Source organism: Porticoccus sp. GXU_MW_L64, assembly GCF_052983295.1.
In genome coordinates, this window is record NZ_JBRKJK010000007.1 from 1 (window position 1) to 115,100 (window position 115,100).

Annotated in this window: 107 protein-coding genes and 2 pseudogenes (1 of these 109 running past the window's edge); 47 read left to right on the forward strand and 62 right to left on the reverse strand. The window is 54.8% G+C overall.

Going from position 1 to position 115,100, the window contains the following annotated elements:
* The coding region (locus tag ACVBEJ_RS06575) for a hypothetical protein (protein WP_447128819.1) at positions 1-304 on the forward strand (304 nt) is incomplete at its 5' end.
* 64 nt (positions 305-368) lie between these two features.
* Here the strand turns inward: ACVBEJ_RS06575 and ACVBEJ_RS06580 are convergent.
* The 11 genes from ACVBEJ_RS06580 to def all read right to left on the reverse strand — a co-directional run bounded on the left by ACVBEJ_RS06580 (position 369) and on the right by def (position 9,666).
* On the reverse strand, positions 369-701 hold the full coding sequence (locus ACVBEJ_RS06580) for a ribonuclease E inhibitor RraB (protein ID WP_447128820.1): 333 nt from the start codon (positions 699-701) through the stop codon (positions 369-371).
* 93 nt (positions 702-794) lie between these two features.
* Entirely contained in the window at positions 795-1,121 is a 327-nt protein-coding gene (locus ACVBEJ_RS06585) for a hypothetical protein (protein WP_447128821.1), read from the reverse strand.
* A 139-nt stretch (positions 1,122-1,260) separates the two neighbouring features.
* Complete coding sequence (locus tag ACVBEJ_RS06590; RefSeq protein WP_447128822.1) at positions 1,261-1,470, reverse strand: hypothetical protein; 210 nt, start codon at positions 1,468-1,470, stop codon at positions 1,261-1,263.
* 110 nt (positions 1,471-1,580) lie between these two features.
* Positions 1,581-1,880 carry a hypothetical protein gene (locus ACVBEJ_RS06595; protein ID WP_447128823.1) on the reverse strand — a complete coding sequence of 100 codons (300 nt, stop codon included), beginning with the start codon at positions 1,878-1,880 and terminating at the stop codon, positions 1,581-1,583.
* 319 nt (positions 1,881-2,199) lie between these two features.
* The gene (locus tag ACVBEJ_RS06600) at positions 2,200-3,138 is read right to left on the reverse strand and encodes a D-2-hydroxyacid dehydrogenase (RefSeq protein ID WP_447128824.1); all 939 of its coding nucleotides are present in this window, start codon (positions 3,136-3,138) and stop codon (positions 2,200-2,202) included.
* Positions 3,139-3,143: 5 nt separating this feature from the next.
* Entirely contained in the window at positions 3,144-3,617 is a 474-nt protein-coding gene (locus tag ACVBEJ_RS06605; protein WP_447128825.1) for a nuclear transport factor 2 family protein, read from the reverse strand.
* 205 nt (positions 3,618-3,822) lie between these two features.
* Positions 3,823-5,271 carry a TrkH family potassium uptake protein gene (locus ACVBEJ_RS06610; RefSeq protein WP_447128826.1) on the reverse strand — a complete coding sequence of 483 codons (1,449 nt, stop codon included), beginning with the start codon at positions 5,269-5,271 and terminating at the stop codon, positions 3,823-3,825.
* A gap of 204 nt (positions 5,272-5,475) precedes the next feature.
* The gene (gene trkA / locus ACVBEJ_RS06615) at positions 5,476-6,870 is read right to left on the reverse strand and encodes a Trk system potassium transporter TrkA (protein WP_447128827.1); all 1,395 of its coding nucleotides are present in this window, start codon (positions 6,868-6,870) and stop codon (positions 5,476-5,478) included.
* 23 nt (positions 6,871-6,893) lie between these two features.
* Positions 6,894-8,201: a 16S rRNA (cytosine(967)-C(5))-methyltransferase RsmB gene (gene rsmB, locus ACVBEJ_RS06620; protein ID WP_447129033.1), complete on the reverse strand. Its 1,308-nt coding sequence runs from the start codon at positions 8,199-8,201 to the stop codon at positions 6,894-6,896.
* Positions 8,198-9,163: a methionyl-tRNA formyltransferase gene (fmt, locus tag ACVBEJ_RS06625; RefSeq protein ID WP_447128828.1), complete on the reverse strand. Its 966-nt coding sequence runs from the start codon at positions 9,161-9,163 to the stop codon at positions 8,198-8,200. The genes rsmB and fmt overlap by 4 nt, the downstream gene beginning before the upstream one ends.
* Complete coding sequence (gene def / locus ACVBEJ_RS06630; RefSeq protein ID WP_447128829.1) at positions 9,160-9,666, reverse strand: peptide deformylase; 507 nt, start codon at positions 9,664-9,666, stop codon at positions 9,160-9,162. Before def ends, fmt begins: the two co-directional genes overlap by 4 nt.
* Before the next feature lie 132 nt (positions 9,667-9,798).
* On the opposite strand from def, the gene ACVBEJ_RS06635 reads away from it, so the two are divergent.
* The 5 genes from ACVBEJ_RS06635 (at position 9,799) to hemF (ending at position 14,314) form a co-directional block, all read left to right on the forward strand.
* Positions 9,799-10,815, forward strand: a complete 1,017-nt coding sequence (locus ACVBEJ_RS06635) for a LysM peptidoglycan-binding domain-containing protein (protein ID WP_447128830.1) — start codon at positions 9,799-9,801, stop codon at positions 10,813-10,815.
* A 153-nt stretch (positions 10,816-10,968) separates the two neighbouring features.
* On the forward strand, positions 10,969-12,066 hold the full coding sequence (gene dprA, locus ACVBEJ_RS06640) for a DNA-processing protein DprA (RefSeq protein ID WP_447128831.1): 1,098 nt from the start codon (positions 10,969-10,971) through the stop codon (positions 12,064-12,066).
* A gap of 153 nt (positions 12,067-12,219) precedes the next feature.
* Positions 12,220-12,726, forward strand: a complete 507-nt coding sequence (gene purE / locus ACVBEJ_RS06645) for a 5-(carboxyamino)imidazole ribonucleotide mutase (RefSeq protein WP_447128832.1) — start codon at positions 12,220-12,222, stop codon at positions 12,724-12,726.
* Between the two features lie 7 nt (positions 12,727-12,733).
* Complete coding sequence (locus ACVBEJ_RS06650; RefSeq protein WP_447128833.1) at positions 12,734-13,285, forward strand: L-threonylcarbamoyladenylate synthase; 552 nt, start codon at positions 12,734-12,736, stop codon at positions 13,283-13,285.
* Positions 13,286-13,405: 120 nt separating this feature from the next.
* A complete protein-coding gene (gene hemF / locus ACVBEJ_RS06655; RefSeq protein WP_447128834.1) occupies positions 13,406-14,314 on the forward strand; it encodes an oxygen-dependent coproporphyrinogen oxidase in 909 nt (302 codons plus the stop codon).
* 128 nt (positions 14,315-14,442) lie between these two features.
* Here hemF and ACVBEJ_RS06660 read toward each other — a convergent pair whose 3' ends face one another.
* Entirely contained in the window at positions 14,443-17,541 is a 3,099-nt protein-coding gene (locus ACVBEJ_RS06660) for an efflux RND transporter permease subunit (RefSeq protein WP_447128835.1), read from the reverse strand.
* Positions 17,538-18,743, reverse strand: a complete 1,206-nt coding sequence (locus ACVBEJ_RS06665; protein WP_447128836.1) for an efflux RND transporter periplasmic adaptor subunit — start codon at positions 18,741-18,743, stop codon at positions 17,538-17,540. Before ACVBEJ_RS06665 ends, ACVBEJ_RS06660 begins: the two co-directional genes overlap by 4 nt.
* A 340-nt stretch (positions 18,744-19,083) precedes the next feature.
* Here ACVBEJ_RS06665 and ACVBEJ_RS06670 point away from each other — a divergent pair, with 340 nt between their 5' ends.
* From ACVBEJ_RS06670 to ACVBEJ_RS06680, 3 genes are all read left to right on the forward strand, one after another.
* Positions 19,084-19,605, forward strand: a complete 522-nt coding sequence (locus ACVBEJ_RS06670) for a phosphatase PAP2 family protein (protein WP_447128837.1) — start codon at positions 19,084-19,086, stop codon at positions 19,603-19,605.
* A gap of 31 nt (positions 19,606-19,636) precedes the next feature.
* Entirely contained in the window at positions 19,637-20,725 is a 1,089-nt protein-coding gene (locus ACVBEJ_RS06675; RefSeq protein WP_447128838.1) for an MJ1255/VC2487 family glycosyltransferase, read from the forward strand.
* A gap of 82 nt (positions 20,726-20,807) precedes the next feature.
* Positions 20,808-21,635 carry a UDP-2,3-diacylglucosamine diphosphatase gene (locus tag ACVBEJ_RS06680; protein WP_447128839.1) on the forward strand — a complete coding sequence of 276 codons (828 nt, stop codon included), beginning with the start codon at positions 20,808-20,810 and terminating at the stop codon, positions 21,633-21,635.
* A 52-nt stretch (positions 21,636-21,687) separates the two neighbouring features.
* On the opposite strand, the gene ACVBEJ_RS06685 is transcribed toward ACVBEJ_RS06680, so the two are convergent.
* A complete protein-coding gene (locus ACVBEJ_RS06685; protein ID WP_447128840.1) occupies positions 21,688-23,049 on the reverse strand; it encodes a UDP-glucose dehydrogenase family protein in 1,362 nt (453 codons plus the stop codon).
* A 179-nt stretch (positions 23,050-23,228) separates the two neighbouring features.
* On the reverse strand, positions 23,229-23,798 hold the full coding sequence (locus ACVBEJ_RS06690) for a DJ-1 family glyoxalase III (RefSeq protein WP_447128841.1): 570 nt from the start codon (positions 23,796-23,798) through the stop codon (positions 23,229-23,231).
* Positions 23,799-23,929: 131 nt separating this feature from the next.
* On the opposite strand from ACVBEJ_RS06690, the gene ACVBEJ_RS06695 reads away from it, so the two are divergent.
* The 4 genes from ACVBEJ_RS06695 (at position 23,930) to rsd (ending at position 26,978) form a co-directional block, all read left to right on the forward strand.
* Positions 23,930-24,208, forward strand: coding sequence for a hypothetical protein (locus tag ACVBEJ_RS06695; protein WP_447128842.1), 279 nt, complete (start codon positions 23,930-23,932; stop codon positions 24,206-24,208).
* A gap of 16 nt (positions 24,209-24,224) precedes the next feature.
* On the forward strand, positions 24,225-25,823 hold the full coding sequence (gshA, locus tag ACVBEJ_RS06700; protein ID WP_447128843.1) for a glutamate--cysteine ligase: 1,599 nt from the start codon (positions 24,225-24,227) through the stop codon (positions 25,821-25,823).
* 136 nt (positions 25,824-25,959) lie between these two features.
* The gene (locus ACVBEJ_RS06705) at positions 25,960-26,481 is read left to right on the forward strand and encodes a disulfide bond formation protein B (RefSeq protein ID WP_447128844.1); all 522 of its coding nucleotides are present in this window, start codon (positions 25,960-25,962) and stop codon (positions 26,479-26,481) included.
* 26 nt (positions 26,482-26,507) lie between these two features.
* Complete coding sequence (rsd, locus tag ACVBEJ_RS06710) at positions 26,508-26,978, forward strand: sigma D regulator (protein WP_447128845.1); 471 nt, start codon at positions 26,508-26,510, stop codon at positions 26,976-26,978.
* Between the two features lie 81 nt (positions 26,979-27,059).
* Here rsd and ACVBEJ_RS06715 read toward each other — a convergent pair whose 3' ends face one another.
* The 10 genes from ACVBEJ_RS06715 to ftsY all read right to left on the reverse strand — a co-directional run bounded on the left by ACVBEJ_RS06715 (position 27,060) and on the right by ftsY (position 34,908).
* Positions 27,060-27,776 (reverse strand): FKBP-type peptidyl-prolyl cis-trans isomerase, encoded by a 717-nt coding sequence (locus ACVBEJ_RS06715; RefSeq protein WP_447128846.1) that lies wholly within the window; start codon positions 27,774-27,776, stop codon positions 27,060-27,062.
* Positions 27,777-27,783: 7 nt separating this feature from the next.
* On the reverse strand, positions 27,784-28,560 hold the full coding sequence (locus ACVBEJ_RS06720; protein ID WP_447128847.1) for an FKBP-type peptidyl-prolyl cis-trans isomerase: 777 nt from the start codon (positions 28,558-28,560) through the stop codon (positions 27,784-27,786).
* A 67-nt stretch (positions 28,561-28,627) separates the two neighbouring features.
* Positions 28,628-29,098, reverse strand: coding sequence for a TIGR02444 family protein (locus ACVBEJ_RS06725; RefSeq protein WP_447128848.1), 471 nt, complete (start codon positions 29,096-29,098; stop codon positions 28,628-28,630).
* Complete coding sequence (gene trmB, locus ACVBEJ_RS06730; protein WP_447129034.1) at positions 29,091-29,777, reverse strand: tRNA (guanosine(46)-N7)-methyltransferase TrmB; 687 nt, start codon at positions 29,775-29,777, stop codon at positions 29,091-29,093. The genes ACVBEJ_RS06725 and trmB overlap by 8 nt, the downstream gene beginning before the upstream one ends.
* Before the next feature lie 68 nt (positions 29,778-29,845).
* Complete coding sequence (locus ACVBEJ_RS06735) at positions 29,846-30,223, reverse strand: DUF423 domain-containing protein (RefSeq protein WP_447128849.1); 378 nt, start codon at positions 30,221-30,223, stop codon at positions 29,846-29,848.
* 67 nt (positions 30,224-30,290) lie between these two features.
* On the reverse strand, positions 30,291-31,157 hold the full coding sequence (gene rpoH / locus ACVBEJ_RS06740; protein ID WP_447128850.1) for an RNA polymerase sigma factor RpoH: 867 nt from the start codon (positions 31,155-31,157) through the stop codon (positions 30,291-30,293).
* 636 nt (positions 31,158-31,793) lie between these two features.
* Positions 31,794-32,018, reverse strand: a complete 225-nt coding sequence (locus ACVBEJ_RS06745; RefSeq protein WP_447128851.1) for a hypothetical protein — start codon at positions 32,016-32,018, stop codon at positions 31,794-31,796.
* Positions 32,019-32,110: 92 nt separating this feature from the next.
* Positions 32,111-33,100 (reverse strand): permease-like cell division protein FtsX, encoded by a 990-nt coding sequence (gene ftsX / locus ACVBEJ_RS06750; protein WP_447128852.1) that lies wholly within the window; start codon positions 33,098-33,100, stop codon positions 32,111-32,113.
* A complete protein-coding gene (ftsE, locus tag ACVBEJ_RS06755) occupies positions 33,090-33,788 on the reverse strand; it encodes a cell division ATP-binding protein FtsE (RefSeq protein WP_447128853.1) in 699 nt (232 codons plus the stop codon). The genes ftsX and ftsE overlap by 11 nt, the downstream gene beginning before the upstream one ends.
* 28 nt (positions 33,789-33,816) lie before the next feature.
* Positions 33,817-34,908 (reverse strand): signal recognition particle-docking protein FtsY, encoded by a 1,092-nt coding sequence (gene ftsY / locus ACVBEJ_RS06760; RefSeq protein WP_447128854.1) that lies wholly within the window; start codon positions 34,906-34,908, stop codon positions 33,817-33,819.
* A 68-nt stretch (positions 34,909-34,976) separates the two neighbouring features.
* Between ftsY and rsmD the strand changes: the two genes are divergently transcribed.
* The 3 genes from rsmD to ppnN all read left to right on the forward strand — a co-directional run bounded on the left by rsmD (position 34,977) and on the right by ppnN (position 37,636).
* Positions 34,977-35,567 carry a 16S rRNA (guanine(966)-N(2))-methyltransferase RsmD gene (gene rsmD / locus ACVBEJ_RS06765; RefSeq protein WP_447128855.1) on the forward strand — a complete coding sequence of 197 codons (591 nt, stop codon included), beginning with the start codon at positions 34,977-34,979 and terminating at the stop codon, positions 35,565-35,567.
* 138 nt (positions 35,568-35,705) lie between these two features.
* Entirely contained in the window at positions 35,706-36,188 is a 483-nt protein-coding gene (coaD, locus tag ACVBEJ_RS06770; RefSeq protein ID WP_447128856.1) for a pantetheine-phosphate adenylyltransferase, read from the forward strand.
* 68 nt (positions 36,189-36,256) lie between these two features.
* Positions 36,257-37,636 (forward strand): nucleotide 5'-monophosphate nucleosidase PpnN, encoded by a 1,380-nt coding sequence (gene ppnN / locus ACVBEJ_RS06775; protein ID WP_447128857.1) that lies wholly within the window; start codon positions 36,257-36,259, stop codon positions 37,634-37,636.
* Positions 37,637-37,641: 5 nt separating this feature from the next.
* Here the strand turns inward: ppnN and ACVBEJ_RS06780 are convergent, their stop codons facing one another.
* The 6 genes from ACVBEJ_RS06780 to ACVBEJ_RS06805 all read right to left on the reverse strand — a co-directional run bounded on the left by ACVBEJ_RS06780 (position 37,642) and on the right by ACVBEJ_RS06805 (position 45,944).
* A complete protein-coding gene (locus tag ACVBEJ_RS06780; protein WP_447128858.1) occupies positions 37,642-38,592 on the reverse strand; it encodes an alpha/beta hydrolase in 951 nt (316 codons plus the stop codon).
* 107 nt (positions 38,593-38,699) lie between these two features.
* Entirely contained in the window at positions 38,700-39,764 is a 1,065-nt protein-coding gene (gene fba, locus ACVBEJ_RS06785; RefSeq protein ID WP_447128859.1) for a class II fructose-bisphosphate aldolase, read from the reverse strand.
* 85 nt (positions 39,765-39,849) lie between these two features.
* Positions 39,850-41,013 (reverse strand): phosphoglycerate kinase, encoded by a 1,164-nt coding sequence (locus ACVBEJ_RS06790; RefSeq protein WP_447128860.1) that lies wholly within the window; start codon positions 41,011-41,013, stop codon positions 39,850-39,852.
* 99 nt (positions 41,014-41,112) lie between these two features.
* Positions 41,113-42,123, reverse strand: coding sequence for a type I glyceraldehyde-3-phosphate dehydrogenase (gap, locus tag ACVBEJ_RS06795; RefSeq protein ID WP_447128861.1), 1,011 nt, complete (start codon positions 42,121-42,123; stop codon positions 41,113-41,115).
* 128 nt (positions 42,124-42,251) lie between these two features.
* Complete coding sequence (gene tkt / locus ACVBEJ_RS06800; RefSeq protein WP_447128862.1) at positions 42,252-44,246, reverse strand: transketolase; 1,995 nt, start codon at positions 44,244-44,246, stop codon at positions 42,252-42,254.
* Positions 44,247-44,876: 630 nt separating this feature from the next.
* Positions 44,877-45,944 (reverse strand): Fic family protein, encoded by a 1,068-nt coding sequence (locus ACVBEJ_RS06805; RefSeq protein WP_447128863.1) that lies wholly within the window; start codon positions 45,942-45,944, stop codon positions 44,877-44,879.
* 171 nt (positions 45,945-46,115) lie between these two features.
* Here ACVBEJ_RS06805 and ACVBEJ_RS06810 point away from each other — a divergent pair, with 171 nt between their 5' ends.
* The 7 genes from ACVBEJ_RS06810 (at position 46,116) to ACVBEJ_RS06840 (ending at position 53,016) form a co-directional block, all read left to right on the forward strand.
* On the forward strand, positions 46,116-47,096 hold the full coding sequence (locus ACVBEJ_RS06810) for a metalloregulator ArsR/SmtB family transcription factor (RefSeq protein WP_447128864.1): 981 nt from the start codon (positions 46,116-46,118) through the stop codon (positions 47,094-47,096).
* A gap of 165 nt (positions 47,097-47,261) precedes the next feature.
* Positions 47,262-48,419, forward strand: coding sequence for a methionine adenosyltransferase (gene metK, locus ACVBEJ_RS06815; protein ID WP_447128865.1), 1,158 nt, complete (start codon positions 47,262-47,264; stop codon positions 48,417-48,419).
* 62 nt (positions 48,420-48,481) lie between these two features.
* Positions 48,482-48,901, forward strand: a complete 420-nt coding sequence (locus tag ACVBEJ_RS06820) for a four helix bundle protein (RefSeq protein ID WP_447128866.1) — start codon at positions 48,482-48,484, stop codon at positions 48,899-48,901.
* Entirely contained in the window at positions 48,894-50,249 is a 1,356-nt protein-coding gene (ahcY, locus tag ACVBEJ_RS06825; protein WP_447128867.1) for an adenosylhomocysteinase, read from the forward strand. The genes ACVBEJ_RS06820 and ahcY overlap by 8 nt, the downstream gene beginning before the upstream one ends.
* A 216-nt stretch (positions 50,250-50,465) precedes the next feature.
* Complete coding sequence (gene metF, locus ACVBEJ_RS06830) at positions 50,466-51,314, forward strand: methylenetetrahydrofolate reductase [NAD(P)H] (RefSeq protein ID WP_447128868.1); 849 nt, start codon at positions 50,466-50,468, stop codon at positions 51,312-51,314.
* A gap of 307 nt (positions 51,315-51,621) precedes the next feature.
* Positions 51,622-52,215 (forward strand): carboxymuconolactone decarboxylase family protein, encoded by a 594-nt coding sequence (locus ACVBEJ_RS06835; protein ID WP_447128869.1) that lies wholly within the window; start codon positions 51,622-51,624, stop codon positions 52,213-52,215.
* Between the two features lie 72 nt (positions 52,216-52,287).
* Entirely contained in the window at positions 52,288-53,016 is a 729-nt protein-coding gene (locus tag ACVBEJ_RS06840) for a 16S rRNA (uracil(1498)-N(3))-methyltransferase (protein WP_447128870.1), read from the forward strand.
* Between the two features lie 171 nt (positions 53,017-53,187).
* Here the strand turns inward: ACVBEJ_RS06840 and ACVBEJ_RS06845 are convergent, their stop codons facing one another.
* The 8 genes from ACVBEJ_RS06845 to ACVBEJ_RS06880 all read right to left on the reverse strand — a co-directional run bounded on the left by ACVBEJ_RS06845 (position 53,188) and on the right by ACVBEJ_RS06880 (position 64,884).
* The gene (locus ACVBEJ_RS06845; protein ID WP_447128871.1) at positions 53,188-54,336 is read right to left on the reverse strand and encodes a TlpA family protein disulfide reductase; all 1,149 of its coding nucleotides are present in this window, start codon (positions 54,334-54,336) and stop codon (positions 53,188-53,190) included.
* 73 nt (positions 54,337-54,409) lie between these two features.
* The gene (locus ACVBEJ_RS06850) at positions 54,410-57,490 is read right to left on the reverse strand and encodes a TonB-dependent receptor domain-containing protein (protein WP_447128872.1); all 3,081 of its coding nucleotides are present in this window, start codon (positions 57,488-57,490) and stop codon (positions 54,410-54,412) included.
* A gap of 56 nt (positions 57,491-57,546) precedes the next feature.
* Entirely contained in the window at positions 57,547-58,578 is a 1,032-nt protein-coding gene (locus tag ACVBEJ_RS06855) for a FecR family protein (protein WP_447128873.1), read from the reverse strand.
* Positions 58,571-59,158: an RNA polymerase sigma factor gene (locus ACVBEJ_RS06860; RefSeq protein WP_447128874.1), complete on the reverse strand. Its 588-nt coding sequence runs from the start codon at positions 59,156-59,158 to the stop codon at positions 58,571-58,573. The genes ACVBEJ_RS06855 and ACVBEJ_RS06860 overlap by 8 nt, the downstream gene beginning before the upstream one ends.
* A 449-nt stretch (positions 59,159-59,607) precedes the next feature.
* Complete coding sequence (locus ACVBEJ_RS06865) at positions 59,608-60,792, reverse strand: hypothetical protein (protein ID WP_447128875.1); 1,185 nt, start codon at positions 60,790-60,792, stop codon at positions 59,608-59,610.
* 129 nt (positions 60,793-60,921) lie between these two features.
* Entirely contained in the window at positions 60,922-61,719 is a 798-nt protein-coding gene (locus ACVBEJ_RS06870) for an outer membrane lipoprotein-sorting protein (RefSeq protein WP_447128876.1), read from the reverse strand.
* Between the two features lie 103 nt (positions 61,720-61,822).
* Positions 61,823-64,156 carry an efflux RND transporter permease subunit gene (locus ACVBEJ_RS06875; RefSeq protein ID WP_447128877.1) on the reverse strand — a complete coding sequence of 778 codons (2,334 nt, stop codon included), beginning with the start codon at positions 64,154-64,156 and terminating at the stop codon, positions 61,823-61,825.
* Between the two features lie 146 nt (positions 64,157-64,302).
* Positions 64,303-64,884 carry a TetR/AcrR family transcriptional regulator gene (locus tag ACVBEJ_RS06880; RefSeq protein WP_447128878.1) on the reverse strand — a complete coding sequence of 194 codons (582 nt, stop codon included), beginning with the start codon at positions 64,882-64,884 and terminating at the stop codon, positions 64,303-64,305.
* A gap of 104 nt (positions 64,885-64,988) precedes the next feature.
* Between ACVBEJ_RS06880 and ACVBEJ_RS06885 the strand changes: the two genes are divergently transcribed.
* Positions 64,989-65,825: a creatininase family protein gene (locus tag ACVBEJ_RS06885; protein WP_447128879.1), complete on the forward strand. Its 837-nt coding sequence runs from the start codon at positions 64,989-64,991 to the stop codon at positions 65,823-65,825.
* A gap of 184 nt (positions 65,826-66,009) precedes the next feature.
* On the opposite strand, the gene ACVBEJ_RS06890 is transcribed toward ACVBEJ_RS06885, so the two are convergent.
* Positions 66,010-66,807 (reverse strand): glucosaminidase domain-containing protein, encoded by a 798-nt coding sequence (locus tag ACVBEJ_RS06890; protein WP_447128880.1) that lies wholly within the window; start codon positions 66,805-66,807, stop codon positions 66,010-66,012.
* A 116-nt stretch (positions 66,808-66,923) separates the two neighbouring features.
* Here ACVBEJ_RS06890 and aroE point away from each other — a divergent pair, with 116 nt between their 5' ends.
* Positions 66,924-67,742 (forward strand): shikimate dehydrogenase, encoded by an 819-nt coding sequence (gene aroE / locus ACVBEJ_RS06895; protein ID WP_447128881.1) that lies wholly within the window; start codon positions 66,924-66,926, stop codon positions 67,740-67,742.
* On the opposite strand, the gene ACVBEJ_RS06900 is transcribed toward aroE, so the two are convergent.
* The gene (locus ACVBEJ_RS06900) at positions 67,720-67,971 is read right to left on the reverse strand and encodes a YheV family putative zinc ribbon protein (RefSeq protein ID WP_447128882.1); all 252 of its coding nucleotides are present in this window, start codon (positions 67,969-67,971) and stop codon (positions 67,720-67,722) included. The two genes, aroE and ACVBEJ_RS06900, sit on opposite strands and share 23 nt — an antisense overlap.
* Positions 67,972-68,219: 248 nt before the next feature.
* On the opposite strand from ACVBEJ_RS06900, the gene ACVBEJ_RS06905 reads away from it, so the two are divergent.
* Positions 68,220-70,892 (forward strand): TonB-dependent receptor, encoded by a 2,673-nt coding sequence (locus ACVBEJ_RS06905; protein ID WP_447128883.1) that lies wholly within the window; start codon positions 68,220-68,222, stop codon positions 70,890-70,892.
* Positions 70,893-71,112: 220 nt separating this feature from the next.
* Positions 71,113-72,510 (forward strand): Gfo/Idh/MocA family protein, encoded by a 1,398-nt coding sequence (locus tag ACVBEJ_RS06910; protein WP_447128884.1) that lies wholly within the window; start codon positions 71,113-71,115, stop codon positions 72,508-72,510.
* A 345-nt stretch (positions 72,511-72,855) separates the two neighbouring features.
* Here ACVBEJ_RS06910 and ACVBEJ_RS06915 read toward each other — a convergent pair whose 3' ends face one another.
* Positions 72,856-75,774 (reverse strand): TonB-dependent receptor, encoded by a 2,919-nt coding sequence (locus ACVBEJ_RS06915; protein WP_447128885.1) that lies wholly within the window; start codon positions 75,772-75,774, stop codon positions 72,856-72,858.
* A 192-nt stretch (positions 75,775-75,966) separates the two neighbouring features.
* Here ACVBEJ_RS06915 and ACVBEJ_RS06920 point away from each other — a divergent pair, with 192 nt between their 5' ends.
* From ACVBEJ_RS06920 to ACVBEJ_RS06930, 3 genes and pseudogenes are all read left to right on the forward strand, one after another.
* Positions 75,967-76,512 carry an RNA polymerase sigma factor gene (locus ACVBEJ_RS06920; RefSeq protein ID WP_447128886.1) on the forward strand — a complete coding sequence of 182 codons (546 nt, stop codon included), beginning with the start codon at positions 75,967-75,969 and terminating at the stop codon, positions 76,510-76,512.
* Positions 76,513-76,522: 10 nt separating this feature from the next.
* A pseudogene (locus ACVBEJ_RS06925) lies at positions 76,523-76,675 on the forward strand (FecR/PupR family sigma factor regulator); the annotation flags it as partial.
* Positions 76,676-76,693: 18 nt separating this feature from the next.
* A complete protein-coding gene (locus ACVBEJ_RS06930) occupies positions 76,694-77,563 on the forward strand; it encodes a FecR family protein (RefSeq protein WP_447129035.1) in 870 nt (289 codons plus the stop codon).
* A gap of 493 nt (positions 77,564-78,056) precedes the next feature.
* Here the strand turns inward: ACVBEJ_RS06930 and ACVBEJ_RS06935 are convergent, their stop codons facing one another.
* The 3 genes from ACVBEJ_RS06935 to ACVBEJ_RS06945 are packed head-to-tail and all read right to left on the reverse strand — an operon-like array spanning position 78,057 to position 82,770.
* Positions 78,057-79,544 carry a CRTAC1 family protein gene (locus ACVBEJ_RS06935; RefSeq protein ID WP_447128887.1) on the reverse strand — a complete coding sequence of 496 codons (1,488 nt, stop codon included), beginning with the start codon at positions 79,542-79,544 and terminating at the stop codon, positions 78,057-78,059.
* Positions 79,545-81,311 (reverse strand): gamma-glutamyltransferase, encoded by a 1,767-nt coding sequence (ggt, locus tag ACVBEJ_RS06940; protein WP_447128888.1) that lies wholly within the window; start codon positions 81,309-81,311, stop codon positions 79,545-79,547.
* A gap of 28 nt (positions 81,312-81,339) precedes the next feature.
* Positions 81,340-82,770, reverse strand: coding sequence for an SLC13 family permease (locus ACVBEJ_RS06945; protein ID WP_447128889.1), 1,431 nt, complete (start codon positions 82,768-82,770; stop codon positions 81,340-81,342).
* A 131-nt stretch (positions 82,771-82,901) separates the two neighbouring features.
* Here ACVBEJ_RS06945 and ACVBEJ_RS06950 point away from each other — a divergent pair, with 131 nt between their 5' ends.
* From ACVBEJ_RS06950 to ACVBEJ_RS06960, 3 genes are all read left to right on the forward strand, one after another.
* Positions 82,902-83,435: a gamma carbonic anhydrase family protein gene (locus ACVBEJ_RS06950; protein ID WP_447128890.1), complete on the forward strand. Its 534-nt coding sequence runs from the start codon at positions 82,902-82,904 to the stop codon at positions 83,433-83,435.
* A gap of 180 nt (positions 83,436-83,615) precedes the next feature.
* Positions 83,616-83,843, forward strand: a complete 228-nt coding sequence (locus ACVBEJ_RS06955) for a hypothetical protein (RefSeq protein ID WP_447128891.1) — start codon at positions 83,616-83,618, stop codon at positions 83,841-83,843.
* Between the two features lie 17 nt (positions 83,844-83,860).
* Positions 83,861-84,439, forward strand: coding sequence for a YceI family protein (locus tag ACVBEJ_RS06960; RefSeq protein ID WP_447128892.1), 579 nt, complete (start codon positions 83,861-83,863; stop codon positions 84,437-84,439).
* A gap of 127 nt (positions 84,440-84,566) precedes the next feature.
* Here the strand turns inward: ACVBEJ_RS06960 and ACVBEJ_RS06965 are convergent, their stop codons facing one another.
* Both ACVBEJ_RS06965 and ACVBEJ_RS06970 read right to left on the reverse strand, forming a co-directional pair.
* Positions 84,567-85,211 (reverse strand): hypothetical protein, encoded by a 645-nt coding sequence (locus ACVBEJ_RS06965; RefSeq protein WP_447128893.1) that lies wholly within the window; start codon positions 85,209-85,211, stop codon positions 84,567-84,569.
* Positions 85,212-85,508: 297 nt separating this feature from the next.
* Entirely contained in the window at positions 85,509-86,828 is a 1,320-nt protein-coding gene (locus ACVBEJ_RS06970) for an MATE family efflux transporter (protein ID WP_447128894.1), read from the reverse strand.
* A gap of 471 nt (positions 86,829-87,299) precedes the next feature.
* Here ACVBEJ_RS06970 and coxB point away from each other — a divergent pair, with 471 nt between their 5' ends.
* Genes coxB through ACVBEJ_RS06990 form a run of 4 tightly spaced genes read left to right on the forward strand, consistent with a single transcriptional unit; the run spans position 87,300 to position 91,570 of the window.
* Entirely contained in the window at positions 87,300-88,451 is a 1,152-nt protein-coding gene (gene coxB / locus ACVBEJ_RS06975) for a cytochrome c oxidase subunit II (RefSeq protein WP_447128895.1), read from the forward strand.
* Between the two features lie 11 nt (positions 88,452-88,462).
* Positions 88,463-90,019 carry a cytochrome c oxidase subunit I gene (ctaD, locus tag ACVBEJ_RS06980; RefSeq protein ID WP_447128896.1) on the forward strand — a complete coding sequence of 519 codons (1,557 nt, stop codon included), beginning with the start codon at positions 88,463-88,465 and terminating at the stop codon, positions 90,017-90,019.
* Positions 90,020-90,025: 6 nt separating this feature from the next.
* Entirely contained in the window at positions 90,026-90,625 is a 600-nt protein-coding gene (locus tag ACVBEJ_RS06985; RefSeq protein WP_447128897.1) for a cytochrome c oxidase assembly protein, read from the forward strand.
* Positions 90,626-90,649: 24 nt separating this feature from the next.
* Positions 90,650-91,570, forward strand: coding sequence for a cytochrome c oxidase subunit 3 (locus tag ACVBEJ_RS06990; protein ID WP_447128898.1), 921 nt, complete (start codon positions 90,650-90,652; stop codon positions 91,568-91,570).
* A 116-nt stretch (positions 91,571-91,686) separates the two neighbouring features.
* Here ACVBEJ_RS06990 and ACVBEJ_RS06995 read toward each other — a convergent pair whose 3' ends face one another.
* Complete coding sequence (locus ACVBEJ_RS06995; protein ID WP_447128899.1) at positions 91,687-91,905, reverse strand: DUF2909 domain-containing protein; 219 nt, start codon at positions 91,903-91,905, stop codon at positions 91,687-91,689.
* A 147-nt stretch (positions 91,906-92,052) separates the two neighbouring features.
* On the opposite strand from ACVBEJ_RS06995, the gene ACVBEJ_RS07000 reads away from it, so the two are divergent.
* From ACVBEJ_RS07000 to ACVBEJ_RS07020, 5 genes are read left to right on the forward strand one after another with little or no spacing between them, the layout of a single operon-like run.
* The gene (locus tag ACVBEJ_RS07000) at positions 92,053-92,823 is read left to right on the forward strand and encodes an SURF1 family protein (RefSeq protein WP_447128900.1); all 771 of its coding nucleotides are present in this window, start codon (positions 92,053-92,055) and stop codon (positions 92,821-92,823) included.
* Positions 92,816-93,421 (forward strand): hypothetical protein, encoded by a 606-nt coding sequence (locus ACVBEJ_RS07005; RefSeq protein ID WP_447128901.1) that lies wholly within the window; start codon positions 92,816-92,818, stop codon positions 93,419-93,421. Before ACVBEJ_RS07000 ends, ACVBEJ_RS07005 begins: the two co-directional genes overlap by 8 nt.
* Positions 93,418-94,428 (forward strand): COX15/CtaA family protein, encoded by a 1,011-nt coding sequence (locus tag ACVBEJ_RS07010; RefSeq protein ID WP_447128902.1) that lies wholly within the window; start codon positions 93,418-93,420, stop codon positions 94,426-94,428. Before ACVBEJ_RS07005 ends, ACVBEJ_RS07010 begins: the two co-directional genes overlap by 4 nt.
* The gene (cyoE, locus tag ACVBEJ_RS07015) at positions 94,421-95,335 is read left to right on the forward strand and encodes a heme o synthase (RefSeq protein ID WP_447128903.1); all 915 of its coding nucleotides are present in this window, start codon (positions 94,421-94,423) and stop codon (positions 95,333-95,335) included. The genes ACVBEJ_RS07010 and cyoE overlap by 8 nt, the downstream gene beginning before the upstream one ends.
* Before the next feature lie 10 nt (positions 95,336-95,345).
* Entirely contained in the window at positions 95,346-96,026 is a 681-nt protein-coding gene (locus tag ACVBEJ_RS07020) for an SCO family protein (RefSeq protein WP_447128904.1), read from the forward strand.
* Between the two features lie 134 nt (positions 96,027-96,160).
* On the opposite strand, the gene ACVBEJ_RS07025 is transcribed toward ACVBEJ_RS07020, so the two are convergent.
* The 4 genes from ACVBEJ_RS07025 to ACVBEJ_RS07040 all read right to left on the reverse strand — a co-directional run bounded on the left by ACVBEJ_RS07025 (position 96,161) and on the right by ACVBEJ_RS07040 (position 98,986).
* Positions 96,161-96,817 (reverse strand): LuxR C-terminal-related transcriptional regulator, encoded by a 657-nt coding sequence (locus ACVBEJ_RS07025; protein ID WP_447128905.1) that lies wholly within the window; start codon positions 96,815-96,817, stop codon positions 96,161-96,163.
* Positions 96,818-96,967: 150 nt separating this feature from the next.
* A complete protein-coding gene (gene znuB, locus ACVBEJ_RS07030; protein ID WP_447128906.1) occupies positions 96,968-97,756 on the reverse strand; it encodes a zinc ABC transporter permease subunit ZnuB in 789 nt (262 codons plus the stop codon).
* Entirely contained in the window at positions 97,749-98,516 is a 768-nt protein-coding gene (gene znuC, locus ACVBEJ_RS07035; protein ID WP_447128907.1) for a zinc ABC transporter ATP-binding protein ZnuC, read from the reverse strand. The genes znuB and znuC overlap by 8 nt, the downstream gene beginning before the upstream one ends.
* The gene (locus tag ACVBEJ_RS07040) at positions 98,507-98,986 is read right to left on the reverse strand and encodes a Fur family transcriptional regulator (RefSeq protein WP_447128908.1); all 480 of its coding nucleotides are present in this window, start codon (positions 98,984-98,986) and stop codon (positions 98,507-98,509) included. The genes znuC and ACVBEJ_RS07040 overlap by 10 nt, the downstream gene beginning before the upstream one ends.
* A gap of 125 nt (positions 98,987-99,111) precedes the next feature.
* Between ACVBEJ_RS07040 and ACVBEJ_RS07045 the strand changes: the two genes are divergently transcribed.
* The 3 genes from ACVBEJ_RS07045 (at position 99,112) to ACVBEJ_RS07055 (ending at position 101,497) form a co-directional block, all read left to right on the forward strand.
* Positions 99,112-99,999, forward strand: coding sequence for a metal ABC transporter solute-binding protein, Zn/Mn family (locus ACVBEJ_RS07045; RefSeq protein ID WP_447128909.1), 888 nt, complete (start codon positions 99,112-99,114; stop codon positions 99,997-99,999).
* A gap of 323 nt (positions 100,000-100,322) precedes the next feature.
* Positions 100,323-100,643, forward strand: a complete 321-nt coding sequence (locus ACVBEJ_RS07050) for a hypothetical protein (protein ID WP_447128910.1) — start codon at positions 100,323-100,325, stop codon at positions 100,641-100,643.
* A gap of 500 nt (positions 100,644-101,143) precedes the next feature.
* Positions 101,144-101,497: a hypothetical protein gene (locus ACVBEJ_RS07055; protein WP_447128911.1), complete on the forward strand. Its 354-nt coding sequence runs from the start codon at positions 101,144-101,146 to the stop codon at positions 101,495-101,497.
* Between the two features lie 99 nt (positions 101,498-101,596).
* Here ACVBEJ_RS07055 and ACVBEJ_RS07060 read toward each other — a convergent pair whose 3' ends face one another.
* From ACVBEJ_RS07060 to ACVBEJ_RS07080, 5 genes and pseudogenes are all read right to left on the reverse strand, one after another.
* Positions 101,597-102,442, reverse strand: a complete 846-nt coding sequence (locus tag ACVBEJ_RS07060; RefSeq protein WP_447128912.1) for an REP-associated tyrosine transposase — start codon at positions 102,440-102,442, stop codon at positions 101,597-101,599.
* Positions 102,443-102,665: 223 nt separating this feature from the next.
* Positions 102,666-103,124 carry a hypothetical protein gene (locus tag ACVBEJ_RS07065; RefSeq protein ID WP_447128913.1) on the reverse strand — a complete coding sequence of 153 codons (459 nt, stop codon included), beginning with the start codon at positions 103,122-103,124 and terminating at the stop codon, positions 102,666-102,668.
* A 1-nt stretch (position 103,125) separates the two neighbouring features.
* Positions 103,126-103,683 (reverse strand): hypothetical protein, encoded by a 558-nt coding sequence (locus tag ACVBEJ_RS07070; protein ID WP_447128914.1) that lies wholly within the window; start codon positions 103,681-103,683, stop codon positions 103,126-103,128.
* A gap of 129 nt (positions 103,684-103,812) precedes the next feature.
* Positions 103,813-104,070: a hypothetical protein gene (locus ACVBEJ_RS07075; protein WP_447128915.1), complete on the reverse strand. Its 258-nt coding sequence runs from the start codon at positions 104,068-104,070 to the stop codon at positions 103,813-103,815.
* A gap of 67 nt (positions 104,071-104,137) precedes the next feature.
* A pseudogene (locus ACVBEJ_RS07080) lies at positions 104,138-104,533 on the reverse strand (IS21 family transposase); the annotation flags it as partial.
* A gap of 296 nt (positions 104,534-104,829) precedes the next feature.
* On the opposite strand from ACVBEJ_RS07080, the gene polA reads away from it, so the two are divergent.
* On the forward strand, positions 104,830-107,562 hold the full coding sequence (gene polA / locus ACVBEJ_RS07085) for a DNA polymerase I (RefSeq protein WP_447128916.1): 2,733 nt from the start codon (positions 104,830-104,832) through the stop codon (positions 107,560-107,562).
* Positions 107,563-108,001: 439 nt separating this feature from the next.
* Here the strand turns inward: polA and ACVBEJ_RS07090 are convergent, their stop codons facing one another.
* Positions 108,002-109,123 carry a GGDEF domain-containing protein gene (locus ACVBEJ_RS07090; protein ID WP_447128917.1) on the reverse strand — a complete coding sequence of 374 codons (1,122 nt, stop codon included), beginning with the start codon at positions 109,121-109,123 and terminating at the stop codon, positions 108,002-108,004.
* Between the two features lie 199 nt (positions 109,124-109,322).
* Here ACVBEJ_RS07090 and ACVBEJ_RS07095 point away from each other — a divergent pair, with 199 nt between their 5' ends.
* Entirely contained in the window at positions 109,323-110,642 is a 1,320-nt protein-coding gene (locus ACVBEJ_RS07095) for a serine hydrolase domain-containing protein (protein WP_447128918.1), read from the forward strand.
* Between the two features lie 167 nt (positions 110,643-110,809).
* On the opposite strand, the gene glmS is transcribed toward ACVBEJ_RS07095, so the two are convergent.
* From glmS to atpD, 4 genes are all read right to left on the reverse strand, one after another.
* Positions 110,810-112,639, reverse strand: coding sequence for a glutamine--fructose-6-phosphate transaminase (isomerizing) (glmS, locus tag ACVBEJ_RS07100; protein WP_447128919.1), 1,830 nt, complete (start codon positions 112,637-112,639; stop codon positions 110,810-110,812).
* Between the two features lie 111 nt (positions 112,640-112,750).
* Positions 112,751-114,106: a bifunctional UDP-N-acetylglucosamine diphosphorylase/glucosamine-1-phosphate N-acetyltransferase GlmU gene (gene glmU, locus ACVBEJ_RS07105; protein ID WP_447128920.1), complete on the reverse strand. Its 1,356-nt coding sequence runs from the start codon at positions 114,104-114,106 to the stop codon at positions 112,751-112,753.
* 89 nt (positions 114,107-114,195) lie between these two features.
* On the reverse strand, positions 114,196-114,621 hold the full coding sequence (locus tag ACVBEJ_RS07110) for a F0F1 ATP synthase subunit epsilon (RefSeq protein WP_447128921.1): 426 nt from the start codon (positions 114,619-114,621) through the stop codon (positions 114,196-114,198).
* 24 nt (positions 114,622-114,645) lie between these two features.
* Positions 114,646-115,100, reverse strand: partial view of a F0F1 ATP synthase subunit beta gene (gene atpD / locus ACVBEJ_RS07115; RefSeq protein WP_447128922.1) — the 3' portion only. 922 nt of this gene lie beyond the right edge of the window; only the last 455 of its 1,377 coding nucleotides appear in the window; its start codon lies off the right edge, out of view — the gene reads right to left on this strand; its stop codon occupies positions 114,646-114,648.

Genomic DNA, 115,100 nt, shown 5'->3' on the forward strand with positions numbered 1-115,100 from the left:
CCATTCCCCCAATGGCCAAAACACCGCGACCGGCCTTCCTGTGCCCCAATTGCCAACAGCCCATGGCGGTTGTGGGATTCCGTCCGAAACGACGAACGGGATAGGCGGTACGAAAAAAATAAACTCACCGAATCCGGAGGGCACTGGCTTTTATGACAACAACCTGAGTATCCGGCGTTGTGACGTTGCTGTCGCAACAAAGGGAACACTCATCCGCAAAAAAGGCGCTCGTTTTAAAAGCGCCTGTCACGATGATATCCAGAGTATTTATTTGCTATATAAAGAACCGACTTGGGCGCCCTGAACCGGGCTTGTTCAACAACAGGATAAGTCGCGGCAAGCGCTACTTATCCTTATTCGTTATGAATTTAGCCATTTAAGACACCCCAACCGTCCAAATAGCCTGTTACTTTTGCGGTACGCTCAGCGAGCGTTTTCTCGAAAGCAACTATGTTTTCGTAAGTGACCATCATGATAGGTACTAGCTCAAGCTCCATGCCGCCTTTCTCACTTGGCCTAGTTTCTATATTTTTGAACTGCTGGCCACCCTTCCAATCTGCTACATACTGCCTTGCAACGAGATCAGCTTCCTTTTCAGTGGCATAGATTGCATAGAAATCTACAGGATGTTCAGTAGAGAAATCGAAATTGTCTTCTTCTAATCTTCTGAAGACATCGCCATTCACATCATCTGGGTACATTCTGCTCTCTCGAACCTCAGGAATTCATAACGCCTTGCCCACAGGCCGACCGAAAGGGAGGTCCAGCCCGAAGGGCGATTGTGCGGCAACTTGTTAAATGCCATAGACCGGATCACCTAGTTGCCATGTTTGCTGTTTAATTAAATCAATGTTGCCACTGGCTAATAAAGACCAAAGCTCAATTACCTTTTGTTCTGGAACGCCTTCCATATACCAAGACTCGTCTAATTCAGAGAAATTATTTTCCCAAACTAGAGTGCCATTTGCATATGCGCTTAAACACCATTCAGATTCGTGAGTAAGGGCGACATAAGATTCTGCATCTTCGATACCTTCTAATTCTGAATATAGCGTAGGAAGTTTTTCGAGAGGATAAGCTTCCTCGTTATTTCCCTCTATATGTATGACCATGTAAGCCATAGATTTTCCTTTGCATTTAACGCCGCAAACAGCGGGGAGGCGCACGCAGTGCGGCGATCCGCTGCTTTGCCTGGTTATGCATTTTATCTTTAAAGGCGTAAGTTACGCCGATAGCATTAGGACTGCCCAATACTTTGTGCTAGTTATCAAGATGCTTTACTAATGATGAAGGTAACATTGGTGCAATAAACACACCTAAACCACCGCCTATGAGCATCCCTACCAACATTGCCGGCACGACATTTCCAGTTATTGAGCCAATAACGATTCCAGCTGCTACTCCTGCGGCGAGGCCATAGCAACCTATTAAAGTTCTATTCTTTTCAGATGCTTGACTCTCAGTACTCATGTTTCTTTCCTTAGTTAAGGCTTAATATGCATAACGCCCGTATTTGGGGCGGACTGAGCAACGCGAAGGCCGTCCCAGCCCCGAAGGGGCGAACAACATACGCTTGTTAACTAGCCGGACCATCCGGCGAAGTACCCATAAATAGATAACAACGAAATAAACAGACCAACAGCAGCGCCTCCCCGTCTAGATGGGACATTGAGCTCGCCTGCCGACACGCTTAAACCAGCAGCAATAACCATTTCAGACTTTGCAAAGTATTGAATGATTATATGAACACCCCACAAAAATATTGCAATGAATACCAATGGAATATGGCCACTTACATTAAAATCCAGCAGCCTTTCCGATAGATACCAGACTAAAGAAAAGACAAAAGCAATGAACACTATTTTTTCAGCTAACTTCATACTTTGAATCTGTGAGGCTAGTTAACAGCTTATTATGAAGCCATGGCTTCTTTTTCCGGCTTCGTTTATTTTGACAACTCCGGTTCTTTTTAACACCATTTCTCCAGATTTTTCAACCACTTAATCACAAATATGACCATTCTTGCATTTTGGGTTCAAGCCGTGGCTTCTTTTGTCCTTGGCTTTGTTTTTCGGTGCAGCGCCACAATAGAAATCATTTAACCCAATAGTTTCAGATGGTTACCAAAAAGCCAAAACCCACACTACCGACAAAAGAAGCCATGGGTTACTTTTTCCTGATGGATGTAATTTTTTTCGCTCAATACTGCCGATCAAAATCCACCACGTAGTGCAATGATTCACCTGCCTGAAAGCGTCGATAGTTGTCACAAAACAATTCGACAATATCTTCGGCAAACGTGACGGCTGCGTTGTGGGGTGTGATAAAAACGTTGTCCAATTCCCACAGTGGGCTTTGCCGGGACAACGGCTCCGACTGAAAAACATCCAAAACAACGCCGCGAATAGCGTTGGCTTGCAGGGCTGCTATTAACGCCTGTTCGTCCACTGTTGCGCCCCTGCCTGCATTAATCAACACACCTTTGGGGCCCAGAGCGTCAAGAACATTGCGGCCAATAATACCCCGGGTTGCTGATGTGTTGGGCAATACCGTTACCAGGTAGTCTACTTGTTGCGCCAGCTCTGTAATTTCTGCCGGTTTGTAAACATTTTCTACAACAGCCACGGGTTTTGCTGAACGACTCAACCCCAGCACACTCATGCCAAAATGGGCCGCAGTTTTGGCAATCGCCCGCCCGATAGAGCCCAGCCCGCAAATGCCAATGGTCAACGAATCAAGGCGGCGGTAGGGAATGGGTTTCCAGTGTTTTTTGATTTGGTTTTCGCGGGCGACAAACAGGTTGCGTTCAAGAGCCAAAATATACCCAAAAACATATTCGCTCATTGACTGACCAAACATGTCTTTTACGCCGGTCAGTGTGTAATCAGTTCGAATGTCGGAATCACAAAACAGCTCGACGCCCGCAAATGACGATTGCACCCATTGCAGGTTGGCCGCTTTATCAAGAAGAGGGGCCACCAAAGCCGGAACGCCAAGAATAATATTGGCATTATGGATAAACCCTTGCGCCTGTTCGCTGTTTTCAGCGATGGATATTTCAAGATCAGGCAAAGATTTACTGCGCAAATGGGTTGCGTATGCCTCAGCATCATTGGACACAATCAGCAGGTTGTACATGCGCCTTACAAACCCAGATCACTGAGCCCCGGATGGTCATTCGGGCGCCGTCCCTGGGGCCAATAAAATTTTCGGTCGCCTTCATCAATGGGCAAATCGTTAATGCTGGCGTAGCGTTTTGCCATTAAACCGTTTTCGTCGAACTCCCAATTTTCATTGCCATAGGAACGATACCAGTTGCCATCGCCGTCGTGCCATTCGTAGGCAAAACGCACGGCGATACGATTACCTGAAAAAGCCCAAAGTTCTTTAATCAGGCGATATTCCCGTTCTTTGGCCCATTTGCGTTTGAGAAATTCAATAATCTGTTCGCGCCCCTGGGGGAATTCGGCGCGGTTGCGCCACTGGCTATCCGCGGTGTAGGCCAGTGACACTTTTTCAGGGTCGCGGTTGTTCCAGCCATCTTCGGCCATGCGCACTTTTTGTGTGGCGGTTTCGCGAGTAAAGGGTGGCAGTGGCGGGCGAGGTTGATCGGTCATGGTTAACTCTCTCTTGATAATAGGCTTTCGGCTGGAGGAATTGGTGAAAGTTCCTCGGGGCATAAGCCGGGTACTTGCTGCTGTGACCGCGGCCAGCATGGACGGGTTCACGGCGTGTCACAGCAGCAAGACCCGGCTTACGCCTGGCAAAAATCGAAGCCACTGGATCGCCGCATCCCTTCGGGACTCGCGATGACAAAACCGATTACTTCCGCCAGAACGTCGGCAAACACATCACAATCAGGGTAAAGATCTCCAGCCGCCCCAGCAGCATGCCTCCGCACAGTACCCATTTGGCAAAGGGGTTGATGTTACCGTAGTGCACCGCTACATCCCCCAATCCCGGGCCCAGGTTATTGAGGCAGGCAGCGGTGGCGGACCAGGCGGTGACAAATTCCAGGCCGGAGGCCAACAGCAACAACACCATCAGGTAATACACCGCCAGGTAAGCCCCAAAAAAACCCCAGATGGCATCGGCAATACGGTCGGAAATGGCCCGGTTGCGGATTTTGATGGGCAGCACCGCGTTGGGGTGCACCAAGCGATACAGTTCGCGCATGCCCTGTTTGGCGAGTATCAACATGCGGCCAATTTTCAGGCCGCCACCGGTGGAGCCGGCGCAGGCACCGAAGAACGACAGGAAGATGAGAAAAAACGGCAGAAAGGTGGGCCAGGCAGCGAAGTTGTCGGTGGCAAAACCGGTGGTGGTCATTACCGATACCAGCTCAAAAATGCCTTTGCGCAAACTGGTTTCGGCATCGTAGGTGCCGGTGAAGTACAGGTAACTGCAGGTAATCAGAATGCCCGCGGCCATGATCTTGAAGTACATTTTGGCTTCCGGGTCGCGCCCGTAGTGGGCCAGGCTGCGGCGGTACAAGGCATGGAAGTGAAGGCCAAAATTGAGCCCTGACACCGCCATAAAAAACACGCAAATGGTCTCTACGGCGATGCTATCGAAGTAATCGATACTGGCATCGTGGGTGGAAAAACCACCGATTGCCACGGTGGAAAAGCTGTGGCAGATGGCGTCGAACAGGCTCATACCCGCCCACCAATAGGCTCCGGCACAGGCCACCGTCAAAATCACGTAAATAATAAACAGCGCCTTGGCGGTTTGGGTAATGCGCGGTGTCAGCTTGCTGTCTTTTACCGGCCCCGGCGTTTCCGCCCGGTACAGCTGCATACCCCCCACCCCCAGCATGGGCAGAATGGCCACAGCAATCACAACGATACCGATGCCCCCCAACCACTGTAACTGCTGGCGGTAATAGAGTACCGACCGGGGCAAATCATCGAGCCCGGTCATAACCGTGGCGCCGGTGGTGGTGAGCCCGGACATGGATTCAAACACCGCGTCGGTAAAGCTCAGGTGGGGGTCAGTGCCCAGCATCAATGGCAGGGAACCGGCAAACCCCAGCACAATCCAGAACAGCACCGTAATCATAAAGCCATCGCGAATGCGCAGGTCTTGCTTGCTGCCGTGAAATGGCAGCCACACCACCAGACCCACCGCCAGGGTAATCACAAAGGCGCCGACAAAGGTAAACAGCGTGTCCTCGCCGTAATACAGCGCCACCCCAACAGAGGGCAGTTGGGCAACGCTGAACAGCATTAGCAGCAGGCCGAGGATGCGGGCGATAACGTTGAAGTGCATTAAAAACCCCGGTCGCACGTCGCACGTTGCACGTCGCACGCTAAAAGCGGCAGTGTCTGCAAGTGCGCAAAATCACGATAGCTTTTGAGTAAGCCGACCCATAGTGGGCGGTCAATCAGGTGGCAGCAACCAAGCGTGCGACGTCTGACGTGCGACGTGCGACCCCTAACCAAGTGCGATGAACTTCGAATCACCCTCATCCCCTTAAAAGAAGGTAAAACCAACCTGAAACAACTTCTCAATATCTTTGGTGCGGCGCTTGTCCACCATAAATACGATTACATGGTCGTCGTTTTCGATCACCACATCGTGGTGGCCCATAATCACTTTGGGGCCGCGTTTGCCTTCGCGCACAATGGCGCCGATGGTGGCACCGGATGGCAGGTTAATTTCTTCAATGGTGCGCCCCACCACTTTGGAGCTGCGCTTGTCGCCGTGGGCGATAATCTCGATGGCTTCGGCGGCGCCGCGGCGAAGTGAGTGCACACGTACGGTATCGCCTTTGCGCACGTAGGTGAGCAGGCTGGAGGTGGTGATCTGCTGGGGCGAGATGGCAATATCCACGGTGCCCCCCTGCACCAGATCCGCATAGGCGGGGGTGTTGATCAGGGTCATCACCTTTTTGGCGCCGAGGCGCTTGGCCAGCATTGAGGCCATGATATTGGCGGCGTCGTTGTTGGTCAGGGCCAGGAATACATCGGTGGAATCGATGCCCTCTTCCAGCATCAATTCCTGATCGGCGGCCTGGCCGTTGAGCACTACCGCGTGGTCCAGCGCTTCTGACAGATAGCGACAACGCTCCTCGAACATTTCAATGATCTTGACGTTGAAGTGCTTTTCCAATGCCTGCGCCAAACGCAGGCCGATATTGCCACCACCGGCAATCATCAGGCGCTTGTAGGGGCGTTCCAGTTTGCGCAATTCGCTCATGACTTTGCGAATGTTGTTTTTGGTGGCGATAAAAAACACCTCATCGCCATCTTCAATCACCGTATCGCCTTCCGGCATGATGGGGCGATCTTTGCGGAAGATGGCCGCTACCCGGCAGTCCACATTGGGCATGTGTTCGCGCAGGGCTTTCAGTTCCTGGCCCACCAGAGGCCCGCCCTGATAGGCGCGTACTGCCACCAGTTGCACCAGGCCATCGGCGAAATCCAGCACCTGCAATGCTCCGGGTTGTTCGATCAGGCGCTGAATATGGTCGGTGACCAATTGCTCTGGAGTAATCACCACATCCACCGGCATATGGGCCTTGCTGAACAGGTCCTTGGCAATGCCGGGCATGGTGTAGCCGGGGGCGCGGATACGGGCAATGCGGGTGGGGGTGTGGAACAGGGTATGACCGATCTGACAGGCCACCATATTGACCTCGTCGATGGAGGTCACCGCCACCAGCAGGTCTGCGTCTTCAATGCCCGCCTGCTTGAGCACCGAAGGGGTGGAGCCGTGGCCATGAACGGTGCCGATATCCAGGCGGTCGCGCAGCTCGTTAAGGCGCGCGATATCGGTGTCGATCAGGGTAACGTCGTTATCTTCACGAGCGAGGTTTTCAGCCAGTGTGCCACCCACTTGGCCAGCACCGAGAATGATGATTTTCATATTGTTTTTATGTGTTTATCTTCTCAATCAGTGGTAGGGCGTTTCTGTAAAAGAGCATAGTAGAAGCCATCGTGCCCTTGGGGTTGGGGAAACAATTGGCGACCGATGGTGGTGGTGTGCCCCCAATCGGTATTTAGCGGCAGCGCTTGCGCTCCGGGCAGCACCTGCAACGCTTGCTCCACCAACGCCGTGTTTTCCTGCGGCAGCACCGAACAGGTGGCATACAGCAGTTTTCCGCCCGGTGCCAGCAGTGGCCACAACGCTTCCAGCAGCTGTAATTGCAACGCCGCCAGCTTAGCAATATCTGCCCGGCGGCGCAGTACTTTGATGTCTGGGTGGCGGCGTATCACGCCGGTGGCGGAGCAGGGGGCATCCAGCAGAATGCGATCAAACGGTTGGCCATCCCACCACCGGTCGGTAGCGCTGGCATCTGCCGCTATCAACTGGGCATTCAATCTCAGGCGGTTGAGGTTTTGCTGCACCCGCGCCAGGCGTTGCTCGTCAATATCCAGCGCCACCACATCCAGGCTGGGCTCCAGTTCCAGCAAGTGACAGGTCTTGCCCCCCGGGGCACAACAGGCATCCAAAACCCGCTGTTTGGGTTGCACATCCAGCAATTGAGCCGCCAGTTGCGCCGCTTCGTCCTGCACGCTCAAGCCGCCTTCGGCAAAGTGTGGCAAATCAGCCACATCTGTGGGTTGATGCAAAACAAGCGCATCGGCAGATAGTGCAGACATTTGGCAGCCAAAACCTGATTTTTCGAGGATTTTGGCGTAATTATCCCGGGAATATTGTTGCCGGTTTACTCTCAAGGTCATGGGCGGGCGCTGATTATTGCCGGCCATAATGACATCACTGTGGCCGGGCCAGGCAGAATCCAGGGCATCCACAAGCCACCGGGGATGCGCACTTTGAAACTGGCGACTTTGTGACAGTTCTTCGCAGATAGCGCCTTTTTCACGATCAAATCGCCGCAATACGCCATTAATCAGCCCTTTGGCCCAGTTTTTCCTCAATCCCACCGCCGCCTGCACCGACTCGCCGATGGCGGCGTGGGCTGGTATGCGGGTTTCCATTAACTGATAAAGGGCGCAGGCCAGCAGTGCTTGCAGGTCGCTGTCTTTGGTTTTGAAGGGTTTGGCCAGCAGTTTTTCCAGTATCAGCGCCAGCCGCGGGTAGTAGCGCAAGGTGCCAAAACACAGCTCTTGCAGCAGGGCGCGATCGCGAGGTTTGACCTTACTTTGGTGCTCCGGCAACACAGTGGCCAGAGAGCCCTGTTCACGCAGGGTGACGGCAATGGTCTTGGCGGCGGCTACGCGAACGTCCATCAGCAAAAACTGCTGCCAACGGCAAATAAATCACTGTTGCCACGCAGCACATCGGCGGCCGGCAGACGCTTTTTACCCGGCAGTTGCAGTTCCGTAAGGCGCAGGCAGCCATCCCCGCAAGCCACCAGAATGCCGTACTCGTCGGCGCTGACAATTTCTCCCGGTTGGCTGTGTGCCGCTTTGATACCGGTGGCCTTTGCCTGCCAGATTCGCACCCGCTGGCCACCAATGTCCGCGCAGGCAACTGGGAATGGATTGAAGGCACGCACCCGGCGGTGGATTTGATCAGCACTTTGCTGCCAATCCAACAGCGCTTCCTGTTTACTGAGCTTGTGGGCGTAATTGGCCAGGGCATCGTTCTGGGGCACGGGCTGTGCTTTACCGGCAGCAATGTCTGCCAGCGCCTGCAACAGCGCCGGGCCACCGATGTGCAGCAGCTTGTCGTGCAAGCTGGCAGCGGTGTCGCCATTGTCGATGGGCAGCCTGACGGTAACCAGCATATCGCCGGTATCCAACCCTGCGGCCATCTGCATAATGGTGATGCCGGTTTCTGCATCACCCGCTTCAATGGCGCGCTGGATGGGCGCCGCACCGCGCCAACGCGGTAGTAGCGAAGCATGAACATTAATGCAGCCAAAGCGGGGAGTATCCAGCACCGCCTGTGGCAGCAATAGCCCGTAAGCCACTACCACCATAATGTCTGCATCCAGGGCTGCCAGCTGTTGCTGATCTTCAGGGCTTTTCAGGTTTTGCGGTTGATAAACCGGCAGGCTGTGTTCCAGAGCCAACGCCTTTACCGGGCTGGCGGCCAGCTGCTTGCCCCTGCCTTTTGGACGATCTGGCTGGGTGTAAACGGCAACCACCTGGTGAGTGCCGTCATCGAGCAATGCCTGCAAGTGGTGAGCGGCAAAATCCGGGGTGCCCGCGAACACAATGCGCAGGGGGCAATTGATAGAGTCAGTCATTTATTCTGGCGCTGCAGCTTTTCCAGTTTGGCGCGAATGCGCTGGCGTTTGAGTGGCGACAGATAATCCACAAACAATTTGCCGTCCAGGTGATCCAGTTCGTGCTGAACACACACTGCCAACAAACCGTCCGGTTCCAGTTCATAGGGGTTGCCGTCCCGGTCCAGAGCTTTTACGCGGATATTCTCTGGCCGCTGCACGGTTTCGTAAAAGCCCGGCACCGACAGGCAGCCTTCGTCGTAGTCGCGGGTATCGCCGTCCAGCACCTCCACTTCCGGGTTGATAAACACCAGTGGCTGATCGCGCTCCTCTGACAAATCCATCACCACCACCCGCTCGTGCACATTTACCTGGGTGGCCGCCAGGCCTATGCCATTGGCGTCGTACATGGTGTCGAACATATCATCCACCAGCTGACGGATGCGGTCGTCTACGGCGACCACTGGTCGCGCCTTGGTGCGCAGGCGGGTGTCTGGGAATTCCAGGATGTCTAAAATGGCCATAGGTGGTTTGTGATCTGTTTCTAGCAATGGGGGCTGATTGGCTGCTACCATTGAGGTGATGGAATTGAGAACTGCGATTCCACAAGACTCATAAATTAAGACCAATAAGTATACACCAGAGGATGGGTCGCAATGAAAAAAGCAATACTGGGCTGCCTGCTTGGGGTAATCGCCCTGGCGGTAACCGCCAATTCTGACAATTTTAACGATGTGCCTGATCGCTACACTGTACAGCGGGGCGACACCCTGTGGGATATTTCAGATCACTTTCTGAAAACCCCCTGGCTGTGGCCGGAAATCTGGCACGTCAATCCGGATATCGCCAACCCTCACCTGATTTACCCCGGCGATGTGATCAAGCTGGTGTACATCGACGGCCAACCGCGCCTTACTGTCGAGCGCAGCCGCAACGTCAAGCTGAGCCCGAAAATCAAGGCAACGCCACACGCCGAAGCCATTCCCGCGTTGCCGCTGGATGCGATTCAACACTTCCTGTCTCGCAATCGCGTGGTGGAACCCGGTGTACTGGAAGCCGCTCCCTACGTGCTGGCGGGCTCTGACAAGCACCTGCTCACCGGCTCCGGCCAGGACTTTTACGCCCGTGGCGACCTGGCACCCGGCGTACCGGCGTTCGGCGTATACCGCAAGGGCGACCCCTACGTGGACCCTTACACCGGCGAATTGCTGGGCATTCGCGCCAAAGACATTGGCACCGGCCAGTTAAAAGCGATTTCCGACAATAACGTGGCCACCTTTAAAGCCACCCGCAGCGCCGAGGAAATTCGCATTGCCGACCGCCTGCTGCCCCATGAAGAACGCAAAATCAACGCCACCTTCTACCCGAAAGCACCGGAGCAGAATATCGACGGCGTGATAATCGCCGTTGAAGACGGTCTCACCCAAGTGGGCCGCCTGGACGTGGTGGCCCTCAACCGGGGTGCACGAAATGGCATTGACGAAGGCGCAATTCTGGCCATTTACAAGCGCGGCGAAACCATTAAAGACCGGGTGACTGGCGAGGCGATAGACCTGCCTTCCGAACGCGCCGGCCTGCTGATGGTGTTCCGCACCTTCGAGAAAATGAGCTACGGCCTGGTAATGAAGGCCGACCGCCCACTGGCGGTAGGAGACGAGGTTCACAACCCGTAAATTATTTGTCATTGCGAGCGCAGCGCGGCAATCTCGTGACATCAAGGAGATTGCTTCGCAATGAGCGAAGCTCCATAAAAAAACCGGCGTTGTCACACGCCGGTTTTTTTATGTGTTTATAATGGCCAATACAATACCTGCAAGGACGCACCTATGGACAGCCCCTCCCCACAGCAAGAATCCGCCATTATCCTGCAACTACAACAACTGGGCCTCAGCACCGCTGAACTGGTTAGCCTGTGGCGCAGTTTCGGCAACTTCAGCAGTGCCCTGCGCGCAAAACCGCAGCAACTTCGCCCACTGATCAAACCCGGCGCTGTCCAGCAAATAAACAAAAATCGCCAACGCTGGCTGGACGCACCCGCACCACAACGAGCAACAGGCACCACTCTGCTCCCCATCAGCTCGGAAGATTACCCCAAACTGCTGCAACAACTGCATTGCCCACCGCCACTGCTCTACGTGCGAGGAGATGTGGACCTGTTGTCTCTGCCACAACTGGCCATCGTTGGCAGTCGCAGGCGCTCCAAGGGCGGCAGCGACAACGCCCGCCGTTTTGCCGCCGAACTGTGTCGCTGCGGCTTTGCCATCACCAGCGGCCTGGCACTGGGCATCGACGGCGAAGCCCACCAGGGTGCATTACAGGCCCAGGGCAAAACCGTTGCGGTACTGGCATCGGGGGTGGAGCGCATCTACCCGCAGCGCCATCAGCAATTGGCGCAGGAAATTCTCGACAATGGCGGAGCTCTGGTATCGGAAATGCCCGCCGATACCCAACCGCTGCCCGCCTACTTCCCTCAGCGCAACCGCATTATCAGTGGTCTCAGCCTGGGCGTTCTGGTGGTCGAGGCCGCCCGCAAAAGCGGCTCGCTGATTACCGCCCGCTGCGCCATGGAGCAGGGTCGCGAGGTTTTTGCCATCCCCGGCTCCATCCACCATCCCGGCGCCAGAGGCTGTCATCAGCTGATTCGCGAGGGCGCCGCTCTGGTAGAGGAAGTAGCGGACATTGCCGAACAACTGGGGGCCATGGTGGAACTGAAGCGAACGGAGTTGGGTGATAACGACAAAAAAGCGCAATTGCCTCCTGAGGAACAAACCCTGCTGGACAATCTGGACTTTGACCCGGTAGATTTCGATACCCTGATGGAACGCACCGGTTTTGCCAGCCCGGACTTGACCCGCCTGCTAACCACTCTGGAATTGCACAATCTGGTGGAACAGCAGAATGGGCGCTACCTGCGAATCAAATAAAGCCAAATGCTGCGATTAAGTGACCAAAAGCGGCGAAAACACCAGTAAATGTAGGGTTTTTACGGTCGAAAAATTTGCCAAAATGCGCCGCTTCCGGTAGCCTTCGCGCTCTTTCCAACCCTACCTGCAAACCTACCTGTTGTGGTGATAACAATGAGCAAGCCTTTTGTAGCCATCCTTATGGGCTCTGATTCCGATCTACCCATCATGGAAGCCAGTATCGACATCCTCAAAAAGTTCGACATTCCTTTTGAGATGAAAGTATCTTCCGCCCACCGTACCCCGGTGCAAACCCACAACTACGTAAAAGACGCCGACGCCCGAGGCTGCGCCGCCTTTATCTGCGCCGCTGGCATGGCCGCTCACCTGGCGGGGGCGGTTTCCGCCAATACCCTGAAGCCGGTTATTGGCGTGCCCATCAACGGCTCTCTGGACGGTCTGGACGCTCTGCTGTCCACCGTGCAAATGCCCGGCGGCATTCCGGTAGCCACCGTTGCCATCGGCAAGGCCGGCGCCAAAAACGCCGCTTACCTGGCTGCTCAGATCATTGGTGTTGGCGACGCCGACATGCACCAAAAGCTGATCGCCGAGCGCGAAGAATGCGCCCAGGCAGTAGTGGCCAAGGACGCCGCCCTGCAAGAGAAACTGGCGGCCTCGTAGCCACCTTATGTCCTCTCTGGAAATCGCCGCCGCTGCCCTGCGCAGTGGCGGCGTTATCGCCTACCCCACCGAAGCGGTCTACGGCCTTGGCTGCGACCCGGACAACCAGTCTGCCTGCGAAACCATTCTGGCGCTAAAGCAGCGCGACAAAAGTATGGGCATGATCCTGATTGCCAGCCGCATCGAGCAGCTGGAATTTTTCCTGATTGGTTTGTCCGACCAACAGCGCAACACCCTGGCAGCCAGCTGGCCCGGGCCAGTCACCTGGCTGATACCCAACAATGGCCAGGCACCGGATTGGGTCACAGGCGGCCGCGAGACACTGGCAGTGCGCGTCACCGACCACCCCGGAGCAACCGCCCTGTGCGATGCCTTTGGCGGCCCGCTGACATCCACCTCCGCCAACCCCCACGGCAAACCACCGGCACTCACCGCCGACCAGGTAGCCGACTATTTTGCCGAAGGCCTGTCCGCCATTGTCGATGGCCCACTAGGGCAGCAAGCCAAACCCACGGAAATCCGCGACCTGGCCACAGGTGCTATTATTCGCCCTGCTTAAGCTGCGGTCGACCCAATGGCCGTAGGGTGGATTAGCGTAGCGTAATCCACCAATCAACTGGTGGATTACGCTACGCTAATCCACCCTACAAAGCTCAGGATGGCACACAAAGGAACCCCCATGGTCGACAAACACGCTGTAAAAGCCTACCTGCTGGATTTACAAAACCGCATCTGCGCCGAACTGGAAAACGCCGACGGCAGTGGCCACTTTGTTGAAGACAGCTGGGACCGCGCCGAAGGCGGTGGTGGCCGCTCCCGGGTACTCACTGACGGCGCGGTTATCGAAAAAGGCGGGGTTAACTTCTCCCATGTACACGGCAACCAATTGCCCACCTCCGCCACCGCCGCCCGACCGGAACTGGCGGGGCGCTCCTTTGAAGCCATGGGCGTATCCCTGGTGATCCACCCCCACAACCCCTACGTGCCCACCTCCCACGCCAACGTGCGCTTTTTTATCGCCGAAAAAGAGGACGAGCAACCGGTGTGGTGGTTTGGCGGCGGCTACGACCTGACCCCTTACTACGGTAACGAAAACGACTGCCGCCACTGGCACCAAACCGCCAAAAATGCCTGTGCGCCTTTTGGCGAAGACATTTACCCAAAATTCAAAAAATGGTGCGACGACTATTTTTATTTAAAACACCGCAGCGAAGCCCGCGGCATCGGCGGCCTGTTTTTTGACGACTTAAACGAGCCGGATTTTGAACACAGCTTTGCACTGATGCGCGCAGTGGGAGACAGCTACACCAAAGCCTACTGCCCCATTATTGAACGCCGCAAAGACACAGAATACGGCGAACGGGAACGCAACTTCCAACTCTACCGCCGCGGTCGCTATGTGGAATTCAACCTGGTGTACGACCGCGGCACCCTGTTCGGCCTGCAAACCGGTGGCCGCACCGAGTCCATACTCATGTCACTGCCGCCATTAGTGCGCTGGGAATACGACTGGCAACCGGAACCAGGGAGTGCAGAGGCGGAGCTGACAGAGAAATTTTTACCCCATCAAGAGTGGGTAGAGACATAGCCGACAGCACGGGCACGCCCTAGAGAACGCCCGCTTTGCGGGCTACAGGTGACAGGTGTTAAGGTTCATACAAACCTCGACCCGTGATCGCCACCACTCCACAAAAAACACGACCCAAGGGCTATCGATCAGGCCGCAACTTTTTGGCGGCCACGAGTAAACACCCGCTTTACATCCTCCCCCAGCATATACAGGCAGGGCACTAGCAACAGCGTCACAAAGGTGGCGGCCACCACGCCCCAGGACAGGGACACAACCGTGGGAATCAGCCATTTCGCTTGCGTACTCTTTTCCATCAGAATCGGCATCAAGCCGAAGAAGGTGGTGATGGAGGTGAGTACGATGGGGCGGAAGCGATCTTTGGCGGCTTGCACAACAGATTCGAAAGCGTCCAAGCCCTCCTTGCGCAACTGATTGATGCGGTCGATCAACACCAGATTGTCGTTTACCACCACTCCCACCGCTGCCAACATACCCATCAGGCTCATCATGCTGAGCTGCATACCCATAGCCATGTGGCCGATAATGCCCCCAGCCAAACCAAAGGGCACTGCCGACAACACCAGCAGCGGTTGCCAGTAAGAGTGAAACAATATGGCAATCAAGCCAAAGATGGCCAGTACCACCAGCCACATCACCTTGCCAAATACCCCTTCAAACTCCTTGCGGTCTTTTTCCGCACCGTCCAGATCGAAACTGGTAGAAGGGTAAAGGGGTTTTACCGTTTCGTAAAAATAGTTTTGCACCTGAGTGGTGATTTCGTCGGTGGTTACCGAGTCGTCCACCAGATCGGCGCTGACTTTAATGGTGTGTTTGCGGTTGTTGCGTTCAATGGAAGGGGGCACCACACCATAGGAAACATCCGCCACCGACTGCAATGGCAGCTCCCGGCCATCGCCGGTGCGCAGCCGAAACTCTTTCAGGCTTTGCAAATTCTGACGGTCTTCCTTGGGGTAATGCACCATCACTTTCACGTCTTCCCGCAGGCGGGCGATGCGCTGGGCCTCCTCCCCAAAAAACGCCTGGCGCAGCTGACGCGCCACATCCGACAGGCCAACCCCCAGGGATTCCGCGCCGGGCTTGAGGGTAAATTGCATTTCCGCTGCGCCCCGGCGCAGGGAATCTTCCACTGTACCGACACCTTCCAGGCGCGCCATCTTTTGCGCCACCATGCTGGCGGCTTTGTCCAAGTCACGACTTTCGCTGCCTGAAATGACAAAACTCATGTCTTTGGATTGCCAGCGCCCCATGGTGGAGCGGGACTCAAACTGCTCTACATTTTGCAGCGGGCCAATTAACTGCTTCAATCGCAATTCCACTGTTCGGGACGACAGGTTGTGGTGCTCCGGACCCAGCATTTCCAGGCGGTAATTGACGGAATTGTCCCGCACCCGCAGGCGCATATTCTTGACGATGGGCTGACCATTATTGGCCATAAATTCTTCTTCCGAACGCATTTGCTCCACCGCACCTTCAATCTGGCGGGCAGTAGACAGCACTTGGTCCCAGGCCAGACCATCCACCAGCTCGATATTACCGCGCACAGTCTGACCGCTGATTTTCGGCCAGAAGGAGGCTTTTATCCAACCGCCCACATACAGCGAACCCACCAACACCAGCACCCCAAAAAATACCGCCGCTGTGGTACCCCGTTGAGTCACCGCACTGTGCACAAAGGGGCCGAACTTTTCGCGGGCGAACCAGCTCATGCCATTGGCGGTTTTCAAACGGGTGTTGTGCAGCCACAGCAAAAACGGGTTTTTCGGAGTGGTTTCCGGTTTCAAGTGGCGCAGGTGGCAGGGCAGAATCAAAAACGACTCCATCAACGAGATAGCCAGGGCAGGCAGTGCAATCAGCGGCACCACGGTAAACAGGCGCAAGCTTTGTTTGGGCAGCAGCAACATGGCACCGAACACCATCAGCGTGGTAATCACCGCCACCGATACCGGCTTTAACACACTGCTGGCACCTGCGATGGCGCCGGGCTCGTTGCGAATACCGCGCTCGTTGTGGCTGTGTATGGACTCGCCCACCATAATGGCGTCGTCCACCACAATGCCCAACACCAGCAAGAACGCAAACAGCGACAGAATATTGATGGAGATACCCAGCAGGGGCATCACCGCCAGGGTGCCCAGGTAGGAAATGCCTATACCCATCGCTACCCAGAACGCCAGCGCCGGGCGCAAAAACAGCACCAACAGCAAAAACACCAGTGCCAGACCACCCAGCGCATTTCCGCCCAGCAAATCCATGCGGTTTTTCAGGTAATCCGCCCGGTTGCGCCACACGGTAATGTCCACTTCCGGCGGCAGTTCGTTGCGCAGCTGTTGCAGCCGCTCCTTAACGATACGGGCGGTTTCAATAATATCCGGGTCGTGGCTGCTGTATACCTCTACAAACACCGCGGGCTTGCCGTTAAAGCGGGTCAGCAATTGCACGTCTTCGTGGCCGTCGGTCACCCGGGCCACTTCACCCAGGCGCACCCGGGTGCCGTCGGCGTTTTGCAGCACCACAATGTCTTCAAAGTCGTCGATGCTGTAGGCCTGTCCGGTGGTACGCAGCTGTATGGAGCCCTCTTCGGTGCGTATGCGACCGGCAGACTGGCTCACCGAGGCGCGGCGAATGGCACTGGCCACCTGCTCAAATGAAAGGTTATAACGTTTCAGGTTTTGTTCGGATACCTCTACAGAGATTTCCCCGCTGCGGGTGCCATCCACTCCCACATAGTCGGCACCGGGCACCGTGCTGAGGCTGTCGCGCACCTGCTCGCCAAGCTGCTTCAGAGACAGTTCATCCATCTCTGCAGCCACGGCAATTTCCATAATGCTTCTGCGGTTCACTTGCTCACGCACATTGGCCCGCTCTGCATCGTTGGGAATGCCGTTAATGGCATCCACCCGCGCCTTGGTTTCGTTGAGAATTTGTTGAATGTCGTAGTCCGGCAGAGCGGTAACACTCAGCTGCGCAGAGCCGCGAGAAGACACACTGACCATCTCTTTGATGCCGTCGATATCGCTGACTGCTTCTTCCAGGCGCAAAGTGATCTGTTCTTGCACCTCCTCCGGGGCGGCACCGGGGTAGGGGATGGTCACGTTGACCACATCCGGTGGTCTTTCCGGGAACATTTCCCGGTTGAGGTTGGGAATATTGACAATGCCGCCAATCAGAATCAGCAGCATGAGCAGGTTGGCCGCGATGGGGTTTTTGACAAACCAGGCAATCATAAGTGGCCTGCGGTGTTCAGGCCGTTGTTATTCAGCTCCGCTGTGGCGTTGGCGCCGTCTTGTATCAGCGGCTCGATGGCCATACCGCGAATCAACAGGGAAGGGCGCTCCAGCAATACCGCCGTGCCCATTTCCACACCGCGCACCAAAACGGTTTTGTCCGCCGTTTGCAGCACTTCGATGGGCTGCACTTGCAAGCGGTTATTGCTGTCCAGGGTCAGCAGATTACTGCGCTCATACAACGCAGCTCTGGGCAGTTCGATGGCGCCTTCAAAATCCCGACCCAGAATTTCGGCACGGACAAACAGCCCCGGGGAGAACGGAGGGGCACCATCCGCCCGGGGTTGGTAAGCCCCCCGCACTTCGGCAATGGCATTCACGACCCGGCTCTGGGTGTCAAAACTGGCTTCAGTGCGCACAATATGGCCCTGCCACTGGTACCTCACTCCGGCCACTTCCACCGTAAACGTCACTGGCACCTCGGCTTTGCCGGCGGCGTTTAACGGCACATCCACCAGCGCCAGCTGGCTGCCGGTGAGCGGCAGGGGCACCTCCATCACATCCGTGGCAAAAGCACTGCCCACCACCGCACCATTGCCGATACGCTGGCCCAATTGCACCGTCGCCTCTTGCAGGCGGCCACTGAATGGCGCTTTTAAAGTGGTGCGCTGCAAGTCCAGTTCAGCTTTTTGCAATTCCGCCAGTGCCACTTTTACGCTGGCTTCAGCGGCGGCAATTTGTGGCTTGCGCAAAAACAGTTCGTTGGCTTCGTCAGTGCCCAGCTCGCGCCATTCCCGCTGGGCCAGCTGCGCCTGGCCGCGCTCCTGGGCAAGGGTTTGTCTGGCCTGAGCCAGCTGTGCTTCCGCGCGGGCCAGCGCCACTTGATAGTCCAATGGCTCCACTGACAGCAATTCGTCGCCAGCGGAGAAAAAGCCACCGCTGACAAAATCGTCCGCCACCTGTATGACACGGCCAGAGGCTTCCGCCACCAAATCAATTTGCCATTTGGGGCGCACGGTACCGTGGCTGATTACCATGGCCTGACGAACAGAGGGCTGGGCGACCATCACCGGCAATGCCATGGGGCGGGCATTTACCTCGGGGCGCTGTTTGGTGCTGGGGGCGTATTCCAGAAGAACAAAGGCCACCGCGACACATGCCGCAAGAATGGCCAGAGGTAAAATTTTGCGTTGCTTGGGCACGATTGAGACGTTCCTTGGCTGAATGCACGGACAGTTTGCGCGGAATAAGAGTCATTATGGTGACCATAGTTACCATGTACCAGAGGCTTTTACCTAGATTTACATGGGCTTGCAGAGACCTGTGGGGTAGCATCCGCCCCAGCTCTGTTAGACAATAGCCACCGACAAGGTGCCGCCTTGCTGCCCGCGGCCACAATATTGTCTTTTTTCTGTTGCCAAACTGTCATATACCCCCTCTACGCTCTGCGCAAATGCAGCTAAAACAACGTATTACAGGGCAAAGTGATGGGGTGTGGCAGAGATGAGCCGGGCAGCGCAGCAAACCAGCATTTGGAGCAGTATGAAAGTTTTTCAGGCCATTCATCAGTTCGATGTACAGGCCTTTATGTGGTGCATGCGGCGCAAACACCTGGCGCTGTGGTCACGGCTCAGTCGCGGCGTGTCGTTTACCGCAGACGGTTACTTTTATCCGCTGATCGCCATTGCTCTACTGCTGCTTGCGGGGCCACGGGGCGAGCGCGCCTTTTGGGTCATTCTCGCCGCCTACGGGGTGGAGCGCTGCATTTACTTCGCCTTGAAAAATGGCCTCAAAAGAGATCGTCCGGCCCAGGCCCTGCCGGAGTTCACAAGTTTTATCACACCTTCCGACAAATTCAGCCTGCCCTCCGGCCACACCTCGGCGGCCTTTCTGATGGCGGGCATACTCTGCCACCTGTTCGCACCACTGGTGTGGCTGCTGTACCCCTGGGCCTGCCTGGTGGGTGCCTCGCGGGTGTTCCTGGGCGTGCACTTCCCCACCGATATTCTGGCGGGCGCCACCATGGGCAGTTCAATCGCACTGATGGCGGTGCCCTGGCTGTAGCCCCTTCGCGCGCCACTGTAAAGGTGGCGGCATGAATATTCTCTACGGCGTACAGGCTACCGGTAATGGCCACATTACCCGGGCACGGGCGATGGCGCCTGCTTTGCAGGAGCAGGGCCTGAACGTGGATTATCTGTTTTCCGGCCGCAGCCCCGACAAACTGTTCGATATGGAGCCCTTTGGCGATTATCGCTGCCGCCAGGGTCTGAGTTTTTGCACCGAGCGCGGCAAAATCGCCCTGTGGCCCACCGCCAAAGCCATCAAGCCACTGAACTTTTTCCGCGAACTGGTGCAGCTGGATGTGTCCACCTACGACCTGATTATCAGCGATTTTGAACCGATAACCGCCTGGGCCGGCTTTATGGCCGGCGTACCGGTAGTTGGGCTGGGTCATCAATACGCCTTTATGCACCCCATCCCCCAGCACCGGGGGTCGCCTATCGCGCGGCTGGTCACACGCTGGTTTGCCCCTGCCAAAGTGCGCCTGGGCCTGCACTGGCATCATTTTGACCAACCCATACTGCCACCCATTGCGCCGGTTTCCATAAAACCACTGCCCGTGGAGAAAAACCTCTACCTGGTATATTTGCCGTTTGAATGTCTGGATTCCATCCGCCAGTTTTTGCAGCCGTTCAAAGACTATCGCTTTGCCATCTACCACCCCCAGGCAGAGCGAACAGACGAGGGCCACCTGCACTTTTACCCGCCGTCGCGCAGTGGCTTTCACCGCACCATGGCACAGGCCTGCGGGGTGATTGGCAATGCCGGTTTTGGCCTCGCCAGCGAAGCCTTGCAGATTGGCAAAAAACTATTGATCAAACCCCTGGCAGGGCAGCCGGAACAGTTGTCCAATGCCCTCACGCTGGAGCTGCTGGAACTGGCTCAGACCATGGACAAACTGGACCCGGCCACTGCCGGTCAGTGGCTCGAACAAGGTGCCATGCACAAAATTGACTACCCGGATGTGGCCACCGCAGTAGCCCAGTGGATCGCCGCCGGCGACCTGACCTCCATTTCCGAGCTGGCCAACGAGCTGTGGCGCAAATCCAGTTGCGTGGAGTCTCGCGCCTTTGCGGTGAATGTACTGGGGGAGTGGTTGTATCTGCCAGAACTGAGCTGAATTCGTCATACGCCCTTAATATAAGCGTCAAGTGATTGTAACCCGGCCCCTCTACCTTGGCAGAAAAATCAAGGGGCCAACCATGAACAACCTGCAACGACCTCTGGCGTTTAACACTCTATTCCTGTCCGACATCCACCTCGGCGACAAAAGCTGCAAGGCCGATTTTCTGCTCAACCTGCTCGATCAGGTGCAGTGCAACACACTCTATTTGATCGGCGACATTATCGACCTGTGGGTAATGAAAGGTGGCATTCGCTGGCCCGCCAGCCATCAGAAAGTGCTTGACCGGCTAACGCAGCTGGCCGCATCGGGCACCGAGGTTATTTACGTGCCCGGCAACCACGACGAGCCCATGCGCAACTACGTAGGCAGCCAGCTGATGGGGGTGGAGCTGCACAGGGAGTACGTTCACACCACCGCCGACAACCGCAAACTGCTGTTGCTGCACGGCGACGAATTTGACTCCGCCATTATCTTCAGCCCGCTGCAACGGCTGATCGGATATTGCTCATACAGCCTGCTATTGACCATCAATGGCATCAACAACCGGGTGCGCCGCTGGCTCAAACTGCCTTACTGGTCGCTGGCCTACTACATCAAAAACAAAGTGGCTAACGCCCGCCGCGCCATTGAAACCTTCGAGCGCGCCGCTGCGGACGAGGCCAGAAGGCGAGGCTTTGATGGCATTGTCTGCGGCCACATTCACCAACCGGAAATTCGTCACTACGGCGACACTCTGTACTGCAACGATGGCGACTGGCTGGAAAGCTGCACCGCCCTGGTGGAAAACCGCGATGGCAGCCTGGAATTGCTGCACTGGGCGGACTATCAGCAAACGGTGAAGGCCGAACCCGCCGCCAACGACGAGCACGCGGTGATTGCATCCCTGCCGTTGCGGGCGGTTTGAGGTTCGGGTTGGGGTGATGCAGTACCTTCCCGGGTTTCACCCGGGCTACGTGTCAGGCGACCTTGGCGATTGAGGCAACCTGCTTGGCGCGGGCGCTGCGGCCGATTCCGAAGTAGTCGAAACCCTGCTCCTGAATCCGTTTTGGTTCGTAGAGGTTGCGACCATCGAAGATCACCGGTTTTCTCAACTGTTGGTGCAATGCGACAAAATCCGGTGCCCAGAATGCCTTCCATTCAGTGCACACAATCAGGGCATCGGCACCGCTGGCGGCCGCTTCTTTGGTACCGGTGAGCACCAGGTCGTCGCGCACGCCGTACATACCCTGAATGGCATCCATTGCGTGAGGGTCATAGGCTCTCACCCTGGCACCGCTGCGCCACAGTTGCGCCATCAATTCTCGGCTGGGTGCCTCGCGCACGTCATCGGTATTGGGTTTGAAAGCCAGCCCCCAGATAGCAAAGGTCTTGCCTTCCAGTTCACCATTAAAGTAATGGTATATCTTCTCAAACAGGCGGCGCTTCTGGCGCTCGTTGACCTGATCCACCGCTTTCAGCAAGTGGCTGACATAGCCGTTGTTGACCGCCGAGGCTTCCAGGGCGCGTACATCTTTGGGAAAGCAAGAACCGCCGTAACCACAACCGGGGTAGATAAAGTGATAGCCGATGCGCGGGTCGGCACCAATGCCCTGACGCACGCTTTCAATGTCTGCCCCCAGGTTTTCGGCGATATTGGCGATCTCGTTGATAAAGCTGATTTTGGTGGCGAGCATGGCGTTGGCGGCGTATTTGGTCAGCTCGGCGGAGCGTACATCCATTGCCATCAGGCGCTCGTGGTTGCGATTGAAGGGGGCGTACAGCTCGCGCATCAACTGCTCCACACGGGGGGAGTCGGTGCCCACCACAATGCGATCCGGCTTCATAAAATCGTGAATCGCCGAACCTTCTTTAAGGAACTCCGGGTTGCAGGCCACTTCTGCGCCGGGGTTGACGCCACGTTCGTCAAAACAAGCCTGTAGCGCGGCACGCACCCGGTCGGCGGTACCAACGGGCACCGTGGACTTGGTGACCACCACAGCCGGGTGATCCAGATAATGGCCGATGGTACTGGCCACTTGCAGCACGCTCTGCACATCCGCCGAGCCGTCTTCATTGGCCGGGGTACCCACCGCAATAAATTGCACCTCGCCGTGAGTCACCGCAGCGGCCATGTCTGTGGTAAAGCGCAACAGGTTTTGGCGCAAACCACCTTGCAGGTAAGCATCCAGCCCGGGTTCAAAGATCGGGCTGACACCGTTGTTGAGCTGCGCCACCTTGTCGGCATCAATATCGGCACAGACCACATCGTGACCCACCTGGGACAGACAGGCTCCGGTCACCAAACCTACATAGCCACCGCCAAAAACCGTTACTCGCATAATAGAATCCTCTCGTTATGGAGAGCACTCTATGTCTGGTTAGTGACGGCTATATGGCGCTGATATTGCGGTTTGATTGCAGTGCAAAATGGTTCAGAACGATGCGTAGGGTGGACTAGGCGCGCAGCGACGTAATCCACCAGAGTACAGACAGCATAGGCTGGTGCCACAAGTTCAGCCTAGAGGTAAATCGCCTCAGCCACCATAGGCTCGCCCACTTCACTGCGCTTGTGGCTGCCGTACAACTGTTCCACCAGTGCCAGGGCAAACTCCAGGGTGGTGCCCGGCCCCTGGCTGGTGATGCAGTTGCCATCCACCAATACCCGCGACTGGTTGTCCACCACAGCCGCATCCATCTGCTGGTAAGCCGGGTGGCCGGTGGCTTTTTTGTCGGCCAGTAAACCGCTGGTGGCGAGCACCAACGCCGGTGACGCGCAGATGGCGGCATACAGTTTGCCCGCAACGGCCTGCTGCTTGAGCAGGTCGATCAGCCGCGGCGTGTCGCGCATGTGCTCTGCACCGGGAATGCCGCCGGGTACAGCGATTAAATCCCAGTTGTCGCCACAATCGTCGATATGGCTGTCTGCGGTTATCTGTATTCCATGAGCAGTGGTCACCGCCACGCGCCCCCCGGGGGCGACACTGGCCAGGGTAACCTCGGCACCAGCGCGACGCAGTACGTCGACAATGGTGACCACTTCGATGTCTTCACTGCCATCAGCAATAGGGATAAGGACTCGTTTTGTCATAGCGTTGCAGTTCCAATTGGTGAAAGTGTCGGGTTACACTGTCAGTGCACAGCGTGGGAGCCCATCCTTCCCCTTAATGCACGCCCAGTCAAGCGCGTTTAAGAGTATTCAGCCAGGAGAGTTCGATCAATATGACCGTGTTTATTTTGCAGAATCAGCATGGCCAATACCTGAATAAAGAAGGCGAGTGGATAGCCGGCAGCGACGCCACTGCCCTGTTCCGCAGCCCTCATCACGATGTGGCGCTCAACCAGTTGGTCGAGGCCAACGCCAAAGACTATTCCCTGCGCGCTGCAGTCGTTGCCTGCGAACTGGATTCCAGAGGCCGACCGCTGTTAAGCGCTACCGAACAACAGCCAACAGCGCCGGAACACGCCACCCATGAAGCTGTCGTAGAATTGGCCAGCTAGCACCCCGGAGTTTGTTTTGTCCAACGATTGTGAGCAGCTGAAGCAGCGCCTGTCCCTGCTGAGCCAAGCCAACCATCAGCAACTGTTGAGTGGTATTCGCCACGGCGTAGAAAAGGAAAGTCTGCGGGTAACTCCACAGGGCCAACTGGCACTAACGCCACATCCGGCTACCTTGGGTTCCACCCTCACCCACCCCGCCATCACCACCGACTTTTCCGAGGCGTTGCTGGAGTTTATTACCGAACCGGTTCACAGCCACCAGACCACGCTCGATACCCTGGAACAACTGCATCGCTATACCTATCGCCAGATAGGTGACGAGCTGTTGTGGGTCAACAGCATGCCCTGCGTGCTGGGAGCTGACGAGGACATTCCCGAAGCCCGCTACGGCCCATCCAATGTGGGCACCATGAAGCGAACCTACCGCATTGGTTTGGGGCATCGCTACGGCCGCCTGATGCAGACCATTGCCGGCATTCACTACAATTTTTCCCTGCCCGATGAACTCTGGCAGACATTGCAGGCGGCGGACGACCACAGCGGTTCATTGCAGGACTACAAAACCGAGGGTTATCTGGGGCTGATTCGCAATTTCCGCCGCAACTTCTGGCTGTTGATGTACCTGTTCGGCGCCTCGCCAGCGGTGTGCCGCAGCTTTGTCAGAAACCGCCCCCACAAACTGCAACCGGTGGGGCCCGACAACCACAGCTTGCACGCCCCGCTTGGTACCTCTCTGCGCATGGGCGACCTGGGTTACCAAAGCTCTGCCCAGGATTCACTGGTGGTGTGCTACAACACCCTCGACCAGTACATACATACTCTGCGGGGGGCACTCGCCAGGCCCTATCCAGGCTATGAGAGTATCGGTCTGAAAGACCCGGACGGCAGCTACCGGCAGCTCAACACCCACATGCTGCAAATTGAAAACGAGTTTTACAGCCTGATTCGCCCCAAGCGCACCACCTATTCCGGCGAACCGCCAGTGCGAGCCCTGTGGGAGCGGGGAATCGAGTACATTGAAGTGCGTTGCCTGGACATGAACCCGCTGTTACCGGTGGGCATCAGTGCCGAGCAAATGCGCTTTATCGACACCTTCCTGGTTATGTGCCTGCTGAGCGACAGCCCCACAACCTACACCGCCGAATACCAAGGCATTCTGGAAAACCAGCGCCGCATGGTGTATCGCGGGCGCGACCCGGAGCTGAGCCTGTTGCGACGCGAAACTGAAGTATCTGCAAAGGTCTGGCGAGATGAAATGCTGTCCGCCATGGCACCGGTAGCCACGCTGCTGGACACCGCCAATGGCGGCGATGACTACAGCGCGGCGCTGGCACAGTATGCACAACTGGCGGACAACCCCGATGCCACTCCATCGGCACAGCTGACGGAGGAGATGCACCGCACCGGCCATACCTTCTTCCAGTGCGCCCTGCAACACGCCCGTCAGCACCGGGAGTACTTTATGGATTCGCCCCTTGATGCCGCTCTGGAAGAACAATTCCAGCAACAGGCCCGAGACTCGCTGGCCAAACAGCGGGAAATCGAAGCGGCGGACGAAATACCCTTCGACGAGTTTTTGGCCAATTACTACCGGGGTTGTGAATTCGACCTGTAAATGTCTGCGCTGGCAACAGGCGCTTGCCATGTAGCGCCTGTTCACCAATCTTTACGTTGACCGATTGCAGGCCAAAAGCGCTTTCTGCCATACTCGCCCCCACGTCTACATTCACCCCCAATTCCATGGATGAGCGATGTTAAATAGCCGTTTACCTTCTGTCAGAACCTGCTTTCTGATTATTTTCCTCACCTGCTGCGGTCTCATGGGCACGGCCTTTTTCATGCAGGAGGTGATGGAGCTGGAACCCTGTTACATGTGCATTCTGCAACGCATTTTTGTGATGGCCACCGGCGCCGCAGCGCTGCTGGCGGTAGTGCACAACCCCGGGCAGCTGGGAGTGCGTATCTACTCCCTGTTGACCGCAGCCATGGCGCTGACCGGCAGCTTCTTTTCCGGCAAACAACTGTGGCTGCAAAGCCTGCCCAAAGATCACCCCTATATCCCCGACTGCGGCGCCTCGGTGGACTACCTGTTTCAGGTGGAATCCTTCACTACCGCCCTCAGCAAACTGCTGCGCGGCGATGGCAACTGCGCCGAGGTACAGTGGACATTCCTGGGGCTGAGCATCCCCGGCTGGACACTGATCTGTTTTATCAGCCTGGCCGCTCTCGCCCTGTGGCAGTTCGGCCGCAAGACCGATAAAATCACCCCCTGAACAAAAACACATAAGAACCCAACAACATGTTAGAAAACTGCAAGTCACTGCAAGATCGCTGGGGCGGCGTCAGCGAGATCATCGACCGCTGGTTACAGAACCGCCAGGAGCTGCTGGTGGGCTACTGCGAGCTGAGCAATGTGCCGCAATTTGACAGCGGCAACCCGGAGCACGGCAGCCAGTTGCAAACCCTGTGTGAAAACCTGGTGGACTACATTTCCGCCGGCCACTTTGAGGTGTATCAGCAATTGATGGAGGAGGGCCGCGCCTTTGGCGACAAAGAGGCACTCAACGAAGCCAGCCAGCTACTTACCGATGTTCACCAGGCCACTCAGTCGGCGCTGGATTTCAACGACAAATACCTGGCCACCGATGATCTGGAAGCCCTGTCCGTGGATTTGTCGCAACTGGGGGAATCCCTGGCGGCGCGCTTTGAAATTGAAGACCGCATGATCGAGGTGCTGCATAACGCCCATCAAACACAGGTACAGGGCTGAGATTTCCGCGCCACCCTTTCCCAGCCATCAAAAAAGCCCCGGCAGTAAAACACTGGCGGGGCTTTTTTATTGGCTGCCACATCAGCCTTCAGGGTTCACCCGGAACAGCTCCACTTCAAAAATCAGCGTGGAGTTGGCGCCAATATGCGGGGGGCGACTCTGGGGCCCGTAAGCCAGCTGCGAGGGAATATAAAATTGGTACTTGCTGCCCTCTTTCATCAGCTGCAAGCCTTCTGTCCACCCGGGGATTACCCGGTTTAATGGGAAAGATATCTTTTCGTCGCGCTGAACCGAGCTGTCGAATACCGTGCCGTCGATCAAGGTGCCGTGATAGTGCACCTCCACCGTATCGGTGGCACTGGGGCTGGCGCCTTCACCATCGCTGATCACCTTGTACTGCAAGCCACTGGCCGTGGTGACAACACCGTCTTTCTGGCCATTCTCTGCCAGGAATGCCTGTCCTGCTTCCAAATTGGCCTGGGCTACTTCCCTGGCCAGGGTTTCCCGGCGCACAATCACATAGTTGCCGGCGGTACTTTCCACCAGTGCCGCAGCTGCTTCATCACTCACCTGTGCGGGAGTGTCTGCAAGGGCATCGCGGGCACCCTGGGCAACGGCATCCGCGTTGGGCGTTACCCCTTCGCGCTGCAGTTGCCGGGTCATTTCGTAGCCCATCAGATAACTGGCTTTATTGTCTTTGCTTTCCAAGGTGAGAGGCTCCGTTTTTTTCTCCTGGCCACAGCCAGCAAGTACTGCAACTGCCAGCAATGCGCTGGCCATAGGTAGGGTTTTGTTCATGGACTGTTTACTCCTGTTCTGTATTTTCTGCCGGGGTAATCTTCAACAGCTCCACATCGAACTGCAACACTGCATTGGGTGGAATACTGCCGGTACCACCGGGGCCGTAAGCCAGGTCAGCGGGGATGGACAGCTGCCATTTGTCGCCCTCTTTCATCAATTGCAGGGCTTCTGTCCAGCCGGGGATCACTTGATTGACCTGAAAACTGGCGGGCACACCGCGCTTTATGGAGCTGTCGAATTCGGTGCCGTCCAGCAACGTGCCGCGATAATGCACTTCTACGGTATCGGTGGCACCGGGAGTGGCACCATTGCCAGAGGCCAGCACTTTGTATTGCAAACCGCTGTCCGTGGTCGTAACACCGTCTTTGTCCGCATTTTCTGTCAGAAATTTCTCACCGGCAGCCAGATTTTCCTCGGCCTGCTGGTTAAACTGCGCTTCTGCTTGAGCCTGCAGCTGCTGCTGTTGTTGCATCGCTTCCTGCTGCCGGGCCAACTGGTCGTTTTCGAAGGTTTGCAGTACCGCCTTGATTTCTTCCTGGGTGAGCCGTTCCTTCTTGGCTGCCACATCCAGAATACCCAGCGCCACCGCTTTGGCATCCAGATGAACGCCACGGGCGTTCCAGCTTGACGCAGTATCCAGGCCTACCAGATAACTGACTTTCTGTTGCTGGGTGGTCAGTTCCAACTCCGTCTGTTCGGCAGTGGATTGCTGCTCCTGATTACAGCCCGCCAACGCTATCAGCAGCGCGCCTGCGGCTATTGAGCCAGTTCGTTTTATCAAGATTATTCCCTCCAATTTCGTACAAATCACAAAGCGCTGCATTCTATACCAATAGCCAGAAAAACTCTCATCTGGCAGCGCGCACTGCGCAGTGGATCACTGTTGCCGGTGTCTGGCTGGCACCCAGCTGGCCGAGATACCGATTGAGGTTGGCGACAATGGCTTCGTCACGAAGCTGAAAGCCGCCTTCAAACCGCTGCTGCCACCAGTGCCACAACTGGTTCTGAATGTGGCGTTCCGCATTCAGTTCTGCATCCAGGAGCAGTTGTTTGGCCTTGGGTTGCTGCGGCAGCAAAGGCAGTTGTCGGCGCAGTTGCCGCAGGGGTTTGACAACCTGCTGATCCCAACTGGCGATACAATCCTGAGCATCGTTCAGCTGTGACAACGTCAGGTTTTGGCCACGGCTGCCAGCAAAACAACACAACAGCAACAGATTGACGTTGGCGTTGTGATCATCCTGCATCTGCAGGCACCAGGGTTCTATAGCGGGGTACAGCGCCAGTGAATACTGCCACAACTGGTTGCGAACCTCAGACACGGCGGTAGAGCAGATCCCAAACCCCGTGACCCAGGCGCTCACCACGTTTTTCAAACTTGGTATTGGGGCGATAGTCCGGGCGCGGTGAATACTGGCCGGCAGCGGCGACATTGCTGAACTCCTCGGCGGCTTCCATCACCTCCAGCATGTGCTCTGCGTAGTTTTGCCAGTCGGTGGCCATATGGAAAACACCACCGGGGGCCAGTTTACGGGCAATCTGTTGGGCAAAAGCGGGCTGCAGTATGCGCCGCTTGTGGTGCTTTTTTTTGTGCCAGGGGTCGGGAAAGTACAATTGCACCCGCGCCAGGCTGCTGTCGGCAATGCAGTCTTCCAGCACGTCATTGGCGTCTGCCAGATAACAGCGCAGGTTGGTCAGGCCTTGCTTGCCGCCGTTGTTGATCAAACGACCCACACCCGGCGGGTGCACGTCGATGCCGATAAAGTCCTTGTCCGGTTCCGCTACTGCCATTTGCAGCAGGGAGTCGCCCATTCCAAAGCCGATTTCCAGTACCAGTGGCGCACTGCGGCCAAAGACAGCCTGGGGGTTTAACGCCCCATCGTGCAGGCTCAAACCAAATTTTGGCCACCATTGCTCGAAGGCGTTGCGCTGGCCTTCGGTCATACGGCCACCGCGCACCACAAAACTTCTTATGGATTTCTTTTTAAACTCGGGTTTTATTTCCAAACCAATAAACTCTCGGTGTTATTGTCATTCTGAGCGCAGCGAAGGATGACAATATAAATTTTTTAGGGTCGGTTCTTCCTGAAAGTGGCTACCAGCAAAAGTATCCATGCGGCAAGAAACGCCAAACCACCGATGGGGGTAATGGCGCCGAGCCATTTGATACCGGTGAATGCCAGCAGATACAGCGAGCCGCAAAATATCACAATGCCTGCGGTAAACGCCCAGCCCGCCACCGTTACCATACGGCGACACAGAGCATGCCCCACAGCGGCCAGCGCCAACAACGCCAGAGTGTGAAACATCTGGTATTGGACGGCAGTTTGCCAAATATCCAGTTGGTAGGGATTGAATGTACTCTTTAAGCCGTGAGCCCCAAAAGCCCCCAGCGCCACAGCGCCAAAACCGCTGATCGCCGCTATTGCCAAAAATTTGCGCTGCATGATTGCTGCCCTCAAAACGAACAAAGCCGCAATAATTGCGGCTTTGCAGAGTGAATTAGCAAGGTGCTCAGGCTTCCATAGAGGCCCGTACTTTTTTCATGGCGTTCTTTTCCAGCTGGCGAATGCGCTCGGCAGATACACCGTATTTGTCCGCCAGTTCATGCAGGGTGGCCTTTTCCTCGCTGAGCCAACGCTGTTGCAGAATGTCCTGGCTGCGTGCATCCAACTCACTCATGGCACTGGCCATACGGCTGTAACTGTCTGCCTGGCTGTCTTCCTGTTCCAGCTGCATGGCCGGGTCGGAGCGTTTGTCTTCCAGGTAGTAAACCGGGGCCTGGTAAGCGTTGTCGTCGTCATCGCTGTCCGGGGCATCAAAACCGGTGTCGTGGGCGGAGAGGCGCTTCTCCATCTCGTACACCTGGTCCACTTCCACACCCAAATCCTGGGCTACCGCTTTGGCCTCGTCGTGGCTGAGCCAGGCCAAGCGCTTTTTCTGGCCGCGCAGGTTAAAAAACAGTTTGCGCTGGGCCTTGGTGGTGGCCACTTTGACAATGCGCCAATTGCGCAGCACGTATTCGTGAATTTCCGCCTTGATCCAGTGCACCGCGAAAGACACCAAGCGCACGCCTTTCTCCGGGTTAAAGCGTTTCACCGCCTTCATCAGGCCGACATTGCCTTCCTGAATCAGATCCGCCATGTTGAGCCCATAGCCGTTGTAGCTGCGGGCAATGTGCACCACAAAGCGCAGGTGCGACATAACCAGTTGGCGGGCGGCGTCGAGATTTTCCTGGTAGTACAGCTGTTCGGCGAGGGACTTTTCATCCTCGGCAGAAAGTACCGGAATGGTGTTCACCCCCTGAATATAGGCGCCAATATTGGCCCCGGGAGACATCCAATCGGTGGATTGCAGTGCTGTACTGGTACTGTTGGTCATGGTGATATCGCTGTATCTCTTGTGCCCTGTGCCTGGAGGCAATGGGGCTAGCTAGTTTACCACTTCCCCATTAGTTGGCAACTGCCGTCAGAAGTTTCTTCAAGGCCATGTTTTATATTGGCTTTCCCACAAAAACCATGACCTTTATCAAACTTTACGTTACCTGCCTTTAAAGGCTTCACACATCATATCAAAAGGGTCAAACTCGATTGGTCAGGCCAAGCCTTGCAGAGCAAAAGACAAGACCTGACCCCATTTACGATTTGACCCCATTTACGATTGTCCTGACCCCATTGGTCCTCGTCTTCATTGGTCTTCTATTGATCGCTCTGTGGGTAAACCTTTTCTGATATCGACCATGCTAGCAACCCCCACACCAATCCAAGCAACAGACAAATCACCAGCCTGACTAGCAATATTAAAGCTGAACATTGGAAAGTTCTCAGATCAAAATCAGTTAATCGAAAACAATGTACGATTATCGAAAACATGAACATCCCCCCTCCCCATCGTATAACTCCATGCTTTATCAAAAACGCTTTTTTTCCAATCTTTCTAAGTTCTTTCCATCTTTTTTTGCTTTTGACCCCACTGTTTGAGCTCATATAAACACCTTTACAAATGATGCTTTCTTAATTATAGAAATGTGTCTTTTACGTACAAAAAACGCGGATTGTCGATAGAGCGAATGCAATCCCGCCGCTGGCAGCCGGATTGCAACAGGCGCGGATCGATGGTGCGGGGGGTTTCGGCGGTGTATTGGAAGGTGTGCACCAAAATGCGGGAAAGGGGTGTGTCTTCAGTACAGTTGCCATGTGATGAGATCAGAAAAACGGCAACAAAAATTATCCAGCGAGACATGTCAGTTCCTTCTGTACCAATTGGGAGTGCAGTATAAACTGTTGACTTCGGGCACGCTAAACCATCATTAAAGACTCCGTTAAATCCACAGCCTAACGAGGCTCGATGTCACCCAGATGACGGCCCACCGCCAGCCATGCGCCGACCAGCCCCAGACCGCCGCCGCCCACCAGCAGGGTGGCCAGCTCTACAATGCCAAGATTGACGACCTTGAAACCACTGTCATAAAGGGCACTGAGGTGGGCGACCGAAGCCCCCAGCCACAACAGCCCGGCACAAACCAGCAGCCAGCCCAACAAGCCTCCCGCCAGGCCATACCATAACCCGGTGTACAGGAAAGGCCGGCGCACGTAGCCGTTGGTACCGCCCACCAGTTTCACCACCACAATTTCGTCGCGGCGATTTTCCACCGCCAGGCGAATGGTATTGCCAATCACCAGCAACACTCCAAGGGCCAGGGCGATACCCAGGGCAAAGGCCACCCGGCGGCCCATTTCGAGGATAGCGTGCAGGCGTTGCACCCATTGCATATCCAGGCGAACGCTGTCCACCAGGGGCAGTTTTTGCAGTTCATCGGCCATGGCCGACAACTGCTCCGGGCTCACCGCCGCCTGATCAAATTCCAGCACCAGCACGTGAGGCAGGGGGTTTTCATCCAGTTGGGCAAGGGCATCCCCAAGCCCTGAATGTGATTGAAATTCCTGCAGGGCGTCCTGCGCCGACACCAGCTGCGCCCTGCTTACCAGGGGGCGGGTTTTCAGCTGTAGTTGCAGTTTGTTGGCGGCGCTGAGGCTGCTGCCGTGTTCAAGATACAGGCTCATTTGGGCACTGCTTTCAATGCCATCGCTCACCTGTTGCACATTGTTGACCACCGCATAAAGTGCGGCGGGCAAGGCCAGGGCAATGGCAATCACCAACGTGGTCATGGTGGCCTGCAGAGGCATTTCGCGCATTTTGCGCCAGGCACTGATGGCGCTGCTGCGGTGATGATTCAGCCAACCTTGCAGGCGTGCAACAATACCCGGGCGGCTGTCTCGCGCTCCCCGGGGTCGCTGTCCGGCGGCCTGGCCGTTAGTCGCCATATCCGCCCCCGTGGTAATCGGGCTCGACCGCGCTGTCTGCCACTAACTGACCGCTTTGCAGGCTCAAACGCCGCAGGCCGAGTTGAGAGATCAGGGCAATATCGTGGGTAGCGATCAACATGGTCACGCCCACCTCATTAAAGCGCCGCAACAGCGCCATGATTTCGGCGGACAGTTCCGGGTCCAGGTTACCAGTGGGTTCGTCCGCCAGCAGTATGCGCGGCTTGTGCACCAGGGCACGGGCGATGCCCACCCGCTGTTGCTCGCCACCGGAAAGGCTGATGGGGTTGACACGCTCTTTATCCAGCAGGCCAACGCCATCCAGCACCGCGCGCACCCGCTTGCCAATGTCCCGGGCCGGAAAGCCGGACACCTGCAACGGCAACGCCACATTCGCGTACACACTGCGGTCGAACAGCAATTGGTGATTCTGGAACACGACCCCCACGTTGCGGCGGTAGTAGGGCACCTGGCTGCGGTGCAGGCGGCCGAGGTTTTTGCCGTTGATCAACAACTGTCCGCGAGTGGGCAGCTCCATGGCCATAATCAATTTCAGCAGGGTGCTTTTGCCCGCCCCGGAATGACCGGTGAGAAATGCCATTTCCCCGGCGTCCAGCTCAAAGCTGACACCATTGAGCGCCTCTTTGCCGCCGGGATAGCGTTTTCCCACGGAGTCAAACTTGATCATCCGAGCACCTCTACGCTTGTAGAAGCACTCATGGGCTTTCTCCATCACCACTGTTGTCCACACTGGTTAACAGAGCAGAGACAAATTCCTCCGCCACAAACGGCTGCAGGTCGTCGGCACCTTCACCCACGCCGATAAAGCGGATTGGCACCCCGAAGCGCCGCCCCAGGGCAAAGGCAACGCCACCTTTGGCGGTACCGTCCAACTTGGTCAGCGCCAGGCCGGTAACGGCAACCGCATCGTGGAATTGCTGCATTTGCGACAGGGCATTCTGGCCGGTGCCCGCATCCAGCACCAATAGCACTTCGTGAGGCGCGCTGTCATCCAGTTTGGCGATCACCCGCTGCACTTTTTTCAGCTCTTCCATCAGGTTGCTTTTGTTGTGCAGGCGCCCGGCAGTGTCGGCAATCACCACATCGGTGCCTTTGGCGCGGGCGGATTCGATGGCATCAAAAATCACCGAGGCACTGTCGGCGCCGGTGTGTTGCGCCACCACCGGCACGCCGTTGCGCTCGCCCCAGACCTGCAGTTGCTCCACGGCGGCGGCGCGGAAGGTATCACCCGCTGCCAGCATCACCGATTTGCCCTCGCTTTGCAGGCGCTTGGCCAGTTTGCCAATGGTGGTGGTTTTACCCACGCCGTTGACGCCCACCACCAGCAGAATAAATGGACCATCGCCATTATCGCAGACCAGGGGCTGCTCGCAGGGGGAAATCACATCCTGCAACAGAGACTGCAACGCCACCTGCAGAGCAGCACCGTCTTTCAACTCGCTGCGCTTCAACTGGTCAGTGAGGCTGGCGATGATGTCGGTGGTGGTTTCCACCCCCACATCCGCCATTAACAGCAGGGTTTCCAGTTCGTCCAGCAGGTCTTCATCAATGGTCTTGCGCCCCAGAAACAGGCCGCCAAAACCAGCGCCGGTACGGGCCAGGGCACGGCGCATGCGCTCACGAAAAGTGGTTTTTGGCTTTTCAGCGGTGGAGGCTGGCTCATCGGCCTTGCGGCGAAACAGACCAAAAAGGCCGCTCTTGGCACTGTCGCCAGCGGGACTAACACCATCGGGACTAGCACCAACAGAATTAGCACCAACAGAACTATCGCGGTTATTGTCAGACATTAAAGGGTTATCAGAGAGATCAATAAAGTCGTGTATCCTACCACCTCTTGCTGACAGAAGCCGTAGCCGTGTCGAGAAAACCCTTATCCAAAAAACACTCGGGCAAAAGCGCCAATCAGCTGCGTATTATTGGCGGCCAGTGGCGAGGCCGCAAACTGACGTTCCCGGACGTGGAGGGGCTGCGTCCCAGCGGTGACCGGGTGCGGGAAACCCTGTTTAACTGGCTCAACACTGAACTGCCGGGCGCCCGCTGTCTGGACCTGTTCGCCGGTTCCGGCGCACTGGGGCTGGAAGCCCTGTCGCGGGGGGCGGACCACGCGCTTCTGGTGGAAAAAAATGCCACTGCCGCCGGTCAGCTCAGGCAACATTGCCAAGCGTTGAACGCCAATGCGCAGGTGCTGCAAATGGACGCCCTGGAGTGGCTGCGCAGCACCCGGAACACCTCTTTCGATGTTGTCTTTCTCGATCCCCCTTTTGGCAAGCAGCTGCTGGAGCCCTGTTGTGAGCTACTGGCAGAATCCGGCTTGCTCAAGCCCGGCGCTGTTGTTTATATGGAGTGCGCCATCGGCGAAGCCCCCACCGTTCCCGGCAGCTGGCAACTGCATCGCGAAAAACACAGCGGCCAGGTAAGCTACCGGTTGTTTGCCACTGCTCGCTGAGTTGTCTACTATCGAGATAAACCCATTCATCGTCATCCTGAGGCCACACTGTGGCCGTGAGGGTCTCACAACTTGCAAACTCTGAGATACTCACGTCGCCCTTCGGACTCCTCAGGATGACAAACATTAAAAATAACTATGAAAAAAATCATCTATCCCGGCACTTTCGACCCTATCACCAATGGCCATGTGGATTTGGTGGAGCGGGCCACCCGGCTGTTCGACCACACGGTTGTTGCCATCGCCAGCAGCGAAAGCAAAAGCCCGCTGTTCACACTGGACGAGCGCATTGGCCTGGCGCAACAGGCGCTGGCTCATCTGGGCGACAAAGTGGAAGTGAAAGGTTTTAACTGCCTGATGGTGGACTTTTTGCACCAGTGCGGCGCCCAGGCGGTATTGCGCGGGCTGCGCGCAGTATCGGACTTTGAATACGAATTCCAGCTCGCCAATATGAACCGCGCCCTGTCTACCGATGCCGAGAGCATCTTCCTGACACCGGCGGAAAAGCACTCCTACATATCATCTTCTCTGGTGCGGGAAATCGGCTCCCTGGGCGGGGATATCAGCGCTTTTGTGCACCCGGTGGTCGCCGCCGCATTGAAGAAAAAGTTTAACCGTTGATGTCACCCTGAGCGCAGCGAAGGGTCTCATACATTGACCAAACAAAGAGATTCTTCGCTGCGCTCAGAATGACAAAAAGCACCATAGGTCGCCGTATGGAAACCATCAAACAAGCCAGCGTGCGCCCCAGCAAAAGTCTGGAATTGCTCTCACACCGGGAAATTTCCGAATTGCTCAACACCCAGGCAGAGGTGTTACAGCAATTTCGCCAGTGCGCCCTGGCGGTGCTTAATACCGACAGCGAAATAGACGATGCGACAGAAATGCTGGCGGCTTATCGCGATTTTGACATCACCGTGGAGCCCTCCTCCCGCGGCCTGAAGTTGCGGGTGGTCAACGCCCCCGCCTCGGCATTTGTGGATGGCAAGATGATTCGCGGCATTCAGGAGCATTTGTTTGCCGCCCTGCGGGACATTGTGTTTACACACACCAAACTGCTGTCGAAAACACCGCCAGACAGTGCGGAAGCCATCACCGATATTGTGTTTCGCATTGCCCGCAACGCCGACGCCCTGCCATCCAACACCGCACCAAACCTGACCGTGTGCTGGGGCGGCCACGCCATCAGTCGGCGGGAGTACGACTATTCCAAACTGGTGGGCTACCAGTTGGGGCTGCGCGACATAAACATCGCCACCGGTTGTGGCCTCGGTGCCATGAAAGGCCCCATGAAAGGCGCCACCATTGGCCACGCCAAACAACAGATACACAACGGCCGCTATATCGGCATTTCCGAGCCGGGCATCATTGCCTCGGAATCGCCCAACCCTATCGTCAATGAACTGATGATTCTGCCGGATATCGAGAAGCGCCTGGAGGCCTTTGTGCGCCTCGCCCATGCCATTGTGGTATTCCCCGGCGGCGCCGGTACCACGGAAGAAATTCTTTACCTGATCGCCATTCGCCTGCACCCGGACAATCGCGATATTCCCCTGCCGTTTATCCTCACCGGCCCCGAATGCAGCCGCGCCTACTTCGACAGCCTGGACCGCTTTGTGCGCAACACCCTGGGTGAGGAGGCCAGCCGCTGTTACCAGATTATTATCGACGACCCGGAGCAGGTAGCCCGCACGGTCAAGCGGGGTATCGAACGGGTTCACCGCTATCGTCGCAAGCATCAACTGGCCTACTACTTTGACTGGCAGACCCACATACACTGGCAATTACAGGAACCCTTTGAACCCAGCCACGCCAACATGTCCGCCCTGAATTTGCACTCCGACCAACCGGTAGAACAACTGGCAGCGGAGCTGCGGCGGGCGTTTTCCGGCATTGTCGCGGGCAATGTGAAAGCCTATGGCATCGAACAGATCGAGCGCCACGGCCCCTACCAAATCAATGGCGACCCGCAAATTATGGATGAGATGAGCAAATTGCTGAAAGAATTTGTGCAGCAGCGACGTATGAAACTCAGTGGTGAATACAAGCCCTGTTACCACATCCGCTAAAGGGGTTACAGGTCAATACGTTGCAGAATACGGGCGCGGATATCCTCGCGCTCGTTCACCATATGGTGCATGGCACCTTCGACCGCCTGAATATCTGCCTGTGGAAACTGCTGCTGAATTTGCCGGGTGTTGTAAGGGCCATCAACCGTTGTATCACAATCCCCCTGAATCACCGTCAGCGCCCAGGGGCAAGGGGCGGCATTGGTAAAATCCGCACCCCACTGCACCATGGCGCGCACCCAGCTGAGTGGAATATGCCGCTGCTGCAAGGGCTCCCCTCGTTCCAAAAAAGCGACAAAACCACGGTCGTGAGAGTTGACGGCAAACTCCCTGGGGGCACGGCTGACCAACCAGCGCAACAACCAAAATTTGAGCAGTTTTCTGCGCCATTGCCAAGGGCGCACCAGGGGCGCCAGAAGATAGGTGCGCTCAAATGGCGCTGTGCTCACCCCCTCTGAATGCAATTGCTGCAACAACCCCAGCAATACTGCCCCGCCGGTACTCTGGCCAACGGCGTGAAAGGGTTTGGGGAAATGCTGGCAGGCGTTCAGCAATTGTTGCAACACTCGCTGATAACTGCCAAAACTGTCAATCGCCAGCGGCTCGCCATCGGACAGCCCATGGCCAGGCAAATCAAACGCCACCACCGCCTGCCCGCGAGACAACAAGTGTTCCACCAAATGCCCGTACAACCCCACATGATCGAAATAACCGTGCACCAGGAATGTGGTGCCCCGACAGTGTTCCGGCAGCCAGTAGTACACGCAGATAGCGCGACCATCCACATCCACCCGCCCCACCCGCAGAGCCTCTTGAGCCGGGAATGTGTACTGCCGCAGAAACTCTTGCAGCAACGGCCGCACAGGTGCCGAATCACTGCTCAAACGGAAAGTAAGCGGTGGCAACTGACTGCGGATGAGGTCAAAGTCAGCGCCTGTTAGATGAATTTTGCGCATGGGCCAATAGGGTACAACGTTGTTTTATCTGTCATTGAGCGCAGCGCGGTGGTCACCACCTACACCGCGCCAAAGCCAATGACTGTGGTAATCAGCACAAATGCGGTTTAATTCACCTGCTGTTCCAACTCCCCCGCCTCATAACGCTGAAACATGTTCTCCAGACTGATGGGGGTAATTTTGCTGGCATAGCCGGCGGTTCCAAAGGCTTCGTAGCGGGCCAGGCAGATTTCGGTCATGGCCTTGGTGGTAACAGCGAGGAATTTGCGCGGGTCGAATTGGGAGGGGTTTTCCGCCAGAAAACGTCTTACCGCACCGGTGGAGGCCAGGCGCAGGTCGGTGTCGATATTGACCTTGCGCACACCGTGTTTGATGCCTTCGCAAATTTGCTCCACTGGCACGCCGTAGGTTTCGGGAATTTCACCGCCAAATTCGTTGATAACCGCCAGCCATTCCTGGGGTACAGAAGATGAGCCATGCATTACCAGATGGGTGTTGGGGATACGGGCGTGAATTTCTTTGATGCGATCGATGGCGAGAATATCGCCAGTGGGCGGGCGGGTGAATTTGTAGGCGCCGTGGCTGGTGCCACAGGCGATGGCCAGGGCGTCGACGCCGGTCTTTTTAACAAAGTCTGCGGCTTCTTCCGGGTCCGTCAGCAGTTGGTCGTGACTCAGTTTGCCTTCGGCACCAACACCATCTTCTTCACCAGCTTCACCGGTTTCCAGTGAACCCAGGCAGCCCAGCTCGCCTTCTACAGACACGCCACAGGCGTGGGCCATTTCCACTGTGCGCCTGGTCACGTCCACGTTGTATTCGTAGCTGGAAGGAGTTTTGCCGTCCGCCTCCAAAGAGCCGTCCATCATCACCGAGCTAAAGCCCAACTGAATGGAACGCTGACACACGGAAGGGGAGGTGCCGTGGTCCTGGTGCATGCACACCGGAATATGGGGAAATTCCTCAATAGCCGCCAAAATCAGGTGACGCAGAAAGGGCGCGCCGGCGTATTTGCGCGCACCGGCAGAGGCCTGCACGATCACCGGCGAGTCGGTTTTGTCCGCCGCCTCCATAATAGCGCGCATTTGTTCCAGGTTATTGACGTTAAATGCCGGTACGCCGTAGTCGTGCTCGGCGGCGTGATCCAGTAGTTGGCGTAGGGAGATTAGGGCCATGATTGTGTTCCTTGGTTAATCGTTTAATTTTGTCTCTATTGCCAGCTTGCTTTGGTCGCACGTCAGACGTGCGACGTGCGTCCAGTTATTCTTGAACTCGTTGCTCCAGCATTGCCACCGCTGGCAACACTTTGCCTTCCACAAACTCCAGAAAAGCACCGCCACCTGTAGAAATATAGGACACTTTATCGGCAATGCCGTATTTATCTACCGCTGCCAGGGTATCGCCGCCACCGGCGATGGAGAAGCCCTGGTTATCAGCAATGGCCAGCGACAGGGCCTTGGTGCCTTCGCCGAATTGGTCGAATTCAAAAACCCCCACCGGACCGTTCCAGATAATAGTGCCGGCGTTGGCCAGAATATCCGCAAAAGCGGCGGCGGTTTGCGGGCCAATATCGAAGATCATATCGTCTTCGGCCACATCCGCTGCGGCCTTCAGAGTGGCTTCAGCGCTTTCGGAAAATTGCTGCCCCACCACCACATCGCTGGGCAGGGGAATGCTGACCTTTTCTGCCAAAGCCCGGGCAGCGGGAATCAAGTCTTGCTCGCACAGGGATTTACCCACCGGGTGACCCGCTGCCGCCAGAAAAGTATTGGCAATACCACCGCCAACAATCAGCTGATCCACCTTTTCCGACAGGGCTTCCAGTACGGTCAACTTGGTGGACACCTTGGAGCCGCCAACAATGGCCACCACCGGCTCGGCGGGCTGATGCAGGGCTTTGGCCAGGGCGTCCAACTCACCGGCCAGCAGCGGGCCGGCACAGGCCACAGGTGCAAATTTGGCCACTCCGTGGGTTGACGCCTGGGCGCGGTGAGCGGTGCCAAAGGCGTCCATCACATAGACGTCGCAGAGGGCGGCGTAGGCTTTGGCCAGGGCTTCATCGTCTTTCTTTTCGCCAACGTTAAAGCGCACATTTTCCAGCAACACCAAATCATCATCTGACAGATCAGCCCCCCCCTGCCAATCGGCGATCACAGGCACGTTGCGACCCAGCAGGCCACCCAGGTGTGCCGCCACCGGCGCCAGGGAAAACTGTTCTTCAAACTGCCCTTCCGTTGGCCGCCCCAGATGGGACATCAGCATCACTTTGGCACCGGCATTCAGGGCGTGCTCAATGGTGGGCAATGCCGCACGAATGCGAGCATCGGAGGTGACTTTGCCGCCTTTTACCGGCACGTTGAGATCTTCGCGAATCAATACGCGTTTGCCGGCAAGATCCAGATTTATCATTAGTTTTACGGTCATTTTTGCTCTCTTCGTTATCCGTTAGACGTTCGATGTTGGACGTTCGACGAATTTGGCTACGGTGCTTTCGTCAAACGTCGAACCTCTAACGTCAAACAATCAAATCTTTGTTCCCCAACACCGCACCACATCCAGCAAGCGATTGGCGTATCCCCACTCGTTATCAAACCAGATCAGCACTTTCGCCAGGCGCTGACCGCTGACCCGGGTCTGGCCGGCATCGACAATGCCGGAGCGGGAGTCGTGGTTGAAATCGCAGGAAGCCAGGGGTTCTTCAGTATAGCCCAGCACGCCGTCAAAGCGGCTGGCGGCTGCCTCGCGCAAAATGCGGTTTACGGCTTGTGCGTCTACGTCTCCGGCCAGCTGTATGGACAGGTCGATGGCCGACACATTCACCGTGGGCACACGCATGGCCTGGGCCTCAAAGCGCCCCGTCAGCTCGGGCATTACCCGGTCGATACCCCGGGCCAGGCCGGTATCTACCGGGATAATGGACTGTACGGCAGAGCGGGTTTTGCGCAAATCTGTGTGGTGGTAAGCGTCGATCAGCGGCTGGTCATTCATGGCGGAGTGAATGGTGGTGATCACCCCGTGCTCCACCCCCACCGCATCTTGCAACGCTTTGATCACCGGCACCACGCAATTGGTGGTGCAGGAGGCGCCGGACACTACGGTAAAGTCTTTTTGCAGCAGCTGTTGGTTAACGCCGTAAACGATGGTGGCGTCCACCTCCGGGCGAGCGGGTTGGGAGAACAACACCCGCCCGGCGCCTTGGGCCAGGTGCTGTTCGGCGGTGGCGCGGTCGTCAAAACTGCCGGTGCATTCCAGCACCAGGTCGATGTCCATTTCTGCCCAGGGCAACTGGTTGATGTTTTCATGGTGGAAGATACGAATGGCATCGCCGTTGACGGTCAGCACATCATCCGCCACCGACACCTCACCCCGAAAGCGCCCGTGAGTGGAGTCGTAGCGCAGCAGGTGGCCCACGGTTTTGCAGTCCGCCAGCTCGTTGATGGCTACCACGTCAAGCTCGCTGCAGGCATTGCTCTCGTAGAGCGCCCGCAGCACCGAGCGACCGATGCGGCCAAAACCGTTAATGGCTATGCGCAAGTTGTTCTCCCCAAGCCCCCAATTCCGTCATTGCGAGGAGCCTTTCTTAAAGGCGACGCGGCAATCTCCATCAAGTCACTGCCACACTGGAAAAGATCGCCGCGCTGCGCTCGCGATGACGGAGTTCGTTAAACCAAACTCTCTACCGTCTCCACCACATTCTCAGCGGTAAAGCCAAAGTGCTTGAACAATTCCCCGGCGGGGGCGGATTCGCCAAAGCTGTTCATGCCAATAATTTTGCCGCCCAAACCGACCCACTTGTGCCAGTAGTCCCCGTGAGCGGCCTCAACAGCAACCCGGCAGGTGACGGCGGCGGGCAGCACAGATTCGCGGTAATCCGCACCCTGGGCCGCAAACACTTCCGCGCAGGGCATGGACACCACGCGCACCTTGCGGCCGGCTTCGGTCAGTTTGGCGGCAGCCTCTACCGCAATACCCACTTCGGAACCGGTGGCAATCAGAATGGCATCTGGCGTGCCATCGCAATCCAGCAGGGTGTAGGCACCGCGAGCCACATCACTCAGCTGGGCGGCATCGCGGGCTTGATGGGGCAAACCCTGGCGACTGAAGATCAACGCACTGGGGCCGCCTTTGCGTTCAATGGCGGACTTCCAGGCAACGGCGGATTCCACCGCATCACAGGGTCGCCAGCAGTGCATATTGGGGGTGGTGCGCAGGTTGGCGATTTGCTCGATCGGCTGGTGGGTGGGGCCGTCTTCCCCCAGGCCAATGGAATCGTGGGTGTAGACGAAAATGCTCTGCTGCTTCATCAACGCCGCCATGCGCACGGCGTTACGGGCGTACTCCATAAACACCAGGAAGGTAGCGCCGTAGTTGATAAAGCCACCGTGCAGCGCTATGCCATTCATCATGGCGGACATGCCAAATTCGCGCACGCCGTAGTAAATGTAATTGCCGGCGGCATCGTCCGCCGATACCGCTTTGGAGCCGGACCAGATGGTGAGGTTGGAACCCGCCAGATCAGCGGAGCCACCAATCAGCTCCGGCAACAGCGGGCCGTAGGCGTTCAGGCAGTTTTGCGAGGCCTTGCGAGAGGCAATGGAATCCCCTTGGGCCTGACATTCGGCAATATAAGCAGCGGCCTTTTCGCCAAAGTCAGCGGGCAGGTCACCCTTCATGCGGCGCTCAAATTCCGCGGCCAGCTGCGGGTGGGCGGCGCGGTAGGCGTCGAAGCGGGCATTCCAGTCGCTCTCGGCAGCGGCACCTTTTTCTTTGGCGTCCCAACCGGCGTATACGTCAGAGGGAATCTCGAATGGGCCGTGGTTCCAGCCCAGAGTTTCGCGAGCCAGTTGAATTTCGTCTGTCCCCAGGGGCGCACCGTGGCAGTCTTCTTTGCCCTGCTTATTGGGGGAGCCAAAACCGATAATGGTTTTGCAGCAAATCAGTGTGGGCTTGCCGGTTTCGGCGCGGGCCGCTTCAACCGCCGCCTTGATAGCGCTACTGTCGTGGCCGTCTACCGCCTCAATCACCTGCCAGCCGTAGGCGCGGAAGCGGGCCGGGGTATCGTCGCTAAACCAACCTTCGACCTCGCCGTCGATAGAAATGCCGTTGTCGTCCCAAAAGGCAATCAGCTTGCCCAAGCCCAATGTACCCGCCAGCGAGCAAGCCTCGTGGGAAATACCTTCCATCAGGCAACCATCACCCAGGAATACGTAGGTGTTGTGGTCGACAATATTATGACCGTCGCGGTTGAACTGCCCCGCCAACACCTTTTCCGCCAGCGCCATACCCACACCGTTGGTAATGCCCTGGCCCAGTGGCCCGGTGGTGGTTTCAATGCCCGGCGCATAACCGTATTCCGGGTGGCCGGGGGTTTTGGAGCCCATTTGACGGAAGTTTTTCAACTCCTCAATCGGCAACTCATAACCCGCCAGATGCAGCAGCGAGTAGTGCAGCATGGAGCCGTGGCCGTTGGACAGCACAAAGCGGTCGCGATCTGCCCATTCCGGGTTGGCGGGGTTGTGCTGGTAAAAATCGTTCCACAGCACTTCGGCAATATCTGCCATGCCCATGGGGGCGCCGGGGTGACCGGAATTGGCTTGTTGCACGGCATCCATACTGAGGGCGCGCACGGCATTGGCAAGATCGCGACGAGTCGGCATTGGGGGGGTTCCTCGGAGGGTGTCAGAAAGGGCGCTATTTTCCCCTATATGGGGTGTGGCGTAAACCGGGGTTATGCGTCTGGCCAAAGCAATCACCTCATATCCCAATCCAACTGGGTGCTGTAAGGGTCGAGAAACAGAATTGCCCTGTCATTATCATTCAAGCCTTTGCAAAATCTCGGCACAAATTTATTTGCATCGCTCGTATATATTTGAATATCACGACCTGGATAGTTTGACTTTATTTCCTCCAAATCCTTTACATGCTCAGAATCCAGGTCGTTAAAGTGGTAGCACCTTCAACATTGACCAAATCAACTTTCTCGCTCCAAAAACAGCGTCACATAACGATCAAACATAAACAGGCGGTTGCGTTTTTGGCCTGTCAGGTCTCGCGTATTATTAAACGCAACCTCATTGCTGTCCCACAACCCTGAAGACATGAATCGGGAACCACTTGCTGTGACCGTATGCAGCATGGATGCTGCATCCGAGCGTACATGGACGTATTCACAGCGTGTCACAGCAAGTGGTTCCCGATTCATGTCCAGAGCCAGCGTTTGAAAGGTAGCACTTGGCAGCTCTAACCTCAGTGAGGCTTCATCATATGTTTATGGGGCAGCAATGAAGTCACATAAAAATATCGCACAAAGGGCGGTTGATGTAGTAATTATTGCGCCCTACTTTTTCCTTTATCAGCAAACCTTCCATCACCAATTGTTCCAGATATTTGGTGGCGGTGACTCTGGTCACACGCAAATCCCTGACCACAAAATCGATTTTTGTGTAAGGGTGACGGAACAGATTGTTAAGCAAGTCCTGACTGTACATTTTTGGCAAGCGGGTGCGTATGGCCACTTTATAAGCCTGCATCAGTTGCTTGATCTGGTCGATTTGGCCAATCGAGTGCTTTGCCGTTTGCTCCACCCCTTGCAGCATATAGAGTAACCAGGGCTCCCAGTCACCATTGTCCCTGACGCCTTGCAACCCCTGATAATAAGCGGCCTTGTTTTGAGTAATGTACCGGCCCAGGTAGAGAATGGGGAGTTCCAACAAATCTTTTGCCACCAGGTAAAGGATATTCAGAATGCGGCCCGTACGCCCGTTACCATCGTAAAATGGGTGAATGCTTTCAAACTGGAAGTGAATAATTGCCATCTTGACCAACGGCTCCACTGGCGACAGCTCGTCATCGTTCAGATAGTGCACCAGGTTTTCGATCAACCGCTCCACATCGGCGGCCTGTTGGGGCGGGGTATAAACCACTTCTCCTGTATTCAGGTTCTTCAGCTCGGTACCCGGCAACTTGCGCAACCCGGCGCGGTTTCCTTCCAGGGTTTGCTGGATATCGAGAATATCGGCCAAGCGAATCAACCCACTTTGCCGCGCTCGATCAAAGCCTTTCTTCAAGGCCGCGCTGTAATTTTGCACCTCTTTGGTGGCTGGGCTGGAATAACCCGTAAACAGGTTGGCCTTATACAATTCGTCATGGGTGGTAACGATATTCTCTACCTCGGAACTGTCTTTCGCCTCTTGCAATGTCAGGGTATCGATCAAGATACCCTCATTGGGAATCGCTTTGGCTGCCCCTTTTAGCTCCGCCAGATAACGAGTGGCCCGCGACACCTGCTTTAGTACCCGGCGAGTTTCCAACTCAGATTCGTTGGGTATTGGTAAAGAACCAACGGTATAAGACATAACATCCACTCGCCAATATATAAAAATTCCCTCTGATTCTATATAAATACAAGCAAACATGCATAGATAAATCATTTTTTTATGCATGTTGTGTTGGATATGTATAAAAATACCGCAATCTATATCAAATTATTTTGATATAGGTCTTCTATTTTGCTAGCATGCCCCGCCATGAGCAAGGATTCACTCCCAGCCACAGATACTCTGGCCGCCATACTGAAGGCCGCCGGTGATGGTTTGCGGTTGGAGATTTTGCGGGTTTTGCAGCGGGACTCTTACGGGGTGCTGGAGTTGTGCCAAATTCTGGCCCTGCGCCAGCCGGCCCTGAGCTACCAGCTTAAAGTGCTGGCCAGCGCCGGTTTGGTGACTACCCGCAAAGAGGGCAATACAGTGTTTTACCGGCGCGCTTCTGCTGCCGGGCGGTTCAGTGGTTTGTTGCGCGAGCTGTTTGTCACCGCCGACCAATTACCGTTGCGGCCAGAGCTATTGGTGGGCATTGAAGCGGTACAGGCGGCGCGGGTGGCGGCATCGCGGGATTTTTTTCAGCGCAATGCCAACCGCTTTCGCAAACATCAGGATTTGATCGCCAGCTTCAAAGACTATGGCGAGGCGATTATTGGCTTTTTAACGGCCATTGTGCCGCCATCTGCGGCGAACGCCATTGAAGTTGGCCCTGGGGAAGGCGAGCTGCTGGAGGCATTAAGCCAGCGCTTTGAGCGCCTGACCGCGCTGGAATTGTCCAGCGAGATGTTGGAAAAATCCCGGCAGTTGGCTCACAGGCAAGGGCTTGTCAATGTGGATTTTTTCCACAGCGATACCGGCACGGCGGTTCAGGAAGGTCTGCGAGCGGATTGCATCACCATCAATATGGTGCTGCACCACACCCCCTCTCCGGCCCAGGTGTTCAGCGACTTGGGGGAGCTGTTAAACCCCGGCGGGCACCTGTTGGTGACCGAACTGTGCCGCCACGACCAGAGCTGGGCCAAGGAAGCCTGTGGCGACCAGTGGCTGGGTTTTGAACCGGAAGATTTAACCGAGTGGGCCAGGCAAGCCGGCTTGGGCGAGGGGCAGAGTCAGTACCTCGCGTTGAAGAATGGATTTAAGGTGCAGTTGAGGCACTTCGCAAAAACTGGTCGCACGTCGCACGTCTGACGTCGCACGCTTTTTTGGTGCCAACTTCAATATCAACGCAACCAGCAAGCACCACCGGATTTGCAGGAAACAACACGTAGTTTATGAGCCTGAGGGTTTTAGCGTGCGACCTTCGGAACAATGGCACCGTGCCACCCAATTACTACAAAAGGCGAGAAGCAAAACATGAGTAATTACAGTGTATTCACCTCGGAGTCCGTCTCCGAAGGTCACCCGGACAAAATGGCGGATCAGATTTCTGACGCCATTCTCGATGCCATGCTCAAAGACGACCCGGAATCCCGGGTGGCGGTAGAGACCATGGTCAAAACCGGCATGGTGGTCATTGCCGGTGAGGTGCGCACCTCCACCTACGTGGACCTGGAAGAAGTGGTTCGCGACGTGGTACTCAACATTGGCTACAACTCCAGCGATGTGGGCTTCGACGGCGCCAGCTGTGCGGTGCTCAACGCCATTGGCAAGCAGTCGCACGACATTGCCATGGGCGTGGACGAGGGCGATGACAAGGATCAGGGCGCTGGCGACCAGGGCCTGATGTTTGGCTACGCCACCACCGAAACCGATGCCCTGATGCCAGCCCCCATTTACTACTCGCACCGCCTGGTTGAGCGCCAGGCCCAGCTGCGCAAGCAAGGTGCACTGCCCTGGCTGCGCCCGGACGCCAAAAGCCAGGTGACCATGCGTTACGACGAAACCGGCAAGCCCTGCGCGGTGGATGCGGTTGTGCTGTCTACCCAACACAACCCGGACGTATCGCAAAATGACATTCGCGAAGCGGTGATGGAAGAAATCATCAAGCCCTGCCTGCCCGCTGACCTGCTGCACGCCGACACCCGCTACCACATCAATCCCACCGGCCAGTTTATTATCGGCGGTCCGGTGGGCGACTGCGGCCTGACCGGGCGCAAGATTATCGTCGACACCTACGGCGGCATGGCCCGTCACGGCGGCGGCGCTTTCTCCGGCAAAGACCCGTCCAAAGTGGACCGCTCCGCCGCCTACGCCGGTCGCTACGTGGCCAAAAACATCGTCGCCGCTGGCTTGGCCGAGCGCTGCGAAATTCAGGTGTCCTACGCCATCGGCGTGGCAGAACCCACCTCCATCAGCATTAACACCTTTGGCACCAACAAACTGCCGGAAGAACAGATCGAAGCCCTGGTGCGCGACCACTTCGACCTGCGCCCCAAAGGTATCGTCGACATGCTCGACCTGAAACGCCCCATTTACCAACCAACGGCGGCCTATGGGCACTTTGGACGGGACGGTGCGGAGTTTACGTGGGAGCGGATGGATAAAGCGGAGGCTCTCAAAGCTGCGTTGTAATCCGTTTGACGTTGGATGTTCGACGTTTGACGAGGTGCCAAACCCTGACCAGGGAGGGTTAAATGAGAGAATACGAAAAATTACATATCTGGCAGGATGCAATGGAGCTGGTAACTGATATCTACCTGGTTACAGGCTCCTATCCGGAACACGAAAAGTTCGGCCTGCTCGCCCAATTGAGGCGAGCAGCTGTGAGCATTCCTTCGAATATAGCTGAAGGACGTGCTCGGGAAAGTAACAGAGAATTTATACGGTTTTTGCTAATCGCCCGCGGTTCGGTTGCCGAAGTTGAAACGCAACTTCATATATCCGCCAACCTTGGGTATGCCAAAGAAATTGATTGGCTGCTACAAAAGACTGATCGAATTTTTGCCAAAACCACCAAATTGATTAACAAACTGAGATCGTTGGACCGTGCACCTGGCCTTTCGTCAAACGTCGAACATCCAACGTCAAACACGCGGAGCACAAGAAATGACTGACTACAAAGTAGCAGATATCTCCCTGGCCGACTGGGGGCAAAAAGAAATCGCCATTGCCGAAACCGAGATGCCGGCATTGATGGCATTGCGAACCAAGTACGCGGGGCAGCAACCACTTGAGGGGGCGAAAATCCTCGGCTGCATTCACATGACCATCCAGACCGCCGTGCTGATTCAGACTCTGGAAACACTGGGTGCGGAGGTGCGCTGGACATCGTGCAATATCTTCTCCACCCAGGATCACGCCGCCGCTGCGGTGGCTGCCAACGGCACCCCGGTATTTGCCTGGAAGGGCGAAACCGAGGAGGAGTACGACTGGTGCCTGGAGCAGCAGATTCTCAAAGACGGCCAGCCCTGGGGCGCCAATATGGTGCTGGATGACGGCGGCGACCTGACCGCCATGCTGCACGAAAAATACCCGCAGGTGCTGGACAACGTACACGGCATTACCGAAGAAACCACCACCGGCGTACACCGCCTGTACGACATGCTGGCCAACGGCGAGTTGAAAGTTCCGGCCATTAACGTTAACGACTCGGTCACCAAATCCAAGAACGACAACAAATACGGCTGCCGCCACAGCCTTAACGATGCCATCAAGCGCGGCACCGATCACCTGCTGGCGGGCAAAAAAGCCCTGGTCATCGGCTACGGCGATGTGGGCAAGGGCTCTGCCCAATCCCTGTGCCAGGAAGGAATGATTGTGCGGGTGGCCGAAATAGACCCAATCTGCGCCATGCAAGCCTGCATGGACGGCTTTGAAGTGGTATCGCCATTTGTGAATGGCGACCAGAGCCAGGGCGTCAATACCGGGCTGCTGGGCAACACCGATCTGGTGGTAACCACCACCGGCAACGTCAATGTGTGCAATGCGGACATGCTGGCCCACCTGAAAAGCGGCTGCGTTGTGTCCAATATCGGCCACTTCGACAACGAGATCGACACCGCCTTTATGCGCGACAACTACGAGTGGGATGAAGTCAAACCACAAGTGCACAAAATCTACCGCGACCGCGCCAGCAACGACCATTTGATCCTGCTCTCCGAAGGCCGCCTGGTCAACCTGGGCAACGCCACCGGCCACCCATCGCGCATTATGGACGGCTCCTTCGCCAATCAGGTACTGGCGCAGATGCACCTGTGGGAACTGAAATACGCCCACCAAAGCGACGAACGCAAAGCGCAACTGCTGAAAGTGGAAGTGCTACCCAAGAAGCTGGACGAAGAAGTCGCTGCGGATATGGTGGCCGGTTTTGGCGGCGTGATTACCAAAATGACCGATGTGCAGGCAGACTATATTGGCGTGCCGGTTGAAGGGCCGTACAAGCCGGAAGCGTATCGTTATTGATTGAGAGGCCGCACGTCTGACGTCGCACGCTAAAAGCACCCGAACCCGTCATTCTGAGCGTGAGCGAAGAATCTTATGCCCGAATAGTTGCGAGATCCTTCGCTGACGCTCAGGATGACGAAGCCTCGCTGGTATTGCGTGCGACATGCGACGTCAGACGTGCGACCAAAACAACTCGTTTAAAACGATGACGCACATCTTCACTACGGACGACCTATGACCACCACTCTAAACATCAGCTTCGAATTCTTCCCCCCCAAAACCCCCGAGGGGCGGGAAAAATTAAAAACCGTGCGCGCCGAGCTGAATAAACTCAACGCTCACTACTTTTCCTGCACCTACGGCGCTGGCGGCTCCACCCGCGACAACACCAAAACTGTGGTGCTGGAAATGCGCGACGAGGGTTACGACATTGCCCCGCACCTGTCGTTTGGTAGCGACAGCGAAGACACCATTCACGCACTGCTCAGCGACTACAAAAATGCCGGGGTAACCCGTTTGGTAGCCCTGCGCGGCGATTTGCCCTCTGGCATGGGCGCACCCTCGGTGGTGTACGCCGCCGAACTGGTGGCCTTCGTACGCAAGCACTTTGGCGACCAGTTCAAAATCGCCGTGGCCTGCTACCCGGAAATTCACCCCCAGGCACCCAGCTACCGTGCAGATATCGAATACCTGAAGCGCAAATTCGACGCCGGTGCTAACTTTGGCATTACCCAATACTTCTACCACGCGGATGCCTACTTCTACTTTGCCGAGGAGTGCGACAAGGCGGGCATTCACCAGCCCATTTACCCCGGCATTATGCCCATCACCAACTACCAGAATCTGGTGCGCTTCTCCGATGCCTGCGGCGCCGACATCCCCCGCTGGATTCGCAAAGGTCTGGAAAACTGCAACGAAGACAAGGAAAGTATTCGCAGCTTTGGCCTGGATGTGGTCACCAGCCTGTGCGAACAATTGATCGACGGCGGCGTGCCGGGCTTTCACTTTTACACCATGAATCAGGTGGAACCGACGCGGCAGATTATTGAGAATCTTGGCCTGCTGGAAGATTCGGCTTCGTAATTTCTGGTCGCACGTCTGACGTCGCACGTCGCACGCTAAACCCAACGAGGCTTCGTCATCCTGAGCGCAAGCGAAGGATCTCACAACTATCCGGCCATGAGATTCTTCGCTCACGCTCAGAATGACGGGTTCGGGTGTTTTTAGCATCAGACGTGCGACGTGCAGCCGCCCGCTATTGGCACCACACCAAGTCCTAATCTGCACTCTGTAAACCACCCCTTACACCTTTTCCCACTCCCCGTCATTGCGGGGAGCGCAGCGACGCGGCAATCTCCTCGTATTAACTCAACTTTTACGAGGACGCCTCATGGCTCATATGCAACCCCTGCCCGTCGACACTCACCCGGAACTGGCGGACGACTTTCAGATTTTTGTCGAGATTCTCGGCTTTGTACCCAACAGCCTGCTGACCATGCAGCGCAGCCCGGACATGGTGAAAGGTTTTGGCGTACTGACCAAAGCGGTGATGACCTCGGAAGGCGGCGTCGACCTGGGCTTTATGCGCATGCTGGCGCACTTTTGCAGCCGCGCCGCTGGCTGCCAGTACTGCGAAGCTCACTCCCTGGTGGCGGCGCAGATTCACGGCATTCCCCAGGAAAAAATCGACGCCCTGTGGGACTACCAAACCAGTGAACACTACTCCGATGCCGAGCGCGTGGCGCTGGACTTTGCCCTGGCCGCCGGCTCGGTACCCAACAACGTGGACCAGGGGTTGATGGACCGCATGAAGGAACACTGGAGCGAGAAGCAAATTGTGCACATCCTCGGCGCCATCGCCCTGTACGGCTTCCTCAACCGCTGGAACGATTCCATGGCCACCGATCTGGAAGAATCCCCCAAAGCCATGGGCGAGCGAGTGCTCACTTCCGGCGGCTGGGACGGCGGCAAGCATGTCAGGTGACAGTTGACAGAAGACAGAAGACAGAAGACCGCCTACACTGCTGTTCTCTGTTTTCTGACGACTGTCCACTGCATGCGTATCTCCCGACTTTACCTCGACCAACCGTTAGCGGTTGGCAACGAAGTTTCTCTTGGCCCGCAAGCCACTCGCCATCTGATTACCGTGCTGCGCGCCGAATCCGGCGCGCAAGTGGTTTTGTTTAACGGCACTGGCGGCGAGTATTCCGCTACGTTGGTGGCAGTGGATAAAAAGCAGGCGCTGGCGCGCATCGATGGCTTTACACAAATCGACCGCGCTTCGCCGCTGGCCATACACCTGGGTATCGGCCTGTCTCGCGGTGACCGCTTTGATACGGTGGTACAAAAAGCCGCCGAGCTTGGCGTCCGCGAAATCACACCACTCTATACCGAGCGCACCGAGGTCAAACTGAAAGGCGATCGTGCCGAGAAGAAATTGCGCCACTGGCAGCAAATAGCCATCAGCGCCTGCGAACAGTGCCAGCTGAATCGGGTGCCAGTTGTCCACAACCCCGCCTCTTTACAACAATGGCTGGCAGGCACAGAGGCAGCGCAAAAGTTTGTACTTCATCACCGCAGCGATAATGCCTTGCGGGACTATGCCCATAAACCCGAATCCGTGGCCCTGGCCATAGGGCCGGAAGGTGGCTTATCGGAAATGGAAATTGCCAAGTGCCAGGACGCGGGTTTTGACAACCTGGCCCTTGGGCCACGCGTGCTGCGCACCGAAACGGCACCGCTGGCGGCGATCAGCTTATTGCAATTTCAGTGGGGGGATTTTTAACAAACACTCGTCATTGCGACACATTGGCTGGCTTATAGTCCGTCATCGCGAGCGCAGCGCGGCGATCTCGATCCGTGTAGCAGAGGACTTTGCAAGTAAAGCGACACAGGATGGAGATTGCCGCGGGCCTGTAGCCCTCGCAATGACGCGTGTTTACAAATAATCCGCTTTTTAATCTCCTTCTGCCAACGCCACCAAACGCAGCAATTCCTCACGGATGCGGTGCTCGGAATTATTGCCCACCAGCTTGGCCCGCAAAATACCCTGTTCATCCACAATCAGGTAGGTAGGGTAGTGGGTGATACCGCTGATCTGCTGCTGTTCCGGCCCCAGATGCCAGTGCACCCAGGGCATGGCCTGTTCTTCTTCAATATAGCCCACAACGGTTTGCGCCTCGTCATCCACGCTGGCGGAAACCATTTGAAAGGGCCGCCCGACCAATTCTTCTGTTATCTCCCGCAGGGCGGGAATGGCCTCTTTACAGGGTGAGCACCAGGTGGCCCACAGGTCGATCAAAACCACCTTGCCCCGGTAATTACTGAGTGAGTCGGCATCACCATTCAGGTTAACCGTGTTGATCCCCGCCAACGGTTGACCAACCACACTGCCCAATTGTGCGAGCAGATTATCTACTCGCTTCAGGTCATCCACAGCCTCCTCACCAATCTGGCCCTTTACCTCAGCCAGCAACATATTCGCCTTTTCCCGGTAGCGCTTGCGCTCTTCCCGGGGTAGCGCCAACTCCGTGGTCTGCCGAACAAAGTACTGCACCACTGCCAGGGCCGCCTGAACACGAGTGTTGGGGTTGTTACTGTGGCTGTAGTACTGCTGAAAGTAGTCGAACTTTATGGCATCGGGCAGGCCGAGATAACGCATGGATTCCCAAATACCGGGGCGGTTGACGTGGAATTTCAGCAGCAGGTCGGCAATTTCCACGCGCCGCGCAAACGCCTTCTCGTTAGCCTGATCACGGTTGTATACGGCTGGCAGTTTTTTGAGCATATAGGTCATGGCAGTGATGGCATGGTCATCCGCCGGATTTTGCCGGTACACCGGAATCACCTGATCAAATATGGATTGGTAATCCGGCCAGCGCCGCTCACTGCGCCCGGCGCGGTATTCCTGGTCAGTGATTTTACCGGCGTTGCGATCGGCAATGGCCCGGCGAATTTTTTCCTGATTGCGCTCCGTGGCCCGGTACATATTTTCAATGGCCCTTATCGCATCTTCGCGGCTGCCAGTATCGACATCGGCCTGTAGCGGCCAATGGATTAACAGCAGGGCCAACGCAAAGGCCTTTGCCAATGGACACAAAGTCATCCTGAATTCCCTCATAAAAATTAAAAACGGGGAAGGTGTTTTACCACCTTCCCCGTTTGCTGGTTGGCATGGATTACAAATCAAATGTTTTAATTGCCTCCACGAATAACACCCGTCCTCGCGACCTTACCCGGCTCAAGTCAAAGGGTGAAAATGGATTGTTAACAAACGGAGGAGGAGTGTGGGTTATATCCCGGGCACCCCCCAAAAACCGCCAACCACTGTCTGGCAGGTTGTAGTAGCCGGTGACATCGTAGGTGGTATAGTGCTCAACCCTCTGGATATCATCTCCAGTTAAATCGAGGTTTCTGGTGAAGTTAAAGCCACTGTGATAATTGGCGATCAAGTTCACACCATAACCAGGTGTTCTCCAGCCGAAATCAGCCCGAGCCACCCAGTTAGAGGGGGCGCGCTCTGTACCACGAAAGTCCGATACCGGACCGTCAGGGAGAATGGATGACTGCTGCAGCTGTTTGGTGTAAGACCCCCTGAAATCAGCCGAAAAAAGACCGTATTCGGTATCAAAGCTGTAGCCTGTATTTACATCGATGCTGCGCTGCTTGAACTGTTCAAGGTTGGCGGGGCCTTGTGTAAAGGAAACAATGTTTCCCTCCGCATCCCTTTGTACAGCAGTCGATTGAAAAGCACCAGGAGTACGCAGGTTTACATTGACAATAAAGCCTTCGGTGTCAATGACATTGTAGTAGCTTTCCAGATAAAAGCCGTCCAAAAAGCTGGGGGTCCAATTAAAACCCGCATTCAAGGTTTCGGACACCTCTGGCTCCAGGTTGGGATTACCGCCAAAGAAGAAGTTAAAGGTCCCACCCACAGTACTCTCGCCATCCGGAAGAAAAAACTCCGGGAAAGCTCCGAAAAACCCGTTTGCCGCAGTTATTTCACCGGCCGCCGGTGCCCGGAAAGATTCCCCCCAGTTTGCGGTCACGGTTAAATCTTCGAATATGCTCCACCTGAGGCCAAATCGTGGGCTGGTATTGCTGTATTCGGCGCCCGCGCCAGTATCAGCATCGGGCAGATCGTAATCGGAGTATCGTGCCGCCAGGCTAACGGTCAGTGCTTCCACACCCGGCAAACGATTATCGACACCCACCAAAGGCAGGGAAAGTTCTGCAAACACTTCTCTCACTTCCTCTTTGACATCAGCGATCGGCTCCGGGGCCAAGCCAGTAAGCAGGCTAATCCGATTCGGGTCATTCGCAAAATCGAGTTCCGACTCACGCCAATCTACACCGGCCGCCAATCTCACTTGTCCACCAGGCAGAGAGAACAGCACACCATCCGCTACACTTCGAAAGGTATACTGATTGGCCTCCGGTGCATTCGGTAGTACATCGAAAAGAAGGTTGTCGAACTCTTCCCGGGTAATTTCCCCAATCAGAGAACCTGCGCCAAACGGATTGAGTTCATTTCTAATACGATCGAGAAGCCCATTCCTGAGAGCACGTTGCGGGCTGTCTTCAGCTCCAAAGAGGTTCTCTTGGACTGTGTATTGTAATTGAAGATTATCAGTTGTTTCTTCAGACCGACCTATGGAGGTATCCAGTTTCCAGCCACCAGGCAAGTCCAGTTTAAACCCGAGATTCACATCGGTGCGTTGCTGTTCACCTTCTGTTGTCTCAGCTTGAACCAACCCTTGTGCCAGTTCTTCAGTCAGTAGATAGCTGACAAAAACATCTTCCATAAATGGATTGTTCGGATTGTTTTCATCAATAGTAAAATTAATGGATGTAATGGATGGAATACTGTCATTTGCTTTGTTATCTGAGCGATTCCAGGATGCATCCAGAAATAACTCAGCAACCCCAACGTCCTGAGTAACACTAATGGAAACAGACTCGTTGACCGTATCTGCTGTAAACTGGCGACTTATAAAAGACGCATCGGCATTTTGCAAAGCGTTTTCCACCGTAAAATCACTTAAACGATCACCTGCATTTTCGCCTGAGTCGCCCGCCGGCAGTGAGCCAAGCAAAAGGTCAGAATCAGGGAATCCATTTGCGTCCAGACCAAAGACATTACCCGGAGAAGTCGGGATAGCGACAACAGTACCTCTGAAATCACTACCGCCACGAGAGGTAAAATCCAGGGTTGTAAAGTCGGCCGCAGCCTGGCTGACCGGCTGAATTTCCTGGCGGCTCAGGGTCGCCAGGAAATTACCACCGTCCCAGCCAAAACCCAGTGTTTGTTGCAGGCGATACTGGTTGCCACCATTAAGTCCGTTGTCGTAGCGCACAGAGGTTTCTGCACCCACATAATCCTTGCGGGTAATAATATTGATAACACCAGCCACCGCATCGGCACCGTAAATGGCGGAGGCGCCATCCAGCAGAATTTCAACTCGTTCTACCGATCCCAAAGCCAGGGTGCTGAGGTTTGTAAATGACCCGCTCGTACCTAGCGGTGAACCACTGGTGCGGCGGCCGTTAACCAGAATCAACGTGCCTGATGGACCAAGGCCCCGTAAACTGGCGCCACCATTGCCAATAAAACCGTTAGCCGCCTGGGGCTCATCAAAACCAACCTGAACATCATTTTGTGGGGCGTTACGAGTAAATTCCGAGTTAAACTGGGAGTTATTTTGCGGCAGGGAACGCAACAGATCTTCTACAGTTGTGACACCCAGTCGTTGGAAGTCCTCCCGGCCGAATGTGATTGTCTGAGAGGTGGGGTTTGCATTGCGAATCAGGGTGCCCGTAATTACCACCTCTTCATCGGCTTCCTCCTGATCCTTTTTTGACGAGGGAGCCTCCTCCCTTTCAACAACAACGGTATTGTCAGACGCATAGCTGTAGGTCAGGCCCTTGCCTTTGAGCATAGTGTCCAAAGCGCTTTCCACGCTGTGCTCGCCCTCAACTCCCAACAGACTGACTTCAGTGCCAATTTCTTTGGATACTATTATCTGCACACCGGACGCACGGGACAGCTGTAACAGTGCCGGACCCGCCTTTTGCGGCTCAATATCGACGGAAAACGCTTTATCTTCCGCCAGCAGATTCCCGGATGCCGCCAGCAGCAATGCGGACGCAATGCTTCGTGCCAGACGATTTGTGTTGTGCTTTTTGTTTGAAAAATTCATTTCTACCCACCTCTTGATATTTGTGTAGCTGATATAACCGGCTCTAAAAAGTCGATTCACTAACTACACGTACCATCTGAACAACACCCTACCGGGCAGGTAAAAAATATGTCCTATTATTCGGATGAACCTGTGATCAGGATGGTATCGAAATCGCTGACAATCTCGATCGGCAAGGTTTTTTCCAGGCCTTTTAATGCCTGGTCCAATTGATCAATACGAATACCGGCGTACACTTCCAGGTCCATGATTGAGCTGTCGGTAATCAGAATTTTCTTGCCGGAATAGCGGTTTAATTCATTCACCACGTAAACCAGGGGCTTTTCATAAAATTCCAGAAAGCCACTGGTCCAGCCACTCAGTCTGGATATATCTGCCACTTTTTGGGCTGTTAATTGATGGCTATTCAAGTGGCAGTCCACCACCCAGCCTGCTTCTACCCGCTGCTGGCCGGGGATATTGAGTTCCAGTAAATTGCCATCGGCTTGATCCGCCAGTGATTGAATGTCACCGGATACACTGTCGCTACTTTTATGTATGGCCACCTGGCCCTCAACCAGTGCCAGGGTGAACTTGTCCGGTTGTTTGCGAATATTAAATTGGGTGCCCAGGGCGGTGACTGCACGGCCATCCAGTTCCACGGTGAATGGCCGCGCGGGGTCTTTTGCCACAGCAAAGAAAGCTTCGCCCCTGTCCATTATGATGCGGCGGCGATTGTGGTTAAAATCCACCAACACTTGGGTTGCTGTATTCAGCGTCAGCTTGGAACCATCCTTGAGATTCACGGTTTTTTGCTCGCCAATACCGGTGACATAGCGCAGTATGTGGGATTTTTCAGGCAGTGGCTCTGGCCATAGAAACTGCCAGGCAACCACTGCAATCACCATAATTGCCGCCACCGCCGTGCTGAATTTTTGCCACGGCTTTTGAGAGCGAGGGCGTTCTTTCAGGTATTTTTGTATGTCCTTGTCTGTTGCCAGATCCGGCAGGTCCTGCAAGGCCTCTACCATCACGGCCATATCTTCTTCCGGGTAACGATCGCCCGTATCCAGGGTACGGCCAATGCGCTCTGCGTCCTGCTCGGAAAGCTGGTCAGAGAACAATTTGGCCAGGTCGTCAGCCAGGTCTGTATTGGATTTCTTAGTCACTGCCATCTCCATTTTGATGGGATTTTTGAATTTCATCCCTGACACACTTCAGTGCTTTGGACATATATTTCTCGATTTGTTTAACGGACACATTCAATTGTTCGGCAATTTGCCGGTAGCTGAGTAGCTCTACCCGACTGAGCAGGAATACCCGCCGCCATGCCGCAGGCATTTTGGCAATGGCCTGCTTCACCACTTCCAGGTCCTGACGGGCAGCGATAATGGTCTCCGGGGATTGCTGTTTGCTCTGCTCGCTTTTCAGGCCCTGATGCACATCCACATACAGCTTGCGCACCTGGTTTTTACGTTTTAAATCCACAGCCAGGTTGTTGCCGATGGTAAACAGGTAAGCACGGCAACTCCCTTTGTTGTTGAGTACCTTGTCGCTGAGATCGGACAGGCGCGCCAGGCGCACGAACACATCCTGCACCACATCGTCCAGATCGGCCCTCGACCCCAGCCGGCCCGCCAGAAAAGACCGCAAAGGCCCGCCGTGCTCCTCAAACAATTTATTGAGAAGCCGCCGTCTGGCCTGTTGGCGATGGCCGGACAAATCGATCACATTATTGGGTTTTGCCATAAATACGCTGCTGAAACTGACAGTGCCACAATGAATAAACGTGCCACAGAATACATACCCTACCGCTGTGGGCAAATTTTTTTGGGGACTGCGATAATCGCACGGGGCAAGGGAGAGTGTGAATAGTCGCCCTCCAAGACAATCCGTCATTCCCATGGAGGTGCGCGACTGTCCGGGACATTACGAATGTAACTGCTGAAAAAATACAGTACGCAAGACCGGCAGCCAAATGGGTGGCAGCGAAACTTAAAAAATCGTCATCGCGAGCAAAGCGCGGCGATCCAGAGGCTTTGGTTGTAAATCAGCTCCTTAAAAGACACTGGATTGCCACGCTGCGCTCGCAATGACAGTTTGGGTGGTTATCCTGGACAGCAATGCGCCTTCGCGGGGATGACGTAGTGGTTTTTAACACTTGAGTGCGCAGCATTGCACAATGACAAAGCACTCAACTACAGATGGTAGGAAATAGACAGCTGTATGTAATCATCCCTTTCCACAAAAAAGGCGCTTTCTCCCGGTTCCGAGCCGGTTAAAAAGCGCGCTCGCAGCTCGGCGGTAATGCGTTGGCCGATGCGGGTTTCTGCTTCGATGTTGTAGAACTGTTCGCCGCTGTCACGATCCACCGCCACACCCGCCAGCAGAGCGGTATCCTGAGTGTCGTTCAGTGACCAGCGCACACCGACAAACAGGTCGTCGTCTGCCAGGGTAACGGGCGCGTTGTCATTGCGGCCGTCGTATTGGTATTCCAGCAACACACCGATATCCGTACTGGATTCCACCACCTGGTAGAAGGTGTATTCAAAACCCGCTACCGTGGCGAAAAAATCATCGATACGGCCTGCTTGATAAATGCCTTCAAACTTCAGCAGCCAGGCTTCCCAGGTATATTGCAGGTCAACGCCCAACTGGTCGATCTGGTCGTAGTTGGGGATCAGCCATTCACCGCTGCTGTCTGGCAACAGCCGCGCCTCGCGGTTGGTGCCGCGAAAATAGGAAGCACCCAAATCCCAGTCGCCAAAAAAATGGGAATAGCGCAAAGCGATGTCTTGATGCCACTGGCCGGCGGCGGATTCGTACTCGGCGCGATCATTGTCTACCGGCAGCGGCGTGCGCAAGCGGCCATCGGCACCGGGGAACGTGCGCTCGCGAAAGTAAGGTAACCAATACAGACTGATGGCGCCCCAATCTTTCTGGGTGGTGGCGGCAATCATCGGCTGGCCCAATTTGTCTTCCTGGTCGATATCTTCCACCAGGTCGGTCTGGTTGATGATATCCACAAGATGACGGGATTCGGCAACACCCCAGAATACCTTGTCGATGCCTGCGGTGATTTCCCACTGCTCGCCAATATGTCGCCAGTAGGCTTCGCGCAAATCGAAATGGGTGCGTTCGCTGTCTTCGTTGTCATAGCGAAAAAATGGCACCAGAGCGAACTGGTTTTTTCGATCGTCGCTTTTGTAGCGAAATTCCGGTTGCGCCATCAGCGACAATCCAAGGCCGGATTGCTGACCATCAGTACGAGCATCCTGAATAAACCAGCGGCTTTCCAGGCCGGCTTCGGCGGAGGCAGCCCAGTTGTCAGCCTGGGAGATAGTGCTGGTTAAGGCGGCAGAAAATAGAATTAGTTTTTTCAAAAAAGCATCTCTACAAAGTGCGTCATTGCGAGGAGTCCGAAGGACGACGTGGCAATCTTTATCAAGTTGGCAGAATATTGAAGGAGATTGCCGCGTCGCTACGCTCCTCGCAATGACGGAGGTATATTTTTACCGCAACCGGTTTAATACGCCCTTAGTAAAATCTTTATCCGCCAGCCCGGTTTTAAAAGTGTAATCCCCATACAACAGATCGGTACTTTTGCCCGTCTTGTGATTCACCATTACCATTTTCTGGGTGCGCCAGATACTGCCTTCGTACTGTTTGTAATCCAGCAGGCTAAGGGTTTTTAATTTATCTCCTCGGCGGTCGTAAAATTCCACTTGCCTCACTTGAAAATCTGTTTGGTCGGTCCAGGCAATTTGTTTTTTGTAGCCGGACTTTTTGTACGCGGGATAGCGCTCCACCACATCGCAGGTCAGGTCGGCATCTTGTGGGCAGGGTTCTTCGCGCAAAAATTTGTAGGTAAATTTATTCAATTCCTGAGCGGTAAAATCTTCAAACGCAAATTCACTGCCCACAAAAGGGCCGGACTTGTTGGCGGAGGAAATACGCTTGGTGCGCTTTAGGGCTGGCAGAAATAACCACTGATTGTCCGGCTTTAGGATTTGTGCGTGAGACAATAATGCCGTGCCTTCCACATCCGCTGGCGTATGAAACACAATCAGGCTTTTATCCCCCACACTTTCATCCGCCAGCTCCAGGGTTTTGGTGTGCAGTGTGCGGCGGGTTTCGGTGCCAGCGGCATTTCGCAGCACCATGGTCAGCTCCACTTCACTGCTTTCAAAACCGCGGTCGGAACGGTCTGACCGGGCGGCGATATCGAAGCCTTTTTGTTGCAGATCATCGGCTTGAGTTTGCAATGCAACTGAAAATAAAACGGCAGTAACAATTATTAATTTCTTCATTTTAAAAATCCTCTATAACTAGCAAATCGTTCGTCATTGCGAGGAGCCGAAGGCGACGCGGCAATCTCCAGATTTCGGAGTGCTTGGTTGGAGATCGCCGCGGTCACTGCGTTCCCTCGCGATGACGAAGAATTTTCTTATGCCCAAGCATCAACAACGCCGGCAACATTAAAAAATCAAACACCAGGGCTGAAACAATGGTAATCGCCGTCAGCAAGCCCATCTGAAAATTGATCAGAAAACTGGAGTACATCAGCACACAAAAGCCGATCACCAGAATAACCGTGGTCGCCAATATCGCCACCCCCACGGTCTGAAAAGCGTAACGAATGGCATCGGGAATTTCCAAACCTTTCTCCCGGCGGGCGCGCAGGTATTTGGACAAAAAGTGCACCGTGTCGTCCACCACAATACCCAGCGATGTGGCAGTAATAGCAGCCGCCGCCATACCCACTTTTCCCACCAGCAACGCCCAGATTCCAAAGGTAATCATAATAGGCACGGTGTTGGGTATCAGGCTGAGGGCGCCGAGCTTAAAACTGCGCAGGGCAAACATCAAAATGATGGCGATGGCAAATATGGCAACGCTGTTGCCCTTGAACATGCTTTCAATATTGCGCTGGGAAATGTAGGAAAACATCACTGTGGCACTGGTGGGTTTGGCTTGCATATGCAGTGGCAGATTGACGGCCATCCAATCGTCGCTGCGCTCCAGAAAAGCCCGAATTTCAATGGTGGACATATCCTTGAGTGACGAGGTTACCCGGGTGGCGGACTTGTCCACATTGATGCGATCGTTCAAGTCCAACCCATAGGGCAGGGACATTTCGTACAGCAGCAAATACTGTGCGGCCAGTTGGCGATTATCGGGAATGCGGTGCCAGTCCGTGTCGTCGCCATGGAGGTTTTTGTTCAAGCGTTTGACGATATCCGTATAGCTGTATACGTGATTCACTTCTGGTTGTGCCGTCAGCCAGTCCGTGAGCCGTTCCAGATTTTGCAGGTATTGTGGGTCGTTAATGCCACCGGGCTCACCGGATTCCACCGACAACTCCACCACATAGGGGCCATTGAGATAGGCGTTGGCAAAATCGGCGTCGTTGCGAAACTCCACTCGCTTGTCAAAGTACTGGACAAATTCATCGTTGAGCTGAATGGTGGGAACCATGGCCACCAGAATCACAGTGACAGAGCCCATAATCAGCAGAATGGATTTGTAGCGGGCGGTCACCCAGTCCGCAAGCCGGTCGATAGCCTGGTTCAGCCTGCCGTTGCTATTGCGCTGTCGCCGTTTGATGGGCAGCAAGCTGACCACCGCCGGCAGCAAAGTGAGGGACAACACCCAGGCCGCCGTAATACCCATGGCGGTGATATTGCCCAGGTGCCAGAACGGTGGTGTATCGGAAAAATTCAGCGACAGAAAACCCACCACCGTGGTCAGACTGGTAATGGTGACTGGCATCAGATTAACGCGGATGCTTTCTTGCAACGCCCCGTGCTTGTCACGACCTTCGGCCATGGCACTGAAAAAGCTCACCAGAATGTGCACACTGTCGGCAATGGCGAGAGTGAGAATAATGGTGGGCGCCATCACCGCAATAGGGGTCAGCTTGACACCGGCAAAGCCCGCCACCCCCATCGCCACGGCGGTGGACGCGGCAATCACCAGCAAGGTGGCAAACATGGCGCTGATGCTGCGCAGCACCAGCACCATGGCCAGCAACAAAATCAGATACATCAGCGGAGTCAATGTGCTTACATCCTGTCTGCCGGTTTCCCCGAAGGCGTTGTTTAACATGGTGATGCCGGACAGGGCGATGGTGAGGTCGGGGAATTCGGCGCGGAACTGTTCGGCGATATCCCGTGCCACAGTCACCGCTTCCGGCACTTCGGAAATATTTTCACCGGAGAACTGCAACGTGGCCGCCACCGCTGCGGTGCCACCGTCTGCGGAAATCAGGTTGCGCACCAACAACGGTTCTGCCAGCGCCACCTGCTTTTTGGCGGCCAGCTCATCGGGGCTCAGGTTTAAACCATCGCTGATCAGGTCTTCCACAATCAGGTCGTCTTCTTCCGACCAGGTGTATTGGAAGTTGCTGAGGGAATCTACCCGTATCACGTAGGGAATTTGCCAGGCCAGCTCCGTCAGGCGCTCCATGGCATCCGCCAGCTGCGGGGTAAGTACCTCGCCATTGTCCGGCTTGAGCACAAACAAGATATTGTCGTTTTTGGTGTAGGTATCCTGAAAGGATTCAAACGCCATCAGCTCCGGGTTTTCGTCGCTGAAGAACACTCGGTAATTGGTGGAAAATTCCAGCCTGCCCATACCCGTGGCAATGGCCACTACCACTGCCACGGTAGCGGCAATCACCAGCCACCGGTAGCGAATCATGGCACTGGCAAGGGCCAAAGAAAAACGGTCGATTTTGTTCCCCATTGGGGTTTCCTCTATACAAGTAATGTTGTGTCATCCTGAGCACAGCGAAGGATCTCGTCGTTCGGCATACCCAAGAGATCCTTCGCTGCACTCAGGACGACAATTTCCAGAACAAGCGTTCTGGTTTAAGCCAAAAAAATAGCCCGCTAACGAATGCCCGCCAGTGCCACCTTTAAAAACGGTGCCATGCGCGCTTCGCCAAACCCGGAGCGCACCATCATGGCCATGGCCATTTGCACTCCCACCAGGTAGCCGGCGTACTCGTCCAGATTCATGTCTTCGGGTAGCTCGCCACAGGATTTGGCGTTGCCCAGGGCATTGCGAAACACCAGCTGCAAGCCCTCAAACATGGCATCCAGTTGCTCACCTATGCCTTCGTCACTGCTGGCCAACTCTACGGCGGTATTGCACATAAAACAGCCCATGCGGGCCTCTGCAGTTTTGGCGTGGTCAACCAGGCGACCGTAGTAATTCCGCAGCTCTACAAGTCCGGCATTCGGGTTGCCCAGGTCCTGAATCAAGTCGTGGGCAAACTTCTGGTGGAAGTGCTGCAACGCTTTGATAAAGAACTCGCGCTTATTGCCAAACTCGCCATAAATACCGTAGCGGCTGATGCCGGTGTGCTTCACCAGGTCGTCCATGGACGTGTCGGCGTAGCCCTTCTCCCAAAACAGGAGAACGGCTTTTTCGATCACTTCGGTGGGGTCAAATTCACGGGTTCTGGCCATAGGCGCGGACTATAACAGAATGAATGTTCTGATATCAACCGTTTTCTTTGCGGCTGCACAGGTGGCGGGGTAGACTGCCTAACCGTCCCCTGTGAGATTTTCCCATGACCCGACTCATCATCCCCACCGCACTGTTGCTGCTTACTTCAACGCTTTGCGCCGCCAACCCGCCCCTGACGGATACCCACAAGCAACAGCGCACTGTGGATGCCTACGACACCGTATTTATTGAAGAAATGACCTGGGTGGAAGTGCGCGACACCATTACCGAGGGCAAAACCACCGCCATTATCGCCACCGGTGGCGTGGAGCAAAACGGCCCCTTCCTGGCCACCGGCAAACACAATGTGATTTTGCGGGAAACCACCAACCGCATCGCCCGTCAGCTGGGCAATGCTCTGGTTGCCCCAATCGTACCCTTTGTTCCGGAGGGCAATCACAACCCGGTGAGCGGCCATATGCGCTACGCGGGCACGATCAGTTTGAGCCTGCAAACCTACAAAAAGCTGCTGGAGGAAATTGCCCTCAGCCTGAAAGTTCACGGCTTTGAAAATATTGTGTTTATTGGCGACAGCGGCGGCAACCAAACCGGCATGCAAGAGCTTGCCGCCGAGCTGAACCAAAAGTGGCAAGGCGATAACAGCCAGGTGCATTACATCGCCGAATACTACGACAACCCCCGCTGGACCAAATGGCTGGAAGCACGCAATGTGGTGGAGCAAAAAGACGGCGCCCACCACGACTTTCGCCACACCGCCCTGATGATGTTGGTGGACCCCATGAGTGTGCGCATGCCGCAGCGGGTGGTAACGGGCGACTTTTCGGTGAATGGCGTCAACCTGCTGCCCCTGGATCGCACCCTGAAACTGGCCAACGAGCTGATGGACTACCAGGTGGGAATTACCGTGGAAGCGATTCGCCAGAGTATCCGCAAAAGATAGTGTTGGACGCAGCAGGTTCTTGTCATCCTGAGCGCAGCGAAGACAAATTGGCTTTCCTGCCAATTTGTCTTCGCTGTGCTCAGAATGACAGGGGGCAGGAGGTCTGCATTTAGCGTGCGACGTCAGACGTGCGACCTGTTCATACAAAGCACCGGAATACAAAGCAAACGTCACACGACAACAATCACTCCCCAGCATCGTATCCCTGCCACTGGTTATAGCGAATCATTTGCTGCAGTTCTTCAATATACGCCTCGCCGCGAATTGAATACTCCCCCAACCCCTCCGCCAAAGCCACACCCGTTGGCACCGCAGCCTGCGCCCGTATTGCACGCAGCGGTTGGTAGGCACGGTGAGAGTTGAGGGTGCGCATATAGCTGCGTACAGAATCTTCCGGGGCCACAAAGCGCTGCACCTCATAGGTGCTGCCTTGCGGACGATTCAGCGGCACCAACCCACAACCGGGCTCAAAGCACCACAAACCGAATAAATTGTTTGCCTCCCGTGCGAATCGCGAAGTACCCCAAGCGCTTTCGTTGGCCCCCTGCGCCAGCACCAGAGAAGCAGGCAACCTGTCCACTTTGCGCAATAATGCCTGCCAGGTATTTTCTTTATTCGGCGCAAACTCAGTTACCCGATACTCACTGGCCAATGTTTGCAGCCAGTTTTGTTCCCTGCTCGACAACCCCTGAGATTTACCAAGCAGACATTGCAACGCCGTTCTCTGTGAGTTTATACGAGCATTTTCTGCTTCCACCAGGGGCAGCAAATAAGCGACAAAAGCCTGCTTGCGCTCGCTGCCTGCGGGCAGATTGATAAATGCTGGCGGCGCAGGCCAATCAACAATGGCTGAGTGTGAGGGAAGCAAACAGACCGTCGCTGAAGGCCGCAGCAACAAAGCGGCAAACACAATAGGCAGCGGCAGCAATAGCGGCGCCAGGCGAGTGAATTGGGAGCGGGTAAATAAGCGGATAGCGCACATTCCTGTTTTTATAGTTATGTGCCTATTTACCCTCTACTTGCCGCAAAAATCAAGATGTGCGATTGCGTTTCAGATACACTGCCAGAAAACTACTAACTGGTAATAACGACCCCTTTATGACTGATCAATACGCCGTTTTCGGCAACCCCATCGGCCACAGCAAATCGCCACTGATTCACAGCGCGTTCGCTGAACAAACTGGCCAGCAGCTGGAATACCACGCCCAACTGGTACCCGCAGACCGCTTTAGTGCCGCCGCTGACGCCTTCTTTGCCGCCGGAGGCCGAGGGTTGAATATCACCGTGCCCTTCAAAGAACAGGCGTTTGCCTATGCGGACACCCTGACCGAGCGGGCCCGCTGCGCCGGGGCAGTCAACACGCTGGCAGCGCAGCAAGACGGTTCGGTATTGGGTGACAACACCGATGGCATCGGCATGGTGACCGACATCACCGCCAACCTGGGCTGGCCCATCGCGGGCAAACGGGTATTGTTGCTGGGTGCAGGCGGAGCGGTACGGGGCGTATTGCAACCGCTGTTCGCCCAAAGCCCCCACAGCATCACCATCGCCAACCGCACCGTGGCAAAAGCGGAGGGCCTGGCAGCGGAATTTATTCATCTTGGAAGCGCCACAGGCTGCGGGTTTGAGCGGTTACATGGCCAGCAATTTGATGTGGTGATCAACGGCACCAGCGCCAGCATTTCCGGACAACTGCCACCATTACCGGCCAACCTGCCGACCCCTGGCTGTGTTTGCTACGACATGATGTACGCCAGCCAACCCACGGTGTTTATGCAATGGGCTCAAGCGCACGGTGCGACCCGGGTGGCGGATGGTTTGGGAATGTTGGTGGAACAGGCCGCTGAATCGTTTGCGCTATGGAGGGGGGTGCGCCCGAACACCAGCCCGGTAATCACTCTGCTGCGGGGTCAATAAGCCGCACTACCTGTGTTTCTTTCTGCTTTTCTTCTTCGCTGCGGTTTACCCGTGTGTCCAACTCCCGGGGCGGGGCCTGCAGGCGCAGTTGCTCTTTAAAACCGCAGCTGACGCATTCGCGATAATTGTCTTCCCCTTCCTTGTAAGACACCACCTTGTCCATCTCGCCACAGCGGGGGCATACGGCTCCGGCGATAAAGCGGGGACGGGGCTTGGGGGGTGGGTTCATTATCGGTTCCGGCAAAATGGGGGCTATTGTACCTCAGTGTAAAAATCAAAACCCTGTCATTGCGAGACAAGTCGGCAGGAGAGCCGACCTGAGCGCTGTAGCAGCCCTTGGGCCGAAGCTCTAACCCCAGGTCCTGAAGTTTTTTTACGGTTTTTCTATCCCACCGACTCATACCCATACGTCCTCGTTAAGGAGGCCGGGTTGTATGGGAAGTTCCCCTAACTTAGACATGAGGTGAGGATCAATAAATGAAGCGTACATTCATTAAATCATCCGCAAGTATGTTGGCATTGGCTGTGTCGGCCACTACCACATATGCGCAAGAAAGTGCGGAAAGGACAAGTATTGAAGAAATCGTGGTTTCAGGTGTCAGAGGATCGTTATTACGTGCCCTATCACAAAAACGAGATGCCACAGGTTTTGTCGATGCCGTTGCATCAGAGGATCTTGGCAAATTTCCTGATATTAATCTTGCTGAATCGTTGCAACGGGTACCGGGCATTACCCTGAACCGCGACGAAGGTGGTCGGGGCAACGCCGTTAACTTGCGAGGCTTGGGTCCAGAGTTTACCCGTGTCGAAATTAACGGAATGACCGCACCCGTTAGTGGAAACAGCAGGGCATTCAGCTTTCTGCTGTTACCCGCTGAGTTATTCACAAATGTCGCGGTTCACAAGACAGTCCGCGCACGCGATGCAGAAGGCGGATTGGCTGGCCTTATTCAATTGAGCACACCCAAACCGCTTGATGGCGATGATTTTGAACTGTCTGCTTCTGTGCAGGGAGACAACAGCGAAAATGCCAGTGATCTTGGCGGTCGAGCGGCATTACTAACCAGCCGGAACTTTGATGATAAGTTCGGCGTGTCTCTGGGTCTTGTCTATACGGATCAATCCTATCAAGCTAATCAGGCCGGTGGTTTCAGCGTACGCCCACTGGGTTTGATTCTAACGCCAGAAGCTCGCGCTACTGCGACGCCAGAACAGCTGGCTGCCAGGGCAACGGCTATTCAACACTACATTCATGATGCAGAAAATTTAAATACTTTCAGTGTGAACCTTGGTACTCAATGGCGTCCATCTGACACGGTTGAGGTATCTTTTAACGGACTGTATTCAAACAGAGATTCTGACCGCTTTCTGACCCGCGCAGATGCGCCATCTGAAGGTAACGTAAGCGGCTTTTCTGATCTTGTGATTGAGAACGGCTTGGTGACATCCGGGACATTCAGTGGTGTTCAGCAGCGTCTGGGCAATAACGACTTCTCGGAAGATGAAGACCTGCTTCAAATTTCAAGCTCTGTAAGCTGGAAACCGAGTGAATCCTGGGAAATTACACCTTTTGTGGGCTATACAAAACGTGATATTGAACGCGTCAATAACCTGCTTTCCTATCGTAGGGCAGATCTGACCACGGGTGAATTCATTAATGCGGATGTCAGCTATACCTATGATGGGGACTTCGTTAACTGGACCACAACGGGGACAGATTTCTCGTCACGTCCAGAAGAATTTCTTTTGAACGTATTCCTGTTACGTCCGAATACCAACGATGATGAAGATCTCACAACAAAGCTGGACTTTGAATACACGCCAAATTCTGATGCCTGGACAGCGTTGAATTTTGGCGTGCGTTACTCTGATCGTGAACTGTCGCGAACCTTTCGGAATACACTTGTGCTGGCCGATACGGATGATCGCAGAACACTGCCAACACTTGCAGATGCATTAACCATTCTTGATGATTTTGACATTAGTGGTGCCCCCTCAAGTGTACCAGGCAATATTCTGGGCGTAGACCCTGTCGCTGCTTTGAATCAGTTTGCGCCGAATGGCCTTGGTGGTGCACCTATTGACGGCGCACGCTTCCTTGAATTGCCACTTGATGCAGCACGGGGAAGTTTCAGTGTTCAAGAAGAAACCTTTAACGCATATGTTGAAGCAACGTTTAAAGTTGAGAATCTGACATTCAATGCCGGATTCCGCCTCGTGCAAACCGACCAATCGTCGAGTGGTTTTTCCATTACCAACGGTGTAGCTTCGCCCATTACGGTTGATAGCGATTATCAGGCATTCCTGCCGAGCATTAGTGCACGTTATGAAATCAATGATGATCTGTTGCTGCGTACGGCTTATTCACAAAGCCTGACTCGCCCTTCTCTGAGTGATCTGGCCCCAACAGAAAACATCAGCGGTGTTGATGAGGGCGGCGGTACAGGTAATCAGGGTAATCCAAATTTGCTCCCTTTTACGTCTGATAACTTTGACATTGCTCTGGAGTGGTATTTCGGCGATGAAGGCTACTTATCAGGGGCTTTCTTCTATAAAGATATTGATGACATTATCGATACCGAAACATTCACAGAAGACCGTACCTTTCCACGTCAACGTGATGCTGTTCTGGTTACTGCGCCGATCGTTTTCACACGCCCGGCAAACGGCGTAAGTGCAACTATCCTTGGTTTTGAAATGGCTGGGCAATTGCCTTTCTCTGCCTTCGTTGAAGATGGTGTACTATCGAACTTTGGCATGTTCGCAAACTATACATTCAATGACAGCGATGCAGATTTTTCTGCTGAAGGAGACATCAGAAGCACAGGTCTGCCAGGTCTTTCCAAGAACAGCTATAACATCGCCCTTTATTACGATGATGGCAGCTTTGACGCGCGTGTTGCTTATGCATGGCGTGATGAATTCCTTGCTGCGTTCTCTGGTGCGTTTGGTGTGCCTCGGTTCCAAAATAGCCGGGGTCAACTGGACCTGTCTGCGAACTATAAATTTACCGATAATCTGGTTGCTCAGTTCCAGGTATTGAATGCGACAAATGAGCAAAGAATACAAACAACCTCTGAGCTTATGGCTCCCAATAACGTCCGACAATTGGATCGGCGTATTTTGTTTGGTCTGCGATACACGCTTTAATCGTTAAAACCTAACACTGTCGGACCGTCTTTTTGTGGGCGGTTCGGCAGAGCCCAAAGAGCAGTATGAATACCTTTTAATGTGGAGTACTGAGGCTGCGGAGAGTTTTAATATTCTCCGCTTTTTTGTGGGCGGGCATTGCACCATCTAATCCATCTGTTTTCGAAATTGTCGAGAAATCTTTCAATCTTATATCAATTCAGATTCTTTGGAGGACTGTATGAATCGAAGAAAGTTTATTAAAAATGCCGCTGGCCTCGCTGTGGCCGGTTCATTAGCCAGCTGTACATCTGTAGTAAAAACCAAAGGTGCTGGGTCAGTGGCAGGGTTGGCCCTTCCTGCGATGGATAAAGTCCGCTTTGGTTTTATCGGCGTAGGCCGCAGGGGTGGTGACACTCTGTTACGCCTGACGCTGAACATCGAAGGCGCTGAGGTGGTCGCCCTCTGTGACACCCACCCGGAAACCCTGCAGAAAAACGCAGTGCGAGTCAAAGAAGCGACCGGCAAAACACCAGCGTTGTATGGCGATTCCGACTACAGCTACCGGGATCTGCTGGCCCGCGACGATATCGACGCGGTGATCATCGCTACGCCCTGGAAGTGGCACGTACCCATGTCTGTAGAAGCCATGAATGCGGGCAAGCATGCTTTCGTGGAAGTGCCCGCAGCGCTGACTGTGGATGAATGCTGGCAATTGGTGGAAGCCAGTGAGAAGACCCGCCGCCATTGCATGATGCTGGAAAACGTCTGCTACGGTCGCGAAGAAATGATGCTACTGAATATGGTACGCGACGGACTGTTCGGCGAATTGCTGCACGGCGAGGCGGCCTATATTCACCCACTCCGTTGGCAGATGAAAGACCTGGAAAGCGGTACCGGCAGTTGGCGCACAGGATGGCATGCGCGGCGTGATGCCAATCTGTATCCCACCCACGGGCTCGGCCCTATCGCCCAGTATATGAACATTAACCGGGGTGACCAGTTTGACTACCTGGTATCGGTCAGCTCACCGGCGGCGGGGCGCCGGGAATATGGCCAGGAGGAATTTGCCCCTGAACACCAGCGCAACCAGTTGCGCTATATCGCCGGGGACATCAATTCCAGCCTGATCAAAACCAAGCTGGGTCGCAGTATTCTGGTGCAGCACGACACCACCACGCCACGCCCGTACACGCGCCTGAACCTGATTCAGGGCACCAACGGCCTGTTCGCCGGTTACCCCAATCGCATTGCCCTGGAAGACAACCCGCTGGATCCGGATAACAGAGAAGGCTTCCACCACTGGGATGAAGACATGGACAAGTGGTTTGCCAAATACGAACACAACATCTGGCGGCGAATGCGCGCAGAAGCCACCGAGCAGGGCGGTCATGGCGGTATGGACTTTGTGATGTTGTGGCGGCTGGTTTACTGCCTGCGCAACGGTCTGCCGCTGGATCAGGATGTCTACGATGCCGCCGCTTGGTCGGTGGTGGTAGATCTGAGCGAGCGCTCCGTGAACAACCGGGGTGCCAGCGTGGACTTCCCGGATTTCACCCGTGGCGGCTGGAGGCAGATTCGTCCATTGGTGATTGAAGACATAGCCCGGACTCAAGCGCCAACGACCGTATCTGTATAGAGGCAAGAATAACCAACACCTCTTTTACAGGGCTAACTCTGGCCCCTGTGGAACAGGTACGCTTTGGCATTATTGGCGTTGGCAGTTGTTCCCGTGAGTTGCTGTGCTTATTGCTCACGGCGGATGGTGCTGTGATGAAAGCAGAACTTAAGGGCACTTCCAAAAATAGTGATATTTTCGTGATAGCACCAAAAGTAGGCGCTCTTAGGCGAGGCGGCGGCGCACGGAGACCCGCAGTGTATACGGCATACATGAGGACTCGCCTTCCCATAAACAAACAGGGACGCCAACGCCGCTATCGCGGAAATAGTGCATTTTTAGAAGTGCCCTTAAACCGAACTCAGACTACAACGAATAAGTCACCCCAAATTCCAGTCGGCGACCAAGGGCGTGAAAGGCGTTTAAAAATTCCCGGTTTTCTCCAAAGCGAGTGTAAATATCAGAAGAAGTGAGGTTACTGCCAGTAACAAATAGATAAACATCGTCACTCAGCTGATAACGCAGCTTGGCATTGACTGTGGTTCGGGCGCTTAAAAAAGTGTTTCGGAAAGAGGATTGTGCCCTGTTAAAAAAGGCATCGCCATCCAGTGCGACGAGTATTTCATCGCTGTGGTTCGCTGACACCACAAAATCTAACTGACTGCCAGAATAAAACAGTGAAAAGTTGTGTATTTGCGGCGCCTGGTTTGGCAATCGGGTGACGATAGAGTCTGGCAGGTTAAGTGTTGCATTGCTCCATAAGCTATTTATGGAAAAACCAAAATTTTTCCAGGGATGGGGGAGAGTATTCAGTTCCAGGGAGGCAGATACTTCCAGACCCTTGATGGACGAAGAAGAAGCGTTGCGGAATTCGTTGACAATAAAAGAACTATCAAGGTTGTTCAATTGCTGTGGTTCCGTTGTTTGTACCTGGTATATATCATCAGCGATATTTTTTTGGAAAACTGTGGTACTAAAAGCCAGACCGGATGTTGACAGATAATACTCATAAGAAAGGTCGATATTTTTTGACAATCGAGGTTTCAAATCCGGGTTGGCTCGACTAATGGTTCCTGCCTGCCGGTCAATTTGTTCAAACACTGGCGCCAGCTGACGAAGTTGGGGGCGCCCGAGAGTGTGGCTGTAACTGAGTTTTATTTGGCTGTTGTCCGAAAACCGATAATTGGCGATAAATGACGGCAGCGCATTGGTATAGGTGTTGTTGGCCTCAGAAGGGATAAATTGATTGATATTTTGATTCAGCCGTTCACCAAAACCACTGGTACTGGTGTGTTCTATGCGCAAGCCTGCATAGGCAGATAATGACTTCCGTTGAAAGCGTGTAACCAGATAGCCGGCGAATATTGATTCATCTACGTTAAAGTCAGAATCATTGTTGTCAGATTCGGAAAAAGTGAAGATATTTCTGTCATCCAGAAATGGCGCCAGGTTGTTGTTGCGTTGCTGGAAATCCACAAACAAGGGGTTGCCTCCCAAGCCTGAAAGTCCTGAAAAACTGTCTCCGGGCGGGTTTGCTGCCAGAACTTGCGCCAAAGTGAATTCACCAGGATTTAAAGGGTTTCGGACAATAGCATTGTTGTCAAAATTCCGCCTGGTTTGTCGATAACCGATACCGCTTTTAAAACCCCACCCAGAATTGCTGTAGTTGGAACTGTAAGAAAGCTGAGTGTCCCAAACAGCTTCATTCAGGATAACGCTGCTAATTTCATCTTTGTCCAGAAAATAGTTATTTGGATCGCTTAGGCGTTGAGGGTTTTCTGGGACGATGCTAAAAAGAGACTCGCTATTGTCATACAGAAAAGAAGCGTCTTCGCCACTCAATCGGTACAGCGTAAAAATATCCTGCTGCCGTTGGCGCGCCCAGGAATAGCCGGTTTTAAAATCAATATTTTCCGTTTCATTGATACTCAATTGATAACCACCGGCGAATGAGTACAGCCGTGAACGATTGGAAAATTGTCCTCCTTCCGAAAAAATATTTGCCGCCCTGCCTGTGCGAATACCACTCTGTTCCGTTTGTTGCTCAATACGTTGAAATGCCCGGGTATCCGATTTTGCGTGCAGGACCTGTTCATCAATGGTGCTGAAAGTGGCAGTGCCCCAAGTGTAAGAATTGCTTGACCTTCGGTCGATCTTCAGGGTGCCACCAAAGCGGTTTGTGTTATTGGCATCCAGTTGCAACCTGTGCTGGAAGGGCACTGGAATACGGTTTCCGGAAAAGTCATCAAAACCGGTGAAGTTGCCGTCATTATCGAAAAATACCACCGATCTGGGTATAAATTGTGGGCGATAAAAATAGCGCTTATTGTAGAAAGCCGATACAGCCAAGCCAATGTTGCCGCTCACTGGGCGGGCATACACTGCTTCCAGATTAAAGGGTTGTTCTTCATCCTGAAAACCGCTGCCCAGTTCTTCGCTGCTGATGGAGGAAGTGAGTGTGAATAAAGGCTGCTCATAATCCAGCCCACTGCGGGTAACCAGATTGATTTGCCCGCCTATGCTGTCAGCATTCAGGTCTGCGGTAAAATTTTTATGCACTTCAACCCGGCTGGCCATATTAATGGGCAGCCAATCCAGATACTGTGCCCGCCCCGCTTCATTGGTATTTGCCAGTGCCAGGCCATCCAAATAAACATTGTTCAGTTGTGGATTGATGCCTCTGATGGAGGCAAAGCGTTGTTCGTTGGTAAAGTTTTCCGGCAGTGCGATGGCGGGTAATAGATAAAAACCACTTTGTGAAGACAGCAGTTCGGCGATATTGGCGGCGGAATACGTGCTGATTTCGCTTTCAACAATACTGTCAGCAATGTAATGGCTTTGCCATTTCAAATCTTGTGTACGGCGGTAAGCGTACCGTGTACCCACGATCAGAACTTCTTCCAGTGGCTTGTTGCCGTCAGCATCTTCACTAATGGCCAACACTGTATCAATGGTTTGTGTTCGCCGCTGTTTTGGCAAGCGCAAAATAATCACCCGATTGTGATTGATATAAGCTTCAACCGGTACTCCGGCGAATAGCAGCTGCAAAGCCTGTTCAGGACAATAATCACCAACTACCCTGGTCGTCACTACCTGATCAATGACAGCATGGGGGTAAATCAGTTGCAGATTGGCCTGTTCGGAGAGCTGCCGCAAGGCATCTTCAGCGCTGGCGCTGTGAATATTGAAGGATATCTGGTCTTTTTTCGGACACTCTGCAAGCAGTGGCTCACTTAAGAAAGCAAGCCCAATGCTGGCTGCTATGAGAAGATGAGGCTGTGCCAAGTGTCGATTCTCCAAAACCGGTGAGGAGACCGGCAATTATCGCTCTTGCCATGTACAGAATGCAAAAATATCTTAAAAACTGAAAGTTACAGATAGATGGTGGCAAAAAAATTACGGGTTTCCCCTGGCTGGGCAATCTAGAGTTACATAATACTTGCAATGCCAAATTTAGACCGAAAGGCGTAGATTGAGTTGAGTGATAAAGACCCAAAACGATTGGATACGCTGAACGTATACCTTGAGAACAAACCCATTCTGCAAAGGTATGTTGAACAGATACTCAATACGCAGGAAGGCTCTGAAGATTTGCTTCAGGAAACCTATATGCGAGTCTCAAAAGCAGAGCAAACCGGTAAAATCAACCATATTCGTGCCTATATGTTTACAACGGCAAAAAACTTGGCCTTGCAGCTATTGCGCCGAACGCCGAATAGCAAGGTAGATAGTCTGGATGCTGACGGTACTGAAATTGCCGATGCCGCTCCAAACCCGGAAGATGTGGTGAATGAACAAAGAAATAAAGATTTTCTGATGGCTGTTTTGCGTGATTTGCCTGAAAAAACCAGAAAAGTGGCTGAAATGCGTTTATTTTCAGAGATGTCGTTTAAGGAGATATCCGGCTCCATGGGGATGTCTTTGAGCTCAGTTGAGAAGCATATGGCCTTTGCAGTACTTGCCTGTAAAGATAAGGCGAAAAATGCCAGGAACACTACCGATAAAGTCGAGAAAGCAGGTTAAGGGTTAACCGATGACACACGAATTTGACAAGTCGAACTACACCACCACAGACAAAGAAGCCAGCCTGTGGTTGATAAAGCTGGAAGGTGGAAACCTGTCAGACGGCGAACACCAGGAGTTTTTAGACTGGTTGGCAGCCAGGCCTGAACACGCAGAGGCATTCGAAGCAGTGGCAGAGAGCATGAAGCTGCTGGGTAAACTGGCCAGTGCAGAGCTGTCCAGTGCAGAGCTGTCCAATACAAAAAAATCGGCACATTTGACTGCATCGCCTGTGGCAACAAAACCGAAAAAAACGCCCTGGAAACTATCAAATTTGTTTCATAACCCGGTTGGATATGCGCTGGCTGGGTTTCTTGTTATTGGTTTATTGGTTGCTTATCAATTCACCGGGGAAACTGAAATCACACAACTGGCCTACAGCACAAAAATTGGTGAACAACGCCAGGTTGCCCTCGAAGACGGCTCTCAAATACTCATTAACACGGCATCCACGGTGACTGTGGATTTTCAGGACAATCAACGTCGAATTGAACTGCAACAGGGCGAAGCCTATTTTATGGTTGAGAAGCAACCAGACCGACCATTCACCGTATTTACCCCTCAGTTTAAAGTCACAGCCATCGGTACAGCGTTTAATGTACGTTTGGACGGCAGTCATCAAGTCATTGTCACTGAAGGAACGGTGCAGGTTGCTCAACACCAAAGTGAAAATAACAAAACCATTTTGTTAACCGCCGGAGAGTCTGCGGGCATGGGGCTGGTCCCGGAAAAAAATGCAGCTGTCAATCCAGACGTGGAACTGGCCTGGCATAAAGGCATACTTAATTTCCATCGCAAAACTCTCCAGCAAGCGGTTACCGAATTTGGCCGCTACTCCAATGTTCACTTCTATGTGATGGACCCACAGTTGCAGCAAACCATGATCGGCGGCAGCTTTAAAATTGGTGACACACAAGCGTTTATGAGCGCGTTAAGTGAATCACTAGGGGTGACTTTTAAGCGGGTTGGTGACAAACGGATAGATATCATCCACGCCAGTGAAAAAGAGTAAAAAGCCATTCGTTGTTATCAGTAGTTCGCCCCCCCCGCGACAAATTTTTGATTTGGGCAGCCGTAAGGCTGAGGCGCAAGCCGTACAACGCGGGAATCCAGAAACCACAGTATTGCAAAGTTTTGGTGACACATTCCATATGGATCCCCGCCTGCGCGCACTGCTGTCCGGGATAACCACCCAAGCTGTCATTGCGAGCGCAGCGCGGCAATCCAGTATCTTTAACTCACTGACTTAAAAGCAAAGTCGCTGGATCGCCACGCTGCGCTCGCGATGACGATTTATTAAGTTTGGATGCCACCTGTTTGGCTGAAGGCCTTACTTGGCATGGCTTGTCGACAAAGGCTTTAATTTATCCCGGACAGCCGTGCGCCTGCGCGGGTATGACGCTTCTTTTGGCGTTATTGTCAGTAAATAATTTTTCAAAACCGTAGAAAAATGTTGGCTTTTTATTGAAAAAAATCAAGCGCAATTGCCCTGCCATGTGTAGCCCTTACGGTGCCAGCGGCTGAAAAGTGGCCCCTGCATAATCTGTCGGATTCACATTTTCAAAGCGCGAAACCTCACGGCCCTTGGCGGTAAGCCGGGTAACCTCCACCGTTACCGGCGCCATGCTTGCCAGACCAAAGTGCAGCGGCCCGTTGCTTTGGGAGCAGTAACCACTGCCGGTGTCCAACATGCGGGTGGCCAGCAGTTTGCCGCTGGCGTTATCGTACAGGCGCACTTCGGTGCCGGGCATGGCCTTCACACCCAGGTCTATTTGCAGCGAACGCTGAGCCTGCTCCGGGGGCAAGTCGTTGCGATACAGTTGATGGGAGCCCCGCTTGTGATTGCTGGCCAGAGCCAGGTCCAGGTCGCCATCACCATCGTAGTCTGCCCAGCGGGTGCCGTGGTCTGCGTCGCGGCGGCGAATCAGTGTGTTTTTGTCGGTGGGCAGTACGTCCACAAAACCCTCGCCGGTATTGCGATACAGGTAGTCCTGCTCGGCAAACACCCCGCTGAGGTAGGCGTTGACGTAGAGGTCGATGCGGCCATCGTTGTCAAAGTCGCCCCAATCCACACCCACGCCGTGAAAATTGCCATCCAGCCCCTGGCTGGCGGCCACCTCCACAAACTGGCCACGGCCTTCATTGCGGTACAACAAATTGTTGGCGTAGGTGGCGACAAACAAATCCAGGTCGCCATCGTTGTCGTAATCCGCCACCCCAACACCGGTGCTGCCCACATTTAACGGGCGGCGCGGGCGGTCCATGTTCAGTGAGGCGGCAATATCGGTAAACTGGCCGTTGTCGTTGCGGTAAAACCCATCCCGGTCGCCGCTCTGATTGGCGAGGAATAGGTCCAGGTCGCCGTCCATGTCCATATCAAACCACACCGCTCCCACACTGCGGCGTGGGTCCAGCAGGCCAGCCTGCTTGCTGACATCGGTAAATTTGCCGCCATCGTTGCGGTACAGGCGGTTGGCGCGGTCCCGCATGCAGATGTAAATATCCAGGTCGCCGTCGTTGTCGTAATCCACCCAACTGCTCTGGCGAGTGGTGCCGATCAAGTCCAGGCCTACCTCGGCGGCTACGTCGGTAAAGGATTCGCCGTCGCCATTGTTGTGGTAAAGCCGGTTGCGGGTTTGAGTGTCGCGGCCATAGCCCAGGTACAGGTCAAGGTGGCCGTCTTGATTGTAGTCCCCCCAGGCCAGGACTCTGGCGTCATCCACATTGCGGTGCCAGCCCACCTGTTCGGCCACATCGGTAAACTCACCACCGTTGTTTTGATAGAGGCGATTGGGGCGGTTTTTGAAGGTCACCGCCAAATCAAGATCGCCGTCATTGTCGTAATCCGCCCAGGCCACAGACTGGGCACCGGGGGCGGCAAAAAGTGCCGCCTGCACCGGCTCAAAGGACGGGCTTGTTGCATCGGCATAAGCCAAACCAACGGCACTGGCGGTCATAAGGACCGCCGCTATACGAGTGTTCAGCTGGCCCATTTACTCCACCCCCACCGTTTCGGCGCCCGGCCTGCGGGTGTCTGAATAGCCAAAAAACAGGCCATCGCGATACACGATGCTTTGCAGGCTGCCCATGGTTTTACTGGCTTTCACCGGGTGGCCCATGGATTTCAGTTTTTCGATGCTATCCGGGCTGATGCCCGGCTCAAGATTGAGGGCGTCCGGGGACCACTGATGGTGAATACGGGGGGCGTGGGTGGCGTCTGCCAGGTTCATATCGAAGGCCAGCACGTTGAGAATAAGCTGCATCACCGTGGAAATAATTTTGCTACCGCCGGGGCTGCCAGTGAGCAACAGCGGTTTGCCATCACGCATCACAATGGCCGGGGTCATGGAACTCACCGGACGACGGCCCGGGCGAATCAGGTTGTCTTCGCTGCCTTTCAAGCCAAAGGCGTCGGGGATATCCGGGCTCAGGGTAAAGTTGCCCATATTGTTGTTCATAATGATGCCGGTACCCTCGGCCACCACCCCGGAGCCAAACGAGAACATCAGCGTGTAGGTGTTGGAAACCGCGTTGCCTTGGCTGTCCATCACCGAGTAATGAGTGGTTTCGTCGCTTTCGTAGGAGGCCCGTTTTTTTGGAAATGAGCGCCCCGGGGCAATATCACTGGCCGGGTGTGCCTTATCCAGAGAGATGGTTTTCGCGAGGTTTGCGGCGTAGGCCTTGCTGGTGAGAATGTCGGTGGGGATATCCACATAATCCGGATCACCCAGGTATTTGCTGCGGTCTGCATAGGCCAGCTTCATGGCCTCCGCCATAACATGATAGGCAGCGGCGCTGTTTTGGCCCATGGCTTTTAAGTCAAAGTTTTCCAGGATATTGAGCATCTGCACCACATGGGTACCGCCGGAGCTGGGTGCGGGCATGGCGTGCACAGTGGCATCGCCAAAGGTGCCGGTGACCGGTTTGCGTTCCGCCACCTTGTAGTTGGCCAGGTCGTCCATGGTAATCAAGCCGTTGTTGGCGGCCATATCCGCCACCATGCGTTTACCGATTGCGCCCTTGTAAAATGCTTTTGCCCCCTGTTTGGCGAGTTGTTCCAGCGACCAGCCCAAATCTTTCTGGCGCAGAACGTCCCCGGCCTGGTAGCCGCTGCCATCGGCTTTGATAAAGATTTTTCGGGTGGAAGGGTGTTTGGACATCACCTCGTGTTTGGTGCGCAAAATACTGGCCAGATCATCCGTGACCACAAAACCCTGTTTGGCCAGTTTGATGGCGGGTGCGGCCACCTGTTTCCAGCTCATGGTGCCGTATTTTTTCAGCACCCAGTCAAAGCCCGCTACGGTGCCCGGCACCGCTGAGGAGCGATGGCTGAAATGGTAGTCCTGGCGGGAGGCTTTGACTTTGTTGCCGTTTTTGTCAATCTCGAAAAACATATCCGAGAATGCCGCCGCCGGAGCGGTTTCCCGGTAATCCAACGCAAAGGTGCGGTTTTCTTCGGCCATATGTACCAGCATAAAACCACCGCCACCGAGGTTGCCCGCACGGGGCAGAGTAACCGCCAGCGCCAGGCCAACCGCCACCGCCGCATCAATGGCATTGCCGCCATCGCGCAGTATTTGCGCGCCCACCCGACTGGCCAGGCTGTTCTGGCTGGACACCATGCCGCCGCGCCCGATCACCGGGTGGTGGCGGGTGCTGTAGTCCACAATCGCGGGTTGGTGTTTGGGCTCAGCGAAAACCAACGATGGCAAAGCCAGCAGCAACGACAATGACGTGACGATTAAGCGTTTTAACAGCATTTTTCAGTCCCCTGTTTTGAAACGGATTTCAGCCCACCAACAACCTGGGCACCAGTACATAAGCCAACAGGCTGATTACCACAATGCCCGCTATATTTATCCACACCCCGGCCCTGGCCATTTGCGGGATGGTGACTCTGTCTGTAGCAAACACAATGGCGTTGGGGGCGGTGGCCACCGGCAACATAAAGGCGCAACTGGCCGCCAGCGCCATGGGCGCAGCCAGCAGCATGGGGTCGAGCCCGGCAACAGCGGCGATACTGCCCATCACTGGCAGCAGAGTGGCGGTGGTGGCGGTATTACTGGTGAGTTCGGTAAGAAAAATCACCAGGGTCACCAGGGCAAAAACCAGAATCAGCATATGGAAGGTAGTGAGCGCCGCCAGTGCGTCACCCAGCCACTGGGCCAGGCCGCTGTCGCTCACCATATTGGCCAGGCTGAGGCCACCGCCAAACAGCAACAACACTCCCCAGGGGATCTGGGCGGCGGTGTTCCAGTCCAGCAGGCGAGAGTCTTTTTCGTGAACGCAGCCGGAGGGCACCATAAATAGAGCGATGGCACCAGTTACCGCAATAATTACATCACTCAGGCCACCCAGCCCCGGCAGTTTTTGCAACAACGGGCGGATTACCCAGGCCAGAGCGACACACAAAAAGACCATCGCTGTACGCTTTTCCGGCACAGACAGCTTGCCCATTGCGGCGAGCTCATCGCGCACCACGTTGCCCACGTTGTCGTTGGGCTGCACCTGAAACGTAAACGCCACCCGAGTCAGCAGCCACCAGGCCAGCGGCACCAGTACCAATACCACCGGCACCCCCAACAGCATCCACTGCAGGAAGCCAATTTCCACGTTGTAGGTTTCCGACATATAGGCGGCCACCATCGCGTTGGGAGGCGTACCCACCAACGTGCCCAAACCGCCGATGCTGGCGGAGTAAGCGATACCCAGAATCAGGCAGATGGTGAAGTTGTCTTGTTTTTTATCACCGCCAGCCAGCACCGCCGCCATGGACAGGGCAATGGGGATCATCATAATTGTGGTGGCGGTGTTGCTGATCCACATGGACAGAAACGCACTGATGGCCATAAAGCCGCCGATAATGGCGTAGGGGTGATTGCCCACCTGACGCAATATGGTCAGCGCCAGCCGACGGTGCAGGTTCCAGCGCTGCAACGCCGTGGCGATAATAAAGCCCCCCATCAGCAGGTAAATCACCGGATGGGCATAGGGCGCAGTGGCCCCTTTCAGATTGATCAACCCCAACATGGGGAACAGCACAATGGGCAGTAGCGATGTCATGGGCACCGGAATCGCCTCGGTCGCCCACCAGCAGGCCATCAACAGGCCAACCCCGGCGGTTACCCAGGCGCTGTGGCTCATGCCCTCCGGCGGCGGGGTCAGCAAGGTCAGTAGCAACAGAGCCAAACCCAAAATAAAACCCACTGTTCGCGCCATTTCCCCACCCTTTGTTTGTTATTGCTTATACTGACGTAACCATCAACTCTATCGTTGAAATGGCCGAACTGCACTTCAATTTGTATGCGTTACTATAGGCTTGCCCTATACCTGTTTTTGAGGAAGATACCATGACCGCCACCCGCCCCTACCTGAACCAGCGCCCGCAATTGGGCGACCGGGTGTATATCGACCCGGCCAGCACCGTGATTGGCGATGTGGTGCTCGGCGACGATTGCTCCGTATGGCCCGCCGCCGTGATTCGCGGCGATATGCACCGCATTCGCATTGGCCAGCGTTGCAGCATCCAGGACGGCGCGGTACTCCACATCACCCACGCCAGCGACTTCAACCCGGACGGCTGGCCACTGACCATCGGCAGCGACGTGACCGTGGGCCACCAGGCGGTACTGCACGGCTGCACCGTGGGCAGCCGGGTGCTGATTGGCGTGGGCGCGATTGTAATGGACGGCGCCGTGGTACCGGACGAAACCATCGTTGGCGCCGGCTGTATGGTGCCGCCGGGCAAGCAGCTGGAAAGCGGTTACGTGTATGTGGGCAACCCGGTGAAACAGTTGCGCCCGCTAACGGACGCGGAGCGGCAATTTTTTACCTATACCGCTGGCAACTATGTCAAACTGAAAGACGAGTACTTAACCGCCTGAGACGACAACCCCAATGTTCAAGGAGGGTGACTATTCAACATGCCCTGTAGCTGTTCAGATTGCGTGTCAAAACATGCAGGGCAAGGCGAAAATTGCTGAGTTTACACCTGTAAATGATCAATTTTTAACACCGCCATGCGTGTTTTGACGCGTGAGCTGAATAGTTACCAAGGAGGAACCATGAAAGCCCTACACGCTCTGATACTCTGCACCACCCTGGCTCTGCCGATAACCACTGTGGATGCGGCACCGAAAAAGGCCTCTGCGGAACAGTGCCGCAAATGGCAACAACAACTGGATAAAGTCAACGCCGAGCTGCGCGCCGGCTACAAAACCGAACGCGGCAATAAATTGCGTAAACGCCGTCTGGCCCTGCAAACCAAACTGCGCCGTCGCTGCCGCAAATAGAAACGAGGAATCCTGTAATGAATATCCTGCAATCCGCTGCCGCCGCCCTGCTGCTGGCTGTCAGCTCTTTCAGCAACGCCGACTGGCAGCTGAATAACGAACTCTCCGATATCAGCCTGGTCACCACCAAAGCCACCCATGTGGCCGAAGTGCACCACTTTAAACAGCTCTCCGGCGCCGCCGGCAAGCAAGGTGCGTCGGTAACCATCGACCTGAACAGCATCCACACCAATATCGACATTCGCGATCAGCGCATGCGCGAGATGCTGTTTGACACCGCCAAATTCCCCAACGCCACTTTTACCGCCAGCGTTGATCTCACCGCCCTGGAAAACCTGAAAGCCGGTGAACAGACAACCCGCAATCTGAGCGGCACCCTCAACCTGCACGGGCAGAGCCAAAAGCTGGATTTGGGCGCTGTGACCGTCACCCGCCTGGCCGACAATCGCCTGCAAGTAGCCAACTTGCGGCCAGTGTTGATAAACGCCGCATCCTTTAATTTGGTAGCCGGTGTGGAGAAACTGCGTACCGTAGCGGGCCTGCCCAGCATCAGCAATGCGGTGCCAGTGAACTTCAGGTTGGTATTTGAGAAATAACCGTCACCCTGAGCCCTGCGAAGGGTCTCACGCTCACCGAAATACAGAGACCCTTCGCTGGCGGCCTGTAAGCGCACAGCGCGCCCTGTCACCTGCGCCCTGTCACCTGTAGCCTGTCACCTTTCTTTTAGCCACCCAACATCAGGTTGATGGACAGGTTGTCTGTTAAGCAGGGCCAGCGAATCAACTCCCGGTCCATATTCCGCTGGCGGCAGCGATTCACAAAGCTGGTCAGTGGCGGGCTGTCCCTGTGCTGCAACTCATTCACGGCCCCTTCCACCGCGTTATCCAGCTGATTGGCAAATTCCTCGCCAATCAGGTGATGCACAATCAGGTTAGAGCGGGTCATATCCATGGGCACCAGAGGTGCGCCCAGGTGGGTCATGTAACGGTCGTTGACTTCTTCAATCAGGCGGTGGGACAGGTAGGCCTCATCCATCAGCGCCAACAGGCTGTTTTGCTCCGCCAGCCATTGCTCCATAACCCCTGGGGGTGACAGAAAAAATTCGCAGGCAACGCGAATCACCGGCTCTACGGAAGGCTCAATCCCCGCTTTGCGGGCAATATCGGAGACGGCCTCAATAAACTCCGGTACGTGTTCGATATAGCGAATCACAAAATTCAACAGTGCGGGAACCGAGTTTTTTACCGGCAACTGGATACTGTGGTGCAGACCGTCGATGCGCCCCTGCAAAAACTGCGACAGTTGCCCGGTTTGTTCTTCGTGCTGCCTGGCGGCGCTAATCGCCTGGCGCAATAAATCGACGTTCATACAGTTAAGCTAGACAATTATTGGCAAGAAAACCAAGGCAATTGCCCACTTAACGTGACCCTGCCCTGTTGTGAAGGTCGACATTATTTAGTGGCGAAAGCAAAAATTTTGTGCAGGTGGTTATACAAGGCCGTCATCGCGAGCGAAGCGCGGCGATCTTTATCTACCGCGTGCCATTATCAAGAGATTGCCGCGTCGCTGCGGTTGGTTCGCACCATCCTTGGTGCCCAACCCTACGGGCCGCTTATTGCGCCCAAATCGACTTTCCTGCCGATTTGTCTCGCAATGACAGAGGGATTACCAACCCCGCTGTGACAGCTGCCAAAAAGCCAACCCCATCAACAAACTGCGCGCAGCCATAAACAGGCAAAACGCCAGCCACAAACCACTGTTGCCCCAGGGCAGTGCCAGCCACCAGCAAAGCAGAAAAACCAACAGTGCGGCAAACATGGTATCGCGCATCTGCCGGGTGCGCCCCGCCCCCAGCAAAATACCATCCAGGGTGTAGCAGACCGTAGCCAGTAGTGGCACCGCCACCAACCAACCGTAATAATCCGTCACCAACCGGGCGATATGGGGCAAATTCGTGAAGGTGCTGACAATGGCCTCGCGGAACAGCCAATACAGCAAGCTGGCAGCGGCGGCAATGGCCGCGCCCCACAACCCGCAGGCGCGGCTGATGGCATAAAAGCGCTTGATTCTGCCACCACCAATAGCGTGGCCAGACAGGGATTCTGCGGCGTGGGCAAAGCCATCCAGCCCGTAAGACACCAGCAACACCAGCTGAAGCAGCACCGCATTGGCGGCGACAATATCGTCGCCCAGGCGCGCACCCTGAGCGGTAAAGAAGGTAAACACAAACACGATACTGGCGGTGCGCAGAAACAGATCGCGGTTCACGGCCAGCAACTGTCCATAACCTGCCAGTTGCAGCAGTTGGCGCGGCGCCACATAACCACCCAGAGATTGCAGCTCGCGGCGCACCATCCACAGCGCCACCCCCAATCCCAGATACTCCGCCAGCAATGAGGCCCAGGCAGCACCGGCACTGTTCATCTCCAGGCCGACAATCAGCACAACATCGAGGCCAATGTTGGCGGCGTTGGTGGCCACCATAATCACCAGCGTCTGACGTGCCCGTTGCAAACCCAGCAACCAGCCCACAGCGGCGTAACTGCACAGGGTTGCTGGCGCTGCCCAAATGCGAATCTGGCAATATTCCAGGGCGATGCCATAAATGCCCTCCCCCGGCCCCAGCAGCCACAGCACCAGCTGCAACAGCGGCCCCTGAAGGGCAACCAGCAGCACTCCCAACACCAGGGCCAGTAACAGCGATTGCCACAGCAGCTCGCGGCAACTCTGGCTGCGAGCCCGGCGATCACCCTGCCCCCAGGCCCGCGCCACCAGCCCGGTCGTGCCCATACGCAGGAAGGAGAGCAACCATAAAATCAGAGTCAGCGCACTGGCCCCCACCGCCACTGCACTGAGATAACGGGCGCTGTCCAGGTGGCCGAGAATGGCGGTATCGACAATGCCCAACAGCGGCCCACTGGCCCCGGCGATAATCATCGGCCAGGCAATGGAGAGAACCTTGCGGTGTAAACGGGAGTGGATCATGGACGGCAGGCCGAGCAAAAACGGCGAATTATAGCTTACGCCGTCATTGTGAGGAATGCAGCGACCTTGAGCAGCGTGGCAGAGGGCTTTGCAAATAAGGTGGCAACCGGGTGGAGATTGCTTCGCTTTGCTCGCAATGACAGGCTTGAGGCAAAAACTGGTTGACTTACATACCTGGTTTTTTTGATACTCGACCACTGTTTGTGTTGCGTACCTTCACAGGCTACTTATAAAAAGAAACAATAAAGCAGTAACAAGAACAAAAAGTTTAATCTGAATCCGTGGCTCCAGAGTGGATGCAGAGCGTAAGATATTGGTTTCACAGTGGAATTAAAAAATCTTAGCTTCACCCATCGGTTAAGTGGGCATTTTTTAAACCGCTGTGGAATCAAGAGCTTGTGCTATGTACCGCTCTGGAGCCACGGATTCAGATTTAAGTTCTTATACGGTTCTACAACAGGAGAACGGGTAATGTTCGCACGAGCTAAACAGCTATCAGTGCTGTTGCTGGGCTGTGCGTGTCTTTGGGGGGGTACTGCCCTTGCCGCAGACAGCGCAGGTCGATCGGCTGAGAATATGCCGGTTGGCGTCACCCCGGTGAGCCAGACGGTTTACGACATCCACATGCTGATGTTCTGGATTTGCGTCGGAATCGGGGTGCTCACCTTTGGCGCACTGATTTTCAGCCTGATTGCATATCGCAAATCCAAGGGCGCAGTGGCCGCCAATTTCCACGAAAGCACCAAAGTGGAAATCGCCTGGACGGTTATCCCGTTTATCATTCTTATTGTTATGGCATGGCCAGCCACCACCGCGCTGATTGAGGTTTACGACAGCGATGAGGCGGAGCTGGATATCAAGATTACCGGCATGCAATGGCGCTGGCGCTACGATTATGTGGGCGAAGGCGTGGGCTTTATCAGCAATCTGTCTACCCCTCGCGACCAAATCGATAACAAGGCCGCCAAAACCGCCAACTACCTGCAGGAAGTGGACGAACCCCTGGTTGTACCAGTGGGCAAAAAGATTCGCTTTCTGGTCACTGCCTCTGACGTTATCCACTCCTGGTGGGTGCCGGACCTGGCAGTAAAACGGGATGCCATTCCCGGCTTTACCCACGAAAGCTGGGCGCTGATTGAGCAGCCGGGCACTTACCGGGGCTTCTGCGCCGAACTGTGCGGTAAAGACCACGCCTTTATGCCCATTGTGGTGGAAGCGGTTAGCGAGCCGGAATACAACGACTGGCTGGCCCAGAAGAAAAAAGAGGCCGCTGAAATTCGCGCCCTGACCAGCAAGGTATTTACCCTGGATGAGCTGATGGAGCGCGGCAAAGACGTGTACAGCACCAACTGCGCCGCCTGCCACCTGGAAAACGGCGAAGGGGTTCAAGGGGCCTTCCCTGCACTGAAAGGCAGTGTAATGGCCACCACCGCCGAGGGCTTGACCGACCATATCGATATTGTTGTCAACGGCAAGTCCGGCACCGCCATGCAAGCCTTTGGCGCCAACCTGTCTGATGTGGACCTGGCTGCGGTCCTGACCTACGAACGCAACGCCTGGGGCAACGACACCGGTGATGCGGTGCAACCCATCGATGTGTACAACTTCAAGAACGGCGAATAGGAGACAAGATCATGGCACATGGTCCCGCTAAAGGTATTCGCCGCTGGCTGTATACCACCAACCACAAAGATATCGGCTCCCTCTACCTCTGGTTCAGTTTTGCCATGTTTATCCTGGGCGGCGCGTTCGCCATGGTTATTCGTGCGGAATTGTTCCAACCGGGTATGCAATTGGTGGAGCCGGAGTTTTTCAACCAGATGACCACCATGCATGGCCTGGTGATGGTGTTCGGCGCCATCATGCCCGCTTTTGTGGGGCTGGCCAACTGGATGATTCCAATGATGATCGGCGCGCCGGATATGGCGTTGCCCCGTATGAACAACCTGTCGTTCTGGCTGCTGCCACCGGCGTTTATCATGCTGGCGGCCACCCTGTTTACCGAGGGCGGCGCACCGCAAGCGGGCTGGACGTTCTACGCACCGCTATCCACTACCTACGCCAACCCCCTGACCGCAACCATCTTTATCTTTGCGGTGCACACCATGGGGGCGTCGTCGATAATGGGCTCCATCAACATTATCGCCACCATCCTCAATATGCGCGCACCGGGCATGAGCTACATGAAAATGCCCCTGTTCGTATGGACCTGGCTGATCACCGCCTTCCTGTTGGTGGCCGTAATGCCGGTACTGGCGGGCGCGGTGACCATGATGCTGATGGACATTCACGGCGGCACCAGCTTCTTTGATGCTGCCGGCGGCGGTGACCCGGTACTGTTCCAGCACGTGTTCTGGTTCTTCGGCCACCCAGAGGTGTACATCATCATCTTGCCGGCGTTTGGGGTGATCTCGCAGATTATTCCCACCTTCTCGCGCAAGCCGCTGTTTGGCTACTCCTCCATGGTGTACGCCACCGCGTCCATCGCCCTGCTGTCGTTTATTGTCTGGGCCCACCATATGTTTACTGTCGGTATGCCACTGGCCGGTGAGCTGTTCTTTATGTACGCCACCATGCTGATTGCGGTGCCCACCGGGGTGAAGGTGTTTAACTGGATCGCCACCATGTTCAAGGGCTCCATCAGCTTTGAAACGCCCATGTTGTTCTCCCTGGCGTTCCTGGTGCTGTTCACCATCGGCGGCTTTACCGGGGTGATGCTGTCCATCGCTCCGGCGGACTTCCAGTACCACGACAGCTACTTTGTGGTGGCTCACTTCCACTACGTGATGGTGGCCGGTGCGGTGTTCAGCATGTCGGCGGCGGTGTACTACTGGCTGCCCAAATGGACTGGCCGCATGTACAGCGAACCACTGGCCCAGGTGCATTTCTGGACATCCTTTGTCGGCTTTAACCTGACCTTCTTCCCGCAGCACTTTGTGGGTCTGGCGGGTATGCCGCGGCGCTATTCCGACTACGCCCTGCAGTTTGCCGACTACAACATGATTTCCAGTTGTGGTGCCTTCCTGTACGGGGTATCCCAGATACTGTTCCTGGTGATAATTATCCTCGCCATCAAAGGCGGCAAGAAAACCACCGCCGATAAAACCTGGGAAGGGGCCGAAGGCCTGGAGTGGACGGTACCCTCACCGGCGCCCTACCACACCTTTTCTACCCCACCCACAGTGAAGTAAGCCCCTATGAACCAGGCCGATCAGCCCACTTCAACTGCACCACAGCGCAACGGCAACCGCCGCATTGTGCTGTGGACACTTGCGGTGGTGGTGGGCATGAGCGCGTTCTCGTTTGCCCTGGTGCCGCTCTACGATGTGTTCTGCGATATCACTGGCCTCAACGCCAAAATCGAAGAATCGTCCTACGAAGCAGTACCGGCAGCGGTGGATACCAGCCGCACCGTCAAAGTGCAGTTTCTGGCCACCAACAACGAGAGCATGCCCTGGCAATTCGGCCCCACTCTTGAACAGGTTCGGGTACACCCCGGCGAACAAACCACCATTGAATTCTTTGCCAATAACATCACCGGCAACGATATGGTGGCCCAGGCCGTACCCAGCGTAGTGCCTTTCAAGGCGGTGGATTACTTTCACAAAATGGAATGTTTCTGCTTCGAGCGCCAGCCGCTCAAAGCGGGGGAATCCGCCAAATTGCCGATGGTGTTTACCATCGACCCGGAACTCCCCAAACAGATTCACACCATCACCCTCTCCTATACTCTGTTTGATGTCACCGAAATGGATGCCAAGGCAGCCAGCGGTAGCTTTGAATGGGGCAAGGGGTGAAGATGAACTTCTCGGAGAAACAGAATGTCTAGCGAGATCGTACAAGATAACAACAACGCCGCCAGCCAGGAACATGAATCCTACTACGTGCCGGAATCCAGCCGCCTGCCGCTGCTAACCGCCATCGGCCTGGGGCTGACCCTGTTCGGAGCCTCCCACTGGCTGGTAGGCTCCACCGTATTGGGCTTTACCGGCCAACAGATATTTATTGTCGGCTGCCTGTTCTTTGCCGGTGTGATGGCCACCTGGTGGAGCACCGTAATCAAAGAAAACCTCGCCGGCCTGCCCAGCGACCAGTTAAAGCGCTCCTACGTATGGGGCATGGGCTGGTTTATCTTCTCGGAAGTGATGTTCTTCTTTATCTTCTTCTTTGCCCTGGCCTACGTGCGCATCTACTCCCTGGACTGGCTGGCCGCCGATCCGGAATGGGCAGGCTTTAACGCCGAATGGCCGTTGATGCAGACACCGGATCAGGCAGTGAATGGTGAGGAGGCGAAATTTAAAGGCCCGGACGCAATTATCGACCCCTGGCATCTGCCGCTGCTGAACACCATCATCCTGATTGCTTCCAGCTTTACTGTGCATATCGCCCACAATGCCATCAAAGCGGGCAAGCGCAACGCCTTTAACCTGTGGCTGCTCATTACTGTGATCCTGGGTGGCACCTTCCTGTACTACCAAGCCGTGGAATATGTCGAGGCCTATCAAGACCTGGGGTTAACCTTGGAATCCGGCATCTACGGCACCACCTTCTTTATGCTCACCGGCTTCCACGGCGCCCACGTCACCATGGGCACCATTATGCTGTTGATCCAGCTGCTGCGGTCAGTGTTCGGCAATCACTTCAAGAAAGACGACCACTTCGGTTTTGAAGCAGCTTCCTGGTACTGGCACTTTGTGGACGTGGTTTGGGTGTGCCTGTTTGTGTTTGTTTATATTCTGTAAGTCGCAACCACCGTCATTGCGAGGAGCGAAGCGACGCGGCAATCTCAACCAGGCCTGCGCCAAACTCAGAAGATTGCCGCGTCGCCTTCGGCTCCTCGCAATGACGGAGATTTAAGTTAGTAGCGCCCATGCCAGGGAGCCTGCAAACTCAACTCTCCGGTGTGAACCCCATAGGCAACAGCTACCATCAACAGCCCCGCCAGACCAATGCGAATACCCAGGGCATAGAGCGTGCGCTTGCGCCCCCCAAGGTCTTTAAACAGAAACACCAAACCGCTGGTAAGGCTGGCAACAACACCAATCAGCAACAACACAATAACGACTTTTAACCACATAACTTACACCCCATTATCAGCCGTGCCGGATAGTCTCATTTTCAAACCAATGTTGTCGAATCAAAAGAGCGTCACTCTACACGAAGCTTTGGATATGATGTTCTTTGCCAGACCGTTGGCCGCACGGACAGCGGCCAAAGAGCGTACATGGATGTATTCACAGCGGGTCTGGCAAAGAACATCATGCCCAATGCGCCCCACACCATAATGAACCGCCACTTCGCCCCCAATACCAAAATCCTGCTACTGGCCGCCCTGTTGCTGCCGGTACTGCTGTACCTGGGCAACTGGCAATTGGGCCGCGCCAACGAAAAGCGCCAGATTTTGGCGCAACTGGAAACTCGCAGCGCCCTGCCACCAGTTCCGCTTGAACAGCTACTGGGGGAACCTGAAACCCGTTATCGGCAGGCTCAAACGAGCGGCAGTTTTGACAATCGCCACAGCTTTCTGCTGGATAATCGGGTAAGAGATTCGCGCCCCGGTTATGAAGTGATCACCCCGTTTTACACAAACAGCGGGCACTGGATATTGGTGAATCGGGGCTGGATTTCTGCACCCCGCATGAGAAGTGAACTGCCAGATATACCCAGAACGGAAGGTGAGGTGTCGATACGCGGCACTATTTACAGCCCCCTTGAGAAAACCCCGGATCACTATAGCCTCCGCACAGAGTGGCCCAAGGTTATCCAGAATATTCACTTTGCCAACATGTCCGATAATTTGAATCACCCGCTACCAGAAATAACCCTGCGCCTCGACAATGTCCAACCCGGCGCCTTGCGCACTGGCTGGTCTGCCATTAACGTACAACCCGAAAAGCACACCGCCTACGCAGTGCAATGGTTTGCCATGGCGCTGGCGCTGCTGATACTGACCACCCTTTTCTGTTTCCCGAAAAAGCGATCCACCGATGACTGACACAGCACCTGACAAACCCAATCGCAAGGCTATTATTCAAGGCTCATTAGTCATCGGCCTGCCCCTGTTGGCGATGGCCGCCGCCTACCTGTTCTTCCCGGCTAACTCCCAGCAAAAAGACGACTTGCTGAGCTGGTTGGGCACCACCAACCACGGCACCTTGATAGAACCCAGGAAAACCATCACAGGAGAAGTGTTTACCACCACCACTGGCAAACCCTGGCAGGTGGGGGGAAACAGCAAATGGAAACTGCTGGTGGCCAGTAACGGCGCTTGCGACGAACCCTGCCAACAGGCCCTGTACCTGACCCGGCAGATTCACAGCCTGATCCCCAAGCGCAAAAATCGCCTGGAGCGGGCCTACATCAGCGACCAACCCGCCAGCGACTCCCTGCTGCAACTGCTCACAGAAGCCCACGCCAGCATGCCCGCCCTGGTGGACAGTGGCGCATTTAAAGCACAACTGATTGACAGCAACGTTCCGCACAACTGCCAGGGCTGCTACTACCTGGTAGCCCCCAATGGCGAATTGGTGTTGTTCTACACGCCAGAACACGAATACAAAAAAGTGATTAAAGATTTGAAGGTACTGCTGTGAACCTGCCCGGATACCGCCTTGCCATTGCCGCCACCGCCCTCGCTGTAGTGGTGGTGGTACTGGGAGCTTTTACCCGCCTGGTGGATGCCGGGCTGGGCTGCCCGGACTGGCCCGGCTGCTACGGCCAACTGATCTGGCCAGACACCCCGGAAGAAATCGCTCGCGCCGAAGCCGCCTTCCCGGATGCGCCGGTCGACAACAGCAAAACCTGGCCGGAAATGGTGCACCGCTATTGCGCCACCTTGCTGGGAATGGTGATCATCGGGCTGGTGGTGGTGGCCTTTCGAGCCCGCAAAAATCTGCCCGATTACCCGCTAAAACACTGTATCGGCCTGCTGGCACTGGTGATCTGCCAGGGCGCCTTTGGCGCCTGGACAGTAACACTCAAACTGTGGCCACAGGTAGTAACCGCTCACTTACTGGGCGGATTTGCGGTGCTCTCCATGCTCTGGCTACTGGTGTTGCGGTTGCGTCAAAAGTCTCGGCAAGCCAATACCCAAAAGGCTCACAGGCTGCGCCGCTGGGTAGTGGGCGGCCTGGCTGTGGTTGTTCTGCAAATTGCCCTGGGGGGCTGGGTCAGCTCCAACTACGCCGCCATCGCCTGTACCGACTTCCCCACCTGCCAGGGCCACTGGCTGCCACCCACGGATTTTGCCCAGGGTTTTGACTTCACCCAGGATATTGGCCCCAACTATCTGGGGGGGGTGATGGACAACGATGCGCGAGTGACCATTCACTACAGCCACCGCATTGGCGCACTGGTGGTGACCATCTACCTGTTGGCGCTCTGCGGACTGCTGCTGAAGTCTGCCGACACCGCCTTAAGGCCGCTGGCATACGCGGTACTGACCGCACTGATTATTCAAGTGACACTGGGTATCAGCAATGTGGTATATATTGTCCCCCTGCCAGTGGCCGTAGCTCACAACGCCGGGGGCGCACTGCTGTTACTCACCCTGGTGACGCTGGCCCATTACCTGTATTCCACAAGGAAAGCCCATGACTGATTCTGCTGTTGTCGAGCGCGCCGGATGGCGAGATTACCTGGAGCTGACCAAGCCGCGGGTGGTGGCGTTGATGATCCTCACTTCAGTGATCGGCATGCTGCTGGCAGTGCCCAACGGCCTGCCCAGCCTGGAAGTGCTGCTGATGGGCAACCTGGGCATTGCCCTGTGCGCCGGTGCCGCAGCCGCGGTAAATCATGTGGTGGACCGCCATGTGGACACCAAAATGATTCGCACCTTTAACCGCCCGGTGGCGGTTGGCCGCGTGGGGCCCAGCCAGGCGATTCTGTTCGCCACCCTCACCGCCGCTCTGGGCATGGCCATTCTGATGCTGTTTACCAACCAGCTCACCGCCTGGCTGACCCTGGCATCGCTGATGGGCTACGCCATTATTTACACCATGTTCCTGAAACGAGCCACGCCGCAAAACATTGTGATTGGCGGATTGGCGGGCGCCGCCCCTCCCCTGCTGGGCTGGACAGCCGTCACCAACGACATCGGCGGCCACGGCCTGCTGCTGGTGCTGATTATCTTTGCCTGGACACCACCCCACTTCTGGGCGCTGGCGGTACACCGCAAGGCGGATTACGCCAAAGCCGGTATTCCCATGCTGCCGGTGACCCACGGCGAGGCCTACACCAAACTGCATATTCTGCTCTACACCCTGATTTTACTGGCGGTGACCCTGCTGCCCTATATCACCGGCATGTTTGGCTGGCTCTATCTGGTGGGTACCCTGGCACTGGATGTGGGCTTCCTGTACTGGGCACTGGTGATGATTCGCGGCAAAAGGCCGGATTCCGGCATGGCCACCTTCAAGTATTCCATTGTCTACCTGATGGCACTGTTTGTATTGATGTTGCTCGACCACTACCTGGTTCCAGCGCGGGTTGGACTGGCGGGCTATTAGGGAAACCACCATGAGCGACAACAACACCCAAAAAAAACGGCGTGACAATATCCTGCTGACGGTTATCGGCGTACTGTTGTTCGCCTTTGCCTGTGTGGGCCTGTTCTACAACAAAATATCCACACCGCGAGTGCTTTCTGAAAAAGACCTGCGCAACAATGGCGCTATTGTCTTTGAAAAACCACGCATTTTCGGCGATGTGGCGCTCATTGACCATAAAGGCGAACCTTTCGACAACGCGCGACTAAAAGGCAAATGGAGCATTTTGCTGTTTGGCTTTACCTTCTGCCCGGACATTTGCCCTACCGCTCTGGCCCAGCTCAACACCATGGTAGAGCCCCTGAGCGAGGAGGAGCTGGCAGATTTGCAGGTGGTGATGATCAGCATTGACCCGGAACGGGACACAACGGAAGTATTGAGCCAGTACGTGCCCTACTTTAACGAGTCATTTACCGGTGTTACCGGCAACCCGCACTTTATTCGCAAACTGGCTGCAGAATTGAACGTGGCCTACAACAAGATGCCCCTTGAAGCCACTGAACACCGAGAAGCCACCTACACCATGGACCACAGCGCCCACCTGGTGCTGATCAACCCCTACGGCCACTACCACGGCTTTTTCCGCCACCCGCAAAACCCCACCGAAATGCGCCTGACCTGGCGTTCAATTCGGCAGTCTTTTAAGGGATAGCAGCGGACAGATCGAGCGCGTTTGTCATCCTGAGCGCAGCGAAGGATCTCTGCACTTGCGACCCGTTATGAGATTCTTCGCTGCGCTCAGAATGACAGCTTTACCTCACCGCCCGAAGCAAAAGCGCGCAACGCTTAAAGATTCTCCCGCGCCCAGTTGCTGGCTTCCACACGGTTTTTAACGCCGACTTTCTTGAAGATGTTGTACAGGTGACTCTTGATGGTGTGTTCGCTGACAAACAGCTCACCGGCAATGGCGGCATTGGTTTTGCCATCGACTATGTGTTGCAGAATTTGCCACTCACGGCGGGTAAGGTTGGCAGAGCAGGTTTGCGTATTGGGGATACGTCGGCTGTTTTCCACAAAGCTGTGCAACAGGCGGCGCGGCAACCAGTATTCCCCTTTGAGGATGGTGGCCACCCCTTCCAGCAACTTGGCGTGACCAGTGCTGTTGTAAAAAATACCGTTCACCCTGGGCCACTGCATCAAGCCTTCATGGGAGCTGAAAGCAGTGGCATTAAGCAATGCAATGGTGGGCGATGGCAGCCAGGTTTGAGAGTCTTTTATGGCCTGCCCCGCCTGTTCTGCCGTTAATACCGCGCAATCCAGCAGGATGCAGGTACCCCGTTCCAATTGACCGGGCAACACCAATTTGCAGCGTATATTGAGCTGTTCTACAAGTTTTTCCAGCAACAAGCTGTTTTGCAGACTGGCCACATCAGACACGAGTACCAGATCAGCTACGTCTTCTTCATTAGTAGCCTGAAACAGACCGTTATTAATTTTTTCCATATAAATTCCTGCAAACCGCTGAAATATAGCCGGTTTATTCCTATTCCTCAGGGATTGCCAGCATAAGCACGCCAGCTTTTAGTTGCAAGCGACTTCTGACCGCTGGGTACTCCCCTGCAAAGGTATTAGCTTTTAAGTATGAGATGACTGCTACCGAAAGCTGGCCGGAGAAAGCAGCCCTAAAAGGAATAGAGCCGTGGCACTGATAACAATGGAAGGACCGGCCGGGGTATCCAGATACCAGGACATAACCAGGCCAGCAATAACGGCGAGAACCCCACAAATCACTGCGCCAACCGCCATTTGCTCCGGGCTGTGTGCCATACGGCGAGCGGTGGCGGCCGGTATCACCAGCAGGGCAGTTACCAACAGTGCGCCCACTACTTTCATGGCGATGGCGATGGTCAGCGCAATCAACAACATCAATGTGGTACGCACCGCCGTGGCAGGCACACCCTCTACCCGCGCCAGGTCTTCGTGAATGGTAATCGCCAGCAGTGGCCGCCACAGCTTCCACAGGGCAGCGACAACCACCAGCGCAACCGAGGCGATCATCAACAAATCCCCCCGGGTAACCGCCAGCAAATCGCCAAACAACAGGGTTTCCAAATCTATTTGCACCTGCGGGAACAGGGCCACAAACACCATGCCCAGGGCAAGGCTGCTGTGAGCCATAATGCCCAGCAGGGTGTCTACCGCCAGTTGCCGCTGGCGCATCAGCGCCACCAGCAACAGCGCCAGTATCAGGCACACCACCATCACTGCAATGGTGGGCACAATCTGCAATACCACACCAATTGCGGTACCAAACAGCGCCGAATGAGCAAGAGTGTCGCCAAAATAGGCCATTCTGCGCCACACGATAAATGCCCCCAGCGGGCCGCTGGCCACCGCCACCGACACCCCCGCCAGTAGCGCCAACAGCAGGAATTCAGGCATCTTTCACCTCTTTTTGCGACTGCTTGCTACTGCAAACCTCGCCATGCAGATCATGGCTGTGGTCGTGAACATGGTTATAAAAGGTGGTTTTTTCGCCGAACAGCTGTAAATACGCAGGGTTCTCGGTGACACTTTGCGGGGAGCCATGACAGCAAACATGCCTGTTCAGGCACACCACCTCGTCAGTGGCCGCCATCACCAGGTGCAGGTCGTGAGACACCATCAACACGCCGCAGCCCAACTCATCCCGCAACTGGCCAATCAGTTGGTAGAGCAGCTCCTGTCCCGCCAGGTCCACACCCTGCACCGGTTCGTCCAGCACCAGTAAATCCGGCTTGTTCAACAGGGCTCTGGCCAATAGTACACGCTGGGTTTCACCGCCGGACAAACTCTGCACCGGGCTATCCAGCAAATGCCCCACATCCACCCGTTGCAACGCCTGCTGGCAGCGCGCCATATCCACCGAGGAAAGCTGCAAAAAGCGCTTTACCGTCAGCGGCATGGTGGTGTCGATATGAAGTTTCTGGGGCATATAACCCACGCGCAGTCTGGCCGCCCGCTGCACCTGCCCTGAGGTAACGTCAAGCAACCCCAGAAGAACTTTCACCAGCGTGGTTTTACCCGCCCCGTTTGGACCAATAAGTGTGACAATTCGCCCTTTTTCGACGCATAAGTCGACATTTTCCAAGATGTTTTTTTTGCCAAAACTGACACTGGCGGCTTGCAACGACACCAATGGGGCCGCTTCTTTTACTGGCATTGTGGGCACAACCCCATCAGCTCGACAGATTGGGACTCCAACTGAAAGTTGGCGTGTCTGGCGGCATTGGCAATGGCCTTGCTGACGGGCTCGGCACTGCATTCCGCCGCCGACCCGCACTGCCGGCAGATAAGGAACAACTCATTGTGGTGGCTGCCGGGGAATGGGCAGCCGATATAAGCATTGAGTGAGGCGATGCGATGGATAAGGCCATGCTCCAACAGAAATTCCAGCGCTCGATAAACCGTAGGCGGCAATATCCGCTTGCCACTTTTTTCACTGAGTAAATCCATGATTCGGTAGGCACCCAATGGCTGATGGTTTTGCCAGATCAGCGTCAGCACATCTTTGCGGGCTTGTGTCAGGCGGGCTTTTTTCTCCTCACAAAGCGCCACAGCGCGAGCCATGGCAGCATCGATACAGCGCTGATGGTCGTGTTCGTGATAGGCAAGTTTTGAATTTGTTATCATATAACGTTACCTGTAAAATGCGCGCCTTTTCTGTCAGGGTGGTTGTTTGCGGCCAACGTCGCAAGCCATCGCTGGGGTTCACAATGTTATTATCTAACTTCCACCACTTATGTAAAAGGGCTTTTATGGTGCGCCTGCTGATTGCCACCCTGCTTGTCATCGCCAGTTACTCTGCTCTGGCAGCTAATACACCGCCGTTGCGTGTGGTAACGACCATAAAACCACTCACCATGATCGCCGAAGATATCGCCGGTGACCGGGTGGTTATCTCCCAGTTGATTCCGGCTGGCAGCTCCTCCCACGGCTACGCCATGAAAGTTTCTGACCGCCGCACCATACAACAGGCGGACGTACTGCTGTGGATTGGAGAAACCATGGATGGTTTTGTGGGCAAAATAGCCACCGACGGGCAGGCAAGCATTGCCGCCGACCAATTGCGGGGCATCACCTGGCCCACCACCACAGGCCATCACCACCACAACCACTCCGGCGGTGACCCGCATATCTGGCTAAACCCCGACAACGTCATCATTATCGCCAGCGAACTGGCCACCCGACTGGGAAAACTGGACCCGGCCAACCGCGCTCACTACCAACAGGCTGCCGAGCGCTTTAGGCAGCAAATACAAGCATTTGATAAACAGGCTCAAGAGCGCTTGGCGCAACTCCCCAATGACCACTTTGTGGTGCAACACGACGCCTACGGCCACTTTATCAGCCGCTATGGACTCTCACAGCTGGGCTCCCTGCGCAGTATTTCCGGCACCAAAGCCGGTGCCAAAACCATGAGCGCCTTGCTCAATAAAAAAGGCGAGGGCACAGCCTGCCTGCTCACCGACCCACAGTTTGACGCCAAGGCCGCCAACACCTTTAGCGCCAGAACCGGCGTCAAACAGACCGAACTGGATCCACTGGGTCATCAGGTGGCGGCCAAGCCCGGTGAACTGAATTATCGGGTATTTTTGGATGGTTTTGTCGAGGCATTCCAGGAATGCCTCGCTGTAAGCACTTGATCACGAGGAGGGTTGAGGCTTTCCTCGAAATGAATCAAACAAGTCTGTACGTTACTGGTGGCGATCTATAAAGAGCTCTGACCCAAATAGTACTTGCTTGAGCTTGTCGCCCCTGCGAAGGCGGGGATACATCGAGATCGTAGCGTGGGGATGATGGGAAACCAGTGAAATGGCGGATTAAAGCGAATTAAAGGGCTTCGACCCCTTTAACCTTAATTTGTTAAGTTGGCGGGTGGTAGTCGGGCTGCAAGAAGGACGGCAGATCACAATGAATTTTGGATAAGCAATGGAATTGGTTCAGCTCTTCCTTGAGAAAATTTTAAATGATCATGTTTGTGGTTGCTTTAATTTTATCTATACTTATTTGTGCTTTTCTTAAGAAAAGATATGGTTCATTCTTCTCAGATAATTACCACTCTGTAGTGTTTGGAGCTTTGGAAGGAATTGTGTTCCTTGCTGCCTCTGTAGTAATTCTAAAATTATTTGGTGAATTATCGTGGAGTAAACTTCCAACCGCAGCTTTTTGGTTTTTTATATACATCCTTGTATCTATTGGTTCAAGGCTTCTTAAAGAAGCCAAAGAAAAAGAAAGGAAAGATATTGAAGAAATTATAGATTCATCGAAGAAAAATCCTAAAACGTAATTTCGTCAAGGTCCAGCTAGCAAAGTGTCGAGTTTTGGTGCCTGCTCATTTTGTTGCTAAGTGGTCAGTTTGTGCCAGCAGGGTGGTCAGGGAATTCCGGTTTAGGTGGTCAGTATCTTCCGGCGGCGTGGTCAGTTGGGGGTAGCGCATGCATATGCATGAACCAGGTAAAGTGATGCAGGGCGCTGGTTTGCTCTGCTCACCTCAACCGAAAAGCCCTGACCACCCCGCTGGAGTCACTGACCATGACAGCGTTAATGGGGTCAGGTCTTGTTTTTTGCCTTTCGTTCATCTACCACTAAAGTGAGTAAGCCTTGCAAGAGCAAAAGGCAAGACCTGACCCCATTTTGAGACTCAAAGGTGGGGTGGAGCTAGAGCTGCAAGAGCTAAGGCGGTCGAACTTGCTATTAGATTCGGTATACCAGGCTCTTTGTTTACATCAGGTTATATCGGATATGAAGTTGGTCAAGAGTAAATTTTGAATCATTGGTGGTATATTTATGCGTTCAATTTGTATTTATTGTGGAGCCTCAAAAAGCAAACCTTTTTCAGATTGTGGCAAATGTAGTAGATCCCCTCTTGGTGTTGATGTGGATATGGCTCGAAGCCTGATTTTATCAACTACTGTTGGTGAAGATGGGTATCCCTATTCGAGTGAAGATGAACTTATTATTGCAGGAGATAAAATTGCATCTGGTTCTAGATACTGTTTTGATGAAGAGCTTGTACAAGAGCTATTGGAGCAAAAAAAGTTACTAGAAGAGTCCTCTGGTATAGAGTGGGGCTTTCTTTTTTTTGGATTTTGTTTTTTGATTTTACCAATAATAGGGTTGATATTATTTTTGTTTGATTGATTCACCATATGTTCTAAACGGTAATCTAAAATTGGGGGAGAGGATAACTAATAACTAGATTATCCTGCTAGTTATCTAACAGACATTCAGCCAAAGGGGTCAGGTCTTGCTTTTTGCCTTTTTCACAATTCTGCTGATCCGAGAATAGTGCAATCCAAAGTGATCGCCTACTTCCTTCATACTATAACCACCACTGTCATACGCCCTGCAAATGGCATCATTTCGGTCATTAGTCTGTGATTCATAATAGGATAAAGGTTTTGCCACCGCTCGACGCTGGCTGGATGGAATCTCAGATAGCTCTGCGTTTTCATCAATCCGTTGCTGCATATCTTCAACAAACTTTTCATCCCCCAGAAAAACCTGGTTCTTTACTTGTTCCCAAAGTCGGGGTTGCCCCTTACCCTCACGTACAAAGGTTTTGTAAGACGCAATGCCCACAGCCTTTTTATTGCCAAAAGCCGCCAATAACCAATTCACTTGCAACCAGTTCGGTGCATTGGCCTGTCCAGCGGTAGCACGATAACTACTCCAGGGCCATTCTTTCGCCGAACGTACCATGCCCGCTCGCACTGGGTTCAAAACGATATAACGGGCGACTTCCAATAAATAGCTGTTTTTATCTACCAATATGGCTTTATAGCGCCCCTGGTAGACGTGCCCTGTTCGCCCATGATTGCGATTGAAACCTTGCGTGTATACGCCATTAAGTTGGCGCATTCCCCCGGACAAGTTGGCATCAGGGGTCTCTATCAATAAATGGTAATGGTTTGACATCAGACAGTAGGCGTGACAAACCCAGTTATATTGACTGCAAACGTCACCCAGTATTTCTAGAAATAAAGCCCTGTCTTCATTTGACTCGTAAATATCCTCACGTCGATCACCGCGTGAGGTAACGTGATAAAGCGCACCGGCAAATTCCAATCGCAAAGGTCTGGCCATCTATCGTCCTTTTCGTTCATCTACCACTAAAGTGAGGCTAAGCCTTGCAAAGGCAAAAGGCAAGACCTGACCCCATTTTTCTGACCCCATTTTTCTGGAATATTCTGGAATTGTATCCAGTAAAGAGTTCTCGATATGCTCTGGCTTAGTGTTGTTTTTCCGTTGTAGATCCGGGAATCCGCGCTACGTCTCCTATTATTGATTGCGCTCCCTATTGTTGTGATCATTTTTTGTTACATTCAATATTTTGAATATCCTCGAACCCAGCAATAAAAACATGTAGATAATTATCTTTAAGAGTAGGCCTCATAAAATATTTAAGTTCCAAGCTAATGTTCGAAAGACCCTCTTTATTGGCAAATACAAAATACGTGTATTTGCCATCTACCACCCTAGTTTTGTCATGACCATCAATAAAAATAGGCACTTTTAAATAAATTGAATCTTTTTTCTTAATCTTCACAAACATCGAGGAAAATATGTCATCAACCCAAACTCTCTCACTATCAAAAACAATCTGAAGCTCAAAGTTTTCTCCACCTCTCTTGTCTAATGGAGCATACTTAAACTCGATACCATAATCCAAAAGCCATTCGGCACAAGAGCATTCCGCTGACGATACAGGAGATGCCAGCAGCATTACGAAAAAAAATCTGATGCTTAAATCTCTACAAATATTCATTTTACTTTTGCCTCAAATATTCTCTATATAGAGGAGCATGATCAATCTTATCTAGTCGTATAATCCTAAATTCTGGTTCAGCTCCATAGGGCGTTTTAACATCTACCTGCCCATAGACCCCTCGGGAGCTGTGTCCGCCACTAGGATCTACTACTGACGCATTAGGAGATTCTACATTTCTGACCAGAACAGCATTTTTAAAATTTGGATATCTGGCAACATAATAGTCGGTCACCTTATGCTTTGTATCAACCCACTCACCTGATTCATCAATATAACCTGGGCTACCTCCTTCAGTTGTAGCCGCTCTCGCATAAAGCCCTGTTGGAGAACTGCCTCTGTATCGATTACGTTCACTATTTCTGCGGCCTATCTCATCTTCATCATAGTAATTTCTATTGTTATTAGAAATATTTGACTCAGCATTAACCACCCAGGAGAATGCGGCAGTAACAGCTCCGTTTGCAAATTTACCGCCAGCTGCCGCTGAAGATGTACCTCCAATAATCGCTGCCGTTGCAGTTCTACCCGCATTAAAGGGGTCATTAAAGGGGTCCATTAAAGGGGTCAGAGCCCTTTAATATATCCGCTGCCTTGTTTTTATTGTTTTTATCACTGAGAAAATCCCACCCAACACCCCGCCAGTGATCTGCCGGGGTGTTATTTTTGGTTTGTTGCTGGCAGGGGATTACCCGCCCATCTGAATCAGTCGCTCCCTGAGCCGTTGCTGCCGCTGTTTGATAATCGAAAGCACCTGTCCCAGCCCAACCAGGCTGTGCGGCGGCAACTCAAGCCGGCTGACCATCTCCGCCATGATGCCCTCGATGGCATCGTACAAAAATCCGTTAAGGGCAAAGACCTGGTAAAACTCATCATTGAGCTGAACCAACTGCGCCCGTGATAGATGAATTTTATCCGTAGTGGAATTACTATTGCTTCCAGCCATTGTTGACTCCTTACTAGTCGGTGGTGGTTAGCTGGTTGCGGGTGTTGGCGCACTCGCAGCCAGCGCTTCTGAATTTTTCTCCCGGCGCAAAGCTCAACGGTACAAACGCCTTGCTTGCTGTTCGTTTGGCGTCTTGTTGCTCTTGTCGCCATTGGCGAGCAAAGGCGGCTACCCTGTCGTAGGAGCCGGTGTAACCCAGCTGCACCAGATCACTGTGCAATTGCTTGATACAGCGACGTTGCTTGCGGTGCCGCCGGGCTTCACGGAACAGCCAGTTGGTCAGGGTTTGCTCGTAATCGTCTAGCTTGGACGGGGATTTGCGTTTGGGGTAGGACGGTTCAATGGTACCATTGGCTAGGTACTTGCGAACCGTGTTGCGGGACAAGCCGGTACGGCGGCTGATCTCTCTGATCGGCATTCCTTCTCGGATATGCCAGCGTCGAATAACACTGATTAACGCCACGTTTATCACTCCTGGTTACTCCTGCTTCGGGTGAAGTCAGGAAGGGGTTATACGTGGGTCAAAATTCGATGCAAATATGGGGGGTTAGTGGGTCAATTTTGGATGCAATCTAACAACCCGCCAGCTCTGGCTGACAACAGGGGACATTTCTACTTTGCGTTGACACTTGTTGATGGTATGTGTAGTACCAAGAGGTTCGAGTTAAACACCCCCCCTTCTACTTGATTCTCTATTTAGCGGCACGGGGCAAAATCGTCTAAGCTTGCCCGACTTTACTTCGATTTAAGGCCAACTCCATGTCTGCCTCTGCCGCACCCCTCGTCCTCGTCGACGGTTCCTCTTACCTTTACCGCGCTTTCCACGCCATGTACAAGGCGGATTTGCGCACTTCGGCCGGTGCGCCGGTGGGCGCGGTGCGTGGGGTGACGGCCATGTTGCGCCGCCTGGTGAAAGACTACCCGCAAAGCTGCATTACCGTGGTGTTCGACGCCAAGGGCAAAACCTTTCGCGATGACATGTACCCGGAATACAAGGCCCAGCGCCCGCCCATGCCCGACGACCTGCGCCCGCAGGTGGAGCCCATTCACAACATCATCAAAGCCATGGGCATGCCGTTGTTGGTGGTGGAGGGGGTAGAGGCCGACGATGTGATCGGCACTCTGGCGCATCAGGCCACAGAGCAGGGCATTGATGTGGTTGTTTCCACCGGCGACAAGGATATGGCGCAGCTGGTGAACCAGCACGTCACTTTGGTCAACACCATGACTGAAACGGTAATGGATATTGACGGCGTCAAGGATAAGTTCGGCCTGCCTCCGGAGCTGATTATCGACTTCCTGGCATTGATGGGCGACAAGGTGGATAACATTCCCGGCGTGCCCGGTGTGGGGGAGAAAACCGCGCTGGCTTTGCTACAAGGGCTGGGTGGTCTGGACAGCATTTATGCCAATCTGGATAAAGTCTGCGAGCTGGACTTTCGCGGTGCCAAAACCATGCACAAAAAGCTGGCGGACAACCGCGAGCTGGCCTTGCTGTCCTACGACCTGGCCACCATCAAGCTGGACGTGGAGCTGGAGCAGGGGCCACAGGATTTGGCCATGGAACCTGAGGATCGCGAGCAGTTGTTGGCCCTATTCACTGAGCTGGAATTCAAAACCTGGATCACAGAAATGGAGGAGGGGGAAAGTAATCACTCACTATCAACACAGCCAACAAAAATAGACACAAACTACACAACTGTTTTCAGCGAAGATGAGCTGGACAGCTGGCTTGAGCGGCTTCAAAAAGCCGGCCTGTTTGCCTTTGATACCGAAACCACCAGCCTGGACTATATGCAGGCGGACTTGGTGGGCGTGTCGTTTGCTGTGGATGCGGGTGAGGCCGCTTATGTGCCCTTCGGCCACGACTACCTGGGCGCCCCCGGCCAATTGTCCCGGGATTGGGTGCTCGCCAAATTAAAGCCGCTGCTGGAAGACCCAAACCTCGGCAAACTGGGCCAAAACCTCAAATACGATATGAGTGTTCTGGCCCGCCACGGGGTTGAGATGCGCGGCATCGCCTACGACACCATGCTGGAATCCTACGTGGCGGACTCCACCGCTGGCCGTCACGATATGGACAGCCTGGCAGAGCGCTATCTGGGCCACAAGTGCATCAAATTTGAGGAAATCGCCGGCAAGGGGGCAGGGCAGCTGACCTTTAACCAGATTCCCCTGGAGGAAGCGGGCCCCTACGCCGCCGAAGACGCCGATATTACCCTGCGCCTGCATCAACAGCTGTGGCCTGCGCTGGAACAGGACGCGCCATTAAAAGCCGTGCTTGAGGACATCGAACTGCCATTGGTGCCGGTGCTGTCACGCATCGAGCGCAACGGCGCCCTGCTGGACGCCGGCTTGCTCACCGCACAGAGTCAGCAATTAGGGCAGCGCATCGGCCAATTGCAGGAGCAGGCCTACGAACTGGCGGGGGAGGAATTCAACCTGGCGTCACCCAAACAGCTGGGCACCATTCTGTTTGAAAAACTCGGCATCCCGGTACTGAAAAAAACCGCCAAAGGCGCGCCCTCAACCAAAGAGGAGGTGCTACAGGAGCTGGCTTTGGATTACCCACTGCCCAAGCTGTTGCTGGAACACCGCAGCCTCAGCAAGCTGAAATCCACCTACACCGACAAACTGCCCACCCTGGTAAACCCGGCCACAGGCCGTATTCACACCTCCTACCATCAGGCGGTTACCGCCACCGGACGGCTGTCGTCCAGCGACCCCAACCTGCAAAACATCCCGGTGCGCACGGAGGAGGGCAGGCGCATTCGCCAGGCGTTTGTGGCTCCCAGGGGCAGCGTGATTGTGGCAGCGGATTACTCGCAGATTGAGCTGCGCATTATGGCCCACCTGTCCGGCGATAAAGGCTTGTTGACCGCCTTTGGTGATGGCCTGGATGTACACCGGGCCACCGCCGCCGAGGTGTTTGGGGTCGATTTGGATCAGGTCAGTGGCGAACAGCGGCGCAGCGCCAAGGCCATCAACTTCGGGCTGATTTACGGCATGTCTGCCTTTGGCCTGGGCCGCCAGCTGCACATAGGCCGCAACCAGGCCCAGGAATACATCGACCTGTACTTTGCCCGCTACCCCGGTGTGCAGCGCTATATGGATGAAACTCGCGCCGCCGCCAGCGACAAGGGCTATGTGGAAACCCTGTTTGGCCGCCGCCTGCATGTACCGGAAATCAATTCCAGCAACGGCATGCGCCGCCAGGCCGCAGAGCGCACCGCCATTAACGCCCCCATGCAGGGCACTGCGGCAGACATTATCAAGCGCGCCATGATTGCCGTAGACCAGTGGCTGAGCGACGAAGGGCTGGCATCAAAAGTGATTATGCAGGTACACGATGAGCTGGTGATGGAGGTGCCACAGGGGGAGCTGGCCAGGGTACAGGCCGGGCTACAGCAAAAAATGTCCGCCGCCGCCGCACTGTCGGTGCCATTGGTGGTGGATATTGGCCAGGGTAACAACTGGGAAGAAGCGCACTAAAGTGTTAAATATCAACCAGTTAAAATCTGTTTCAGTCAATAATGTAGAAATAATGGAGATGATGAACTTTTCCAGCGGGGGCCTCTCTAACATTGCGTAACGTACCTCGTATTTACGCTACATCCCCCTCTAGATGTGAATATTGGCAAACGCAACGCTTGTTTCCCCCAAGCACAGCAACGCAAGCCCTGGCTAACCTTCTTCGGCCAGGGCTTTTTTTTGCCCTGTTTTTCATTCCTGAGAACTTTTTCACAACAAATGTGGTTATGAGGGAACTTTTTCCAACAGGTAAGGGACTAAACTAATGATTGGCAATTCAATTTTTTGCAGTAGGCGGTTGGACAGGGATTCTCCCCCCTCTTGACCTGTTCCAACCAGAGCATTGCGGCGCTGTATTTACAGCGCCGTTTTTTTATCCGCTGTTTGTAGCCCGTTCCCGTTATACAGCGCAATCCCGGCCTGCATCCTTGGCGCGATACAGTGCCCGGTCTGCTTCTTCCAGCAGCAACTCCGGCGCCTGGTTGTCCTGTGGCGTGCAACAGCCAACACCAATGCTTACCGTCACCATGTTTTGCTCTTGCTGCTCCAGCCCCACAATGTGCAGCTCCCGAACCGCGTGCAAAATATTTTCCGCCACTGTTTTTGCCCCTTCGCGGTCCGTATCCGGCAACAACAGTGCAAATTCCTCACCCCCAAAGCGGGTGGCAAGATCTGTAGGGCGCTGCAGCTGCCCGGAAATCACCGCAGCCACCTGCTTCAGGCAGTGGTCGCCAGCGGTATGACCAAAGCGGTCATTGAACCCCTTGAAGTGATCCACATCCACCATCAGCAATGCCAGCGATTCCCGGCGGCGATGGCTGCGACCCCACTCGCGCTGTAACTGGTATTCGAAGGCGCGTCGGTTGGGCACCCCGGTAAGCGCATCCCGAGTCGCCATTTGCGCCAACTTGCGGTTGGCGTCCTGCAGATGCATTTTGACTTCAATGGCTTCTACCAGAGTGGCGTTGTATTTGTGGGCAGACAGCAGCACACAGACAAAAAATATCACCATGATCATCAGCAGCATTCCGTACTCATTGCCATCCATGCTGAGCAGCGCCCAGGCGCAACTGATCACCAATGGCGCTGCAAAGGCAATAAAAGCGGGAAAGTAGGCAGAAAGAGTAATCACCGCGCCGGCAATAACACCGGGGTAAATGATCCAGGTAATAAACTGATAGGGCAGAGACCAATCGACGCTGTACATGGACAGCAATGCCCCCCACAGCGCACCATTGCTAAATACCAGCAGCAAAAAGCCCTGTATCCAGACCTTCTGACTGGCCCTGTGCGACCCTTTCAGGTAGTAGCGCACCCACAACAGACGTATGGCAGCCAGCAAAACGTGGGCCAGTGCCCAGCGCACCAGACCCTGGTCAGGTGCCACACCCCACAGAGCCACGACCGTAAACACCGTCAACCCCAGAGATGACACCACCGAGCCGACCGAACTGCGATAGAGCAAGGTAATTTGCTCACTGAGAACCGCCCGGCGGTTATTGGCAGAAAGAGTTGGGGACATTGTGCGCCTTTGGTTTATTGTCTTTCTTGCGTTGCTGACAAACTGTGGGCCTACCACAGAGTGCGGCCAAACGAGCCCTTCGTCAACCGCCAGAAAGCTTCAGCTGCCGTTTCGCTAACGTTGATATCACGCCTTGCAGGGGTTGAAAACTGCGTATATAGTCCCCTGTCTTGTCCGCTGTCAGGTTAGTTGTTCCCCCATGTCCGACCATTCTTCAGAACCACGCACCACCACCAATGAGCACGCTGCCAAAGAACATCAAAACGATGTGGTATGGCACCCTACCGCTGAAGAAATGGGGTTTTTGCAAACCTCGGATGTGGAGCCCGGCAACCGTGTCCACTTGGCAAACTGGACCGAAGGTGCGCCGGTTCGCTGGAGCTTTCAGAACGCCTGCCAGATAGTCCCCAGCGCCGAGATTTACCGCGGCAACGGCAAACCTACCGCATTCAAGGAAGCCCTCACCGAACTCAACCAGATCGAGTTCACCACCTACGATGGGGATAACATCACCGTCGAGCAAATGCTCGCACAAACCTATACCGACGGATTCCTGGTACTGCACCAGGGCAAGCTGGTAAACGAGCAGTATTTCAACGGCCTCAAGCCCCACAGCAAACATTTGCTGCAGTCAGTCACCAAGTCATTTGTGGGCACCCTGGCCTGTATTTTGATGGAGCAGAAGCGCCTTAACCCGGACAAACTGGTAGAGGATTATGTGCCGGAGCTGGCCCACTCCGGCTACGGCGATGCCACTGTGCGTCAGGTGCTGGATATGACCACCAGTATTCTCTACCAGGAGAATTACGGCGTGGTCAGCGAACTGACCATGCACGAAGCATCCGCGGGCTGGCGCCCGCGCACCGGCCAACTGGAAGGTTTGCCGGAATCCCAGGCGCTGTTCCTGCAATCCCTGCGCAAAGAACCGGGCCGTAAACACGGCGAGCGCTTTGGTTATATTTCCTGCAACACCGATGTACTGGGCTGGATTATGGAGCGAGCCACCGGGGAACGGCTGCCGCAATTGTTCAGCGACCTGATCTGGTCACACCTGGGGGCCGACGAAAATTGCCATATGTTAGTGGACAGTTGGGGTTTGTCCGCCGCTTCCGGCGGCCTCAATGTGTGCCTGCGAGACCTGGGTCGTTTTGGCCAGATGATGCTTCAGGAAGGCAACTACAACGGTCACCAGTTCTTTGACGAAAACGTCATCAAGGACATTCGCACCAACGGCAGCCGCAACCTGTGGAAACGGGGTGAAGGCAGTGGCATTAGCTACCTGATGCCAAAAGGCTCATACCGCAACCAATGGTGGGTGACGGACTTCGACAGCAAAGCCTATTACGCCATCGGCATCCACGGCCAGCACATTTACATTGCCCCGGATGCCGAGGTGGTGATCATCAAGGTATCCAGCCAACCCAACGCCATTACGCCGGCATTTTCGCAGAACAGCCTTTACGGTTTTGAGGCGATTGTTAAACACCTGTCGGAAAAGAGCACCGGGTTGTTTAAATAAAGTTGATGTCATCCTGAGCGTAGCGAAGGTCGAAGACGAGATTGACTCGCACCATCCGTGGTGCTCGGCTCTGTGAGCCGTCTTCGACGCCCAAATTGGCTTTCCTGCCAATTTGACTTCGCCGCGTTCAGAATGACAGGCTCGTTGCTACCGCACTTCCAGGTGGGCTATTCCACCGTCACCGACTTCGCCAAATTCCTTGGCTGATCCACATCCGTGCCTTTTACCAGTGCCACATGATAAGAAAGCAGCTGCAGGGGCAGGGTGTAGATAATGGCCTCCAGGCTTTCCGGTACGTGGGGCAGGTCGATGACAGTGACACCTTCCTGACTGGTAAAGCCGGAGTCTTTGTCGGCAAACACAAACAGCTTACCACCGCGGGCCTGAACTTCGTGAAGATTGGATTTGAGTTTTTCCAGCAACTCATTATTGGGGGCCACCGCCACCACCGGCATATCGTCGTCTACCAGAGCCAGCGGGCCGTGCTTGAGCTCACCGGAGGGGTAGGCCTCGGCATGAATATAGGAAATTTCCTTGAGTTTTAATGCCCCCTCAAGGGCCACCGGGAACTGCACACCGCGCCCCAGGAAAAGGGCGTGGTGCTTGTCGTTAAAGCACTCGAAGGTTTGCTCGATTTGCTTGTCCAGTTGCAACACTTGCTCGCACAGCTGCGGCAATTGGTGCAGCGCGGCCACCAATTCCTGTTCCCGCTGTTCACTCAGCCCGTGGTAGCGGCCAATACCAACACTGAACAATTGCAGCGCCACCAGCTGCGTGGTGAACGCCTTGGTGGATGCAACACCAATTTCAGCACCGGCCATGGTCATCAGCGCAAGGTCACTCTCCCGAACCAGTGAGCTGCTGGGCACATTGCAAATAGTCAGGGTGCCCAAATAGCCCGCTTGTTTGGCGCTTTGCAGCGCTGCCAGAGTATCGGCGGTTTCGCCGGACTGGGAGATGGTGACAAACAGGGTATTTTTTGGCACCACAACTTTGCGGTAACGGTATTCGCTGGCCACTTCTACCTGACAGGGAATACCCGCCCACTCTTCCAGCCAGTAGCGCGCCACCATGCCAGCATGGTAGCTGGTACCACAGGCGACGATATGCACATTTTGCACTTGCTCAAACAGGTCGCTGGCTTTTTGACCAAAGGCCTGGGGCAAAACATGCTTGTCGCTGATGCGCCCCTGCAGGGTATCGCCCAGCACCTTCGGCTGTTCGAAGATTTCTTTCAGCATGTAGTGGCGATAGCCGCCTTTGTCGGCGCTGCTATCGTCGCCGGAGAGCTGTACCACTTCGTGGTGGGTGGGGTTGCCGCCTTCATCGACAATACGGTAGTAGTCGGTAGTGATCTCTACCCGGTCACCCTCATTGAGAAAGATAAAGCGGTCGGTAACCTGGCGCAGAGCCATCTGGTCAGAGGCGATAAAGTTTTCGTCAATACCAATGCCCAGCACCAGTGGGCTGCCTTTGCGGGCACCCACCAGTTTTCCGGGTTCGCGAGCACTGACAACACCCAGGGCATAAGCACCCTCAAGGCGGCTAATGGCCTGCTGCAAGGCAGTGCTCAGGTCGCTGCCACGCTCGCTGTAGCTGTGCACCAGGTGGGCCACCACTTCGGTGTCGGTATCGGAGACAAACTGGTAACCGGCGGCTGATAATTCGGCTCGCAGTTCGTCGTGGTTTTCGATAATACCGTTGTGCACCAGGGCGATATGGCCGGAGCAGTGCGGGTGGGAATTGATGTCGTTGGGCACACCGTGGGTGGCCCAGCGGGTGTGGGCTACGCCCTGCAAGCCCCTGGCTGGGTTGGCGGCCAGATTTGCTTCCAGTTCCGCCACCTTGCCGGCATTTTTGCGCAGTTGAATAGCGCCCTCGCTATCCACCAGCGCCACACCAGCGGAGTCATAGCCACGGTATTCCAGGCGCTTGAGGCCCTCTACCAGAATATTGGTGACATTGCGGTGAGCCACCGCGCCGACGATTCCGCACATAATATTTTCCTTTTGTACCCGTCATTGCGAGCACAGCGAAGCAATCTCCGGCAAGTTACTGCCACACTATTGAGGTTGCCACGGCCTTCGGCCTCGCAATGACGGGAAGTCTTATTTCTTTTTAACAGGCCGCTTCCAGCCGTCGATATTTCTCTGCCTACCACGGGCCACCGCCAGCTGTTCAGCGGGTACTTCGCTGGTGATAACAGAGCCAGCACCCACGGTTGCGCCCGAGCCGACTTTTACCGGTGACACCAGTGCGCTGTTGGAGCCGATAAAAGCACCATCTTCGATTTCAGTCAGGTGCTTATTGGCACTGTCGTAGTTGCAGGTAATCGTACCCGCGCCCACATTCACATCTTCTCCCAACACCGCATCGCCAACGTAGCTGAGGTGGTTAATTTTACTGCCTTTGCCCACGGTGGCTTTTTTGGTTTCCACAAAATTGCCCACTTTGGTGTTTTCAGCCAACACCGTGCCGGGGCGCAAGCGGGCGAAGGGGCCAATGGCGGCGCAGCAGCCCACTTGAGCATCTTCAATCACTGAGTTGGCTTTGATGTCTGTGCCGTCGGCAATTGTGGCATCGCTGATAACACAGTTGGGGCCAATGGTAACCTTGTTACCCAGAGTGACCGACCCTTCGAATACGCAGTTCACATCGATAAAAATATCATTGCCCAGGGTCAATTCGCCACGCACATCAAAGCGCGCCGGGTCCGCCAGAGTCGCTCCGGCGCGCATGGCGCTCTCTGCCTGGGTGCGTTGAAAGTGGCGTTCCAGCTCTGCCAACTGCACCCGGTCATTGATGCCCTGTACTTCCTGCTCGCTGTCTGGCTGCAACGGATTGATTTGGTAGCCATCGTTGCGGGCAATTTCAATCAGGTCGGTCAGATAGTACTCGCCCTGGGCGTTTTTGTTGCCAATTTGCGGCAGCCAGCGCTTCAGGTCGGCGCTGTTGAGGGCCATCACCCCGGTGTTGATTTCGTTGATTTGCCGCTGAGCTTGGCTGGCGTCTTTGTGTTCGACAATAGCGGTTACATGGCCATCGGCGTCACGGACAATGCGGCCATAGCCGGTGGCGTCTGTCAGCTCTACCGTGAGCAGGGCCATGGTTTTTTCGCTGACCAGCGCGGCCATTTTTTCCAGAGTCGACAGTTGCAGCAATGGCACATCGCCGTACAGAATCAGTGTGATACTGTCGTCCGCCAGGTGGGGCACAGCCTGTTGCACCGCATGGGCGGTACCCAGTTGTTCGCTCTGTTCCGCCCAGTTGACGCCATCAACCGACTGGCGAACCTGTTCGGAACCGTGGCCGGTAACAACGGTGATTTTGGCATTGACCAGCTGTCGGGAGGTATCCACCACATGCTGCAGCAATGAGCGCCCTGCCAGTGTGTGCAATACCTTGGGCAGCGCCGATTTCATGCGAGTGCCTTTACCGGCGGCGAGGATAACGATGTCGATCATGTTTCGTCCTGAATTTTAGGGTCGCACGTCAGACGTCCGACCAAACAAAAAGGCGGCCTAAGCCGCCTTTTTATAACACAACTACAAACTTACTTACCGAGCTTCTTGCGCAGTTGCTCAATGGTTCGCAATTGCGCTACCGCTTCCGCCAGCTGCGCGGCGGCGCGGGAGTAGTCGAATTCGCCACTCTGGTTGGCCAGGGCCTGTTCAGCTTTTTCCTTGGCTTCCAGAACTTTGGCTTCGTCCAGGCTGTCGGCGCGGTTGGCCACATCCGCCATCACGGTAATGCAGTTGGGCTGCACTTCCAGATAGCCACCGGACAGGTAGTACAATTCTTCGTCGCCATTCTGTTTGACGATGCGAACCGGCCCCGGCTTGAGGTCGGTGAGCAGCGGCGCGTGACCGAAGTTAATACCCAGTTCACCCACAGAGCCGGTGGCAACCACCAGCTCTACCAGACCGGAAAACAGGGCTTCTTCGGCGCTTACGATGTCGCAATGGACTGTCATAGCCATTATTCAGGCCTCGTTCTCAGTCAGTTACAGGTTCTTGGCGTTTTCAACCGCTTCTTCGATGCCGCCCACCATGTAGAAGGCCTGCTCCGGCAGGTGGTCGTAGTCGCCGCCCAGAATCGCTTTGAAGCTGGCAATGGTCTCTTTCAGAGACACGTATTTACCGGGGGAACCGGTGAATACTTCTGCCACGTGGAACGGCTGGGACAGGAAGCGTTCAACCTTACGGGCCCGGGCAACCACTTGCTTGTCTTCTTCAGACAGCTCGTCCATACCGAGGATGGCGATAATGTCTTTCAGCTCTTTATAGCGCTGCAGCACAGACTGTACGCCGCGGGCCACTTCGTAGTGCTCGGTGCCAACCACCAGCGGGTCCAGCTGACGAGAGGTGGAATCCAGCGGGTCTACCGCCGGGTAGATACCCTTGGCAGCGATATCACGGCTCAATACAACGGTGGCATCCAGGTGAGAGAAGGTGGTGG

Excerpts from the sequence above, each read along its gene's own strand:
- rpoH (WP_447128850.1), bottom strand. The coding sequence starts at position 31,157 with ATGACCAACAGTACCAGTACAGCACTGCAATCCACCGATTGGATGTCT.
- ACVBEJ_RS06905 (WP_447128883.1), top strand. The coding sequence starts at position 68,220 with ATGAAGCGTACATTCATTAAATCATCCGCAAGTATGTTGGCATTGGCT.
- ACVBEJ_RS06705 (WP_447128844.1), top strand. The coding sequence starts at position 25,960 with ATGTTAAATAGCCGTTTACCTTCTGTCAGAACCTGCTTTCTGATTATT.
- ACVBEJ_RS07050 (WP_447128910.1), top strand. The coding sequence starts at position 100,323 with ATGATCATGTTTGTGGTTGCTTTAATTTTATCTATACTTATTTGTGCT.
- ACVBEJ_RS06955 (WP_447128891.1), top strand. The coding sequence starts at position 83,616 with ATGAAAGCCCTACACGCTCTGATACTCTGCACCACCCTGGCTCTGCCG.
- ACVBEJ_RS06745 (WP_447128851.1), bottom strand. The coding sequence starts at position 32,018 with ATGTCTCGCTGGATAATTTTTGTTGCCGTTTTTCTGATCTCATCACAT.
- cyoE (WP_447128903.1), top strand. The coding sequence starts at position 94,421 with ATGACTGATTCTGCTGTTGTCGAGCGCGCCGGATGGCGAGATTACCTG.
- ACVBEJ_RS07065 (WP_447128913.1), bottom strand. The coding sequence starts at position 103,124 with ATGAATATTTGTAGAGATTTAAGCATCAGATTTTTTTTCGTAATGCTG.
- ACVBEJ_RS06590 (WP_447128822.1), bottom strand. The coding sequence starts at position 1,470 with ATGAGTACTGAGAGTCAAGCATCTGAAAAGAATAGAACTTTAATAGGT.
- ACVBEJ_RS06675 (WP_447128838.1), top strand. The coding sequence starts at position 19,637 with ATGAATATTCTCTACGGCGTACAGGCTACCGGTAATGGCCACATTACC.
- coxB (WP_447128895.1), top strand. The coding sequence starts at position 87,300 with ATGTTCGCACGAGCTAAACAGCTATCAGTGCTGTTGCTGGGCTGTGCG.
- ACVBEJ_RS06690 (WP_447128841.1), bottom strand. The coding sequence starts at position 23,798 with ATGACAAAACGAGTCCTTATCCCTATTGCTGATGGCAGTGAAGACATC.
- ACVBEJ_RS06910 (WP_447128884.1), top strand. The coding sequence starts at position 71,113 with ATGAATCGAAGAAAGTTTATTAAAAATGCCGCTGGCCTCGCTGTGGCC.
- coaD (WP_447128856.1), top strand. The coding sequence starts at position 35,706 with ATGAAAAAAATCATCTATCCCGGCACTTTCGACCCTATCACCAATGGC.
- ACVBEJ_RS06870 (WP_447128876.1), bottom strand. The coding sequence starts at position 61,719 with ATGAAGAAATTAATAATTGTTACTGCCGTTTTATTTTCAGTTGCATTG.
- ACVBEJ_RS07055 (WP_447128911.1), top strand. The coding sequence starts at position 101,144 with ATGCGTTCAATTTGTATTTATTGTGGAGCCTCAAAAAGCAAACCTTTT.
- ggt (WP_447128888.1), bottom strand. The coding sequence starts at position 81,311 with ATGCTGTTAAAACGCTTAATCGTCACGTCATTGTCGTTGCTGCTGGCT.
- def (WP_447128829.1), bottom strand. The coding sequence starts at position 9,666 with ATGGCCATTTTAGACATCCTGGAATTCCCAGACACCCGCCTGCGCACC.
- ACVBEJ_RS07045 (WP_447128909.1), top strand. The coding sequence starts at position 99,112 with ATGGTGCGCCTGCTGATTGCCACCCTGCTTGTCATCGCCAGTTACTCT.
- ACVBEJ_RS06610 (WP_447128826.1), bottom strand. The coding sequence starts at position 5,271 with ATGCACTTCAACGTTATCGCCCGCATCCTCGGCCTGCTGCTAATGCTG.
- ACVBEJ_RS06580 (WP_447128820.1), bottom strand. The coding sequence starts at position 701 with ATGTACCCAGATGATGTGAATGGCGATGTCTTCAGAAGATTAGAAGAA.
- ACVBEJ_RS07070 (WP_447128914.1), bottom strand. The coding sequence starts at position 103,683 with ATGGACCCCTTTAATGACCCCTTTAATGCGGGTAGAACTGCAACGGCA.
- ACVBEJ_RS06835 (WP_447128869.1), top strand. The coding sequence starts at position 51,622 with ATGGCTCATATGCAACCCCTGCCCGTCGACACTCACCCGGAACTGGCG.
- ACVBEJ_RS06790 (WP_447128860.1), bottom strand. The coding sequence starts at position 41,013 with ATGACCGTAAAACTAATGATAAATCTGGATCTTGCCGGCAAACGCGTA.
- ACVBEJ_RS07040 (WP_447128908.1), bottom strand. The coding sequence starts at position 98,986 with ATGATAACAAATTCAAAACTTGCCTATCACGAACACGACCATCAGCGC.
- ACVBEJ_RS06715 (WP_447128846.1), bottom strand. The coding sequence starts at position 27,776 with ATGAACAAAACCCTACCTATGGCCAGCGCATTGCTGGCAGTTGCAGTA.
- dprA (WP_447128831.1), top strand. The coding sequence starts at position 10,969 with ATGGACAGCCCCTCCCCACAGCAAGAATCCGCCATTATCCTGCAACTA.
- ACVBEJ_RS06985 (WP_447128897.1), top strand. The coding sequence starts at position 90,026 with ATGAACCAGGCCGATCAGCCCACTTCAACTGCACCACAGCGCAACGGC.
- polA (WP_447128916.1), top strand. The coding sequence starts at position 104,830 with ATGTCTGCCTCTGCCGCACCCCTCGTCCTCGTCGACGGTTCCTCTTAC.
- ACVBEJ_RS06945 (WP_447128889.1), bottom strand. The coding sequence starts at position 82,770 with ATGGCGCGAACAGTGGGTTTTATTTTGGGTTTGGCTCTGTTGCTACTG.
- ACVBEJ_RS07020 (WP_447128904.1), top strand. The coding sequence starts at position 95,346 with ATGAGCGACAACAACACCCAAAAAAAACGGCGTGACAATATCCTGCTG.
- ACVBEJ_RS06970 (WP_447128894.1), bottom strand. The coding sequence starts at position 86,828 with ATGATCCACTCCCGTTTACACCGCAAGGTTCTCTCCATTGCCTGGCCG.
- ACVBEJ_RS06735 (WP_447128849.1), bottom strand. The coding sequence starts at position 30,223 with ATGCAGCGCAAATTTTTGGCAATAGCGGCGATCAGCGGTTTTGGCGCT.
- ftsY (WP_447128854.1), bottom strand. The coding sequence starts at position 34,908 with ATGTCTGACAATAACCGCGATAGTTCTGTTGGTGCTAATTCTGTTGGT.
- tkt (WP_447128862.1), bottom strand. The coding sequence starts at position 44,246 with ATGCCGACTCGTCGCGATCTTGCCAATGCCGTGCGCGCCCTCAGTATG.
- ACVBEJ_RS06900 (WP_447128882.1), bottom strand. The coding sequence starts at position 67,971 with ATGAACCCACCCCCCAAGCCCCGTCCCCGCTTTATCGCCGGAGCCGTA.
- ACVBEJ_RS07075 (WP_447128915.1), bottom strand. The coding sequence starts at position 104,070 with ATGGCTGGAAGCAATAGTAATTCCACTACGGATAAAATTCATCTATCA.
- ACVBEJ_RS06695 (WP_447128842.1), top strand. The coding sequence starts at position 23,930 with ATGACCGTGTTTATTTTGCAGAATCAGCATGGCCAATACCTGAATAAA.
- ACVBEJ_RS06585 (WP_447128821.1), bottom strand. The coding sequence starts at position 1,121 with ATGGCTTACATGGTCATACATATAGAGGGAAATAACGAGGAAGCTTAT.
- ftsX (WP_447128852.1), bottom strand. The coding sequence starts at position 33,100 with ATGGCGACTAACGGCCAGGCCGCCGGACAGCGACCCCGGGGAGCGCGA.
- ACVBEJ_RS06660 (WP_447128835.1), bottom strand. The coding sequence starts at position 17,541 with ATGATTGCCTGGTTTGTCAAAAACCCCATCGCGGCCAACCTGCTCATG.
- znuB (WP_447128906.1), bottom strand. The coding sequence starts at position 97,756 with ATGCCTGAATTCCTGCTGTTGGCGCTACTGGCGGGGGTGTCGGTGGCG.
- aroE (WP_447128881.1), top strand. The coding sequence starts at position 66,924 with ATGACTGATCAATACGCCGTTTTCGGCAACCCCATCGGCCACAGCAAA.
- ppnN (WP_447128857.1), top strand. The coding sequence starts at position 36,257 with ATGACAAAAAGCACCATAGGTCGCCGTATGGAAACCATCAAACAAGCC.
- hemF (WP_447128834.1), top strand. The coding sequence starts at position 13,406 with ATGGTCGACAAACACGCTGTAAAAGCCTACCTGCTGGATTTACAAAAC.
- ACVBEJ_RS06605 (WP_447128825.1), bottom strand. The coding sequence starts at position 3,617 with ATGACCGATCAACCTCGCCCGCCACTGCCACCCTTTACTCGCGAAACC.
- glmU (WP_447128920.1), bottom strand. The coding sequence starts at position 114,106 with ATGATCGACATCGTTATCCTCGCCGCCGGTAAAGGCACTCGCATGAAA.
- ACVBEJ_RS06805 (WP_447128863.1), bottom strand. The coding sequence starts at position 45,944 with ATGTCTTATACCGTTGGTTCTTTACCAATACCCAACGAATCTGAGTTG.
- ACVBEJ_RS06960 (WP_447128892.1), top strand. The coding sequence starts at position 83,861 with ATGAATATCCTGCAATCCGCTGCCGCCGCCCTGCTGCTGGCTGTCAGC.
- ACVBEJ_RS06780 (WP_447128858.1), bottom strand. The coding sequence starts at position 38,592 with ATGCGCAAAATTCATCTAACAGGCGCTGACTTTGACCTCATCCGCAGT.
- ACVBEJ_RS07095 (WP_447128918.1), top strand. The coding sequence starts at position 109,323 with ATGTCCGACCATTCTTCAGAACCACGCACCACCACCAATGAGCACGCT.
- ACVBEJ_RS06595 (WP_447128823.1), bottom strand. The coding sequence starts at position 1,880 with ATGAAGTTAGCTGAAAAAATAGTGTTCATTGCTTTTGTCTTTTCTTTA.
- ACVBEJ_RS06680 (WP_447128839.1), top strand. The coding sequence starts at position 20,808 with ATGAACAACCTGCAACGACCTCTGGCGTTTAACACTCTATTCCTGTCC.
- ACVBEJ_RS06670 (WP_447128837.1), top strand. The coding sequence starts at position 19,084 with ATGAAAGTTTTTCAGGCCATTCATCAGTTCGATGTACAGGCCTTTATG.
- ACVBEJ_RS06990 (WP_447128898.1), top strand. The coding sequence starts at position 90,650 with ATGTCTAGCGAGATCGTACAAGATAACAACAACGCCGCCAGCCAGGAA.
- ACVBEJ_RS06880 (WP_447128878.1), bottom strand. The coding sequence starts at position 64,884 with ATGGCCAGAACCCGTGAATTTGACCCCACCGAAGTGATCGAAAAAGCC.
- ctaD (WP_447128896.1), top strand. The coding sequence starts at position 88,463 with ATGGCACATGGTCCCGCTAAAGGTATTCGCCGCTGGCTGTATACCACC.
- ACVBEJ_RS06820 (WP_447128866.1), top strand. The coding sequence starts at position 48,482 with ATGAGAGAATACGAAAAATTACATATCTGGCAGGATGCAATGGAGCTG.
- ftsE (WP_447128853.1), bottom strand. The coding sequence starts at position 33,788 with ATGATCAAGTTTGACTCCGTGGGAAAACGCTATCCCGGCGGCAAAGAG.
- ACVBEJ_RS06965 (WP_447128893.1), bottom strand. The coding sequence starts at position 85,211 with ATGAACGTCGATTTATTGCGCCAGGCGATTAGCGCCGCCAGGCAGCAC.
- ACVBEJ_RS06810 (WP_447128864.1), top strand. The coding sequence starts at position 46,116 with ATGAGCAAGGATTCACTCCCAGCCACAGATACTCTGGCCGCCATACTG.
- rsd (WP_447128845.1), top strand. The coding sequence starts at position 26,508 with ATGTTAGAAAACTGCAAGTCACTGCAAGATCGCTGGGGCGGCGTCAGC.
- fba (WP_447128859.1), bottom strand. The coding sequence starts at position 39,764 with ATGGCCCTAATCTCCCTACGCCAACTACTGGATCACGCCGCCGAGCAC.
- ACVBEJ_RS06840 (WP_447128870.1), top strand. The coding sequence starts at position 52,288 with ATGCGTATCTCCCGACTTTACCTCGACCAACCGTTAGCGGTTGGCAAC.
- ACVBEJ_RS06650 (WP_447128833.1), top strand. The coding sequence starts at position 12,734 with ATGTCCTCTCTGGAAATCGCCGCCGCTGCCCTGCGCAGTGGCGGCGTT.
- ACVBEJ_RS06845 (WP_447128871.1), bottom strand. The coding sequence starts at position 54,336 with ATGACTTTGTGTCCATTGGCAAAGGCCTTTGCGTTGGCCCTGCTGTTA.
- ahcY (WP_447128867.1), top strand. The coding sequence starts at position 48,894 with ATGACTGACTACAAAGTAGCAGATATCTCCCTGGCCGACTGGGGGCAA.
- purE (WP_447128832.1), top strand. The coding sequence starts at position 12,220 with ATGAGCAAGCCTTTTGTAGCCATCCTTATGGGCTCTGATTCCGATCTA.
- ACVBEJ_RS06860 (WP_447128874.1), bottom strand. The coding sequence starts at position 59,158 with ATGGCAAAACCCAATAATGTGATCGATTTGTCCGGCCATCGCCAACAG.
- ACVBEJ_RS06890 (WP_447128880.1), bottom strand. The coding sequence starts at position 66,807 with ATGTGCGCTATCCGCTTATTTACCCGCTCCCAATTCACTCGCCTGGCG.
- ACVBEJ_RS06935 (WP_447128887.1), bottom strand. The coding sequence starts at position 79,544 with ATGGGCCAGCTGAACACTCGTATAGCGGCGGTCCTTATGACCGCCAGT.
- fmt (WP_447128828.1), bottom strand. The coding sequence starts at position 9,163 with ATGACTGACTCTATCAATTGCCCCCTGCGCATTGTGTTCGCGGGCACC.
- ACVBEJ_RS06930 (WP_447129035.1), top strand. The coding sequence starts at position 76,694 with ATGAAGCTGCTGGGTAAACTGGCCAGTGCAGAGCTGTCCAGTGCAGAG.
- ACVBEJ_RS06950 (WP_447128890.1), top strand. The coding sequence starts at position 82,902 with ATGACCGCCACCCGCCCCTACCTGAACCAGCGCCCGCAATTGGGCGAC.
- metF (WP_447128868.1), top strand. The coding sequence starts at position 50,466 with ATGACCACCACTCTAAACATCAGCTTCGAATTCTTCCCCCCCAAAACC.
- glmS (WP_447128919.1), bottom strand. The coding sequence starts at position 112,639 with ATGTGCGGAATCGTCGGCGCGGTGGCTCACCGCAATGTCACCAATATT.
- ACVBEJ_RS07000 (WP_447128900.1), top strand. The coding sequence starts at position 92,053 with ATGGATGTATTCACAGCGGGTCTGGCAAAGAACATCATGCCCAATGCG.
- ACVBEJ_RS07025 (WP_447128905.1), bottom strand. The coding sequence starts at position 96,817 with ATGGAAAAAATTAATAACGGTCTGTTTCAGGCTACTAATGAAGAAGAC.
- metK (WP_447128865.1), top strand. The coding sequence starts at position 47,262 with ATGAGTAATTACAGTGTATTCACCTCGGAGTCCGTCTCCGAAGGTCAC.
- trkA (WP_447128827.1), bottom strand. The coding sequence starts at position 6,870 with ATGAAAATCATCATTCTCGGTGCTGGCCAAGTGGGTGGCACACTGGCT.
- ACVBEJ_RS06685 (WP_447128840.1), bottom strand. The coding sequence starts at position 23,049 with ATGCGAGTAACGGTTTTTGGCGGTGGCTATGTAGGTTTGGTGACCGGA.
- ACVBEJ_RS06995 (WP_447128899.1), bottom strand. The coding sequence starts at position 91,905 with ATGTGGTTAAAAGTCGTTATTGTGTTGTTGCTGATTGGTGTTGTTGCC.
- ACVBEJ_RS06885 (WP_447128879.1), top strand. The coding sequence starts at position 64,989 with ATGACCCGACTCATCATCCCCACCGCACTGTTGCTGCTTACTTCAACG.
- ACVBEJ_RS06600 (WP_447128824.1), bottom strand. The coding sequence starts at position 3,138 with ATGTACAACCTGCTGATTGTGTCCAATGATGCTGAGGCATACGCAACC.
- ACVBEJ_RS07110 (WP_447128921.1), bottom strand. The coding sequence starts at position 114,621 with ATGGCTATGACAGTCCATTGCGACATCGTAAGCGCCGAAGAAGCCCTG.
- znuC (WP_447128907.1), bottom strand. The coding sequence starts at position 98,516 with ATGCCAGTAAAAGAAGCGGCCCCATTGGTGTCGTTGCAAGCCGCCAGT.
- ACVBEJ_RS07060 (WP_447128912.1), bottom strand. The coding sequence starts at position 102,442 with ATGGCCAGACCTTTGCGATTGGAATTTGCCGGTGCGCTTTATCACGTT.
- ACVBEJ_RS06875 (WP_447128877.1), bottom strand. The coding sequence starts at position 64,156 with ATGGGGAACAAAATCGACCGTTTTTCTTTGGCCCTTGCCAGTGCCATG.
- ACVBEJ_RS06635 (WP_447128830.1), top strand. The coding sequence starts at position 9,799 with ATGAAAAAAGCAATACTGGGCTGCCTGCTTGGGGTAATCGCCCTGGCG.
- ACVBEJ_RS07005 (WP_447128901.1), top strand. The coding sequence starts at position 92,816 with ATGACTGACACAGCACCTGACAAACCCAATCGCAAGGCTATTATTCAA.
- ACVBEJ_RS07090 (WP_447128917.1), bottom strand. The coding sequence starts at position 109,123 with ATGTCCCCAACTCTTTCTGCCAATAACCGCCGGGCGGTTCTCAGTGAG.